Origin of the sequence: Novosphingobium mathurense (genome assembly GCF_900168325.1) — a bacterium.
GTDB classification, from domain to species: Bacteria; Pseudomonadota; Alphaproteobacteria; order Sphingomonadales; family Sphingomonadaceae; genus Novosphingobium; species Novosphingobium mathurense.
Genome location: NZ_FVZE01000004.1, coordinates 1 through 115,343 on the forward strand (window position 1 = coordinate 1; position 115,343 = coordinate 115,343).

At 61.5% G+C, this 115,343-nt stretch carries 98 protein-coding genes (1 of these 98 running past the window's edge); 48 read left to right on the top strand and 50 right to left on the bottom strand.

The genetic code is table 11. The features are described 5' to 3' along the window. Both B5483_RS13285 and B5483_RS13290 read left to right on the top strand, forming a co-directional pair. Positions 1 to 786 (top strand): RHO alpha subunit C-terminal catalytic domain-containing protein (locus B5483_RS13285; RefSeq protein ID WP_281251245.1); only part of this gene is annotated, 786 nt, incomplete at its 5' end. A gap of 41 nt (positions 787 to 827) precedes the next feature. After that, complete coding sequence (locus B5483_RS13290) at positions 828 to 1,670, top strand: helix-turn-helix transcriptional regulator (RefSeq protein ID WP_245829269.1); 843 nt, start codon at positions 828 to 830, stop codon at positions 1,668 to 1,670. Between the two features lie 7 nt (positions 1,671 to 1,677). On the opposite strand, the gene B5483_RS13295 is transcribed toward B5483_RS13290, so the two are convergent. From B5483_RS13295 to B5483_RS13315, 5 genes are all read right to left on the bottom strand, one after another. Continuing rightward, on the bottom strand, positions 1,678 to 3,666 hold the full coding sequence (locus B5483_RS13295) for an oxidoreductase (RefSeq protein WP_079730733.1): 1,989 nt from the start codon (positions 3,664 to 3,666) through the stop codon (positions 1,678 to 1,680). A 177-nt stretch (positions 3,667 to 3,843) separates the two neighbouring features. Beyond that, complete coding sequence (locus B5483_RS13300; protein WP_054944299.1) at positions 3,844 to 4,104, bottom strand: hypothetical protein; 261 nt, start codon at positions 4,102 to 4,104, stop codon at positions 3,844 to 3,846. Between the two features lie 251 nt (positions 4,105 to 4,355). Beyond that, positions 4,356 to 5,159: a lipid II flippase Amj family protein gene (locus tag B5483_RS13305; protein ID WP_079730734.1), complete on the bottom strand. Its 804-nt coding sequence runs from the start codon at positions 5,157 to 5,159 to the stop codon at positions 4,356 to 4,358. 42 nt (positions 5,160 to 5,201) lie between these two features. Continuing rightward, positions 5,202 to 6,074: a sulfite exporter TauE/SafE family protein gene (locus B5483_RS13310; protein WP_054944297.1), complete on the bottom strand. Its 873-nt coding sequence runs from the start codon at positions 6,072 to 6,074 to the stop codon at positions 5,202 to 5,204. A 240-nt stretch (positions 6,075 to 6,314) separates the two neighbouring features. Continuing rightward, the gene (locus tag B5483_RS13315) at positions 6,315 to 6,515 is read right to left on the bottom strand and encodes a hypothetical protein (RefSeq protein ID WP_007014665.1); all 201 of its coding nucleotides are present in this window, start codon (positions 6,513 to 6,515) and stop codon (positions 6,315 to 6,317) included. 185 nt (positions 6,516 to 6,700) lie between these two features. Here B5483_RS13315 and treF point away from each other — a divergent pair, with 185 nt between their 5' ends. Continuing rightward, positions 6,701 to 8,278 (top strand): alpha,alpha-trehalase TreF, encoded by a 1,578-nt coding sequence (gene treF / locus B5483_RS13320; protein WP_079730735.1) that lies wholly within the window; start codon positions 6,701 to 6,703, stop codon positions 8,276 to 8,278. On the opposite strand, the gene B5483_RS13325 is transcribed toward treF, so the two are convergent. Further along, positions 8,275 to 8,886, bottom strand: a complete 612-nt coding sequence (locus B5483_RS13325; protein ID WP_079730736.1) for a hypothetical protein — start codon at positions 8,884 to 8,886, stop codon at positions 8,275 to 8,277. The two genes, treF and B5483_RS13325, sit on opposite strands and share 4 nt — an antisense overlap. 195 nt (positions 8,887 to 9,081) lie before the next feature. Here B5483_RS13325 and B5483_RS13330 point away from each other — a divergent pair, with 195 nt between their 5' ends. Beyond that, positions 9,082 to 9,486: a GlcG/HbpS family heme-binding protein gene (locus tag B5483_RS13330; protein ID WP_079730737.1), complete on the top strand. Its 405-nt coding sequence runs from the start codon at positions 9,082 to 9,084 to the stop codon at positions 9,484 to 9,486. 4 nt (positions 9,487 to 9,490) lie between these two features. Here the strand turns inward: B5483_RS13330 and B5483_RS13335 are convergent, their stop codons facing one another. The 6 genes from B5483_RS13335 to B5483_RS13360 form a co-directional block, all read right to left on the bottom strand. Continuing rightward, positions 9,491 to 10,219 carry a DUF998 domain-containing protein gene (locus tag B5483_RS13335; protein ID WP_054944293.1) on the bottom strand — a complete coding sequence of 243 codons (729 nt, stop codon included), beginning with the start codon at positions 10,217 to 10,219 and terminating at the stop codon, positions 9,491 to 9,493. Positions 10,220 to 10,317: 98 nt separating this feature from the next. Next, entirely contained in the window at positions 10,318 to 10,533 is a 216-nt protein-coding gene (locus tag B5483_RS23755; protein WP_079730738.1) for a Lar family restriction alleviation protein, read from the bottom strand. Positions 10,534 to 10,536: 3 nt separating this feature from the next. Continuing rightward, positions 10,537 to 11,265 carry an oxygen-binding di-iron domain-containing protein gene (locus B5483_RS13345; protein WP_079730739.1) on the bottom strand — a complete coding sequence of 243 codons (729 nt, stop codon included), beginning with the start codon at positions 11,263 to 11,265 and terminating at the stop codon, positions 10,537 to 10,539. 95 nt (positions 11,266 to 11,360) lie between these two features. Then, entirely contained in the window at positions 11,361 to 11,825 is a 465-nt protein-coding gene (locus tag B5483_RS13350) for a nuclear transport factor 2 family protein (RefSeq protein ID WP_054944291.1), read from the bottom strand. Positions 11,826 to 11,839: 14 nt separating this feature from the next. Next, entirely contained in the window at positions 11,840 to 12,253 is a 414-nt protein-coding gene (locus tag B5483_RS13355; RefSeq protein ID WP_079730740.1) for a VOC family protein, read from the bottom strand. Next, complete coding sequence (locus B5483_RS13360) at positions 12,250 to 12,828, bottom strand: pyridoxamine 5'-phosphate oxidase family protein (protein WP_079730741.1); 579 nt, start codon at positions 12,826 to 12,828, stop codon at positions 12,250 to 12,252. Before B5483_RS13360 ends, B5483_RS13355 begins: the two co-directional genes overlap by 4 nt. Positions 12,829 to 12,908: 80 nt before the next feature. Between B5483_RS13360 and B5483_RS13365 the strand changes: the two genes are divergently transcribed. Beyond that, a complete protein-coding gene (locus B5483_RS13365) occupies positions 12,909 to 13,814 on the top strand; it encodes a LysR family transcriptional regulator (protein WP_054948022.1) in 906 nt (301 codons plus the stop codon). A gap of 326 nt (positions 13,815 to 14,140) precedes the next feature. On the opposite strand, the gene B5483_RS13370 is transcribed toward B5483_RS13365, so the two are convergent. Continuing rightward, positions 14,141 to 14,803: a TetR/AcrR family transcriptional regulator gene (locus B5483_RS13370; RefSeq protein ID WP_079730742.1), complete on the bottom strand. Its 663-nt coding sequence runs from the start codon at positions 14,801 to 14,803 to the stop codon at positions 14,141 to 14,143. 354 nt (positions 14,804 to 15,157) lie between these two features. On the opposite strand from B5483_RS13370, the gene B5483_RS13375 reads away from it, so the two are divergent. Together B5483_RS13375 and B5483_RS13380 are read left to right on the top strand one after the other, a co-directional pair. Then, positions 15,158 to 15,580 (top strand): DoxX family protein, encoded by a 423-nt coding sequence (locus B5483_RS13375; protein ID WP_079730743.1) that lies wholly within the window; start codon positions 15,158 to 15,160, stop codon positions 15,578 to 15,580. Then, a complete protein-coding gene (locus B5483_RS13380) occupies positions 15,574 to 16,419 on the top strand; it encodes a nuclear transport factor 2 family protein (RefSeq protein WP_245829177.1) in 846 nt (281 codons plus the stop codon). Before B5483_RS13375 ends, B5483_RS13380 begins: the two co-directional genes overlap by 7 nt. Before the next feature lie 121 nt (positions 16,420 to 16,540). On the opposite strand, the gene B5483_RS13385 is transcribed toward B5483_RS13380, so the two are convergent. Both B5483_RS13385 and B5483_RS13390 read right to left on the bottom strand, forming a co-directional pair. Further along, a complete protein-coding gene (locus B5483_RS13385) occupies positions 16,541 to 17,497 on the bottom strand; it encodes a ThuA domain-containing protein (RefSeq protein WP_245829179.1) in 957 nt (318 codons plus the stop codon). A gap of 24 nt (positions 17,498 to 17,521) precedes the next feature. Next, entirely contained in the window at positions 17,522 to 18,976 is a 1,455-nt protein-coding gene (locus B5483_RS13390; protein WP_245829181.1) for an MFS transporter, read from the bottom strand. A gap of 250 nt (positions 18,977 to 19,226) precedes the next feature. Here B5483_RS13390 and B5483_RS13395 point away from each other — a divergent pair, with 250 nt between their 5' ends. The 10 genes from B5483_RS13395 (at position 19,227) to B5483_RS13440 (ending at position 34,425) form a co-directional block, all read left to right on the top strand. Further along, positions 19,227 to 21,599 (top strand): TonB-dependent receptor, encoded by a 2,373-nt coding sequence (locus tag B5483_RS13395; protein WP_245829183.1) that lies wholly within the window; start codon positions 19,227 to 19,229, stop codon positions 21,597 to 21,599. A gap of 108 nt (positions 21,600 to 21,707) precedes the next feature. Then, positions 21,708 to 22,391: a gluconate 2-dehydrogenase subunit 3 family protein gene (locus B5483_RS13400; protein ID WP_245829185.1), complete on the top strand. Its 684-nt coding sequence runs from the start codon at positions 21,708 to 21,710 to the stop codon at positions 22,389 to 22,391. Positions 22,392 to 22,401: 10 nt separating this feature from the next. Further along, a complete protein-coding gene (locus tag B5483_RS13405) occupies positions 22,402 to 24,087 on the top strand; it encodes a GMC oxidoreductase (protein ID WP_079730747.1) in 1,686 nt (561 codons plus the stop codon). Positions 24,088 to 24,340: 253 nt separating this feature from the next. After that, positions 24,341 to 25,444 (top strand): LLM class flavin-dependent oxidoreductase, encoded by a 1,104-nt coding sequence (locus B5483_RS13410; RefSeq protein ID WP_054948015.1) that lies wholly within the window; start codon positions 24,341 to 24,343, stop codon positions 25,442 to 25,444. A gap of 194 nt (positions 25,445 to 25,638) precedes the next feature. Then, positions 25,639 to 27,933 carry a TonB-dependent receptor gene (locus B5483_RS13415; protein WP_079730748.1) on the top strand — a complete coding sequence of 765 codons (2,295 nt, stop codon included), beginning with the start codon at positions 25,639 to 25,641 and terminating at the stop codon, positions 27,931 to 27,933. A 68-nt stretch (positions 27,934 to 28,001) separates the two neighbouring features. Continuing rightward, positions 28,002 to 28,769: a hydroxypyruvate isomerase family protein gene (locus tag B5483_RS13420; RefSeq protein WP_079730749.1), complete on the top strand. Its 768-nt coding sequence runs from the start codon at positions 28,002 to 28,004 to the stop codon at positions 28,767 to 28,769. Between the two features lie 250 nt (positions 28,770 to 29,019). Further along, entirely contained in the window at positions 29,020 to 30,042 is a 1,023-nt protein-coding gene (locus tag B5483_RS13425; protein ID WP_079730750.1) for a sugar phosphate isomerase/epimerase family protein, read from the top strand. 12 nt (positions 30,043 to 30,054) lie between these two features. After that, positions 30,055 to 30,447, top strand: a complete 393-nt coding sequence (locus tag B5483_RS13430; RefSeq protein ID WP_054948011.1) for a C-glycoside deglycosidase beta subunit domain-containing protein — start codon at positions 30,055 to 30,057, stop codon at positions 30,445 to 30,447. A gap of 88 nt (positions 30,448 to 30,535) precedes the next feature. Then, positions 30,536 to 32,914, top strand: coding sequence for a beta-glucosidase (locus B5483_RS13435; protein WP_079730751.1), 2,379 nt, complete (start codon positions 30,536 to 30,538; stop codon positions 32,912 to 32,914). A 59-nt stretch (positions 32,915 to 32,973) separates the two neighbouring features. Continuing rightward, positions 32,974 to 34,425 (top strand): MFS transporter, encoded by a 1,452-nt coding sequence (locus B5483_RS13440; RefSeq protein WP_231634803.1) that lies wholly within the window; start codon positions 32,974 to 32,976, stop codon positions 34,423 to 34,425. Between the two features lie 44 nt (positions 34,426 to 34,469). On the opposite strand, the gene B5483_RS22880 is transcribed toward B5483_RS13440, so the two are convergent. Beyond that, on the bottom strand, positions 34,470 to 35,018 hold the full coding sequence (locus tag B5483_RS22880; RefSeq protein WP_231634802.1) for a hypothetical protein: 549 nt from the start codon (positions 35,016 to 35,018) through the stop codon (positions 34,470 to 34,472). Then, positions 35,006 to 35,710, bottom strand: coding sequence for a thioredoxin family protein (locus B5483_RS13450; RefSeq protein ID WP_245829187.1), 705 nt, complete (start codon positions 35,708 to 35,710; stop codon positions 35,006 to 35,008). Before B5483_RS13450 ends, B5483_RS22880 begins: the two co-directional genes overlap by 13 nt. Before the next feature lie 570 nt (positions 35,711 to 36,280). Here B5483_RS13450 and B5483_RS13455 point away from each other — a divergent pair. Then, positions 36,281 to 38,143: an outer membrane protein assembly factor BamB family protein gene (locus tag B5483_RS13455; RefSeq protein ID WP_079730752.1), complete on the top strand. Its 1,863-nt coding sequence runs from the start codon at positions 36,281 to 36,283 to the stop codon at positions 38,141 to 38,143. Between the two features lie 66 nt (positions 38,144 to 38,209). Here the strand turns inward: B5483_RS13455 and B5483_RS13460 are convergent, their stop codons facing one another. Both B5483_RS13460 and B5483_RS13465 read right to left on the bottom strand, forming a co-directional pair. Then, positions 38,210 to 39,025, bottom strand: coding sequence for an SDR family NAD(P)-dependent oxidoreductase (locus B5483_RS13460; RefSeq protein ID WP_054948026.1), 816 nt, complete (start codon positions 39,023 to 39,025; stop codon positions 38,210 to 38,212). 11 nt (positions 39,026 to 39,036) lie between these two features. Further along, positions 39,037 to 39,828, bottom strand: a complete 792-nt coding sequence (locus B5483_RS13465) for an SDR family NAD(P)-dependent oxidoreductase (protein ID WP_079730753.1) — start codon at positions 39,826 to 39,828, stop codon at positions 39,037 to 39,039. A gap of 190 nt (positions 39,829 to 40,018) precedes the next feature. On the opposite strand from B5483_RS13465, the gene B5483_RS13470 reads away from it, so the two are divergent. Further along, positions 40,019 to 41,095: an AraC family transcriptional regulator gene (locus B5483_RS13470; protein WP_176168053.1), complete on the top strand. Its 1,077-nt coding sequence runs from the start codon at positions 40,019 to 40,021 to the stop codon at positions 41,093 to 41,095. A 7-nt stretch (positions 41,096 to 41,102) separates the two neighbouring features. Here the strand turns inward: B5483_RS13470 and B5483_RS13475 are convergent, their stop codons facing one another. From B5483_RS13475 to B5483_RS13490, 4 genes are all read right to left on the bottom strand, one after another. Then, the gene (locus B5483_RS13475) at positions 41,103 to 43,418 is read right to left on the bottom strand and encodes an arylsulfatase (protein WP_079730755.1); all 2,316 of its coding nucleotides are present in this window, start codon (positions 43,416 to 43,418) and stop codon (positions 41,103 to 41,105) included. A 50-nt stretch (positions 43,419 to 43,468) separates the two neighbouring features. Continuing rightward, complete coding sequence (locus tag B5483_RS13480) at positions 43,469 to 44,746, bottom strand: TetR/AcrR family transcriptional regulator (RefSeq protein WP_079730756.1); 1,278 nt, start codon at positions 44,744 to 44,746, stop codon at positions 43,469 to 43,471. 34 nt (positions 44,747 to 44,780) lie between these two features. After that, entirely contained in the window at positions 44,781 to 47,138 is a 2,358-nt protein-coding gene (locus B5483_RS13485) for an arylsulfatase (RefSeq protein ID WP_079730757.1), read from the bottom strand. A 346-nt stretch (positions 47,139 to 47,484) separates the two neighbouring features. Beyond that, positions 47,485 to 47,703: a PEP/pyruvate-binding domain-containing protein gene (locus B5483_RS13490; protein ID WP_079730758.1), complete on the bottom strand. Its 219-nt coding sequence runs from the start codon at positions 47,701 to 47,703 to the stop codon at positions 47,485 to 47,487. A 616-nt stretch (positions 47,704 to 48,319) separates the two neighbouring features. On the opposite strand from B5483_RS13490, the gene B5483_RS13495 reads away from it, so the two are divergent. Beyond that, a complete protein-coding gene (locus B5483_RS13495) occupies positions 48,320 to 49,525 on the top strand; it encodes an acetyltransferase domain-containing protein (protein WP_054948001.1) in 1,206 nt (401 codons plus the stop codon). Between the two features lie 212 nt (positions 49,526 to 49,737). On the opposite strand, the gene B5483_RS13500 is transcribed toward B5483_RS13495, so the two are convergent. The 3 genes from B5483_RS13500 to B5483_RS13510 form a co-directional block, all read right to left on the bottom strand. Then, entirely contained in the window at positions 49,738 to 50,187 is a 450-nt protein-coding gene (locus B5483_RS13500) for a YaiI/YqxD family protein (RefSeq protein ID WP_079730981.1), read from the bottom strand. A gap of 109 nt (positions 50,188 to 50,296) precedes the next feature. Further along, positions 50,297 to 50,932 carry a flavin reductase family protein gene (locus B5483_RS13505; protein ID WP_079730759.1) on the bottom strand — a complete coding sequence of 212 codons (636 nt, stop codon included), beginning with the start codon at positions 50,930 to 50,932 and terminating at the stop codon, positions 50,297 to 50,299. A 6-nt stretch (positions 50,933 to 50,938) separates the two neighbouring features. Then, a complete protein-coding gene (locus tag B5483_RS13510; RefSeq protein WP_079730760.1) occupies positions 50,939 to 51,874 on the bottom strand; it encodes a carbon-nitrogen hydrolase family protein in 936 nt (311 codons plus the stop codon). Positions 51,875 to 51,994: 120 nt separating this feature from the next. On the opposite strand from B5483_RS13510, the gene B5483_RS13515 reads away from it, so the two are divergent. Both B5483_RS13515 and B5483_RS13520 read left to right on the top strand, forming a co-directional pair. After that, a complete protein-coding gene (locus tag B5483_RS13515) occupies positions 51,995 to 53,122 on the top strand; it encodes a cupin domain-containing protein (protein ID WP_079730761.1) in 1,128 nt (375 codons plus the stop codon). A gap of 46 nt (positions 53,123 to 53,168) precedes the next feature. Then, a complete protein-coding gene (locus tag B5483_RS13520) occupies positions 53,169 to 54,092 on the top strand; it encodes a fumarylacetoacetate hydrolase family protein (RefSeq protein WP_079730762.1) in 924 nt (307 codons plus the stop codon). A 155-nt stretch (positions 54,093 to 54,247) separates the two neighbouring features. On the opposite strand, the gene B5483_RS13525 is transcribed toward B5483_RS13520, so the two are convergent. From B5483_RS13525 to B5483_RS13540, 4 genes are all read right to left on the bottom strand, one after another. After that, on the bottom strand, positions 54,248 to 54,664 hold the full coding sequence (locus tag B5483_RS13525) for an acyl-CoA thioesterase (RefSeq protein ID WP_054946818.1): 417 nt from the start codon (positions 54,662 to 54,664) through the stop codon (positions 54,248 to 54,250). Between the two features lie 11 nt (positions 54,665 to 54,675). Then, positions 54,676 to 55,053 carry a MarR family winged helix-turn-helix transcriptional regulator gene (locus B5483_RS13530; protein ID WP_245829193.1) on the bottom strand — a complete coding sequence of 126 codons (378 nt, stop codon included), beginning with the start codon at positions 55,051 to 55,053 and terminating at the stop codon, positions 54,676 to 54,678. A gap of 193 nt (positions 55,054 to 55,246) precedes the next feature. Continuing rightward, positions 55,247 to 57,568: a bifunctional salicylyl-CoA 5-hydroxylase/oxidoreductase gene (locus B5483_RS13535; RefSeq protein WP_079730764.1), complete on the bottom strand. Its 2,322-nt coding sequence runs from the start codon at positions 57,566 to 57,568 to the stop codon at positions 55,247 to 55,249. Positions 57,569 to 57,660: 92 nt separating this feature from the next. Further along, a complete protein-coding gene (locus tag B5483_RS13540) occupies positions 57,661 to 58,125 on the bottom strand; it encodes a MarR family winged helix-turn-helix transcriptional regulator (protein WP_054946815.1) in 465 nt (154 codons plus the stop codon). A gap of 103 nt (positions 58,126 to 58,228) precedes the next feature. Between B5483_RS13540 and B5483_RS13545 the strand changes: the two genes are divergently transcribed. The 4 genes from B5483_RS13545 to B5483_RS23205 all read left to right on the top strand — a co-directional run bounded on the left by B5483_RS13545 (position 58,229) and on the right by B5483_RS23205 (position 63,791). Beyond that, the gene (locus B5483_RS13545) at positions 58,229 to 59,002 is read left to right on the top strand and encodes a cyclase family protein (RefSeq protein WP_079730765.1); all 774 of its coding nucleotides are present in this window, start codon (positions 58,229 to 58,231) and stop codon (positions 59,000 to 59,002) included. Between the two features lie 6 nt (positions 59,003 to 59,008). Further along, complete coding sequence (locus tag B5483_RS13550; protein ID WP_079730766.1) at positions 59,009 to 61,153, top strand: ferredoxin family protein; 2,145 nt, start codon at positions 59,009 to 59,011, stop codon at positions 61,151 to 61,153. A gap of 133 nt (positions 61,154 to 61,286) precedes the next feature. Then, a complete protein-coding gene (locus tag B5483_RS13555; RefSeq protein ID WP_079730767.1) occupies positions 61,287 to 62,762 on the top strand; it encodes an indolepyruvate oxidoreductase subunit beta family protein in 1,476 nt (491 codons plus the stop codon). A gap of 555 nt (positions 62,763 to 63,317) precedes the next feature. Further along, positions 63,318 to 63,791 carry a hypothetical protein gene (locus tag B5483_RS23205; protein WP_156367358.1) on the top strand — a complete coding sequence of 158 codons (474 nt, stop codon included), beginning with the start codon at positions 63,318 to 63,320 and terminating at the stop codon, positions 63,789 to 63,791. A gap of 65 nt (positions 63,792 to 63,856) precedes the next feature. Here the strand turns inward: B5483_RS23205 and B5483_RS13565 are convergent, their stop codons facing one another. Then, complete coding sequence (locus B5483_RS13565) at positions 63,857 to 64,408, bottom strand: DNA-3-methyladenine glycosylase I (protein ID WP_079730768.1); 552 nt, start codon at positions 64,406 to 64,408, stop codon at positions 63,857 to 63,859. A gap of 285 nt (positions 64,409 to 64,693) precedes the next feature. Here B5483_RS13565 and B5483_RS13570 point away from each other — a divergent pair, with 285 nt between their 5' ends. The 3 genes from B5483_RS13570 (at position 64,694) to B5483_RS13580 (ending at position 67,993) form a co-directional block, all read left to right on the top strand. After that, positions 64,694 to 65,737: a rod shape-determining protein gene (locus B5483_RS13570; protein ID WP_079730769.1), complete on the top strand. Its 1,044-nt coding sequence runs from the start codon at positions 64,694 to 64,696 to the stop codon at positions 65,735 to 65,737. Between the two features lie 109 nt (positions 65,738 to 65,846). Beyond that, the gene (locus B5483_RS13575) at positions 65,847 to 67,655 is read left to right on the top strand and encodes a diguanylate cyclase (protein WP_079730770.1); all 1,809 of its coding nucleotides are present in this window, start codon (positions 65,847 to 65,849) and stop codon (positions 67,653 to 67,655) included. A 137-nt stretch (positions 67,656 to 67,792) separates the two neighbouring features. Next, positions 67,793 to 67,993: a hypothetical protein gene (locus B5483_RS13580; RefSeq protein WP_245829200.1), complete on the top strand. Its 201-nt coding sequence runs from the start codon at positions 67,793 to 67,795 to the stop codon at positions 67,991 to 67,993. Here the strand turns inward: B5483_RS13580 and B5483_RS13585 are convergent, their stop codons facing one another. After that, positions 67,994 to 68,302 carry an alkylphosphonate utilization protein gene (locus tag B5483_RS13585; RefSeq protein WP_054944676.1) on the bottom strand — a complete coding sequence of 103 codons (309 nt, stop codon included), beginning with the start codon at positions 68,300 to 68,302 and terminating at the stop codon, positions 67,994 to 67,996. Positions 68,303 to 68,504: 202 nt separating this feature from the next. Here B5483_RS13585 and B5483_RS13590 point away from each other — a divergent pair, with 202 nt between their 5' ends. Beyond that, a complete protein-coding gene (locus B5483_RS13590; RefSeq protein ID WP_079730772.1) occupies positions 68,505 to 68,972 on the top strand; it encodes a ferritin-like domain-containing protein in 468 nt (155 codons plus the stop codon). A 40-nt stretch (positions 68,973 to 69,012) separates the two neighbouring features. On the opposite strand, the gene B5483_RS13595 is transcribed toward B5483_RS13590, so the two are convergent. After that, positions 69,013 to 69,882 (bottom strand): oxygenase MpaB family protein, encoded by an 870-nt coding sequence (locus tag B5483_RS13595; protein ID WP_079730773.1) that lies wholly within the window; start codon positions 69,880 to 69,882, stop codon positions 69,013 to 69,015. Between the two features lie 154 nt (positions 69,883 to 70,036). Between B5483_RS13595 and B5483_RS13600 the strand changes: the two genes are divergently transcribed. Then, on the top strand, positions 70,037 to 70,723 hold the full coding sequence (locus B5483_RS13600) for a pentapeptide repeat-containing protein (protein ID WP_176168054.1): 687 nt from the start codon (positions 70,037 to 70,039) through the stop codon (positions 70,721 to 70,723). 530 nt (positions 70,724 to 71,253) lie between these two features. Here B5483_RS13600 and B5483_RS13605 read toward each other — a convergent pair. The 9 genes from B5483_RS13605 to B5483_RS13645 are packed head-to-tail and all read right to left on the bottom strand — an operon-like array spanning position 71,254 to position 80,378. Beyond that, complete coding sequence (locus B5483_RS13605) at positions 71,254 to 72,912, bottom strand: AMP-binding protein (protein ID WP_054944306.1); 1,659 nt, start codon at positions 72,910 to 72,912, stop codon at positions 71,254 to 71,256. Continuing rightward, complete coding sequence (locus B5483_RS13610) at positions 72,909 to 74,312, bottom strand: aldehyde dehydrogenase family protein (protein WP_079730775.1); 1,404 nt, start codon at positions 74,310 to 74,312, stop codon at positions 72,909 to 72,911. Before B5483_RS13610 ends, B5483_RS13605 begins: the two co-directional genes overlap by 4 nt. A gap of 29 nt (positions 74,313 to 74,341) precedes the next feature. Next, complete coding sequence (locus tag B5483_RS13615; RefSeq protein ID WP_079730776.1) at positions 74,342 to 76,570, bottom strand: TonB-dependent receptor; 2,229 nt, start codon at positions 76,568 to 76,570, stop codon at positions 74,342 to 74,344. A 30-nt stretch (positions 76,571 to 76,600) separates the two neighbouring features. After that, entirely contained in the window at positions 76,601 to 77,104 is a 504-nt protein-coding gene (locus B5483_RS13620) for a c-type cytochrome (RefSeq protein ID WP_079730777.1), read from the bottom strand. Further along, positions 77,104 to 77,601, bottom strand: coding sequence for a c-type cytochrome (locus B5483_RS13625; RefSeq protein WP_079730778.1), 498 nt, complete (start codon positions 77,599 to 77,601; stop codon positions 77,104 to 77,106). Before B5483_RS13625 ends, B5483_RS13620 begins: the two co-directional genes overlap by 1 nt. Next, the gene (locus B5483_RS13630) at positions 77,598 to 78,149 is read right to left on the bottom strand and encodes a methylamine dehydrogenase light chain (protein ID WP_041558370.1); all 552 of its coding nucleotides are present in this window, start codon (positions 78,147 to 78,149) and stop codon (positions 77,598 to 77,600) included. Before B5483_RS13630 ends, B5483_RS13625 begins: the two co-directional genes overlap by 4 nt. 2 nt (positions 78,150 to 78,151) lie before the next feature. Further along, positions 78,152 to 78,745 carry a redoxin family protein gene (locus B5483_RS13635; protein ID WP_054944876.1) on the bottom strand — a complete coding sequence of 198 codons (594 nt, stop codon included), beginning with the start codon at positions 78,743 to 78,745 and terminating at the stop codon, positions 78,152 to 78,154. Continuing rightward, positions 78,745 to 79,233, bottom strand: coding sequence for a MauE/DoxX family redox-associated membrane protein (locus B5483_RS13640; RefSeq protein WP_079730779.1), 489 nt, complete (start codon positions 79,231 to 79,233; stop codon positions 78,745 to 78,747). The genes B5483_RS13635 and B5483_RS13640 overlap by 1 nt, the downstream gene beginning before the upstream one ends. Continuing rightward, the gene (locus B5483_RS13645; RefSeq protein ID WP_245829203.1) at positions 79,233 to 80,378 is read right to left on the bottom strand and encodes an amine dehydrogenase large subunit; all 1,146 of its coding nucleotides are present in this window, start codon (positions 80,376 to 80,378) and stop codon (positions 79,233 to 79,235) included. The genes B5483_RS13640 and B5483_RS13645 overlap by 1 nt, the downstream gene beginning before the upstream one ends. Before the next feature lie 172 nt (positions 80,379 to 80,550). On the opposite strand from B5483_RS13645, the gene B5483_RS13650 reads away from it, so the two are divergent. After that, positions 80,551 to 81,222, top strand: a complete 672-nt coding sequence (locus B5483_RS13650) for a TetR/AcrR family transcriptional regulator (protein ID WP_079730781.1) — start codon at positions 80,551 to 80,553, stop codon at positions 81,220 to 81,222. A 50-nt stretch (positions 81,223 to 81,272) separates the two neighbouring features. Here B5483_RS13650 and B5483_RS13655 read toward each other — a convergent pair whose 3' ends face one another. Further along, positions 81,273 to 83,789, bottom strand: a complete 2,517-nt coding sequence (locus tag B5483_RS13655; protein ID WP_079730782.1) for a TonB-dependent receptor — start codon at positions 83,787 to 83,789, stop codon at positions 81,273 to 81,275. A 121-nt stretch (positions 83,790 to 83,910) separates the two neighbouring features. Here B5483_RS13655 and B5483_RS13660 point away from each other — a divergent pair, with 121 nt between their 5' ends. The 5 genes from B5483_RS13660 to B5483_RS13680 are packed head-to-tail and all read left to right on the top strand — an operon-like array spanning position 83,911 to position 90,665. Further along, the gene (locus tag B5483_RS13660; protein ID WP_054944881.1) at positions 83,911 to 84,588 is read left to right on the top strand and encodes a GntR family transcriptional regulator; all 678 of its coding nucleotides are present in this window, start codon (positions 83,911 to 83,913) and stop codon (positions 84,586 to 84,588) included. Then, entirely contained in the window at positions 84,588 to 85,517 is a 930-nt protein-coding gene (locus B5483_RS13665) for a hydroxymethylglutaryl-CoA lyase (protein WP_079730783.1), read from the top strand. The genes B5483_RS13660 and B5483_RS13665 overlap by 1 nt, the downstream gene beginning before the upstream one ends. Further along, on the top strand, positions 85,517 to 87,565 hold the full coding sequence (locus tag B5483_RS13670; protein ID WP_079730784.1) for a hydantoinase/oxoprolinase family protein: 2,049 nt from the start codon (positions 85,517 to 85,519) through the stop codon (positions 87,563 to 87,565). Before B5483_RS13665 ends, B5483_RS13670 begins: the two co-directional genes overlap by 1 nt. Before the next feature lie 11 nt (positions 87,566 to 87,576). Further along, positions 87,577 to 89,472, top strand: coding sequence for a hydantoinase B/oxoprolinase family protein (locus tag B5483_RS13675; protein WP_079730785.1), 1,896 nt, complete (start codon positions 87,577 to 87,579; stop codon positions 89,470 to 89,472). Further along, positions 89,469 to 90,665, top strand: a complete 1,197-nt coding sequence (locus B5483_RS13680; RefSeq protein ID WP_054944885.1) for a CaiB/BaiF CoA transferase family protein — start codon at positions 89,469 to 89,471, stop codon at positions 90,663 to 90,665. The genes B5483_RS13675 and B5483_RS13680 overlap by 4 nt, the downstream gene beginning before the upstream one ends. 132 nt (positions 90,666 to 90,797) lie before the next feature. Here the strand turns inward: B5483_RS13680 and B5483_RS13685 are convergent, their stop codons facing one another. From B5483_RS13685 to B5483_RS13705, 5 genes are read right to left on the bottom strand one after another with little or no spacing between them, the layout of a single operon-like run. Then, positions 90,798 to 91,670 carry a GNAT family N-acetyltransferase gene (locus B5483_RS13685; RefSeq protein WP_079730786.1) on the bottom strand — a complete coding sequence of 291 codons (873 nt, stop codon included), beginning with the start codon at positions 91,668 to 91,670 and terminating at the stop codon, positions 90,798 to 90,800. A 58-nt stretch (positions 91,671 to 91,728) separates the two neighbouring features. After that, positions 91,729 to 92,607 (bottom strand): ABC transporter permease, encoded by an 879-nt coding sequence (locus B5483_RS13690; RefSeq protein WP_079730787.1) that lies wholly within the window; start codon positions 92,605 to 92,607, stop codon positions 91,729 to 91,731. Positions 92,608 to 92,642: 35 nt separating this feature from the next. Then, positions 92,643 to 93,593, bottom strand: coding sequence for an ABC transporter permease (locus tag B5483_RS13695; protein ID WP_079730788.1), 951 nt, complete (start codon positions 93,591 to 93,593; stop codon positions 92,643 to 92,645). Next, on the bottom strand, positions 93,594 to 95,360 hold the full coding sequence (locus tag B5483_RS13700; protein WP_079730789.1) for a peptide ABC transporter substrate-binding protein: 1,767 nt from the start codon (positions 95,358 to 95,360) through the stop codon (positions 93,594 to 93,596). After that, a complete protein-coding gene (locus B5483_RS13705; protein WP_217698210.1) occupies positions 95,357 to 96,994 on the bottom strand; it encodes an ABC transporter ATP-binding protein in 1,638 nt (545 codons plus the stop codon). The genes B5483_RS13700 and B5483_RS13705 overlap by 4 nt, the downstream gene beginning before the upstream one ends. A 625-nt stretch (positions 96,995 to 97,619) precedes the next feature. Here B5483_RS13705 and B5483_RS13710 point away from each other — a divergent pair. Beyond that, positions 97,620 to 98,942, top strand: a complete 1,323-nt coding sequence (locus B5483_RS13710; protein ID WP_079730791.1) for an NAD(P)/FAD-dependent oxidoreductase — start codon at positions 97,620 to 97,622, stop codon at positions 98,940 to 98,942. Positions 98,943 to 99,074: 132 nt separating this feature from the next. Here B5483_RS13710 and B5483_RS13715 read toward each other — a convergent pair whose 3' ends face one another. Continuing rightward, a complete protein-coding gene (locus B5483_RS13715; RefSeq protein WP_054944891.1) occupies positions 99,075 to 99,752 on the bottom strand; it encodes a GntR family transcriptional regulator in 678 nt (225 codons plus the stop codon). A gap of 193 nt (positions 99,753 to 99,945) precedes the next feature. Here B5483_RS13715 and B5483_RS13720 point away from each other — a divergent pair, with 193 nt between their 5' ends. The 10 genes from B5483_RS13720 to B5483_RS13765 are packed head-to-tail and all read left to right on the top strand — an operon-like array spanning position 99,946 to position 114,559. Continuing rightward, complete coding sequence (locus B5483_RS13720) at positions 99,946 to 102,606, top strand: TonB-dependent receptor plug domain-containing protein (RefSeq protein ID WP_176168056.1); 2,661 nt, start codon at positions 99,946 to 99,948, stop codon at positions 102,604 to 102,606. Positions 102,607 to 102,632: 26 nt separating this feature from the next. After that, positions 102,633 to 103,739, top strand: a complete 1,107-nt coding sequence (locus tag B5483_RS13725) for a CapA family protein (protein WP_079730793.1) — start codon at positions 102,633 to 102,635, stop codon at positions 103,737 to 103,739. Continuing rightward, the gene (locus tag B5483_RS13730) at positions 103,736 to 104,188 is read left to right on the top strand and encodes a TRAP transporter small permease subunit (protein ID WP_079730794.1); all 453 of its coding nucleotides are present in this window, start codon (positions 103,736 to 103,738) and stop codon (positions 104,186 to 104,188) included. Before B5483_RS13725 ends, B5483_RS13730 begins: the two co-directional genes overlap by 4 nt. After that, positions 104,185 to 105,492 (top strand): TRAP transporter large permease, encoded by a 1,308-nt coding sequence (locus B5483_RS13735; RefSeq protein WP_079730795.1) that lies wholly within the window; start codon positions 104,185 to 104,187, stop codon positions 105,490 to 105,492. Before B5483_RS13730 ends, B5483_RS13735 begins: the two co-directional genes overlap by 4 nt. A 3-nt stretch (positions 105,493 to 105,495) precedes the next feature. Beyond that, positions 105,496 to 106,377, top strand: coding sequence for a hypothetical protein (locus B5483_RS13740; protein ID WP_079730796.1), 882 nt, complete (start codon positions 105,496 to 105,498; stop codon positions 106,375 to 106,377). Further along, positions 106,374 to 108,458 (top strand): CaiB/BaiF CoA-transferase family protein, encoded by a 2,085-nt coding sequence (locus B5483_RS13745; protein ID WP_139384000.1) that lies wholly within the window; start codon positions 106,374 to 106,376, stop codon positions 108,456 to 108,458. Before B5483_RS13740 ends, B5483_RS13745 begins: the two co-directional genes overlap by 4 nt. Continuing rightward, complete coding sequence (locus B5483_RS13750) at positions 108,455 to 109,741, top strand: 2-hydroxyacyl-CoA dehydratase subunit D (RefSeq protein ID WP_079730797.1); 1,287 nt, start codon at positions 108,455 to 108,457, stop codon at positions 109,739 to 109,741. Before B5483_RS13745 ends, B5483_RS13750 begins: the two co-directional genes overlap by 4 nt. Then, on the top strand, positions 109,738 to 110,769 hold the full coding sequence (dctP, locus tag B5483_RS13755; protein ID WP_079730798.1) for a TRAP transporter substrate-binding protein DctP: 1,032 nt from the start codon (positions 109,738 to 109,740) through the stop codon (positions 110,767 to 110,769). The genes B5483_RS13750 and dctP overlap by 4 nt, the downstream gene beginning before the upstream one ends. Next, positions 110,766 to 111,923, top strand: coding sequence for a CaiB/BaiF CoA transferase family protein (locus B5483_RS13760; protein WP_054944899.1), 1,158 nt, complete (start codon positions 110,766 to 110,768; stop codon positions 111,921 to 111,923). The genes dctP and B5483_RS13760 overlap by 4 nt, the downstream gene beginning before the upstream one ends. Continuing rightward, positions 111,902 to 114,559, top strand: coding sequence for a CocE/NonD family hydrolase (locus tag B5483_RS13765; RefSeq protein ID WP_245829205.1), 2,658 nt, complete (start codon positions 111,902 to 111,904; stop codon positions 114,557 to 114,559). Before B5483_RS13760 ends, B5483_RS13765 begins: the two co-directional genes overlap by 22 nt. Positions 114,560 to 114,692: 133 nt before the next feature. Here B5483_RS13765 and B5483_RS13770 read toward each other — a convergent pair whose 3' ends face one another. Continuing rightward, positions 114,693 to 115,343 carry the 3' portion of a YeiH family protein gene (locus B5483_RS13770; RefSeq protein WP_054944900.1) on the bottom strand. Its footprint extends 432 nt past the window's final position, so 651 of the gene's 1,083 nt are visible here — the last part of the coding sequence; its start codon lies beyond the right edge, outside the window; its stop codon occupies positions 114,693 to 114,695.

A 115,343-nucleotide genomic window follows, 5' to 3' on the forward strand; every position in this document is an offset into this window, starting at 1 on the left:
CGCGTGGCCAAGGAAGTGCCGGCAAACTGGAAGGTCGTGATGGAAGCCTTCATGGAGGCCTGGCACACCATCGTCACCCACCCGCAGCTGCTGCCTTTCACCGGGGACTGCAATGCGGGCTATCGCACTTATGGCGACAATGTGAACGTCAATCTCGTGCCCTTCGGGATCATGAGCCCCCACATTGCCGAAGGGCAGGGCGAGCAGTGGATCGTCGACGAATTCGCCAAGTACAACGGGCGCTCATCGGACAATTACGATCCCGAAGCGGACCCAATGGCGATCACGGTTCCCGAGGGGAAAACCGCGCGTGAGGCCCTCGGGGAGGCGATGCGTGCGGTTTATACCGACCAGACCGGCTACGATCATGCAGACGCCAGCGACTGCGAATTGCTGGATGGCCTCGTCTATAACGTCTTCCCGAACTTCGCGCCGTGGGGCGGTTTCATGCCGAACATCGTCTATCGCTGGTTTCCGGGAGAGACGCCCGATACCTGCGTGATGGAAGTGCGCATTCTTGCCCGCGTCAAGAAGGGCGAGCCGATGCCGCACGGCGCTCTGCTCAGGTACCTCACGCTCGACCAGAAATGGACCGAGGCACCTGAGCTGGGAATGCTGGGAGAGGTTTTCGAACAGGACATGGAGAACCTGCCGTATGTCCAGGCAGGGCTGAAGGCTTCGAAGACGGGCGAGGTGAACTACGCCAACTACCAGGAAATACGCATTCGGCAATTCCAGGACACGATGACGAAGTACGTGGCGGGAGAGCCCGGCGACAGGGCCTGATCACGTGCCGAAGAGGAAGAGGAGGAGGCAAGATGATCTCAATGAGCAGGCTGGCGGCGAGGCCGCGACCGTCATCGGTGATCGAGGTCGAATTCAGGCGCGAGCGCTCGCCTGTAGGCGAGCTGACTCTGGCCGAACTCGATGCCGTGCGGATTTCCGGTGAGAGCGACATCCGCCCTGCCGCCGAATTCCTGCGTGACCTTGCGGCGGCCAAGGGGCTGCGCGTCGCGTGTGCGCATGACCTGACGGACAAGCGAACACCCGTGGATGCGGCGGGCAACGTGCTGGCCCGGGATGTCTTCGGCTGGGGCGGCGACGAGGAAGTCTGGTGGCGCAATTCGCGCATCGCCCTGCAATCGCCGATCACGATGGCCTGTCGGTTCGAGACCGAACCCTTCTGGGTCAATGCCGAGGGCTTCCATGCGCACGCGGCGAACCATTATCTCGACGCGATCGACCTTGTCGATTTCGCGGCGCGGGCCCTGACCAGCGCTGCTATCGTGGTGCCGGTCCACATGGCGTTCGGCCAGATCGGCGTCGTCTGCCTGACGCCGCAGGACCAGTCGCGCACGGACCTGTCCGATATCTTCGCCGCCCACGGCGACATGCTGGCGATCTATTCGCGGCTCTTCGTGACGACTTACGTCAAGTTGATGGGCGGGGCGAGAGCGCTGCCTTCGGGCGCATTGCTGTCGAAGCGAGAAGTCGAGTGCCTGCGCTGGGCTGCGCTGGGCAAGACGGACCTGGAAATCGGCATGATCATCTCGCGCTCGCGCGCGACCGTGCGGTTCCACATCCACAATGCCTCGCTCAAGCTCAACGCGGTGAACCGTTGCCAGACTCTCTTCAAGGCTTCGCAACTGGGCTACATTACCCTGGGGTGAGGCCGTATTAAAGGCTGCGTGCGGCCATGTGCCCCTCGCGGATCGCGGTCTGCAGGTAGCGCGGGCTGCGCACGTCTCCCACCGCGATCACGGGGAAGGGGGCATCGGCCAACCCGTCGATCAGGTCGCGGTTGGGTGCATTGTGCGAGACGAACACGACCGTATCGGCATCGACATGGAATGCGCCGCCGCCAAAGCGGTGCCGCACCTCCACGCCGCCGTCGCCTACCGAAAGCAATTCGCCATAGGTGATCAGGCGCAGGTTTCCGTCTGCGGCCAGCCGTTCGAGCGCGGCTTCATCGCTGAGTGCCGGTTCCAGGCCGGGAGCGAAGGACTTGTGCGGCGTGACGAAGGTTACTGCCAGGCCCCTGGCGACGAGGTATTCTGCGGCTGCGACCGCCTCGTAGTGCCCGGTATCGTCGAACACGACGGCACGGCTGCCCCAGTTGCGGTTGCTGCCCTCGGTCAGCACTTCGTGGCTGGAGACGACGGAAGCATGATCCATGCCCCTGGCCAAGAGGCCCGGCGAGCGATGCTGCGCGCCATCGAGCCGAGGCAACGAGCCGGTTGCCACGATGACGGCATCGGGTGCGTAGTCCGCGATGTCCTCGGCATCGACGTAGGTCGACAGGCGGATGTCGACGCCGCAGCGCCGCACCTCGCGTTCCAGCCAATGGACGATATCGGCGATCCCTGCGCGTCTCGGTGCCAGTGCGGCGATATTGACTGCACCGCCCAGGTGCGGAGAGGCTTCGGCCAGTACGACCGTGTGTCCGCGCATGGCGGCGACCCGGGCGGCTTCGAGTCCGGACGGACCGCCGCCGACGACCAGCACCCGGCGCGGGTTCTCCGAAGGTCCGATGAGATCCTCCGATAGCGTGGCCTCCAGCCCGACCGCGACATTGACGGTGCAACCGATCTGTCCGCCTGTGAGCAGGCCGCCAATGCAACCGTGGTTGCAGCCGATGCAGGGGCGCACGTCATCTGTGCGTCCTTCGATGGTTTTGCGCACGATGGCAGGATCGGCGATGTGCGCGCGGGTCATGCCGACAAGGTCGCCATCGCCTTCGCGGATCACCTGTTCGGCTTCCTCAAGGGTGCGGAAGCGCCCCGTGACGATGACCGGGACCTTGCTGGCATGGGCAGCCGGACGATCGCCCTCCAGTTCGTAGCCGGCCGGCTCGTGCATGGCCCCGATGATCTTGTGCGGATTGTAGTCGGTGCCCGAGGAGAGGTTCAGGAAGTCGATCAGGCCCCTGTCTGCAAAGTGGTCGGCGATGCATTTGATGTCCTCGGGCGAAAGCCCGCCTTCGAACGGCTCGCTGCTCAGGCGGACGCCCAGGGCCATGGTCTCGGGGATTGCCGCACGGACCGCTTCGAGGAGCCTGACCGGAAGGCGCATGCGGTTCTCGAAGCTGCCGCCGTAGGCATCCTTCCGCCGGTTGTAGAGCGGCGAGAGGAACTGCTGCAGGAGATAGCCGTGTGCCATGTGCAGTTCCACGCCGTCGAGTCCGCCATCGGCGCAGTCCCGTGCCGCCCTGACGTAGCATTCGACGAGGAAATCCATCTGCGCGAGGCTCATCGCCTGAGACGGGATGCCGACCATGGCTCCGACGCTGTCCGACGAGGACCACGGAGGCGAACCGTCCAGTTCAGGAATCTCGTTGCCGAGGTGGCCGATTTGCTGGAAGATCTTCATGCCATACGGCGCGCACAGCGCCACGAGATCCCGGTAGCCTTCAACGAGGCCCGGCGCGCCGGAGACGAGGAAGGGATAGGCGCTGGTGCCCACGGCCAATGCTTCGATGATGGTCAGTCCCACGCCGCCCCTGGCGCGCTCGACGTGATAGGCGATCAGGGCAGGATTCATCGTGCCCTTGCCGATCCCGGTACCATGCCCGGTGCGAACCACGCGGTTCGGGATATGGATAGGCCCGATCGCGATGGGCGACAGGACGCGTGAAAGGTTGGCGGGCGCGTTTTCGACCGGATGCATGAACCCTCTCCCTTCGTTGCAACACCCGCTTTTCGTGGGGCCTTGCCGCAGTGTTCATTTGAGGGGAGGAGCAAAGTTCGTGCAACCTGCCAAATGACTAGTCGAAGCGCATGGACGCCGACGTCAGCTGGCAGGAAGCCTTGGGAAAGGAGTTGGCTTGGCCCTGTGTGCGGCGGGTCAGGCTGAAATCGACTGGACCCGCAAGTGGTCGCTTACATCGATGACCGTCAGTGAATTGCCTTCCAGTCGGTCGAGATCGCCAAAGGCCTTTTCGATGGCTGCGCGCTTTTCCAGGATCAGGCGCGCGACGCCCTCGGTCAGGCCGCCTTCATCGCCGACACGCCCCAATGCGGCCGCGATGTCGGCTATGATGGCGCTGGACGGCTCGTGGTGGAGATTGCCCTTTTCGTCCCTGTAGGCTTCGATAACGGATGCCATAATCTGCTCCTCGCCATGGCCCGCGCAATGTCATGGCGAGCCGGGTTCAACACGGATATTGGCAACCCTCGCGGCGGGAGAATCGTTCGTCTCACGCAGAGGTCAGAATAGCGCAAAAGAGCCGGAAGAGTTAGCTTTTGCGACGAGCTGACGGTCCCACTTGCATTCCCCAATCCTTTCAGGGGGCTACTGTAGCGGCCGTCGTGAAACGGCCGAATGTGTGACCGAAATGGGACGATCCTGCGCTGCGATCACACCACGAAGGCGATCCAGGCGACGAGGCTTGCGGCAGGTACGAAGAAAGCCTGCGCGAGCACGGTTCCGGCAAGGCGGCTGAAGCTGATCCAGATGATCGTGCGGCGAAACAGCGGATCGCTGACCCGGCCTTCCACGACATCGTCGGTCATCACCGAGAGCTGCGGATCGATCAGGGCGAAGAGCAGGATCGTCGCAAAGCCATTGATCACTGCAGACAGCTGCGAGGCGGTGACGCGATATTGCGGATTGAGGTATCCGGCATAGAGCGAGGCGAGCACACCGACCGTGATAAGCGCCTGGGCCAGGCAGTTGGCCACCAGTACGCCCCACCCCACGCCCCGAGGTTTGGTCAGCTCGCGGATGTGCTCATAGCGCGGGGCGCGGATCGAGGTGCGGATCGAGCGCAAACCGGCCGGCGATGCAGCGCGCAGCACCATGCGGCTGGTCGAACGATGGCGCTGGAAATAGCCGATGGCATTGACGAAGAGGCGCTGGCTGGTTGGGATCAGGGCGATGCCGAGGGCCACGGCCAGCGTTGCCGACATCAGCACCATGCGAAAGTCCCCCAGCAGCGCATCGCCGCCACCAATCGCCAGCCGGCTCTCAATCCGCTTGGCAAGAAAGGGCCCCAGAAAGCTGTTCGAAGTGCGGCTGACGAGGACGAGGATGTTGAAGAGCGCAAAGCTCATCGCGATCCTGCGCGTGCGCACCCCGGCGATGCGCGCTGCGTAGGCCAGCGTTCCGATCAGGTTGATGCCTGCTGTCAGCAGACAGATGACCACGAGTTGCACGTCCATGCAGTCAAACTTTCAACTGGCCGGGCAATCCGGTCACCGGCGTCACTTCTGACCTGAGCCGTTGGGTGCCGCAAGAGTGCTGCCCGCGGAACTTGCGGATGACTTCGCTCCGGCCTCGACAGGCGTGGTCGCCTTGACGAAAAGCTGCCACGACGACAGTGCCAGGACGATGGCGAGCAAGGGCCTCAGGATCTTTTCGGGCGCGCGGGTGGACAGCATACTGCCGACGATGACCCCCGGAATGGAGCCGACGAGCAGGTTGGTCAGCAAGGTGCCGTCGACGTCTCCGATGATCCAGTGTCCGACGCCGGCAATCAGGGCGAGCGGCACGGCATGGGCGATGTCCGAGCCGACGATGCGGACCATTGGCAGGCGTGGATAGAGCATGAGCAGGACCGTTACGCCGATCGCGCCGGCACCTACCGAGGAGATCGAGACGGCAACGCCGATCGCCGCGCCCAACAGGACCGTCGCGCCGGTCACCCGGGATGTCGGTTCGAGCGGTCCACGGTCCTGCGCGAAGCGCGCAAGGCGGCTGCGGAAGATCACGGTGCAGGCGGTGATCGCAAGAAGAACCGCCAGTGAAAACAGGATGATATGTTGGCTGTAGTCGCTGACCTTGCCAAGATGGGCGATGACGGCAAGCGTCAGGATCGTGGCGGGAATGCTGCCATAGGCGAGCCTGCGCACGATCTTCCAGTCCACCGTATCGCGCCAGCCGTGAACCGTCGTACCGGTGATCTTGGTTATCGCGGCATAGAGCAGGTCGGTGCCGACCGCCGTCTGGGGGCTGACACCGAACATCAGGACCAGCAGTGGCGTCATCAGCGATCCACCGCCGACGCCGGTCATGCCGACGAGCAGGCCGACCAGAAGCCCTGCCAGGGCGTGAAGCAGATCCAGTTGATCAAGCATGTTCCAAAACCCCCCTAATTCAGGGCACGCGTGCGAATCTCTCTGTCCGTTCGTCCGGTGTCCCTTGAGAAGGATTTAAACTCTACAAAATAAATAGACAAATGGAGATTCGCTTTCACGGCGTGAAGAGCAGGTTTGCCTGAAGCGGACGGTCTGCGGCCCATGACGCAGACAAGGCAGGGCTTGCGCCCTGCCTCGTGGCGGGATGGAATGTTCGTTGTTCGCTTGCGCGCGGGGGGATCAGCTCTTGGGCGTCACCCAGACTTCGACGGGGGTGATGAACTTGCCGGGGGCTGGCTTGCCGACATGAACCCGGTCGGCGGTCACCTGCTCGCCGTTTTCGAGGTGGAAGGTAACCCACGGCTTGGGCATCCGCTCGAATTTCATCTTCTGGATTGCAAGTCCGGTGGTCGAATTCATGATCGTGGCAATGATACTCATGCCGGGCCGTTAGCCGTGCCGCGATTGCCGCGTCCAGTCGGTCCAGCGGGTTATCCTGTGGTTGGGATGGTCCCGCGCCCTGCTGTTTTCCTCGCAGCATATGCAAGGCCGCGGTGGCCGATTTCTGCGTTACGGCGCTTTGGGTTATGTCATGATTCTGCAAAGCCAAAGGAGGAGATGACGCGATGAGGCAGGCCGTGCGTCGTTTTTCGAGACTGGCCGCGCTCGCGCTGGTTGGTGTCGCGCTGGGCAACGCGCCGCCGCCGCCGCCGTCGCCCGCCGACCTTTACGGCGATCTCTTCGTTGCGGTGCAGGAGCGCCGCATCTTCGATGACAACAAGACTTTCGCCGATGCCGTCCCGCGGGAGCCGCCTGCCGAGATCATGGCCGACTACAGCGCTGCGCCGCCAGTGGACGATGCGGCGCTCAAGTCTTTCGTCCTCGAACGCTTTACCGTGCCCGGGGTCAACGATATCGGCAAAACGGGCCTGCGCGCGCATATTCGCAAGCTCTGGTCCCAACTGGTTCGCCAGCCGGCACCCGTAGTCCCGGGGGAATCGCGCATCGCGTTACCGGGTCCCTATGTCGTGCCCGGTGGCCGCTTCCGCGAGATCTATTACTGGGACAGCTATTTCACCATGCTGGGCCTTGCCGCCGACGGCGAACATGCACTGGTGGAATCGATGCTCGGCGATTTCACCAGCCTGATCGAGCGCTTCGGCCACATCCCGAACGGCACGCGGACCTACTATGTCAGTCGATCGCAGCCGCCCTTTTTTGCCCTGATGCTCGATTTATCGAAAGAGCCAGACGCCAAAGTGCAGGCGCGCCGCTTGCAGGCGCTGCGCATTGAATACGCGTTCTGGATGGCTGGCAGTGCCTGCGCCCGGCGGCAGGGGGCTTGCCTGCGCGTCGTGCGGATGCCCGATGGCAGCCTCCTCAACCGCTATTGGGACAACCGCGACAGCCCGCGCGATGAATCCTTTGCAGAGGACAGGGCAAGCGCGAAGGCAGCGTCAGGCCGTCCTCACGGGGAGGTCTATCGCGATTTGCGCGCTGCTGCGGAAAGTGGCTGGGACTTTTCCTCGCGCTGGCTGGGTAACGGCAAGACGCTTGCCACCATACGCACGACGGATGTTGTCCCCGTCGATCTCAATGCGCTGCTATGGGCCATGGAGAGGCGCATCGCACAAGGCTGCGGCGCGGCAGGCGATGGCACTTGTGTGCAGGATTTCGCGCAGCGCGCGGATCGCCGCAAGGCGGCAATGGATCGCTTTCTGTGGCAAGCGGGCGAAGGCCATTATGCCGACTGGCTGCTTGCCGAAGGACAGCCCTCGGTCGCGCTTTCGGCCGCGACGCTTTATCCGCTCTTCGTCGGCATGGCTTCAAGGGAACAGGCCGATGCGGTTGCCGATCTCACCCACGCGCAACTGCTGGCACCAGGTGGGCTCAGGACCACCCTGAACCGCACCGGCCAGCAATGGGATGCCCCGAACGGCTGGGCGCCGCTGCAGTGGATCGCGGTGAGCGGCCTCGATCGCAATGGCCATGGGGAGCTTGCCCGAACGATTGCCTCGCGTTGGATCGCGACTGTCGCACGCACTTATCAGGAGACGGGAAAGATGCTGGAGAAGTACGACGTGGAGGAAAGCCTGCCCGGCGGCGGCGGCGAATACCCGCTGCAGGACGGCTTCGGCTGGACGAATGGCGTCGCCAGCGCGCTGCTCGATCGTTACCCCGCGCTCGATCGCGCGGCGCCTTAGTCGGTGGCCTCATCCTTGTCGGCGTTGGCCTGCGTCATGACCTTGTAGGCGCCTTGCATCAGCGCGGTGACTTCGTCACTGCTCAGGACATATTGCGGCTCGTAGCCGAGGCCAACGCGTCCCGTGTGGCGCCACAGATCGACGTAGAGACCCTTGTTGGGGCCGAACGTCGAGAGGATATGCCGGGCAAGCCGTGCGGGTCCCACGCTGGAATAGGCGGTGCGGAAAATCAAAATGTCGACGATGTAGGGGCCGACCATCGCCCAGACGTGGCCGTTCCAGTCCGGATTGGAGGTGGCGAAGACCTGCGCTCCGTCGATGGGGTGCCGATCCCCGAAGACCGGAACGCCCTCGACTGACAGCGTGCCGGCGACGAGATAGACCGGCGCGCTGAGGCGCCCTTCCAGGCTCACGGCAAGGGCGGCGCTCATCAGGGCGCATGTACCCGGGACCGGAGGAAATACCTTGAGCAAATCGACCGCACGTGCCGACAGCGCGGCGCGATCGCTGTCCGACATCCGGTAGGCTTTGAACGCCTTGGCCGCGGGCCATCCGTGGTCGACGGATACGAGCTTTCCGAGCTGTTCGAGATTACGGGCAATCGACATGCGGGCCCCCCTAGGCGCATCGTTGCGGGGACGCCAGTGGGATCGATCGTCGCGACGCCTTCGCGCCTTTCGTCTGTCGACAAGGCGCGCATTCGCTCTGGTGCACATCGTCCTCGCTGCTAAGGGCTGTGCCCTTCACCTCACCAGATCCGCTCCGATCATTTCGGTCGGAGCGATCAAGCCGAATGGAAAGTCATGAAAACCAAGCACAGTCTCGAAGCCGCCGACGTCAAGGCGATCCTTGCCGCCGCCGAAGCCGAAGCCGTCAGGAACGGCTGGGCCGTGGCGATCGCCGTCGTGGATGACGGGGGACACCTGCTTGGCATGCTGCGCCTCGACGGAGCCTCGCCGAGTACCGCGCACATGGCCCCGGCCAAGGCGCTGACCTCGATCATGGGGAAGCGCGAGTCGAACGTCTACGAAGATATGATCAACAACGGTCGCGTGTCGATGCTGTCGGCACCGGGCATGGGTGCGTTGCTCGAGGGCGGCGTGCCGATCGTGGTCGATGGCGATTTTGTGGGCGCAGTGGGCGTCTCCGGCGTGAAGTCCGATCAGGACGCCCAGATTGCCAAGGCGGGCATCGCCGCGATCCTCTGACGGGTCAGGTCGCGCCGGTCTCCGCCGGCGCGGCCGCTTCGAACCTGGAACCGGCGACCAGGAGCGTCAGGCCCGTTACGACCTCCCATGCAGTAATCGGGTAGATGCTGGCGCGCTCGAGCACGCCGTCTGGCAGCATGGTAATCCCACCGGTCCGGTTCACTTCGAGCAGGGCCAGACTGCCCAGTCCGAACAGGCCGAGCCCGGCACTGGCCCTGCGCCACGCTGGAGGCAGGCCAAGCCGCCGTGCGAGAATGGCCGCAGCGATCAGCGCGAGGTTTCCGCCCAGAATCGCCATGGCTGCGCCAAGCACATGGTATCGATCGATGCCTGAAGCCAGTTCGCGACTGCCGCTGTGGACCAGTCCGACCAGCACCGTTCCGCCCGAGTGAATGAGGGCTAGTGCCAGAAAGATCGCAGCCCACGGTTTCACGCCGCTTCCCGCACCGACTTTCGCCCTTCGCGCGAGCTGTGTGGCAACCACGCTCGCCGCGGCGAACAGCGCGCCGTCGAGAATGAACCCGCACCAGTTCATGACCCAGGCAAGGCCGGAGCGCAGCACGCGATCGTCGATGACATCGGCATAAGGCACGCCAAGGTCGCTGACGTAGTTGCTCGCATAGCTGTAGTTCGGGAAGGCCGCCGCGGCGATCGTCTCGGCTGACAGGTAGGACAGGCCTGCAAGGAGCCAAAGCCAGCCGGCCAGGCGCAATTGATGCGATTTACCGTTCATTTGCCATGGGTGCCCTGATCCGGCGTTCAATTCCAGTCGCATCCGGGCTGGAAGCGCCAGTTTCGGACCGGGGTGGGCATTGGTCTATGCCGCGGGCCTCAGGCTCTCCTGTTCCAGAGCCTTGCTGCTTCCTCGTGCTCCGATCGGGGCGGCCCTTCTGCGCCGCATGATCTGCACATGACGGAGAAATGCCGCGCGTACACGTGTTCGAAGTAACCTACGTCTTGTGAGCCGCAGAAAGGGCACGCTTTCAGTTCGCGGCAGGCTGGGCCGGAAAAAGGCCGCGGTTGATCGCCGGTTGCCGTCCCGCGCATGGTTCAGGCGGCCAATGCCCTTGCGAGTTCCCCCAGAAGCCGTTCACCGTCGCCGCGCCAGGCGCTGCCGTGCATGCAGGCCAGCACCTGCGGCTTGCTGGCGGCCAGCCGGGCCAGAGTAGGCCCGGTCTCGGGACCGTGGGCATAGTAGTCCATGACCCGCCGGAACGCCTCGCTGGGGCCAAGGATGTCGCCTTCGGTAAGGACTTCCTCGCCTTCGCCGGGCTGCGTGAACAGGTCGCCGCAAAACAGGGTGCGCGTGACCCTTTCGAACAGGAATCCGTTGTCCCAGCCATGGGGCACGTGTGGGGCATCGAACCACTGCACTTCCCGGCCGCCCAGATCGAGTACCTCGCCTTCTGGCAGGACCTTCGGCGCGCGGCTGGCGATGTCGCCGATCGATGTCATTGCGCCTACTGCGCTGCAAAGCGGCACGGCGTCGGGCGCGCAGGCGAGCCATTCGTTGAGCGAACCGCACTCGTCCGCTTCCATGTGGCAGAAGCCCACATAGCGAAGCCGCGAGCAGGGCATGACCTGTTCGACAGCCTCGCGTACAACCGGGAATAGCTGATGCGGGCCGGTATGGAAGAGCAGAGGCAATTGCGCCTCCACCAGGTATTGGTTGAAGGAGAAGGCGGTGTTTTCGTCTATCGCCACCGGCGTATTGATGCGCCAGATCCCTTCTGCCACTTCGCCGATGTTGGTGCGGGTTTCCTTGTTGGTCATGCCCATCGCGCAGGACTCCTTACGCGTATCGCCCTGTTAGTCCCGCTTTATGCGCCTATTCGCCGCATCTGTCTTCCTCGATATGACTGCATGGCTCGCGCTCAAAGGCCCAAATCGGAAAGGCCCGGATGATCGGCCGGTCGGGATCCACTGGGCCAGTGGAACAGGCGATCCTCCTGTGCGATCGGCAGGTCGTTGATGCTGGCGATGCGCCGCTCCATCAGCCCGTCGGGGGCGAACTGCCAGTTCTCGTTGCCGTAGCTGCGGTACCATTGCCCGGCATCGTCGCGCCATTCGTATGCAAAGCGCACGGCGATGCGGTTGCCATCGTGAGCCCAGAGTTCCTTGATCAGGCGGTAGTCGCGTTCTTTCTCCCACTTGCGGGTCAGGAACGCCTCGATCGCTTCGCGACCCTGCAGGAACTCGCTGCGATTTCGCCAGATGCTATCGGGCGTATAGGCGAGGGCGACCCTGGCAGGATCGCGACTGTTCCAGCCGTCTTCGGCAGCCTGCACTTTCTCGGCGGCACTGGCGGCAGAGAACGGGGGCAAGGGCGGTCGGGACATGGTTCGGGCTCCTGTCATGCAAAAGGTGTCGCGAATTCGACCCGAATGCCGCCGGGCATCGCACAGATGAAATGCCTTGTACGCGATCCGGCACGGATCGGCTCGGGGGCAAATTCGATGCGCGTGCCGGGATGGGTGCGGACACGCTCGAACACTATATTCAGCCGTTCTTCGTCAGCCACGCGCAGGGCGAGGTGATGCAGGCCGATGTTGGCGCGCCGGTCGAAGTCGCGTGCCGACTGCGGATCCGCAACTTGCCACAAGGTCAGCAAGGTGGTGCCATCGGATACGAAAGCGGCCGGATAGTCCGGCACTTCGCCAACGCGTTCGAAGTCGAGGGCATCGATGAAGAATCCGCAGGCTTCCTCGAGGTCGCGCACGGCAAGGCCCACGTGATGGGCGCCCTGTGTCAACTTCGTGGAATTCATATCTGTGGCCATTCTCCGCTCCTTTGCATGTTGGCAATGTCCCGTGCCGTCCAGCGCGGCGTAATGTGCTGCGGGCAATTCCAGTCGAAGGCCACGACATCGATGACGAAGGCGCCTTCCGGTGCCGCCGAATAGCCCTCCGGCATCAGTGCCAGGACCGTTTCGGGATCCTCCGAAAGCGCGATGCGACTGGCATGGCCGATCAGCTTGAGCCGTCGCCGCGCCGGATAGTCGACGAGCATTAGCGCCACGCGATCCTCCTTGGCCACGTTCCCGGCCGACATGTACTGGCGGTTCCCGCGAAAGTCGGCAAAGCCGATGCGATTGCTGCCCAGGTGATGCAGGAAGCCGGCCGGGCCTCCGCGATGCTGGACGTAGGGCCAGCCGTCGGCGGTGACGCTGGCCAGGTAGAAGCTGTCGCGTGCCGCGATGAACTCAGCCTCCCGTTGTCCAAGAGGATCGGGAAGCCCATCTGCGCGCGCTTCCATCGCCGCGTAGGAATCGCGCGATCCGGCCCGCGCCTGCATGGCCCTCGATGCTTTGCCGAGCATGGTCGTGAGATAGTTCGCTGTCATGGCAACACGATTAGCACTGGTCAGTTTCTGCGATAATTGCCAGATATTGGCAGTCACTATTTCATGATGTGAAATTATCCATGGATCGATTTGAGGCCCTGAACACTTTCGTCGAGATTGCGGAGCACGGGAGTTTTGCCGGTGCTGCCCGGGCGCTTGGCCAGTCACCGGCGAAGATGACGCGCACCATCGCGGCGCTCGAGGCGCATCTTGGCGTTACCCTGTTTCACCGCTCGACCCGGACGGTGGCCCTCTCGCACGAGGGGGCAGCCTTGCTGGAGCGCGCAAGGGGACTGCTTGCCGACTTGCGCGAGGCCGAACATCTGGTGATGGGCCGCGGCGGCGCGCCGCAGGGGGAATTGCGCGTGACCGCGCCGGTCCTGTTCGGGCGCATGCATGTCCTGCCCGTCGTGGCGGGGCTGCTGGCCAGCCATGCCGGCCTTTCGGCAAGGATGCTGTTGCTCAACCGTAATGTGCGAATCGTCGAGGAAGGTATCGACGTTGCAGTACGTATCGGCGAACTGACCGACAGCACCCTGATGAGAGTGCAGCTTGGCGCCGTGCGGCAAGTGATTGTCGCGAGCCCCGGTTACCTCGATCAGCGGGGAATGCCGAAGCAACCTGCCGATCTGGCCCGGCATGACTGCATAGACGGCTCCTCGATCAGGCCGGACAATGTCTGGCGGTTCGGTCAGGACAAGGCGCTAAAGGTTGAAGTGCAGCCCCGGCTGGTCATCAACGACATTGCCGCGCGCATTGCTGCAGCCGAGGCGGGAGCCGGCGTGGTCAACGTGCTCAGTTATCAGGTTGCGGGGGCGCTACGTGCCGGGCGATTGGTGAGCCTGCTCGATGATCAGGCGCCACCGGCCTTGCCTGTACAACTCCTCTACCATTCCAGCCGGGCGGCCATGCCCGCAGTGCGCGCCTTCATCGAAGCCATGCGAGAGCGAGCCTCAAGAGATTCATGGCGCGCCAACCGTTGGTGAGAACTGGCGGCCAGGCACTGCGTCCCACATACGATGATGGCGCCTTGGAGGCGACGGACCTTCGACGGGATAGGGGGGCAACTTCTCCGGCACGCAAGTTACTTCAAAAGCGGCCAGCGAGAGCGGGGTAGAGTGGCTGCTTGCCGCAGATCAGGTGCTCAACGTACTCCTGTGCCGGAAACGGAAGATGCCTTGGCACTGATGATAGCCTTCGAAGCGACGTTCCTCGACTGCCGGTGATACGCCAAGGGATGACAATTTACTTGGACTGACTCGGGTAGGTCCTTTGATGAACGAGCTGCTCTTCGACTCCAATAAGCCAGTGCTCAATTATCCGTGCATAGATAGGCTAGAACCATTTTGCCCAGTTCACGTTTGAGCATATCCCACTGGTAGTGCTGTTCGGCGCCGCCATTCGGGCTCAGGTTCAGCCCGCGTGCCAGTACGGCATATATGATCTGATACGCCGCAAATACTTTCATATCGACCTGGCCTGCGATTTCGCCAGAGAAGCTCGTTATTGCCTCAGTGAATTGCGTGATGGAATGCTGGGCTGCGGCCCGACCGGATTCCTTGATCACCGGATCATCCTCTGCCCTTTGCATGCTGAGGCGCAATATCGGCGCATTGCCTTTCAGGATCTCGGCAAAGCCATCGGTGTAAGCTGGAATGAATTCTTCCAGGCTGGTCGCTTTAGCCATCACTTGCTTGAGCAGGACGTCTTCTGCCGCCTGGATCTGGGCCAGCGCCTCGGTAATGACGGCGCGGACGAGATTATCTTTCGAGTTGAAGCGCAGATAGATCGAGCCGATGGAGACCTTTCCGAGCTTCTCGACATCGATCAGGGTAAAATCTTCGCTGCCGCGCTCCAGCATCAGCGCGCGGGCGGCAGCGAGCATTCTTTCAAGTGTCGCCTTGCTCCGACTTTGTTGCGGAGTTCGGGCTGACGTTTTTGTGGCTCGTTCTGCGACTTTTGCTCGATCGGACATGCATCAACCAAACAGTATTATAACCGAAACGTCAATTTTTATTAATTCTTTGAAAGCAGTTTTTTGTGGGGACGCGGACGACCCGGTATCACACCGGCATCGGGCACAATTGCGCCGATTACACAGTCCGCCGCTCGTCAGCCAAGTGTCTCCGTCATCCATCATCGTTGACAGCCAAGTCCGCCTTGTATGAAACTAAAATACTAGTTATAGAGTTTCGGAGGGAGAGATAGGTATGGCGCCGCCGAAGAACAGACGGGGTTTCGAGTTTTCAGTGGATGTTGTGGCCGTCGAAATCTCTTCGTGGAAGTTGTTCGTGGCCCCGGAGCCATCGCGCCGGTCGTGGCTTCAAAGATGAAGGTCTACCATCCGTTGGCAGGTCGTCTGATCGCCACACTCCTGGCATTTCCGCTGGCCGCCTTCTTCATCTTTGTCGGATGGAACAAGACCTTTGCCGCGCTTGAGGAATTGCGACAATACGGGGCGTGGACAATCTGGCTGCCTGAAGCGTTAGGGCGTGCGGTTGGCCTGAGCGAGATCTTGTGCGCCGTTCTGCTCCTCGGTGCCGTTTCTGTTCGCACGCAAGTCGTGGCCCGCACCGGCGCTATGTTGCTTATCCTGAACCAATTGATCGCGGCGCTTTTCCATGCCGCCCACGGTGAGATCGGCGCTCTTCCACAGAACGCTATCCTCTCACTCGCCCTGATTGGTGTGATCGGGCTGACCGGCATTTCGTGGAAGAAGATAACTTCAAAATGGGAGAAGTCTGAATGGTGAAGAAAGTCATGTGGCGGATCGCCGCATACAGCATGCTCGCGTCAACCTGCCTGGCCGGTCAGGCGGCGTGGGCTGCCGGCACTGAATCGGGGCAGGTCGCCAAGCTTGAAGCCAAGGTCGCCGAATTGCAGAAGACAGCACAGGCCAATGCGGATCGCGCCGATGTCGAGAACCTGTTCTCCCGATACATGTATCTGCACAATGCGTTTCAGGATAACCAGATCGTTTCGCTGTGGGCCAAGAAGGGTACTCCGGATATACGCTCCCAGTATTCGAACCTCGGCGTTTACACCAATTGGGACAGTATCATGTCCTACCATCGTGACCGGCCTTCTCCGATCGGGAAGCTGCTGTTCCACTATGTGACGACGCCTGTCATCGAAGTGGCTGGCGATGGCCAGACGGCAAAGGGCCTATGGATAGTCAATGGTCTCGAGTCTGGCCTCACCGATCCCGAGCACGCGAAGAACATGCCCGACTGGATGTTCGAAAAGGAAATGGTCGACGGCAAGAAAGTCTGGATGCACAACGTCTACCTCAAGTACGGCATCGACTTCATTAAGCAGGATGGGCAGTGGAAGATCTGGCACTTCCATTGCTTCGAGGTTGCGCGCGCGCCTTACGGGATGGGATGGATCCCGTTCGCCGCAACTGCCCAGGACGATTCCTTCAACGTCGACCTCATGTATATGGGGGACGATGGCAAGCCGGTGTTCATGCCCAAGGCGGACGGCCCGGCGTCGGTTCCGAACAATACTTACCGCACCGACACCGCGCAGAGATTGGAAGCGCGGCCGCCAGAACCCTATCGCACGTTCAGCGAAACTTTCGCGTACTAGGTTAGCGACTGTAATTGAGAAGGGCCCGCCATGCCTTACCGGGCATGGCGGGCTCTTTGTCGTTCGCTATCGGCGGGGATTGGTCGTTCACGGAACCGTAGCGATGGCTCAGAGGCCGTTGTCAGGGAGAGGTTGGAAAATCCGCTGCATCATCGGGCACGGACAGCGTCACCTTACCCGTCCCGGCCCATTCCGTTCCGCGCAGGATAAGCGTCTGCAGTCCGGCGAAGTGGAGTGATACTTCGTCGTGGCCGATGGTAATCGAGAAGACACGTCCCTTGCCGTAGTCCTGCGTCCATACCTGGGGATGATCGGCATTGATGCCGTGCATCTTCGCCAGCTTTTCCTTGGTGTAAGCCCCTGCCGGGTATTTCGGGCCGGCCAGCTTCGGGTCATAGCTCGCTGCGGCATCATGCGCTGTGGCGAGAACATGAATCTTCGCGCCGGGCGCAAAACTCATGTTCGTGTACATGTCGTCGTTGTAGGTCCATACATATTCGCGCATGCCAGCGGTAATTGGATGCTCACGGTCGACGATATGCACCGGGAATGCTCCGGGTGGAGAACGTCGGCTCGAGCCCGGCTCCATGACGGCTCCGATCAGATCCCGGTATTCGGGCCAATTGTAGCCCCAGGTGAATGAGGAATGGTAGGCGACCAGGCCGCCGCCTTGCCGGACGTAGTCGAACAGCGCCTTTTCGGCTTCGGGCGACCAGCGGTGCTCCTCCTTGTCGTCATAGACCCAGCGCGAAGAGTAGTTGAGGATTACAACGTCATAGGTTTTCAGCATGGCTAGGCTGCCATGGTCGAAATCCTCCGTTATCCTGACGTCGAAGCGGCCGCTGTCCTGTAGCAGGGTGCGCAACATGTTGTCGACGCCAGTCCAGTCGTGCTCATAGCTGTTCTGACCGCTGATGATAAGGACGCTGATCCGCTTCTCGGCTGGATCAACCGGAATGGCAACGCGCTGTACGGTTTCGGGTGGGCGATAGGGTGGGTGGACGATGACCTGTGCCACAGCCGGAACAGTGAGCATCGCAATGGCCGCGCCGGTTGCTGCGCTTCTCAGTAGGTTCACAAGTTTCTCCCTCTTTGAGGTATGTCAGGGCTGCGCGGATACGCAGTCCAGCTCCTCGTATTCGGTGGTTTCGCCACGTGACTTGCTCGTTCGCCCGATCGGCCAGAACAGAATGCAGATCAGTTGCAGGGTCAAAAGTACGATCGGCCAGCCGTAGTAAGACCAGCGGATCACGCTGCGTGCCTCTTCGGTAACCGCTTCGGGCACATAGTTGGCCCAGGCAAGGCAATAGGCGATTGCCGCAGACCCTACCGCCATGCCGATCTTGGTTGCCAGGCTGACCCCTGCAGACAACAGGCCTTCGTAGCGCACGCCAAAGAGTTTCTCATGGAAATCTACTGCTTCCGCAATCATGGTGAAAATGGCGGTGATCGTAAGCGAAGTTGTGATCGAGGCAGCGAAGTAGACCGCAAGGAAAGCAAGTGGCGCGGATTCGAGCCACGGCAGCAGCGAGAAAAGTCCGACTGATACCAGCAGGGCGCCTACGCAGCCCGATCGAATGCCCGTTCGCGAAAGGATTGGCGGAGCGATGAAAGCCGATAGCAGCAGCATTCCGGAAATGGCCGGCAGCATGACGGAAATCATCCACGGCTTTTTCAGGACATCTATAGCGAAGAAGGCCGTTACGGAAATCATGGCGCCGAAGCGAACGAAGTAGAGCAAGGTGAATACGAAGGCGACCCACCAGGCCTGATTGCGCAACATGTCGCGGATGGCTGGCAGGATCGGGAAATCGGCTGTTGTGGTGCTCTGATGACGTTCGCGGCAGTTGCGGAAGAGCGAAAGCAAGGCGATCAAGGACAGCGCCGAGAACAGCAGCGCGACATAGAGGAAGCCCTTATGTTCATCCCCGCCGCCAAACAGCGAGACCAGAGGCATCGTTGCCGCAGTGCCCAGGATCACCGATACCGAGGTCCCGATCGAGCGCATGGAACTGAGCTTCAGCCGGTCGTCAGTGTCCGGCGTTATCATCGGAAGCATGGCAGTGTAGGGTATCGACCCGAAGGACATCAGAATGCCCAGCAGATTGAACGTTACGAATGCCCAGGCGAGTTTGCCGTATTCCCCCCAGTCGGGCACCATGAAGATCATGACGAAGACAAGGCTGTACGGTAAGGCAGTGAACAGAATGTAGGGCCGTGCTTGGCCCCAGCGTGTACGTGTCTTGTCGACGAGAATGCCAACGCCCATGTCGACGGCAGCATCGAAAAGGCGGGCCGTGAGGAAAATCGTGCCAACAGCGCCCGCAGGCATCTTTGCAACCACGGTGTAATAATAGAGCAGGAACGCGCCGACGGCATTGTACGGCAGGCTGTAGCCGAAATCTCCAAAGCCGTAACTGATGCGTTCCACCAGGGAGAGCTTGGCACCTTGGCCAGCCGATCCGTTGCGAGTCATCGTTTCGTGCCACTTTCCGACACGGTGACAAGGATTCTGCCTAAATGCTTGCAATTCACTGCATTCTCCCGAGGTTCGCACGCATCCGGTCGTTCGGCCGGATCATTCTTATTGGCTTTTGAGACTCGCTCGGCCCCTTTCCGTTAAAACTATAATGCTGATTTTTGTTTGTCGATGGGAATTTTCATCGATCAATCCAGCCAGACCTGCAAGGTCTGCTTGACATGCTCATGTTGCAAACGATATTAAAACACTAATTACATTACGGGCGAAAAATCGTTCGAACAAAATGGGAGGATGGAGGATGTTGCTATTAAATAGAGCAATTCTCATGGGGGGTGTCAGCCTGCTGGCAACTGGCCTGGCAAACGTAACGCCGGCGGCCGCGCAAGCATCTGTAGAAGAAGACAATTCCAATATTATCATTGTTACGGCCCAGAACCGTGCCGAGAACGTCCAGGACGTTCCCATCGCTATGGATGTCGTCGGCCAAGAGAAGATCGCGCAAGCCGGCTTCAGCAATGCCAGCGACCTGGGCAAGATTTCGCCTTCGGTTCAGATCAACGAGGATCAGGGCCAGGTCAAGATCTCGGTTCGCGGCGTGGGCACCACGTCCAGCGACGAAGCGCAGGACACTTCGGTTGTCGCGAATGTCGATGGTGAATACATCAATCGCCCTAATGCCTTCAGCGTCGCCCTTTTCGACCTCGAGCGTGTTGAAGTCCTGCGCGGCCCGCAAGGTACGCTGTACGGGCGTAACTCGACTGGCGGCGCCGTCAACTTCATCACCCGCAAGCCTGGGAAGGAGTTCGGGCTCAACGCTACCGCCAGCTATGGCAACTACAATGCCATTCGCCTCGACGCGGGTGTCGACCTGCCAATCGGCGAAATGGCCGGTGCACGAATCGCAGGCTTCTACGACGACCGCGATGGCTATGTGAAGCATCCCGCCGGTGGCGGCTTCTTCGTCTTCCCTGCTTACGAGGCCGGCCGCTCGGACGATAACCAGTCCTACGGCGGGCGTCTGTCGCTACGCTTCGATCCAACTGACGCCCTGTCGGTTAACCTGGCAGGCGAATATGCAGAACGGCACTTTCGACCAGCCATCTTCGCTGCGGGCGATCTCAATGCCCCCGGCAATGGGCCGACCGGACCGGGATGCAATGCAGCTGGCTTCGAAACTGTGGCGCCCGACTATGGGCTGACTCTTTGCGTTCCTTCGAACACAAACCTGCTGAGCCAGATCGATCGCAGCGAGTATGACGCACCATTCTACGGACTTGGCTCAGGACTTGACCAGAAAACCTGGGCGCTACGCGGCCGCGTCGCCTACGAATTCGGGCCCGAAGCCACGCTGACGTACATCGGGGGCTATCGCGACTTCAAGCAGGGCGATCCCAGCGGAAACGAGTACCTTACGCTACCCGTGGTCTACCGCTCCTACCAGTTTCAGGACGATGCCAAGACACAGAGCCACGAACTGCGCCTGAACGGAACTATAGGCGGAGTAATCTACCAGGTGGGTGGATTCTATTTCAAGGAGAAGCTCGCCCGCGAAAGCGGATTCCTCCTGCCGAGCTTCATCTTTGATCAGCCTCCTGGCGGGCCAGGTACGTTCCTCAGTTATTTCCGGCGTCTGGTCGACAGTGAAAGTGCATCCGCATTCGGTCAGGTCGAGGTTCCCATCACCGAAAGTCTGACTGCTGTAGGTGGCTTGCGCTACACGCATAACAAGCGTTCGGCACTTTATCTCAATGCTTCACCATTCGGGAATGGTCCGCCGGATTTCGCGCTTCTTGGAGCTGGTTCTGACCGCAAGGACTTCGCAGACCTCGCGTATGTCCAGACGCTCGATCTCGGTAGCAAGGAAAGCAAGGTAACCTGGCTTGCCGGACTCAATTGGAAGCCTGACCCCACGACCCTCGTCTACGCAAAGGCTACGACGGGCTTCAAGGGAGGGGGCTTCGATTCGGTCGGTACCTACAAGCCCGAGACCAATACGGCCTATGAGTTGGGCATCAAGAAGAACTTCGGCGACAGGGGGCAGCACCAGTTTAATCTGAGCGGCTTCTACTACGACTACAAAGATCTGCAGGTTTCAGTGCTGCTCGATACCACCGTGGGTAACCAGATCTTCAATGCCGGTAAGGCGACGATCTGGGGGGTGGAAGCAGAGGCCGCGATTGAGCTGAGTGAAAACGATCGTTTCAACGCGAGCTTTAACTATCTCAATTCGCAGTACGACGAGCTGTTTGCTCAGTTTAACGTCGTTTGCGTTGGATGCGGCCTGAATGGAATCGGCGACCTCGATCCGATCGCACCGGGAGTGCAGCAGCCCAGCTTTGCGGGCAATACGACTCCGTTCTCGCCCAAGTTCATCATCACCATGGCATATGAGCACGTGTTCGATCTTGGCGAAGCCGGCAAGGTTACCGCCCGAGCCGACACCTTGTTCAAGAGTTCGTATTTCACTGATTTCTACAATTACCGCGACGGCAAGCAGCGGGCATTCACACAATCGGGAGCGAGTCTCGAGTACAAGCCGGACAACGGCAAATTCAGTGTAACGGCCTTCGTCCGGAACATTGAAAACAAGCGGCCACTGACGTACGGCAGCTTCGTTTCTGCCGGTCCGGACGATATTTTCAACTGGCAGTTCGGCGCGCCAAGGACTTACGGTATACGCGTCGGCGTTGATTTCTGATCCGATTGGAGCTGTGTGGTTTGGGGGGCGGAGCAAGGCTCTGCCCCCTTATTTTATGCAGAGCATGGGCAGACATTTTCCGCTGTAACTATAACCAAAATTATAATAATGAACGGTGACTCGGCGCCAGAAGTCGGGCTGTGGGAGAAGTATCGGGTCATGACGCAAAATGCAGCCACTGGGATGCGTCGCCGCGAATTCGCCGGCGGTCTTGCATTGTGGAGCTTAGCCTTGGGCATACCTGCAGCAGCGGTTCAATTCTCCAATCCTGAAGATCTGGAAGCAACGAGCGACCTTCAGCGGCAAATGATCGCAGGTGTCAGTGATATCGTCATCCCCAGGACCGATACACCAGGAGCAGGAGAGCTGGGCGTCGGCGATTTCGTCATTGTCGCCCTTGCGCACGGTCTTGAAGGATCGCGGACACCCTTGGCGACAGGCGATGTGTCGGCCCTGACGCCCTTCACTAGGCCTGATGGTTCCTTGCGGCATCTGCAATGGCTTGAGCACGACCTTGGGATCAGGGGTAGCGGCCATTTCATGACATTCTCGCCGCAGCGGAGAAAGACCCTCTTGAAAGCACTCGATTCAGAAGCATTCGGTCAGGACCGTCCGCATCATCCCTGGCGTACGATCAAGGCGCTCATCCTGACGGGGTATTATACCACGGAAGTCGGCGGCTCGCAGGAGCTGGGCTACGAACCCGTTCCCGGGCGCTGGGATCCGGACTTGCCAATCAACCAGGATGATCGTGCCTTCTCTAGCGACTGGACTGCCTTGGATTTTGGCTAAGGAACTAAGGATGGATTTTGACGCGATCGTGGTCGGCTCGGGCATCACCGGAGGTTGGGCCGCCAAGGAATTGACTGAAGCGGGCCTCAAGGTGCTCATGCTGGAACGGGGGCGCAATATCCGACACCAGGTCGACTATGATCGAGAAACAAAGGCACCGTGGGAAATGCCGTTTCGGGGCATCGGCGACATTGAGATGTACAAGCGGGAATACCCGGTTCAGATGCTCAATCGACACTTTACCGAGTTCACCGAGGATCATTTCGTCAGTGACAAGGATAATCCCTATGCGACTGCTGCGGACACGGATTTCACCTGGTTCCGCAGCTATCAGCTCGGAGGACGTTCGCTTACATGGGGGAGGCAGTCCTATCGTTGGTCGGACTATGATTTCGGCGCAAACAAGCGCGACGGACACGGTACCGATTGGCCGATACGCTACGCCGATCTGGCACCATGGTATGACCACGTAGAAGAATTCATCGGTGTCTCGGGCGCGGCAGAGGGACTCGCTCAACTTCCCGACGGCAAGTTTCAGCCCCCCATGGCACTCAACGTCGTTGAACAGCACCTGAGAGAGGTGATCGGTGCGCGTTGGCCGGGCCGCTGCCTCACTATCGGCCGCACCGCGAATCTCACGCAGGCGAAACCTGAGCAGGGCAGGGCACATTGCCAATATCGCAGTATCTGCGCGCGCGGTTGCTCCTATGGCGCCTACTTCTCGACCCAATCTTCGACGCTCCCAGCCGCGAGTGCGACTGGTCGACTGACCGTGATCACCGACGCGATCGTCGAGAAAGTCGATGTCGATCCGAAGAACGGGCGCGTTACCGGCGTGCGCTGGATCGACGCGAAGAACAACGAGCGCAAGTCGGCCGCGGCGCGGATCGTTTTCCTCAATGCCGGCGCATTCAATTCCGTGCAGTTGATGCTGCAGTCGGCATGTGAATCCATGCCGCATGGCCTCGCCAATTCAAGCGGGGTTCTAGGCACGCATATCATGGATCATGCCAATACACTTTCGGCCGCCGCACTGATGCCCGGCTTCGAGAATCATACGACATTCGGCAATCGCCCGACCGGGGCCATCATTCCGCGCTATCGCAATCTCGATGAAATTGACGGGATTGGTCACACCCGAGGCTTCTCCTTCCAGGGTGGAGCCATGCAAAGCACTTGGACAAGGGCAAAGCGCGAAGCCGGAGTCGGGAAAGAATTCAAGACCCGTATGCATGAAGTTGGACCATGGCGGGCCGTGCTTGTTGGCTTCGCCGACTGTGTGCCGCGTGCGCGAAACCGTCTCACGCTCCATCGATCGCGGACTGACGGGCGAGGTCTTCCCCTTCTCAATGTCGAATTTTCGTTTGGCAAGGAGGAGCTCGCAGCGCTCGCGCAGGCAAAAGCCGAGGCTGCCGAGATGCTTACGGCTGCCGGAGGACAGGTGATCATGGGATTTGATCGCCCGGGGCCTGGAGGCACAGCCATCCATGAAATGGGTGGCGCGCGCATGGGGTGGGATCCCAAAACGTCCGTGCTGAACAGATGGAGCCAGTCTCATGACATTCCGAACCTGTTTGTCACCGACGGTGCACAGATGAGTTCGTCGGCCTGCCAGAATCCGTCGCTCACGTACATGGCGCTTACTGCCCGTGCTTGCGATGCCGCGGTCAAGATGCTCCGCGAAGGCGTGATCTGATCTTGGCGGTATCAAGGGCCGTAGGTGGGGACTGAATAATGGCTGGCGAATACGGCTCGAAGCTGTCCGATCACAGGACTTTTCGTGCGCTGCCCACGCTACTGAAGAATATCTGACGAAAAGCAGGCCCTCGGCTGAAACGGTGTTGACAGCTTCGACGCTCCGGCTAATAACTATAACAACAATTCTAGTTTTGAACTGATTCTGACGCCTGTCCGGTTCGGTGCCAGAGTGAGTCTTGTGAGAGGTCCTGATGCGCTTTTCTGTTTTCCTTAATGCCCGCTCGCTTGGTCCCGAGCAGGACCGCAAGCTGATGAAAGACCTGGAAGGCCATGCCAAACTGGCCTCCAACCTCGGTTTTGACGCGATCTTTCTGCCGGACCACCACTTCAATGGCTATATGCCTATCGCCAGCGACAGCTTCATCTACGCGGCTTACCTGGCCGCACAGATGCCGGACATGCACTTTGGCTTCTCGGTCGTCTCCGTGCCGCTGCACCATCCCGTGCGCCTGACGGAACGGATCAATCTTCTCGACCAGATCACCGACGGCAAGCTGCTCGTTGGTGTCGGTTCGGGGACGACGCCCGAGGAAATGATCGGCTTCGCAGTCGATTATCGGAATGCCGGGCCAATCTCTGAAGGTAACCTTGCCATCGCCGAAAAGCTCTGGGCCAAGCGTATGGAGGATCCCGCTGTCGAAATCGACAATGGTCCGTACCAGGGCAAGGTTCTGCAGCGCATCACGCCTGCGCCTTATTCCAAGGGCCATGCCCGGTTGATGCCGGTCGCCATGAAGGAGGCGAGCGCGAGGCGTGCCGCAGAGAATGGCTGGCCGGCGTTCATACCGGCATTCACGCCGCCGAAGATCGGCGGCACCGAACCGTTCCTCCACGTCAAGAAGTGGTTCGACATATACAAGGGCATGCTGCTCGAGGCCGGACATGATGAGGCAACCGTCAAGTCGGCCCTCGACTGGACGACGCACACGTATCAGGCTGTACACATTGCCGAAACCGACGAGCAAGCGCGCGAAGAGCTTGAGATTATCCTGCGCGGTTATCAGGATGCGGTAGATCGTGAAAACGCCTTCAATCGTCGCGCAGAAAGCGATGAGGCAAATACCAAGACTGACCGGACGCCCAACGCCCTCGATGAGGACTATATCGGAACCTGGTGTCTCTATGGCTCACCGGAAACGGTTATCGAGCATCTTCGTCCCTACCAGGAATTGGGCATCGGCAATATTCTTTGCGGTACGACGACCGGTCCCCTGACCGACCAGCGTCTTGCCTTCGGCAACCGCACGATCGAACTCATGGCAAGCAAGGTCATGCCAGCCCTGGCGAACATGTAAGTCGTTTGACTAACCTGCGCCTGCTTCACGATTCAACCTGACGCAAAGAACGTCCCGATCGATCGGCAGTCCGCAAAACCGGGTGTTTCGGCGTTTCTCTATCTAGCTCAACAAACCCTGAGAACGCCGATGCCGCCATTGGGTGCTGAACTCCGTGGCGCTCGCAATAATCAAACCATAATGGGAGAAGCTGAATGAAATCTCGAAATTTGAGGACTGCAATGCTGGCCGGGAGCGCGATTGCCGCCATGGCGACACCGGTTTTCGCTCAAGAAGCGCAGGGCGAAAAGGCGTCTGCGATCGATCCCAATGTCATCATCGTGACCGCGCAGAACCGGGCACAGAACGTGCAGGACGTTCCTATTGCGATGAGCGTCCTTGGTGGTGAGAAACTGGAAGAGGCGGGTGTCACCGACTTCAACCAGATGGATCGTGTCGCTCCGGCACTGAATATCACGAATGACACCGTCTTCACTCGCGTGGCTATCCGCGGTGTCGGTACCAACTCGAACGACGAGGCGCAGGACCAGTCGATTGCGATCAATATCGACGGTGAATACCTGAACCGTGCCAACGTTCTTGGCGTGTCGCTGTTCGATATGGAGCGCGTCGAGGTTTTGCGCGGGCCCCAGGGCACGCTCTATGGCCGTAACGCAACGGGCGGCGCGATCAACTTCGTGACCCGCAAGCCTGGCGATGTCTTCGCCGTCAATCTGACCGGAACCTACGGAAATTACGACCAGATCACGCTGGACGGTGGCGTCGATGTGCCGCTTGCCGGTATCGGCGGCATTCGTCTGTCCGGCCTGTTCGACAAGCACGACGGTTATTTCTACCACCCGAATATCGATGCGCGCAGCGGTTCGTCCGAAAAGAAGGCCGGCCGCCTAAGCCTGCGCCTTGAACCCACCGACGGATTGCGGATCGATCTCGCCGGCGAGTATGTCAAGGTGGATAGCATCTTGGCTGCCAATGCCTGGACTAACCTGAATGCTGCCGGCAACGGACCGGGGGCGGATTGCTCGCTCAACGGCTTTGAGGAAATCGCTCCGCTAACCCCCAATGTCCAGTGCATTCCGAGCAACACCAACTTCCTGTCCACCATCGACCGGGACAGCTACGATGCTGCCTTCACGGGTGTGAGCCCCAGCGAGCAGGAATCCAAGGTCGTACGCGGCAAGGTCGCCTATGATTTCGGGCCCGCCATCGTCACTTACACCGGTGGATATAGGGTTACAGACCAGGATGCGGACATTGCTCTGGCTCCTGCCTACTACTTCTACGATTTCTTCAATCGCACGAAGACCCAGAGCCACGAGTTGCGCCTGAACGGTACGCTGAACGGCATCGAGTGGCAGACCGGTGCGTTCTACTTCCATGAAAATCTGCGCAATTCACGCGGCCTGTTCAGCCCCTTCATCGGACCCAATGGCAGCTTCATCAACGCCTTCCGGCGAGACGTTACGGCCAAGAGCTGGGCAGCGTTCGGTCAGGTCGACGTGCCGCTTACCGCGACACTCACTGCAGTTGGCGGCTTGCGCTATACGCATGACAAGCGCCATGGCTTATTCGACAACTACGGGTTCGTGTTCAACTCGGGGCCGGTCGAGCAGACCGGGGATGCGCCTTCACAACTCGATCTGGATGCCAAGGGCAGCAAGGTTACCTGGCTTGCCGGTCTGAACTACAAGCCCAATGCCGATACCCTGATCTACGGCAAGGTTTCGACCGGTTACAAGGCAGGCGGCTTCGACAGTGTCGGCGCCTATGATCCGGAAACCAACACGGCCTACGAAATCGGCTCCAAGCTGACTTTCGGTGATATGCGACAGCACAAGTTCAACCTGTCTGGTTACTATTACGACTACAAGGACCTGCAGGTTTCGGTTCTGCTCGACAATTCGATCGGAGGCCAGATCTTCAACGCCGGCAAGGCCGTCATCTGGGGTGCGGAAGCCGAACTTTCGATCGGGCTCGACGAGCACAACTTCTTCAATGCCTCATTCAACTACACGAATGCAGAATATAAGGATCTGCTGGCTTCGTACGTCGTCTACTGCGTCGGTTGCGGCGATATCGGCGTCGGCGATCTCGATCCCGATCCGAACAATATCGTCCAGCCCAATCTCGCCGGCAACAAGCCGCCCCAGACGCCCAAGTTCGTCATCACCATGGGATATGACCACATCTTCGATTTCGGCAGCGCGGGCACTCTGACTGCCAGCGTGTTCTCGAAGTTCAAGAGTTCGTACTTCACGGATATCTTCAACTATCGCGACAGCAAGCAGAAGGCCTTCACCCAGACCGACCTTACCCTGCTCTATAAGCCGGAAGACGAGCGCTGGAGCGTACAGGCATTCGTCCGCAATCTCGAAAATGAGAAGCCGCTGACTTATGCTGCCTATGTCGCAGCCGGTCCTGACGACGTCTATACATGGCAGTTCGGTACGCCGCGTACCTATGGTATCCGCGTCGGTATCGATTTCTGATCTGACCTGGCGGGGAGGGGCGGTTCCTTCCCCGCCAGCAGTCGAGCACTAGAAATGGGAAATGGCTCATGAAACTATCAGCCTGCATCGAATGGCAGTTCGGAGACGAAACAGTCGGTTTGCCAGATCGCATTCGCGCGGCAAGCGAAGCCGGTATCGACCTGGTGGAGTTCCACCTGTGGCGTGACAAGGATGTCGACGGCATTGCCCTGGCTCTCGAAGAAACCGGTTCGAAGCTGACAGGCTTCTGTGTCGATCCGCGACGCTCGATCGTCGACCCGGCACAACATGCCGAGATGCTCGAGGCGGTGCGCGGTACGCTGGAAGCGGCCGTCAAGCTCGGTTCGCCGCCGCTGATCGTGGCTTCGGGCTTCCTGCGCGAAGGCGTTTCTCCGGAAGAGCACAGAGCCGAAGCCGTGAAGGTTTTGCGCGAAGCGGCGCTACTGGCGGAGGAGGCTGGCGTTACGCTCGTCCTCGAACCGCTCAACACCAAGGTCGAGCACCCCGGCATGTACCTCGACAGCACGCGTCTCGCGCTGGACATCGTCGAGGAAATCGGCAGCCCACGGCTGAAGGTGCTCTATGATGTGTATCACTCGCGGGTCATGGGCGAGGATATGAAGTCGGTGCTGGAAGGCCGCATGCATCTCGTCGAGCACGTGCAGGTTGCCGATATGCCCGGCCGTAACGAGCCGGGAACAGGTGAGATCGATTGGAAAGGCGTGGTCGCGGACTTGCGCGATCTCGGCTACCAAGGGGCTCTCGGGCTCGAGTATCGTCCGACCTTGCCTGCTCTGGAGTCTCTGGCGATGACCCGCGAGGCGCTAGGCGTCTGAGATGCATCCGAATTGGACAATGTCGGACCAGTCCTGATGCTGGTCGATGCTTCGAGGCCGGGCATTACGCCTTGACGAAGCGGCCCGTATATGGGAACAGTAATTTTAATTAGGGTTTAGGCCCCAGGGGAGAGAGTTCCAGCCTGCCAGGCAATTTGGGCGCCGACACATCATCGGCTCATCAAATCCTGCGGCGATGCTTCCCCGCCTTCGTAAACGAGTGCCACTTGCTTCGCGAAAGGGAAGAAGCATGAGTAATCAGATCAAGCGGGGCGTTAGCCTCTACAGCTATCAGAACGAAACCTTTCAGGGAAAGATGACCCTGGAAGATTGCATCCGCACCAGCGCAGAGCTGGGTGCGAACGGCATCGAGATCATCGGCGAACAGACATTCTGGGGTTGGCCGGAGGTCGGCGTCGAAGATGCCGCCGTCGCGAATTGGCATGAACTGATCAAGAAGTACGACTGCGTACCTGTTAGCCACGACTTCATGCTGGACTACAAGCGCTACAAGGGTCGCGTGATGCCCTTCGACGAGCAGGTCGCCAGCGTGAAGAAGGATATCGACTTCGGTGCCCGCCTTGGCATGAAGTTTATCCGCGCGCTCGTTTCGATCGAGCCCGAAGTGCTGGTGGCGGCCGCGCCCTACGCCGAGGAGAAGGGCATCAAGATCCTGATCGAGGTCCATGCACCGCTTCACTTCGATCACCCCTGGATCATAAGGCATGCGGAAGCCTTCGAGAAGAGTGGTTCCGACGCTCTCGGCTTCCTGCCCGACATGGGCATGTTCCTCTTCAAGTTCCCGCCGGTCTGGAAGGAAAAGTTCCTGCGCATCGGCGTTCCCAAGAACATCGCCGACTACATCGAGAAGGCTTATGAGGACCGCGTGCTCTCCGAGTACGTCATTCTCAACGTGCGCGAGATGGGTGGCGAAGGCCCGGCACTGGGCATGGCCGAAACGCTCCGGCACAATGCTGCCTTCGAACCCAAGCGCATGCTCGAACACATGAGCCGCATTCACAACATCCATGGCAAGTTCTACCAGATGGACGAGGACTACGTGGAACCGTCGATTCCCTACGACGAGATCGTCAAGGTTCTCCATCAGGGTGGCTACAAGGGCTTCATCTGCTCCGAATACGAAGGCAATCGCTGGATCGAGGACGCCGAGGAGCCGGATTCGGTCGAGCAGGTGCGCCGCCAGCAGGTCATGCTTGCCCGCCTTCTGGGCGAAGAGACCGTCCCCACCCTGAAGACCCCCGTGGCCGCCTAAGGAGACTGCGACATGATGGACAACAAGATGATCTGCACCGAGCAGTTCGAGAATGTCGTGGAAGACGGCAAGGCGGTGGGCTTCAGCTTTCTGGGACGCCTGCCTTACTACCGCGGTCTGGGTCTCTCGATGGTCGAGGATATCCAGGTCAGCGTCGATGACGCAAAGATCGCGCGCGAGGACGTGCGATTTTCGGTTCGCGGCAAGACCTACACGCTCGACGAAATGGAAACGGTCTATGACGACCGCTGGAACTTCGGCGAAAAGGCAACGATCATCGCGCTCAAGCCGGGTGGCCTGACGCCCGGCAAGCACAAGATCGAATTTGCGGTGCGCATGCGCGTTTCCTATCTTCCCTTTGTGCCCACCACCAAGGATACCAAGGAACTGGATCTGGCTGCCTAGGCAGCTCGAGGGCGGCGGCCGAACCGACCTCTCCTCCCGGGGAGGCCGCCGTCTCATTTTTAAATTCAAGATATCGAGAGATTACCGCATGCGCGAGCCGACGACCGCCGAGAAGGCTTCCCTTACCGCCGGAGCGGCTATGTGGCGGACTGCCGCCGTGCCGGAAGCTGACATTCCTTCCTTCACGATGAGCGATGGACCGATGGGAATTGCAAGCGGCAAGGTCGATGAACGTGACATCGCCGCGCTCAGCCCCTGTGCCATGTCTCTCGGGGCGAGCTGGGATGTCGATCTGGCGAGGCGCATCGGCGCCCTTGTTGGCGGAGAGGCGGTAGAGCGCGGTGTGGATGCGGTTCTGGCACCCAACATCAATCTTGCGCGCAGCCCGTTGGCGGGACGCGCCTTCGAGTATTTTTCGGAAGATCCGTTCCTTGCAGGCGTGCTCGGCGCGGCCTGGATAGGCGGCTTGCAGTCGACCGGTACGGGCTCGGTTGCCAAGCATCTGGTGTGCAACGACAGCGAGACCGAACGCGACCGCGTCGATGTCCGCGTCGATGAACGCACCTTGCGCGAAGTCTATCTGCTGCCTTTCGAAATGGCGGCACAGGCGGGCTGCGCGGGCATGCTCGCCGCTTACAACAAGGTTAATGGAAACTGGTGCAGCGAACAGCACCACGTCCTGACCACCATCGTCAAGGAAGAGTGGGGCTATCCGGGCCTCATCATGAGCGACTGGTTCGGCACTCATTCGACGCTCGGCACGATCAATGCCGGGCTCGACCTGGAGATGCCGGGACCGGCCCGCTTCATGGGTGCGCATGTCGGTGAGGCGGTGGAAGCCGGCCAGGTCAGCGCTGAGCGTCTCGACGATGCCGCGCGCCGCGTGGCGGAAATGGCGCGCCGGGTCACTGGATCCAAGAGCGTCCCCTATACTGCCGAGCAGGCGCAGGACCTGCTGGTCGAGGCATCGGCGGCCGGCTTTGTGCTGTTGAAGAACGAGGGCGACTTGCTGCCGCTCGCACCGGGCGCGGTCAGCCGCCTCGCGGTTATCGGTCCGAACGCCGCCGCGCCATGTTTCCAAGGCGGGACTTTCGCGAAGATTTCGGTTTCGCCCGATCTGGCGACGCCTGCCCAGGCGATCGCCACGCTCTACGAAGGCGGCACGCAAGTCGTATTCGAACCCGGCGTCGATCCGCAGCCGCGCCTGCCTTCGATGCCGGCAAGGCCGGCGATTGACATCGGCGACGGCTGCACGGCGGGCATGACGCTGGAGTATTTCGCCAGCACCGATTGCAGTGGTGAACCGCTGACACGCGAGACGCGCAATACCAATTCGATTGTCTGGTTCGTGGGGGTGCACGAGCAGGGACCGTTCGATCAGGGCGGTTCGGTGCGGGCTTCCGGCTATTTCACGCCGGTCACGGACGGGGAGCATGCTTTTTATCTCGGTGCGACCGGAGAAGCACGCCTGTTCGTTGACGGCGATCCGGTTCTGACGACAAGTGAGATCGACGCCAAGGATGTGATGGGCAAGCTCAAGTCGGGCGATGCCTCTACTGCCAGCGTGGATCTATCCGCCGGGCGGGAAGTGCATGTTGTAATCGAGTTCCATTATCGGCCTGCGCGCGTGCAGGGCCTGTGGTACGGTGTGCGTGGCCCCGGTGGGCGCGAAGAACTGCTGGCGCGCGCCGAAGCGGCTGCGCGCGACGCGGATGCGGTGTTCCTGTTCGTAGGAGAGACTTCTGACTCGAGCGTCGAGAGCAAGGATCGCGCTGACACCCTGCTCGTGTCCGATCAGCTGGAATTGATCGAGCGGGTTCTGGCTGCCAATCCCCGAACAGCTGTCGTGGCCAACGTCGGTCATGCCTTCGATACGAGTTGGGACGAAAAGGCTGCAGCGCTCATATCCGCCTGGTATCCGGGCGAAGGCTTCGCGCAGGCGATTGCCGAGGTTCTGGCCGGCGAAAGGGAGCCGGGTGGCCGCATGCCCGTTTCGATTGCGAAGTCGGAAGCCGATTATTCCGGGTTGAACCTGATACCCGATGCCGATGGCGTACTCGAATATGCCGAAGGCACGCGCTTCGGATATCGCGCCATCGCCTGTAGCGGCGGGAAGGCGCGCCATGCCTTCGGCAGCGGCGCGGGTTATGCCCGCTTCGCGTGGAGCGAAGTACGCGTCGAAGGCGACAGCGTGTCGCTCACCTTGCGCAACCTCTCGGATCGCAGCGGCAGCGATGTCGTTCAGGTCTATCGTGACGATCCTGAGCCTACGCTCGTGGCCTTCGCCAAGTGCGAGGTCGCGCCCGGCACCGATCAGCGCGTCGTGTTGCCGCTTCGCCGGCGCCAGTTCGTGACTTGGCAAGGCGATGGCTGGTCGCCGCTCGGAGGGCGTTTTGACGTGCGCGTAGCGCGCTCGGCCGAAGATCCGGGAACAGTTCTGAGCGTCGATTGGGAGGCGCTTGGTTAGAAACAATCGCGTGCCGCAAGTCAGACAATAGGCAAGGCGAAGGGAGAGGCAACATCACGTTGGAAATCAAACGGCTGGGTTGGGGCACGCGTATTTCCTTCATGGCTTGTGCCATGCCGGAGCTTATCAAGAGCTTCGCCTGGGACGCTTTTGTCCTGTTCTTCTACAGCCAGGTCGTCGGCCTCGGCGGTTTTGCCATCGGCGCAGCGCTGGCGATCATCCTGGTCTTCGACGCGGTGGTGGATCCCTATATCGGGGCCTTGTCGGACCGCATGGACAAGGCCCCTCTCGGTCGCCGCCACACCCTGATGGTTGCAGCGGTTCTGCCTTATGCCTTCGGCATTGCCATGGTATTCAATCCGCCGGGCGGCATGTCGCAGTTGCAGATATTTGCCTGGCTGCTTTCTACCGGTCTCTTGGCGCGAGTGGGAATATCGTTCTGGACCGTTCCTGCCTATGCGATGGGCGGAGAATTGACGCGCGACACGGCAGAGCGCAACATCATCTCGGTGATGCGTAACATGGGCAACCAGTTGGCGGTGCTGACTGTACCGTGGGTTGCCTTCGCGGTCTTCTTCGTGCCTTCCGCCAACTTTGCCAAACCGCAGCTCGATCCGGCGCCCTACCCAGGCTTCGGTCTTTTCGTTTCGTTGCTGGGTGCGGCGCTTATGGTCGTCGGCTTGCTCGGCACGCGCGCACGGATGCGTGAAGTTGAAGCTGAAGACCGCGTCCTCGTGCGCGATACCGGAATTGAGACGGTGCCGCAGCTTCTGCGCCGGCTCAAGGCTGCGATCCGTACCACGCCCAATGTCGGACGCCTGTTGATGGTCACATTGCTGGTGCTGTTCACCAATTCGGTGGTCAACCAGCTGACACTGCATCTCTCGACCTACTTTTGGCAACTTGACCCTGCATCCACCCAACGCCTGTTGATAGCGGGCGTTCTCGGCTCAATCACCGCGATGTTCCTTGCGCCTATGTGGATGAAGCTGGTCGGCACCCGTTTTGCGATGGTAAGCGGGCTTGTCGCATTCTTCGTTGTTCAGGCGGCGGCCGTGCTGCTGCCCCTGCTTGGTCTTTCACCGCCGCCTGCAAGCATGGCGATCGGCACTTTCGTATTCGCTTTCCGTGTGCTCGGTGGGTTGGCTTACGGTCTCTATGTCGTGCCGTTCAACACGATGTCTTATGATGTCGGTGATGAGCACGAGGCCAATACCGGCCTGCCGCAGCAGGGCCTCGTTGCCAGTTTCATGTTCATCGGCCTGCAGATCGGAAGCGGCTTGGTAGCGTTGTTGGCTGGCTCGTTCCTCGGAATGATCGACTTTCCGGCCGGCCTTCCCGTCGATCAGGTGCCGGCAGACAAGGTCGAGGCACTGGCATGGTTCGTGACCGGGCTAATTGTCGTTGCTGGCGGCCTGATGGCGTGGCTGGTCGGCCGATTTGACATTTCTGCGGAGAAGCAGGCGGCGATCCGGGCGAAACTTGCTGAGCTGCGCGCCACAAGCGAATGATTCCGGGCCTCGTGCGGGGCCCGGAACACTTTTCCGGCAGTTGGTCAGGCATTGTCGCTGAATTCGGCACCTGCGCCGTAGAAGCGCACTGTGCCGTCGCAATCGGCGGCCTTCACGCCAATGCTCAATTGCAGCCCGAAGCGTAGCGGCAACGGTTGCTCCATCGTAATCCGGGTCAATCGCCGCGCCGCCTTGGGGTAGTATTCCCGCCATTGTTCCGGCGGATCGAATGGCACGCTCTCAAAAGGCGGCTCCGTACCGATTTCGGTGAGTGGCATGCGCTCCATGCCGCCATGCTGCAGCACGATCCAGTTGATCTGCGCCCCATCGAGCACTTCCCACATGAGCGACACGGCATCCAGCACCTGTTGCACGCCATTGGACTTACTTGGGGTCTGGAGTGGGAAATGGAACCAGACGTTCTTTCCGGCCCTGATGCGAAAGCTTGAGAAGAAGCCTCGATGGAAACCGTGGCCTTCGGACCATGGAGCGTCGTCGATGGCGGCGACGAATTCGCTGCCGTGTTCCTGTAGGACAACCGCTGCGGAGGGTTGCCAGACAGTCGATGTGTTGCGCCGGCTTAGCCCCACCACGGATCCTTGCCCTCCTTCCACTTGATCGAGCAGCCAGCGCTGGGATGGTGCGGTTCGGGAACCGGCTGACCGGCAAGCACTGCATCTACAGCGCGCCGCATGTCCTCGCCGGTAACCGGCAGGTCGGTGCGGAGCGGCGGCAGACCGGGAACAGGCGGGCGGTTGATCTTCGGACGGCTGGCATCGAACTGGCCGTTGTAGACGAGCTTGCGATCGCGATCATACAGGAAGAAGTCGGGCGTGCAGATGGCTCCGTAGGCGAGCGCTACATCCTGACTCTCGTCGTGGAGATAGGGGAAGGGAAAGCCCTTTTCCTGCGCGAAGTGACGCATGTGATCATAGTCGTCTTCAGGAAATTCGCTTGGGTCATTCGACGAAATTGCAACGACTTGCAGGCCAATGGGCTCGTACTCCTTCGCAAAGGCGACAAGCTCGTCGATGATATGGAGGACAAAGGGGCAATGGTTGCAGATGAATGCAACCAGCAAGGCGGGTTTGTCCGCGAAATCTGCCAGCGATCTTCGTTCGCCGAGAGTATCCGGGAGATCGAAATCCGGCGCAGTTTCACCTTCGCCAACTTGTCGTGACATTCGCAACATACGCTCATCTCTCCCTATAAATATAATTATGATTCTTGTAGTGGAACGGAATGCGCCATGCAAGTTCACATGATTGAGCGACATTTCGCGCATGGATTAGGCGCGCTTATGGGCCGTCTGCGCGATTCGAGTAGCGGAAGATCGCGTGGATCTTGCCTGATTTGATCGGTCTGGTCTGACCCCAAGCGCCAATCACAACTCTTCGACGAGGCATGCAAGGCACATTCTGCCGGGTTCGATGCCGCCGACCGATTGCGCACTTCGAGTGGGGACTTGATACCGAGCGAGGTGGCACGATTGTGCCGAGTTATCGGATCGCAGGGGCGCGGCGCACCTGTCGCTTGGTCAGCCTGCTCGACGATCCCAGCTGTGCGGCCATGCTCGCTCAACGTGCCTGTGTTGCTCGCGCGCATCCCTACTCATCGTTAAGCTAGTTGTTCGCGCAATGCCCCGACCCTTAGCAACGGATCGGCAAGTCTCGGTCAGGGGCTGGCCATGACAGTGTCCCCGGCAACAATCCGCAAAGAGAGTGCCGTGATCGCAGGTCAACATAACGAAGAAGTTCATGGCTTTGGGAGAGCACGGATGAAGTTCGGGGGAGGACAGCACAGTCTTCGTATGGCGGGGCTGGCGTTTACCGCGTTGACCCTTGGGGGCGCACTGATGTTCGCTGGCAGCGGTCTGGAGGCTGCCGCGCCGGCAAAGGATCAGACCGTAGCCGCCGACAGCTATCGCGACGTGAGTTCACTGCCGGCAGGGACCGAAGCGAAGGGCAGTGCGATCTGGAGCGGTACGTGTGCCGCCTGTCACGACACCGGCATGGCGCGCGCGCCCGCCCGGATCATTCTCCAGCAGATGACGCCCGAAGCTATCTACAAGGTCCTGACCAGCGGCGTTATGGCGCCGATGACTCCTTCGCTCGATGACCGGGAGAAGCGGGTCGTCTCCGAATATATCGCCGGTCGTCCCTTCGGCTCGACCAAGGCCGCAGCCATGCTAAAGTGCGAAGGCAAGGCGGCGATCTTCGATCGTTCTGCGCCAACCAGCTATCCGTACTGGGGCGTGGACAAGGGCAACACGCACTTCATCCCCGATGACAAGGCCGGGATTTCGCCTGAGAACGTGGGCGACCTGGAACTGAAATGGGCGATTGCCATTCCCAACGCTACGCGTGTGCGCTCGCAGCCCGCCTTTGCAGGCGGAGCAGTCATTATCGGCGGACAGGACAATACGGTGCGAGCCTTCGATGAGAAGACGGGCTGCCTGCGCTGGTCTTTCGAAAGCGATGCCGAAGTGCGCACCGGCATCGTGGTGCAAAGCTGGAACAAGGACGACGCGAAGGCCAATCCGCTGGCATTCTTCGGCGACGTTACCGGCAACGCCTATGCCATAGAGGCATTCACCGGGAAGCAGGTCTGGAAGATCTCCGCCGATGACCATGCCTCGACGACCCTGACCGGTACCCCGGCATTCTACCAAGGCGTGGTCTACATCCCGGTATCCTCGCTTGAGGAAGGGGCGGCTTCGACTGCGGGCTATCCGTGCTGCACGTTCCGCGGCTCGATTCTTGCCGTGGATGCGGCCACCGGCAACACCAGATGGCGGACCTATCTCGTCCCCGAGCCGCAGGAGGGCGCGCCCGGTGTGACCGAAAAGGCCTTGCTCGGGCCCTCGGGTGTCCCCGTCTGGTCTGCACCGACGATCGATGCGAAGCGCGGCCGGATCTACGTGGCGACGGGAGACAACTATACCGGTCCCGGCACCGATCTCAGCGATGCGCTGGTCGCTCTCGACATCGATACCGGTGCCATCGCCTGGCACTATCAGGCCCTGGGCGATGACGTGTGGAACGGAGCTTGCGAAGAGTCCGACCGGACGAACTGCCCCGTGGAGGATGGACCCGACTTCGACTTCGGCACCCCCCCGGTGCTGGCCGAGACGAAGGATGGCAAGGAGATGATCCTGCTCGGCCAGAAATCGGGCATAGCCTATGGCGTCGATCCGGACAGTGGCAAGCTGGAGTGGAAGAACCAGGTCGGTCGCGGCGGTGTCGTTGGCGGAATCCACTTCGGCATGGCAGCGGCCGGCGGCGTCATCTTCGTGCCGGTATCCGACGTTCCCGATGGCAATGACTATGACCTGCAGCCGAGGCCGGGCCTCTACGCGCTGGACATCGCGACGGGCCAGTATGTCTGGAAGGCGCCTGCAGCCGACGTCTGCAACGGCAAGGCGCTATGCTACCCGGGCTATTCCGCTGCGATCACCGCGACGCCCGGACTCGTCTTTGCAGGGGCGAATGACGGACATGTGCGCGCCTATGCGACTGCCGACGGTACGGTTCTTTGGGATCTCGATACCACGGTCGACTACCAGGCCCTGAACGGGGTGACCGGCCACGGCGGATCGATGAGCGGCGGTTCCGCCCCCATGCCACATGACGGAATGCTGTTTATCACGTCGGGATATGGCTTCGCTGGCAAGATGCCGGGGAATGTCTTTCTCGCCTATGGTCCCAAGGAAAAGTGAGCGTCTATTGCCCGCTGGGTTCGGCACTCGGGAATGCTCTAGGTCCGGCTCAAGCGGGTGCCTGCTTCAATCGAACCAGGCCCCGCCATTCACGCTGACAACGCTGCCCGTTGCATAGCTTGCGTCATCGCTTGCGAGGAAGGCGACCGCACCGGCAACTTCCGCAGGATCGGCGAGGCGCTTCATCAGGCAGTCGTCGGCGATGCTCTTCTGGGTCTCCTCGGGGATATGCGCATAGAGCGGCGTTCGCGTGGCCCCGGGATTGACGGCATTGACCCGGATGGCCCGCTCCGCCAGCTCGCGCGCCATCGCACGGGTCATGCCGATGATGCCGGCCTTGGCCACGCAATAGGGAATGGGCCCGTTGCCATTCGACGCTGAGGTAGAGGCGATATTGACGATAGACCCGCCAGTGCCATCGCGCGCCATCAGTCGTACGGCGGCCCGACTGCACCGGAATGCACCGTTCAGCGTGATGTCGAGGACACGGGCCCAGGCGGCATCCTCGCAATGGATGGTCTGGTCTGCGTAGACGGTCGGCTCTTCGCCCCCGGAAATCTGCGCAAGGCGTTGAGCCTGCGCGGCATAGTACTTGTCCATGCCGTCGCCCGGAACGCTGCCGAGCCCGGCATTGTTGACAAGGATATCGACGCCGCCGAATGCCTCGTCCACCTGTGCGAAGGCGCGGTCAACCGATCCGCGGTCGGAAATGTCGCAAGCAATGCCGATGTGCGGGGTGGGGAGAACGGCTGAAGCTCTTTTCGCATCGAGATCGAGGATTGCAACCCGTGCGCCTTCCGCAGCGAGGCGCCTGGCTATGGCTTCGCCGATGCCTTGCGCACCGCCGGTGACCACTGCTCGCCTGTTCTGAAGTCTTTCCATCCTTGCCTCCATCAGTCCTCGACCTCGGGTCGCCAGGGCACACCGTTGATATGGCCGCCGCCATCGGCAAACATGGTATTGCCGGTGTAGTAGCCGCTGCTCTCGCTCGCCAGGAAGACCGCAAGCGGGCCTATGTCCTGCTGCGCATCGCCAAAGCGTCCGGCTGGAATGTTTTGCAGCAAGGCCTTGGTCATCTCGGGGTTGGCGTCGAAGTAGGCCTTGGCCTGCGGGCTGAGAGCCGAAGGGCAGATGACATTGGCGGTAATGCCATGTCTGCCCCATTCGGCTGCGGCAGTGCGGGTGAGGGCGCGGACGGCTTCCTTGCTGGCATTGTAGGCCGCAGTGAAGAGGTGTGCGTTGACGCCATTGAGCGAGCCAAGATTGATGATCCGGCCGAACCCCTGCTTCTTCATTGTCGGGAAAGCGGCGCGCATGGCCTGGAACACGGAGAAATAGTTGAGCGCGAAGGAGCTCTCCATGTCTTCGTCAGTGTGGTTCTCCAGTCTCTTCGGAAAGCTTGCGCCAGCGTTGTTGACGAGGATTTCAAGTCTGCCGAACCGTTCCACGGTCTCGTCGACCATGGCGTCGACTTGCTGGCGGCCGGTCACGTCGGTCTGGATGAAGAGGCTTTCGACGCCATAAGTGTCGCGCAAGCTGGCGGCTTCGGCTTCGCCCTGCTGCGCATTGCGCTGCGCAATGACGATGTGCGCTCCAGCCTCGGCCAGGGCCCTTGCAATGCCATTTCCCACGCCTTGGCCGCCGCCGGTGACAAGTGCGACGCGGCCATCGAGTATCCGGCCCATCAGACGGTTCGCCCGATGGCGGTGAGTTTAGAAAGACGACGCGGTTCGAAGTGCGTAGTGCGCGCCGGGGTATGTCCCGTTGTATTCATGGTCCTCTCCATCGGGGCCGACAGTGTGGTCGTGCGATGGAGGGATCTTGCCCGATCGGCGATTGCATTGAATGGCGGATTGGCTCAAAGGTTATGGGAAAATGGCTCAAAAGTCGAAGCGCCTCTCCATACCGGCTCCGCGCCGCGCGTCGATTGCGGTCGCGCGGGAATTGCTCGGCTATGTCGTCGAAGCCGGCGGCAATGCAGACGCGTTGCTTGACCGTGCAGGACTGCCCCATACCGCGACGGCCATGCTTGATCCCAAATGGAAGGGCCAGCTCTCGCGGTTGCAGTTTTCGGCGCTCTATGCCGAGGCGGTCTGGGCGCTGGATGCGCAAGCGGCGCATCAGGAAGAGCGTGAGCCACTGACCAAGTCCCAGTTCGATCTGTTCTGTCACTGTCTCATCACTTGCCGAACCCTGCGAGACGTCATTGCGCGCGCTGCCGCCTTCGAAGCCATGCTGGGGCCACGCATGGCCGCTTTAACACTCAGCGAACGTGACGGCGTGGCAGAACTGACCATGACGACCAAGCGCACCAAGCGGAACGTCAGCGCCTATGTCTCGGACCTGACCGGGCTATCGGCGCATTATCGCCTGTTCAGTTGGCTGCTCGGGGTGAATATCGGCCTGCTGTCTGCGCACCTGCGCTATCCGCGCCTTGTCAGCCGCGAATGCGCGTCTCGCTTGATGCTGCACCCGGTCATTCACGATGCCGCCGGCAACACACTGCGGTTTTCATCGTATTATCTCGACCTGCCGGTGATCCGCACGCCCGCGGAGCTTGAGCGATTGCTGCAGCGTTTTCCCTTTGACCTCGAGGAAATCCTGTCCCGGGAGGCCCCCCTTTCCGAACGTATCGGCGTCGTAATTCACTCGGCCCTGTCGCGGGGTCTGAAGCTGCCGACCGGGGCAGCGATCGCGCGTCAGTTTCACATCAGCCCGGCAACGCTCAAGCGCAGGCTCGCCGACGAGGGCGTTACCCTGCTTCAGCTCAAGAATGCGTGCAGGGGAGACGTGGCGAGGGTCTTGCTCGCCAATCGGGAACTGTCCATCAGCCAGATTGCCCAGTGGACGGGTTTCAGCGATTCCACCACGTTCAGCCGGGCGTTCCATCAGTGGACCGGCAGTTCGCCGGGCGCCTGGCGACAGCGGAGAACTGCGCCAGACGAACAGTGAATTAGGCCTAATTCCGCTCCGGGAGCGAAATCGTGACACTGTCGACTGCACCACCCGAAATGGGGTAGCCGATGCGATCTGTCGGTGGATAGGCGGCGACCGATGATCCGCGATCCCGGCCGACATCGAATGTCTCGTCGATCGTATAGACCCCGGTCGTGCTGGCGTGCAGGCGACCGGAGCCAACCGGTTTGCCATCCACGGTCAGCGCGACGTTCCCGCCCTTGCCGTAACCACCGCCGTCATAAGCGAAGTCGATCGCGATGGAGTGCGATCCCGGCTTGAGCGGTGTGTCGGCCCGCAGGTTCAGCGTCTGCAGGTCGAACAGGCGATAGGTGAAGACCGGGCGCGACTGTTCATCCAGCCAGAGCGACCAGCCTGCCGAATGCCCGCCCAGCGCAGCGATGACGCCCTTCGCTGCCTTGCCGGCTTCGATCTTTGCCTCGATGCGCCATGACCGGTTGGCCATTTTCGGAAGTGCGGGTTCGGGTATGGCCTGCGCCGTGCCGGGATAAGTCACGCTCCTGCGACTTGCCGCGAGTTCGGGAAGGCCGGAGCGCAGGTGCTGCCCTTCGATCGGAAGAACGTCGTTGCGTGCAGCTTCGGCAAGGAAAGCGGCCTGCATCTGCGCCAACCGGGCCGGCTTGCTGTCGGCGAGGTCCAGTACCTGGGTTGGATCGGAATCCAGGTCATAGAGGCGCCACTCGTCCTTGTCGGGCGAGGGCGCCATGGGGTTGAAGCTCTTCCAGGGCAGGCGGCCATGATCGGCTGCGGCGAACCAGCCATTCTCGTAAAGTGCGCGGCTGCCGAAGACTTCGAAGTACTGGCGGGTGTGCCGCTCCGGAGCGTGAGGCGCATCGAAGCTGTAGATCAGGCTGGTGCCGTCCATCGACCGCTGGTCCACTCCGTTGACGACTTTGGGTGCGGCAATGCCCGCGGCTTCCAGGATCGTCGGAGCGATGTCGTTGACGTGCCCGAACTGGTTCCGGCGCTGTCCCTGTTCATCGGCGCCGATTTTCTCCGGCCACGAGATGACGAGCGGATTGCGGATGGCGCCGAGCCATGCGGGCATCGCCTTGCCCCACTGGAACGGCGTATCTGCGGCCCAGGCCCAGCCGGAATTGACATGGGTATAGGACCGCGCCGTTCCGGCATCGCCTATGCGGGCGAGCTTGGCCGCTTCGTCCTGCGGCAGACCGATGAGCGCACCAAGGTAGTTCAGGCTGCCAAGCAGCCCGCCTTCGAGGCTCGCGCCATTGTCGCCCACCACGTAGAAGACCAGGGTATTGTCGAATTGGCCGTCATCCTTGAGCGCCTGCAGCACGCGGCCCACTTGCGCGTCGGTGTGGTCGAGGAAACCGGCGTATGCCTCCATCGTGCGCGCCGCGAATGCCTGTTCTTCGCGCGAGAGCGAATCCCATGCCGGAATTTCCGGCGGACGGGGGGGCATGCTGGCATCGGCGGGGAAAAGGCCCATCGCTTTCTGGCGGGCGAAAGTCTGCTCGCGCAGCTTGTCCCAGCCCATGTCGAAGCTGCCCTTGTACTTCGCAATATAGGCGTCCGGTGCCTGGATGGGCGCGTGAATGCCTCCAGTGGCGAGGTAAAGAAAGAAAGGATGGTCGGGCCGCAGTGCTCTCTGCTCGCGCATCCACGCGATCGAGTGGTCTGCAAGGTCTTCGCTCAGGTGGTAGCCCTCGCGGCGGGGCTGGTCGACCGGGGCGGTTCCTTCATAGAGTGTGGGCGTGAACTGGTCGGTTTCCCCGCCGAGGAAGCCATAGAAGGTGTCGAAGCCTTCGCCGGTCGGCCAGCGGTCGAAGGGGCCGGCCCGGGAGGCTTCCCAGTCCGGGGTCTGGTGCCATTTGCCGAAGGCGCCGGTTGCATAGCCGTGCTGGCGCAAGACTTCGGCGATGGTGGCCGTGTCCTTGCGATGAAAGCCCGAATAGCCCGGCCGCGCATCGGCCGAGTTCATGACAGCGCCTATGCCCGAGGCATGCGCATTGCGCCCCGTCAGCAGCGAGGTGCGTGTGGGAGAACAGATCGCAGTCGTATGAAAGCGCGTGTAGCTCAGCCCTTGCTTCGCCAGTGCATCGAGCGCCGGCGTGGCGACGGGGCCGCCGAAAGTGCTTGCCGATCCCCAGCCGACATCATCCAGCAGGATCACGACGACGTTGGGCGCATCTGTCGGCGCGTGGCGCACGAACTCGGGCGGCGCCGCCTGCGGCATTTCCTGCGCGATGGCGCCGATGGGCAGGGCGAAGCCGCAGGCGCCGGCCAGCAGCAGGGGCAGCATGCGGCGCGTGGCGCCGTGGTTCTTCTTGGCCATGTCTCTCCTCGCTTATCGTTTTGATTTTTTCCGTCGCGCCCTGTCCCGATTCAGCGATCTTCTCGTAGGGGTGGCATTGCGAGCCCGCGGAGGAACAGTCTTGCGCATTCGCCGGAATAGCTGTCGCGCTGCGCGGGTTCGGGAACGGTCGTGAGTGTCAGGAAGCGTGCTGCGAATGTCGCCAGGACGTAAAAGGCTCTTATCGCCGCCGAATTCGGCTTTGGCAGGCCGTGTGTTTCCAGCAGCGACGTCAGCGCCCTGCCAGCGACGGCAACCCGCACGTCGTAAAAGCGGGCGGCAAGGTCCGGGACGAGATCGCTCTCCTGGATCAGGAGGCGATGAAGCGCAATGTTCTGAGGCATGAGATGCCAGTCGAGGACCTGCCTGGCGAGCGCTGCGAGCGCGGTCTGCGCATCGCCAGCCAACTTCACCTGCAATGTGACCTGGCTGGTCGTGTGGATCTCGCGTTCGACGACATGGCGCAGGAGGTTCTCCTTGCTACTGAAATGCCGGTATACGGTAGCCGTGCTGGACTGCGCGGCAGAGGCAGCCCGGTTGATCTTGGCAGCCGGAAAGCCACGCTCGAGAAACTCGGCCAGCACGGCGTCCATCAGGCGTTGGACCTTTTCGGGAGAAAGCCGGACGGCAACTTTGCTCTCGATCGCTGGGGGCAGAGGCGCATCCGTCAGGTTCGCAAGATCCATGTCGTCGATTGCGGCCATGCCTGCATAGCCGTGCAGAAACAGCCCGATCGCGGACCGGACGATTGCCTGGCGCGCTCTTTCTGCGGATAGCGGCGTTCCCAGGAAGTATCGGCTGCCTTGGATCGCGAGGCCGCCGAAACGGCTTGCAGTCAGTAGCGGGTCGGCCTGCTGTAGGGTGCCGTTGTCCATCAGCGTTTCGAGGTAGTCGGCCAACTTTCGCGACCTGGCGATGCGGTCTTCGTGGAGTTCGTCGGCCAGTTCGGGAAAATGGGTGGCGGCGACGATGCTGGCCCGGAACAGGCCGAAGTTGACGGCGTCGGCAAAGCCCCTGAAAAGACCTTCGCCGAACTCGGACAAAGTCTGCTCGACGTTCGTCGAAGGCTCGACGAATGCAAGCCTGGAGCGGCCCATGTCGAGCGCGTCGCGAACGGCGGCCTCGAACAGCGCCTGCTTGTTCGGGAACAGTTCGTAGATGCTTTGTTTGCTCATGCGGGCAACGGCGGCGATCTGATCGACGCTCGTTCGTTCGAAGCCGATTTCGAGGAACACTTCGCCTGCCGCCTTCAGGATCCTTGCGCGGCTCGCCGTCAGCCTGTCGGACTTGCGATCATGATTTTCATTCATGAGCCGGGTCCTAGCAATGAAACTGTCCCGTGCGTCAATGCGCTGCCAGTGGGCCGGGCACGCCGCGCTTGCCCGGTTCGACGTCGACCCGGATGATGCGTCCCGTGAACTTGCCGCCCGGCGCGTAGTCGTCGGTAACGGGAGTGTCGGCATCGAAGCCGATGTCGAGTGTGTCGGTCATTTCCGGAAGCTTGGAGATCGTCCGCGCAATCCGGCCCCGGGCTATCTCGCGCTCGTCGGCGCGTATAATCATCTCGCCGCCGCCATTGGCGCCTCCGTCATAGGCGAAGTCGAACACGAGGTTGGTTGTGCCTGCCTGCAGGGGGTGGGTCGCGGCCACCCGCGATTGGTCTCCGGCCAGTTGCGAAGCTGCCATCAGGGCGACCGGACGGCCATCCTTGAAGTAGAAGCTCCAGCCGCCGAAACGGCTGCCGAGCGACAGCACGGCGCCATTGGCGGCTTCAGGCAATACGACCTGTGCGGTAATGCGGAAGCTGCGTGCCAGCAGTCCGGCAGTGTTGACGGAAGGGATGCCGGTTCCCGCGCCCCAGTACGTATAATTGCTGTGTTGCGGTTGCTGGGCCTGTGCTGCGCTGAACCGCGCGAGGTTCAGCCGATTGTCCAGGGGATAGACGTGGTTCTTTTCGGCCTCGCTGTGGAACAGGGCCTGCATTTCCTTCAGTTTCCCAGGTTCACGGGCCGCAAGATCGTGTGCCTGGGAGAAGTCATGCTGTAAGTCGTAAAGCTCCCAGGCATAATCGGTCGGCAGCTTCGATCCGTCGCCGCGCCTCCAGGGCTTGTTGACGGGCGAAGTGCTCGCCAGCCAGCCGTGGTCGTAGATGGCACGGTTGCCCATCATCTCGAAATATTGGCGTTCGTGCCGTTCCGGCGCCTTGGGAGCATCGAAGCTGTAGGTAAAGCTGATCCCATCCATGCGCTGCTGGTCGACGCCATTGACCCTCTGAGGGGTGGACACACCGGTCGCTTCGAGGATCGTCGGAACGATGTCGGTGACGTGTGTGAACTGCGACCGGATTCCGTGAGCCTGGATTCGGTCGGGCCACGAGACGACAAGGCCGTTGCGCGTGCCGCCCAAGTGCGAAGCGTATTGCTTGAAGAGACGAAAGGGCGCGTTGGTTGCCCAAGCCCAGCCATACCCGTAGTTCGAAATGGTCTGTGGACCGCCTACCTTGTCGAGATTGGCCAACAGCGACTGCACGTCTTCGGCCATGCCGTTGGCGAATGCAGCCATCGGGTTCGTGCTGCCGTTCGGACCGGCTTCAGCAGCAGCACCGTTGTCCCCTTCGATGAACATGACCAGCGTATTGTGGCTCTCGCCCATACGGTCGAGTTCGTCGAGCACCCGGCCGATCTGATCGTCCTGATAGGCGAGCATTCCGGCATAGGCCTCCATCATCCGCGCATTGATCTTGCGCTCGTCCGGGCTGAGATCTTTCCAGGCCGCGATGCCTTCCGGCCTTGCCGTATTGACGGTGCCTCGCGGAATAATTCCCATCCTGACCTGTCGCGCGTAGGTATCGGCGCGCACTGCATCCCACCCTTTGTCGAACTTTCCGCTGAACTTTGCGATCCAGTCTGCCGGGGCCTGAACCGGGGCGTGGGTGGAGCCGGTAGCGTAATAAACGAAGAAGGGCTTGTCGGGCGCAGCTGACTTCTGGTCATGGATCCAGTGGATCGCCTCGTCTGCAAGCGACTTGTCCAGCACGCCCTCGCTCAGTGTGGGGATGGGGCTTGTGCCGCGATAGAGCGCAGGTGTGAACTGGTTCGTCTCGGCCGCCATGAAGCCGTAGAAGTATTCGAAGCCCAGACCGGTGGGCCAGAGATCGAATGGACCTGCCGGAGAAACGTCAGCTTCGGGCGCATTGTGATGCTTGCCGAACATGGCGGTATTGTAGCCGTTCTGGCGCAGGACTTCGGCGATAGTGGCTGCACTCTTCGGCATGACGTTGTCGTAGCCGGGAAATCCCGTGGAGAGATTGGCGACGATGCCGTTGCCGACCGCATGATGGTTGCGCCCGGTCAGCAGGGCCGCGCGCGTCGGCGAACACATCGCCGTCGTGTGGAAGCGGTTGTAGATGAGTCCGCGTGCAGCCAGCCGGTCCAGATTGGGTGTGGGGATCGGCCCTCCGAACGTCGACGCTGCGCCAAAGCCGACATCGTCGGTCATGATCAGCAGGACGTTGGGCGCACTTTCCGGGGCGACTGGCCGTTTGGGAAACGCAGGAACCGAGTCGGCATACGTCTCGCCGATCTTGCCTGCGAAGGGTTCTGCCGGGCTTGGCAGAACCGTCTGCGCCGCGACAGGCGCTGATCCGGCCAGAATAATTGCGAGGCACCCAAGTGTGCGGTGCCCCATTCGCTTTTCGCGCATGTGTTCTTCCTCTCCCCTTATTGGCCAGTCTGTACGATATAGTTTCGTACAAATCAACAGGTGCATTTTTGGGGAGGAGGGAGGATCGCGATGCTGTGAAAGGAGTTCGTCTTATCGGGGCGGTTAATCGGGTGTCACGGTGCGAACCGCTTTGTTAAGCTGGCATGGACGGAGACAGGAGAATGGCCTTGAAGGTCGCGGTGTTCAGCACGCACGCCTATGACCGCGAATTCCTCGATCTGGCTAAAGCCGGAGCAGGGCGACACGATTTTTACCTATCTGGAAGCCAAGCCGGACCCGAGGTCGGCCGTCCTCGCTGCCGGGCATGAGGCCAATTGCGCTTTCGTCAACGGTCACCTCGATAAGGATCTATCGCAGGCGTTTGGGGCCAATGAAACAAGGCCCGCGCGGTTGTCGCAATGCCTGCTGGAACGTGAAGTCCCGCATTGCCGAGGCGCTGCACGATCTCGCCGAGCGAGGCATTCTTGCCGCCAACGTTCGCCACGTCTGCGATCGCGATCTCTTCGTACCAGAGAATAACGGGTTTCGGTTCCGCTTCGGTCACAGCCCTAACCCCACAGCCGTCAGGGTGCAGGCTCCCTTACAATTGCGGGCGCCGCCAGATCATAGTGCACCATTTTGCCCCATTGCATTTGAAGCTGAAGTTGACGTTGCCGCTGTCAATTGCGTCGCGAGATGCATTGCCGTTCGCGGGAACGCCGCCCTGGGTGAGTGACTATGGCACAAGCGAATTGACCGCCGGTGTGGATGGGGTCCAATCCGTTATGGACAGTTCTGTTCTGAATGGCCTGCCTTAATGGAGACATGTATAAGACTGGGTGGATTGCCGGGGCTCATCGGGTTGGCTTGCGCCAGAGCGTTCAGAGATTCGCCCTATCGATCCGCCTGCGTCGGACACCTTGGGCGGCCTGTTCAATCATAAGCGTGTCGTTCGTCGAAAGGAACGAGCCGCGGTCGACCGCCTGAAGCGCATGCATCGTCCGGGACGGAGGCTTGATGCCGTGGGTTGGACCGCACAGGTCCCGACGCGGAATATCCTTCTATGGGGGGATGATCTTCGGCATGAAGGACCGTGTGGATCGAAAACACGCTATCCTACACCTTGCGACTGCAATCACGATGGATGGTGGCAATTGAAAGTTGAAGATTGAGGTCAGCATATGGCGGGTAGCATTTCAATCCCATCCGGAGCGGTCGGTAATGTCTCGCAAAGTCGGGCCAAGCCGGTGGTTAGCGCAAGGCTAGCCAATATTGACGCATTGCGCGGATTCGTAATGGTTCTGATGCTGCTGGATCACCTTCGCGAGACCTGGTTCGTGAATTATGCGGTCACGGATCCGATCAATGCGACCACCATCTTGCCTGCCATCGGATTTGCCCGCTTTGCGGCGAGTTTCTGCGCACCGATTTTCGTCGCTCTGACAGGGCTTGGCGTATATCTGTTCAGCGTTCACCATACGGTGGAAGAGACCACAAGTTATCTGCTGAAGCGCGGCTTTCTGCTGATTGCGATCGAGCTTCTCTACCTTTCGCCGCTGTATTGGGGGATCGTGCCACAGCCGACTTTCTGGCTGCAGGTTATCTGGTGCATCGGTCTGTGCATGATTGCACTGTCCGTCTTGATGCGACTGCCGCGCCCCGCGCTGATTGCTTTCGGATTGATTGTGCTCTGCTTGCACAATTTGCTCGATCCGATCCAGATGACGCAGGGCGACGCCTTGTTCCCCCTCTGGGCTATCCTGCACCAGCGGGACGTGATCGCACTTCCCTTGGGTTTTGTTGCCAAGACAACCTATCCCATTCTGCCATGGCTGGGTGTGATCTCGCTCGGCTTCGGAATCGGTCCGTGGTTCCGCTCCGATACGGCGCCTGAAGTCCGGCAGCGGCGTCTGCTCCTGTTGGGCTTCGGCCTGATTGCAGCCTTCATCGTGCTGCGTCTTATCAACGTCTATGGCGACAAGCCCTGGTTTGTCGTCGAAGGTGATCCTGTCCGCAGCCTCATCAGCTTCATTTCACTGACCAAGTACCCACCGTCGTTGCTCTTCCTTTTGCCGACGCTTGGAGGCGGCGCGCTCCTGCTCGTCCTGTTCGAGCAGATCAACAATTCACGGCTGGTAGCTGCCCTTGCGGTCTTTGGTGGCGCCCCCATGTTCTTCTACCTGCTTCACCTCACGGTCTTGCGCATCCTGTACCACAGCGCGCTGGCGATCTGGGGGCCGAACCAGGGGCAGTTCTACATGTTCGACAATTATAACTGGGTGCTGGTCTGGTACGTCGCGATGATCGTACCGCTCTACATTCCGACTGCCTGGTATTCGCGCCTGAAGCGGCGTCGCAAGGACATCGCCTGGCTCAAATATTTCTAGGTCCGGCAGCGGCCTGGGGCTCCCTGTGAGTTCCAGGCTGTCGACAGACGTTGCAGACAACCGGGGCGCCGCTCAAGGCTTCCCAACCGATCGGGGGCAAGTGGATCCATTTGCCCCCGATTGCTTGACTCAGCTGTCATCGTTCAGTCTGCCGGGAGTGAGATTTGGCCGGCAGTGCGGCTATTCTGTCTTCTTTCGAACTTTATCCGGTGTCAGGCCATCCGGATCAGTCTTACCAGCGTTTCATCGAGGCTCGAGAGGTATCGTGACCGATCGGCGTTGCTGAACGGAGGCGCTCCACCGAGGTTCTCGCCCCCGGCGCGCAGGTCGGCCATGATCGCTCGCATTGCGATGGCGCTGCCAATCGACGAACTGGTGAAGGGCTTGCCGGATGGGGCGAGGACAGTGGCTCCGAGCTTCAGGCATCGGTCGGCCAGCAGGATGTCTGCCGTAATCACCACTGTGGTGGGCGTGGCGGTCTCGACGATCCAGTCGTCCGCAGCATCGAAAGCGTCGCTGACGATCTTGCGCGATATGAGCGGATCGCGCGGAATGCGGATCGGGCTGTTGCTGACTACGACGACCGGGATCTTGTAGCGGGCGGCAACCTTGTAGGTCTCGTCCTTCACGGGGCAAGCGTCGGCGTCGATCAGAATCTGCATCATGCCCTCCCATAGCGGCTCTGCGCGCAAATGACGAACCGGAGCTTGGCAGGATCCCGGACATGAGGAAGCGCCTGCCGCATAGACGTCGGGCCCCTGGTGATCGATCTTAGCCGGAGATCTTGTCGGCGGCCCATTTCGCATAGGTCGGGCGCGTCATCTGGAACAGATCTGTTGTACGCGCATACCATCCGGCGCCGTGTACGCGCGCAATGAGGCCCATTTCGAGAGTATCGACATGCAGTTTCTCCGCGTCGATGAAGGTATCGGCGATGTGGAACCGCAGCACTTCGCCAAGTGCAATAGTGGTTTGGCCCGCTTCGATGCTCTGATAGAGTCGGCATTCCATCGCTACAGGCGCGGTTGCGATGCGCGGGGGGGCGATTTGGGTCGAAGCCAGAGTCTCAAGACCAGCCGCTTCCAGTTCGTCAAACTCGGGAGGAGCGTCGATGCACGTAAAATTCATCGCCGCGCTATCGGCTTCGGATACGAGATTGACGACGAACTCTTCCGTTTCCAGAATGTTGGCGGCGCTGTCCTTGTGGCTGCCATCCGGACGACGCATCATGCCCAGAACGATGAGCGGCGGTTCGGCGCTCATCATGTTGAAGAAACTGTAGGGTGCAGCATTTCGCACACCCATGCCTGACACCGTCGTAACCCATGCAATGGGGCGCGGCGTAATGCTGGAGCTCATCAACTTGTAGCGATCGGGCCCCGGGACATTTGAAAAATCGAATTCCATTCCTGCTTACTCTCCGGAGCGGGTGACCGCGCGACGCGGCGCGACATTGACCTTGAGTTCGAACACGTCCGGGCGGGCGTAATGCCCGACGACGTCGAAGTCATATTTGCCCCGCACGACCTGCACGGGATCGATATCGGCGTAAAGGATCGTTTCACCTGTAAAGTCGGGTCCGGCAAGCACCTGACCGAGCGGATCCACGATCATCGATCCCCCGCGCAGAAGGACCGATTCCGGATCGTTTCCCAAGGCGCAGTCATAATCTGCCGGATACGCACCGCGCGTCACATGCTGGCATGCGGACAGCACGAAGCACCTGCCTTCGAGCGCCACGTGCTGCATCGAGGAGGCCCAGCTATCGCGATCATCTGCGGTTGGCGCGCAGTAGATGGTGATGCCCTGATCGTACATGGCCATTCGCATCATCGGCATGTAGTTTTCCCAGCAGATGACCGCACCGACCTTGCCGAAAGGCGTATCGAAGACCGGAAGGGTCGAACCGTCTCCGAAGCCCCAGATCAGCCGTTCCGCCCCGGTCGGCATGAGCTTGCGATGTTTCCCGACAAGCCCCTTGTCCCCATCGAAGAACAGCGCCGTACAATAGACGGTGCCGCCATCACGTTCGATCACGCCGATGACCACGAACGCGTCGGTCTGCGCAGTCGCCTCTGAAATTGCGGCCACTTCCGGGCCATCGAGGTCAATGGCCGCTTCGTGATAGGCGCGATAGTCGTCACGGCCCTGAGGCTTGCGCATGCCAACCGGGGTGCCGAACGAGGCGCCCTTCGGATAGCCGCCCAGAAATGCCTCGGGGAAGACCATCAGCCTTGCGCCGCCTGCCGCAGCCTCTCGTATCAGGTCTGCGGCCTTTTCAGCTGCAGCCAAAGAGTCGGTGGGAATCGATGAAGCTTGGACGACGGCGGCCTTGAAAGCCTCTGGCATGAAGCGCTCCTTATCCGAGAAAAACGCAGGGAATCTGCGGTTGGTCTACAGCATAATAGTTGCATTTGACAGTTTATTCAATTTATTTTAGGTTTGTAGTAATTCGGCGAGGAGGCATCCATGGTAAGCCAGAGCTACGACCAGTACCGCGAAGAGATGATCGGCCGCGCAAACGTTGCGGACACACCCGAACTGGTCGCCTATTATCAGCGCCTCCAGCAGCTCGGCACGGGCGCTTTATGGACCGTTGCCAACAAGATCGAGCCATGGGAACCGGTGTCGACATCGGTGCCTCATATCTGGCGCTACAAGGACCTGCGCGACGATGTCATGAAAGCGCTTGACCTGGTGACGCCCGAGCAGGCCGGTCGCCGCGTAGTGTACCTGGAAAACCCTGGCCGCGCCGATGTGGTGGCAGCGGTTGGTTGGCTCTACTCGGGACTGCAGGTCATGGGGCCCGGAGAACTGGCTTCCAGCCACCGCCATTCCGCGTCGGCGCTGCGCTTCATCATGGAAGGGCAGGGCGCCTTCACCAATGTTGACGGTCACAGGATGACTCTGGGCGCGAATGACTTCGTGCTGACGCCCAACGGGACGTGGCACGAGCATGGCGTTTCCGAGGATGGCACGCCGTGCATCTGGCAGGACGGTCTGGACATTCCTCTCATGAACGCGCTGGAAGCGAACTTCTACGAGGTCCATCCCGATCTTCAGCAAGCGGTTTCTTTCCCGATCGACGATTCTACCGCGACCTGGGCCGGTACCGGGCTCCGTCCGGCGGGCATGGCCTGGTCGAAACCCTATTCGCCGCTGCTCAAATACGAATGGGCCCCCACCTACGAGGCCTTGACCAAGTTCGCCCGGGTGACCGATGGCTCGCCATACGACGGTGTGATGATGGAATACGTCAATCCGCATACGGGCGGACCGGTCATGCAGACCATCGGTGCGTCGATGCAAATGTTGCGCCCGGGCGAGCGGACCAAGGCTCACCGCCAGACCGGCAGCTTCGTTTACCAGTGTGCCAAGGGCAGGGGCTGGTCGATCATCAACGGTCAGAGGTTTGACTGGCAGGAACGGGACATTTTCGTGGTTCCCGCCTGGATGTACCATGAGCATGCCAATGCATCGGACAGTGAAGATGCTTGCCTGTTCACATTCAACGACCTTCCGGTGATGCGCGCGCTGGGCCTTTATCGCGAGGAAGCGCTGGCGGAAAACGACGGCCATCAACCGGTGCTTTCCTGAGTATCACCACCCGAAATCCGGAAATTATCTCAACAAGGGAAATCCCATGCGTCTCGTTACCTATCGCGCCCATGTCGAAGCTGAAGCCCGGCTCGGCGCACTCGTCTCCGGCATTGGCGGCGATTTCGTTCTCGACCTGGAAACCTTCGGCGAGGAAATGGGCGTTCCATTCCCTTCCACCATGTTGGAGTTCATCGATCTTGGCCCCCAGGCAGTCGCTATCGCGACCACGCTGATTGAGCAGGCCGACGGTCTGTTCCCGCTTGGTACGGCCATTCCTTTCGCGAATGTCACTTTGCTGGCGCCTATCCCGCGTCCCCGCAAGAACATCTTCGGTATTGGTCTCAACTACACCGAGCATGTTGCCGAAAGTGCCAAGTCGCTCGATACGTCCCCGGAATTGCCGCGTCAGCCGGTGATCTTCTCAAAGCCGCCAACGAGCGTGATCGCACCGGGTGAGCCGATCCGCCACAACGGCGAGATCACGCAGCAACTTGACTGGGAAGTCGAGCTTGCCGCGATTATCGGAACGAAGGCCAAGGGTGTGAGCCGCGAGAATGCGTTGGCCTATGTCTTCGGCTATACCGTCTGCATCGATATGAGTGCGCGCGACTGTCGGCGTGCCGGCCAGTGGATCTACTCGAAGGGGCAGGACACATACGCTCCGATGGGTCCCGTGGTCGTTACCGCTGACGAAATTCCCGATCCGCAGACGCTTGACCTCTCGCTGACGGTCAACGGCGTAACCAAGCAGTCGAGCAACACCGCATTCATGCTGTTCAAGGTCGATGAACTCGTTGCCGACATCTCGAAGGGCATTACCCTTGAGCCCGGCGATATCATCGCGACCGGCACCCCGGCAGGCGTTGGTGCTGGCATGGACCCGCAGGAATGGGTCTGGCCGGGAGACGTCATCGAGGCGACTGTCGAGAAGATCGGATCGCTGACGCACTCCATCATAAAAGCCTGATTTTACGAGCTTCCATATGGAAGAATGACCACTCTCACCAACTTCAAGGGGCCTTGCGAGGCCCCTTTTTTTGTCTGCAAACGGCTAGGCGAACAACAAAAGGCCGCCTCGTGGAGAGGCGGCCTTTGTCTCGTGCCACGTTAGCCAGGATGGATTCAGTCGGCCGGAACCAGCCCGCTGTCGATAGCCGTACGCACCCCTGCGGGCCATTCGGTGGGGCGGTGGTTGGTAAGATCCATGCAGACCAGAACGACCTGCGCGCGTAACCGGACACGTCCTTCGCCCGCAAAAACCACGCGAATGGTGCAACTTGTGCGGCCAAGGTTAATCGGGTCGATGGTAATATCAAGATGGTCGCCCAAACGGCTTGGAGAAATGAATTCGGTCTCCAGCTTGACCGTCGGCACGCCGATCTGATGGCCCAGGTGCATGGTCGCGAAGTCCATTCCCAGGTCCTGCGCGAACCAGTCCTCGACTGCACCGTTCAGCATTTCGAAATAGCGGGGATAGAAGACGATTCCCGCCGGGTCGACGTCTGCGAAGCGCACTTGCGCGGTGGTGGTAAAGGGCATCGGGTGCGGTCCTAGCGAATGGATGACTTGAGCTGGGTCAGCAGAGCGAGCAGTTGTTGCTGATTCTCTTCGGAAAAATCTGCGAGTGCTTCGCGGACCCATCCGTGATGTGCCTCTGCCAGAACGCGAAACTGGTCGCAGCCTTTTGGTGTCAGCGAGACGATCGCGGAACGCCTGTCCTCGGGGTCCGGTTGCGAATTGACCAGACCCTGATCGAGCAACTGGCGAACGATGGCCGTGACGTTGCCATTGGAAACCAGAAGGGCACGGGACAACTCGCCCATCCGCATGCCTTCCCGGGCGCGATCGAGCGTCGCCATGATGTCGAACCGGGGCAGCGTGGTTCCGAACTGGTCTTCAAAATTCCGACGAAGTCGCTTCTCGATCATCTTGGCACAATCAAGCAAGCGGATCCAAACGCGCAGATCCAGTGTGCTTTCAGGTCTGGTCTTATCCTTTTCCATAGGCGCCATGGCTCCTTATTCTCATAAGGCGCTCATAGTGAATGGTGCCGGGATGTCCATTCCTGCAAGCATAAAGTATTTTGCGTCCTTCCGGGGCGATCTGGAAGGTTGCCAAACTTCAGGCCCGCGCGCCTTCCGCCTGCTGTCTCGCCGTGCGGAGCGCAAGGACATGGCCTGGCTTGTAAGGACCGGGCACGGGATGTTCCTCATAGCCAGCCGAAGTCGCTGCCCGCAGCGTCCACACAGGATCGAACAAGTGGGTACGACCGAGTGCGACAAGATCGGCCCGCCCTGCGGTGAGGATCGAGTTGACCTGGTCCGCATCGACAATGTTGCCGACAGCAATAGTCGGGATTCCCGCCTCGTTGCGGATCTGGTCGGCAAAGGGCGTCTGGAACATGCGACCGAAGACCGGGCGCGCTTCCGGCGCCGTTTCGCCGGCAGAGACGTCGACGATATCGACACCCGCGCTGCGCAGAAGCGTGGCAATTTCCACTGCTTCCGTTGGCGTTATGCCGGCTGCTCCGACCCAGTCATTGGCCGAGATGCGCACGGCCAGCGGCTTTTCCTGTGGCCAGATGGCGCGCACCGCTTCGATTACCCGCAGCGGGAAGCGCATGCGATTCTCAAGGCTGCCGCCAAACTCGTCACTGCGTTCGTTCATGACTGGCGTAATGAAACTGGACAGCAGATTGCCGTGGCCAGCCTGGATCTCCAGCATGTCGAAGCCAGCCTCGTCCGCACGTACGGTGGCGTCGACGAATTGCCGGATGATCTCGTCCATGCCTCCCGCATCCAGCGCCTTTGGCACCAGGCCACCCTGTCGCCAGGGGTGTGCGCTGGCTGACACGATCGACCAGGGTTCGTCCATGGCTTGGTCGTACCCCTCGTTTTCGACAGGAACCTTGCAGGCTGCACGTGCGCCGGCATGACCGATCTGTGCGCAAGTCTTGCCTGCCGAATGCTGGTGCGCGAAGGAATTGATCGCGGCCCAGCGTTCAACGTGAGCGTCGTCCCACAGGCCAGGGCAAGCTGGGGTGGTGCGCCCTTGCGGACTGACCGCCAGCATTTCCGTAATTACAAGACCTGCGCCGCCCAGTGCTCGAGAGCCGTAATGGATCGAGTGGAAGTCGTTCGCGAAGCCGCCTTCATCAGCCGAATATGTGAGCATGGCGGGTACCACCACACGGTTTGGCACCGTCATGCCCCTGAGCGTAAACGGCGTGAACATGGGCTGGACCGGGACATTGCGGTTCTGGTTGCCCGACCAGAACCAGCGCTCCAGTCCTTCAAGCCAATCGCGATCGCGCAGACGCAGGTTTTCGTGGCTGACGCGCTGCGATCGGGTCATCAGCGAATAGGCGAACTGCGGAAGGTCAAAACCGAGGTAGCGATCCAAAGTCTCGAACCATTCGGTGGAGTTGCGGGCCGAGTTCTGGATTTTGAGGACCTCGACATGGCGCTCCTGCTGATACTCGGCGAGCGCAACGGCCAGTTCCTCGCGTGCGGCGGTGCCTCCTTGTTTGATCTTGGGCCGGTCGAGAACCTGCGCCAGCTTGATGGCGTCTTCCAGGGCCAGTTTGGTACCCGATCCGATCGAGAAATGAGCGGTATGTGCCGCATCGCCCAACAGGACGACATTGTCGAAGGACCACTGGCGGCAAAGCACCCGCCGGAAGTTGATCCAGGCTGCCGATCCGCGCAAGTGCGTGGCGTTGGAAATGAGAGGATGGCCATCGAGGTGGCGGGCGAAGATCTTTTCGCACAGGGCGATGGACTCAGCCTGTTCCATCCGATCGAAGCCGAGCCCCGTCCACGTTTCCGGAGAGCATTCGACGATAAAGGTCGAATGCGTCTCGTCGAAGCGATAGGCGTGCGCCCAGATCCAGCCCGCATGGGTTTTCTCGAAAATGAAAGCGAAGGCTTCAAACAGTTTCGTGGTGCCCAGCCACGAGAACGTGTTGCGCCTTACCTGGATGTCGACGTCGAACTTGTCCTCATATGCGGTACGCACCATGGAGTTGATGCCGTCTGCCGCCACGATCAGGTCGAAATCCGCAAACTTCGAGAGGTCCGCGTCGAACTGGGTCTCGAAGTGCATCACGACGCCAAGTTCGTGCGCGCGCGCCTGCAGTATCTGGAGAAGGTGCTTGCGGCCGATGCCGATGAAACCGTGACCTGACGACGTGACCGTGTTTTTACCCACGGTGACATCGACGTCGTCCCAGTGCGCGAAGCTGTCGGCAATGGTCGCGGCACTGACGGCATCGTTGGCCTGCAGGTTGGTAAGTGTCTGGTCGGAAAATACTACGCCCCAGCCAAACGTGTCACCCGAACGATTGCGCTCAAAGACGTGGATGTCATGAGAAGGGTCACGCAGCTTCATCGAGATCGCGAAATAGATGCCGGCTGGTCCGCCGCCTAGACAGGCAATGCGCATAGTGTTCTCCTGATTTGCTTCAGGCTTAAACTAATATGGTTGCACATGCAAGTTGTATGAGCTGGAGCCCATCAGGGAATTTGTGCCTGAGCCTAGTCGAGGTTGTCGTAGAGCCGTCCGAGCAGGTCGAGCAACATGGAGAAGTCCCCGGCCGAGAAGCCGCGGATGATCTTTTCGTACAGTGGCGAGGTTACCTCGCGCGCAGCGGCCAATTTCTCGCGCCCGTCATCGGTCAGGGCAATCTCGGTCACGCGTCCGTCCGTTTCGCTGGGTGCCGTAACAATGAGGCCGGCCTTCGTCATGCGCTCAACGATGCGCATCATGGTGGACAGATTGATAACCGCCGACTTTGCTACCTGTCCGATCGCCAGGGGTTCATGTTCGCCCAGAATCATGATCACGCGCCAGGTGGGTATGTCCAGGCCGATGCCGCGCAGGTCCGACTCGATGACCACGTTGTATCGGCTTGCAGCCCGATTGAGCAGATAGAAGGGATAGGCGTCGAGGCGAAAGTCTTCTGAACCCGGGTTCCCGAAAGGCCGCAAATCCTCGCTCATCCTTAACTCCTGAGGCGGTAGACGCCTATTTTGACATTTTAGTTGCATATGCAACTTAATAGGATACTCTCGCATCTAATGGTCCAACAGGAGGTCCAAGTCCATGACAGACATACTTGCCACTTTTGCGCAGGCTCTTGCAGCCGGTGACATCACCGTTGTCGATCTGACCCAGACTTTAAGCGAAGACACGCCCTTGTTGGTCCTGCCCGATCCATTTGGCCAGACCGCCGCGTTCTCGCGCCAGGAGATATCGCGCTACGACGAGCGCGGCGTGGCATGGCACTGGAACAACTTCACGGTCGGCGAACATACGGGCACGCATTTCGATGCGCCGGTGCACTGGGTGACGGGCAAGGACCTGCCCGACAACACTGTCGACAAGGTGCCGCCAGGCAAGCTGGTCGCGCCGGCAGTCGTGCTCGATTTCTCCGCGCAGTGTGCCGCGAACCCGGACTTCCTCCTCAAGGCGGAGCATATCAAGGAATGGGAAGCCGAGCACGGCGACATTCCGGCTGGCGCCTGGGTTCTGTTCCGTACCGACTGGTCGAAGCGGGACGTCGATGGCTATACCAATCGTCGTGAGGACGGCGCGCATACGCCTGGCCCGGACGCAGATGCGATCCAGTATCTGCTCGAGCGTGACGTGCTTGGCCTTGGGGTCGAAACGATCGGTACAGACGCGGGGCAGGCGCATCTGCTCGATCCCATGTACCCGGCCCACACGCTGTTGCACGGTGCCGGCAAGTATGGCCTCCAGTGCCTCGAGAACCTCGACAGGTTGCCCGCTACCGGTGCGATCGTGATCGCTTCGCCGCTTAAGATTCGCGGTGGTTCGGGCAGCCCTCTTCGCGTCCTGGCGCTCGTTTCGGAGTAGGGTCAGATGGCGGAACGTTCATTCAAGAAGGAAGTGACGAAGCTCACGGCCGGTGCAGGAGAGACCTTTACAGGTGAGGGCATCCTGGCCGTTACCAAGGGGCTCCTGCAATCGGGCGTTGCCTATGTGGGCGGGTACCAAGGCTCACCGATCAGCCATCTGATGGACGTTTTCGCCGACGCCAACGACTTGCTTGAGAGCTTGGGGGTGCATTTCGAAGCGAGCGCTTCGGAGGCGACGGCCGCTGCGATGCTGGCGGCATCGGTGAACTACCCCTTGCGCGGCGCGGTTGCATGGAAGTCGGTCGTCGGCACCAACGTCGCGTCGGACGCGCTATCCAACGTCGCCTCGGGCGGCGTTACGGGCGGTGCGCTGGTGATCGTGGGCGAAGACTACGGCGAAGGTTCCTCGATCATGCAGGAGCGCACCCATGCTTTCGCAATGAAGTCGCAGATGTGGCTGATCGATCCGCGGCCAAATCTGCCGAGCATCGTCGAGTCGGTGGAACAGGGCTTTCGCCTGTCCGAAGCTTCGAACACACCGGTCATGCTCCAGCTGCGGGTTCGTTCTTGCCACATGACGGGTTCTTTCGTGGCCAAGGACAATGTGCGCCCACCGCTTACAGTGGGCGAGGCCGCGGCCGCGCCGACGCGAGACCTCGACCGTATCGTGCTTCCTCCTGCCAACTTCCTGCATGAAGTCGAGAAGATCGAGAAGCGTTGGCCGGCAGGCATCGCATATGTACGCGATAACAAGCTCAATGAATGGTTCGGCCCTGGGGAGACCGACGAAGGCATCGGGCTGATCGTTCAGGGCGGGCTTTACAACAACCTCAACCGGGCGATGGAGTTGCTCGGACTGGCAGATGCCTACGGGGTCAGCAAGCTGCCGATCTACTGCCTCAACGTGGTCTATCCGATCATCCCGGAGGAAGTCGCCGACTTCTGCAGGAACAAGCGCGCAGTCTTGATCCTTGAAGAGGGTCAGCCCGAGTTCATCGAGCATGAACTCAATACGCTGGTGCGCCGCGCGGGCCTCGATACCCGTGTTGTCGGCAAGGATGTGCTTCCGCGCTCTGGCGAATACACGGCCGACGTCATACGCAAGGGTCTGGCCAAGTTCCTTGCCAAGGAAGCGCCGGCGCTTGCGCCAGAACTGGAAGCCGCCAACCCCTTGCCGGCGCCGGTTGCGAAGGAGATCCCCCAGCGTCCGGCAGGATTCTGCACCGGCTGCCCGGAGCGTCCGATTTTCACGGCCATGAAGCTGGTGGAACGCGAGTTGGGCCCCACGCACGTTTCGGCAGACATCGGCTGCCACCTGTTCTCGATCTTGCCGCCGTTCAACATCGGCAATACGACCATGGGCTACGGCCTCGGTGCGGCAGGTGCCTCGGCCTTCAAGCCGAAGGATGGCAAGGGTTCCAAGCGCTCGATCGCGATCATGGGGGACGGCGGGTTCTGGCACAATGGCCTGACCTCGGGCATCGGCAATGCGGTGTTCAACAAGGACGACACCGTCACCGTCATCATCGATAACGGCTATTCGGCAGCCACAGGCGGGCAGGATATTCTCTCGTCACGCGCGGATAACGCCAACCGGGTAACGAAAAACCCGATCTCGAAGGCTGTGCGCGGCGTGGGTGCGCGTTGGGTTCGAGAGACGCATCGGACGTATGACGTACCGGCAATGCGCGACATGTTGCGCGAGGCACTGACCACCCCGGAAAAGGGCCCCAAGGTCATTGTCGCCCAGTCGGAATGCATGCTGAATAAGCAACGCCGCGAAAAGAAGCAGAAAGCGGCGGATCTGCGTGCCGGCAACCGCGTGATCCGCGAACGTTTTGGCGTCGACAGCGATACCTGTACCGGCGATCACAGCTGCATCCGCCTTTCTGGCTGCCCCTCGTTGACGATCAAACCCAACCCGGACCCTTTGCGGCAGGACCCTGTGGCTCACGTGGAGAATTCGTGTGTGGGTTGCGGGCTTTGCGGAGAAGTCAGCCATGCGGCCGTACTGTGTCCGAGCTTCTACCGTGCACGCATCGTGGCCAATCCGGGGCGCTTCGAGCGTATCAAGGCGAAGATCAGCGGCGCGATCATCGGCCGCTGGCAGGCGAACGTTGAACGCGGTCGGGCTGCACGGGCTTTCTAAGGTTTCATGCCTTCCCGATCTTGCATTGGGGAAGGCACTGGCGAAGCCGCCGGCGACGAGGGAGCGGTTCCCAACCCGCTCCCTCCAGTCGCCCGGCCGCCGGGAAATGACAATGTGACGAGGGACAAACGCGATGACACTTAATGCCGCAGCAACGTCCGAGCGCCTGACTATCGCCATCCTCGCCCTTGGTGGACAGGGCGGCGGGGTTCTGGCTGATTGGATTCAGGAAGTCGCCCTTGCTGAAGGCTGGCTGGCACAGGGTACCTCGGTTCCCGGGGTCGCACAGCGTACCGGCTCGACAGTCTATTATGTCGAACTGGCGAAGCCGGACGGTTCGGGCCGCCTGCCGGTCATGGCGCAGATGCCGATGCCGGGTGACGTTGACGTTGTGGTCGCCTCTGAACTGATGGAAACCGGGCGCGCGCTGCTGCGCGGGTTCTCGACTGCGCAGCGCACCACACTGATCGGATCGACGCATCGCATCTATGCCATTGGCGAGAAGCAGGCGATGGGTGATGGGCGCGGCAACGGTGAGAAGATACTCGAGGCTGCGCATCAGCGCTCCAAGCGGTTCATCGGCTTCGACATGGAAGCAGCGACCGATCGTTCGGGGAGCGTGATCAGTGCGGTCATGTTCGGTGCGCTGGCGGGAAGCGGAGCGCTGCCGTTCCCTACCGAAACCTTCCACGCCGCGATCGAACACAGCGGTATCGCTGTGAAAAGCAATCTCAAGGGCTTTCAGGAAGGCTTCGATCTGGCCCAGCAGCCGGTCGCAATGCCTGATGAGACGGTCCATGCGGTGCCTGTGCCGACCACCGTGCAGGGCCGCGCCCTGGCTGATCGCATTGCCGCATCCTTGCCTGAAGTGGCGCAAGCGAACGCCCTGCATGGGGTAGCGAAGTTGATGGACTATCAGGACGGTTCCTATGCTTCGCTTTATCTCGATCGTCTGGAACGGATCAGTGCGCTGGACGCCGCACCGTTTGAGCTGACTGCGGAGGCCGCACGCCATCTTGCGCTCTGGATGAGCTATGAGGACACGATCCGGGTCGCCGACCTGAAGACCCGTGGTAGCCGGCTTGACCGTGTGCGCGGCGAAGTGAAGGCACAGGACGATCAGTTGCTGTCCATCACGGAATTCATGCACCCACGCTTGCAGGAAGTCTGCGAAACGCTGCCTGAGGGCATTGGTCGGAGAATTCTTGGAAGCAAGGTGCTTTCTGGTTTCCTCGGGCGTTTCTTTACCGAAGGGCGCCATGTCGAGACGACAAGCCTGCGCTGGTTCCTCGCACTGCGTCTGGTGGCCGCGATGCGCAAGTGGCGTCCGCGTTCATTACGCTATTACGAAGAGCAGGTGCGGATCGAGCGATGGCTCGGTTTGATCGGCAGCGAGGCACAAAGAGATTGCGCCGTCGCGTTGGAACTCGTGCGTTGCCAGCGTCTGATCAAGGGCTACGGCGAGACATTCGAGCGCGGTCTGCGCAATTATGAGCGCATCATCGCCGAGCACCGTCACCAGCCTCGCGACGCTGCGGAGATCCGCCGACTTCGCGATCTGGCACTGGCCGATGACAAGTCGTCCTCGCTGATGGAGTCGATTGGCTAGGAGAAGGCAAGCCTCCGGGCATTTCCGGGCCGGATCTGCGCGACTTCGGGAAGAAGTGCCACCTGTCGCTGGAGCAGACTGGCCGTATGGCAGATTTGCATCGCCTGCATGTTGTTGCGAGGGAGGCAGGCCTACATCTTCAGAGCAGTTGACCTCGAGCACGGGCTACTTACATCTCCCTGCGGCGGTTTGCCGCCGGAGAGGATCAGGAAGGCTTGAAGGAGGCAATTGAATGTCCCTCACCCGTGCGCAACATCCTTTTGAATTTACACCACGGCCTCAACCAGAACCTGAAGTGAAGCAGGCGATCCTGGCTTCCTGGGCGACCAGGTCATCCATGTGGAACGGATCCCCGAACAGGGGACAGGGGTCCGGTTCGAAGCCCAACGCATGAAATTTGGTGTCTGGGTCACGCCAGTCGCTCTTGCCTTGCGTAATGCCCGGTAAGGCGCCTTAGAGCTCAGGATAAATCGCTCGTCGCCTCAAACCCTGGAAGCATTTCGGGGAGTTTGACTGTCTTGACATGCGCGTGGGCGTAACGGGAAGATGGCGAGCATGAGATCCCGCAATCGATCCGGAAACATCGGCGCATTTCTGGGGGCAAACGCCTGGTCGGTCGCCGTTCTGGTCATGCTGACGGCTTGTGGATCCGCAGAAGAAGCTCGACAGCCTGACGCTAAGCCGACCGGCTACACCATCCTTAAGGCCGATCTCTATGCGGCAAGCCCGGCGGACATTTGCCGAGCCAGGGATGCTGCATTCCTCAATGCCCTTGTCCAACGCGTAAGCGCGGCGCTTCCACCCGGCACTTCATCGTTCGACTTCGTCGAATTTCGTGCTGACGTTCCGGCCAATGGGAAGGCGGCGTCGGCGCTGCTGCGCTTTCGGACGAATGGGACTGATGGCGCTGCAGTCACGATGTATGCGGTCGCACCTTTCGATCCGCAGACCTGCGCGGTCGGCCCATTTTCGGGAGGTGTCGGTCAAGGTCCCGACGATCCGGGAGCGAGCGTAACGTTCAGGGAATAGGGCAGGTGAGCCGCCGAACGGGCTCCGGTGGATAGCATGGTGATACCCGGAGCGTGCCATGCCCGTCAGGCACGTCGGAAGCAGCCGGGTTCGTGATCGTCGACCATCCCTACGGCTTGCATGAAGGCATAGGCAATCGTCGGTCCGACGAACTTGAAGCCTTCGGCCTTGAGCGCCTTGGACAGCGCTGCGGAGGCCTGGGTGCTGGCGGGGATGTTCGTGCCGTCGTTGACCTGCGTCTCTCCGTCTACGAACGACCAGACGAATTGCGAGAAGTCGCGGCCTTCCTCGTTCATGCGCAGGTACGCTCTGGCATTGCCGATGGTGGCTTCGATCTTGGCGCGCGCGCGGATTATGCCTTCGTCCTGCATCAGGGCTTCGATCTTGTCCGTGTCGTAAACTGCGATCGTCTCGGGATCGAAGCCGTCGAAGGCCCGGCGAAAGCCGTCGCGCCGGTGCAGGATCGTTCGCCAGGAGAGCCCGGCCTGAAAACCCTCAAGGACAAGCATTTCCCAAAGGAGGCGAGGGTCGCGGACCGGGATGCCCCATTCGGCATCGTGATACTCGGCCATTACGGGATCGCCTTGCGCCCAGGCGCAGCGGGACACGGAGGTCAAACCGTCACCTCTTCCCTGTCCATACGCTTCCGCTTCATGCAACGCTCCAATGTCTGCAATGGTCCATGCAGGCAGCCTAGGCGATTCCCCGCTCGGCGGATAGGAGCCTCGACCTGCCGCTGTCTTTGCCGCGCCTGCACCAGCCACAGGCCAGCCATCGCATGAAACTGGCAGTCGAACGCACGGGCGGTTGACGCCGTGCCCGGGCGCTCACACGCGCCGTCCGGTCAAGGCGGCGCGGATCGACAACGCGCAATAAGCTACCTGTAGGGTCCGGATTTCAGAATGCGATTACCGCGCTTATTCAATTTTGCTTCTCACGACATGGCGATCGATCTGGGGACGGTGAACACGCTTGTGTACGTTCGCGATCGGGGCATCGTTCTGAACGAACCCTCGGTTGTCGCGCTAGAGACGCTGGGCGGCATCCCGCGGGTACGGGCAATCGGCAGCGATGCCAAACTGATGATGGGCAAGACGCCTGACAATGTGTCGACCATCCGGCCCCTTCGCGGGGGTGTGATCGCCGACATTGACGTGGCCGAACTGATGATCAAGTATTTCATCGACAAGGCGCACGACGGGCCAAGCCGTCTGCCGCGCCGGCCCGAAATCGCGATCTGCGTGCCTTCCGGGTCGACGCCGGTGGAGCGTCGGGCCATTCAACATGCGGCAAGCCAGGCGGGCGCTTCCAAGGTCTGGTTCATCGAGGAATCGATGGCGGCCGCAATTGGCGCAGGCATGCCCGTGACCGAACCGGTCGGCGCGATGGTCGTCGATATCGGCGGCGGGACGACCGAAGTCGCCGTCCTGTCCCTGCGTGGATCGGCCTACAGCACATCGGTGCGTATCGGCGGCGACAAGCTCGACGAGGCTATCGCCCTTGCCGTGCGGCGCAAGCACAACCTGATGATCGGCGAAGTCACCGCTGAACGCATCAAACTGGCCATCGGCACCGCGCGCATGCCCGAGGACGGTTGTGGACAGGTGATCCGCACCAAGGGCCGCGACCTCGTCAACGGCGTGCCCAAGGAAATCGAGATCAGTCAGGCCGAGATCGCCGAGGCGATCTCTGAATCGATCAACCAGATCGTCGAGACCGTCCTGAACGCACTGGAAAATACCGCGCCCGAACTGGCGGCAGACATCGTCGATCAGGGGATCGTCATGACCGGGGGGGGCGCCTTGCTCGACCGACTCGATGTGGTTCTGTCGCAGGGAACGGGGCTTCCCGTGACAGTCGCGGACAACCCTTTGCTGTGCGTGGCGAACGGGGCGGGGCTGGCGCTGGAAGATCCCATCTACAATGGCGTACTGATCGCGGCCTGAATTGGGCCGATGGCAGGTGCCCAGAGGCGCCTTGCGTACGTTTGCGGCACAGGAGACCCGGTCGGGCCTTTAACCATTGGATATCCCGCGTGGTCTATAGGCTGGCATCATGCGCTTATCGACCATCACAAACTGGGCATATGGAGCGACCGTTGCCCTCACGCTCGCATCGGGTGCGACCATGCTCATGGCATCGACCGCCCAGAAGCAGGAGCGCGATGCCGTGCAGCAGCGCTACGAACTCGATCATGCAACGTCGCTCGTCGCGGAAGATATCGGTGTCCTCAGTGGCCTTGCGCGGCAGTACGCGATCAGCGGCAGCCTGGCTGACCTCACTGCCTATCGGCACGAGCTCAAGGAACTGATGAAAGTCGAAGATCGCGCCCGGCACATTCGCGATGCCGGCGCGAGCAGCGCGGAGCTGTATGATCTGCAACAGGTGTTCCGGCAGGCCGACGCTCTGCTGGACGAACAGGATGCCGCCATCAAGGTGCGCGGCCAAGGCGACCGCGGTCAGGCCATCGCCATCCTGTTCTCGCCTGAGTACGAGCGCGAGCTGGAGCGCATCCAGGCCGGCGTCGTCCGGTTCCAGAGCCGTATCGACCAGCGTACCGAGATGGCCATGCAGGAAGCCGTGCGCACCTCGCGGCTCTGGCGAACCACATCGGAAGTCATGCTGGGTATAACCGGCCTGCTGTTTCTGTGCGTTCTCTATTTCATATTCCGTCGCCGCGTGCTCCATCCGGTCGTGAAACTCAGCGACGTCGTGACGCGGCTGGCGGCGCAGGACTATGCCGTCGAACCGCCGGTCTACGACCAGATCGACGAGATCGGCGACATGGCGCAGGCCCTGCGGATCTTTCGCGAGAACGGTATTGAGCGGCAACGGCTCGAACAGGAGCGCGATGCCGACCGCAGCGTACGCGACCTGCTCTCGCGCATGACGCAGCGCATGCAGAACTGTGACACGATCGACGACCTTCGCGGCATCGTCGAACGCTTCATTCCCAGCATTGTCCCATCGGCCGCGGGGAGCCTGTTCCTGCTCGATTGCGAACGGGACGCGATGGTCGAATTCTGCTCGTGGTCCGAGCCGCAGCAGTCACGTTCGAGCTTCCCGGTCAGCGCGTGTTGGGCCCTGCGGCGCGGCGGCCTGCACAAGGCGGCGGGCAATGTGATCGATGTGCCCTGCGATCACCTCGAGCTGACGGGCAAGGGCGTAGCAGACACGATCTGCCTTCCACTCGTCGCGCGGCGCGGAACGCTGGGCCTGCTTTATTTCGAATTCGCTGTCGGAGGTGCCTCCGCAACCGTCTCGGATGTGTACCTGAACATCCTGGCCGAAAACGTCGGACTGGCCCTCGACAACCTGCGGCTGCGCGATGCTCTGCAGGATATGGCCATGGCCGATCCGCTGACTAGCCTCTCGAACCGCCGCAAGCTCGAGGTCGCCCTTGAAAGCCACGTGGCAGAGGCCCGGCCTGACCTGTCGATCAGCTGCGCCATGATCGACATCGATCACTTCAAGCGCTTCAACGATGAATATGGCCACGATGCGGGCGATGCGGTCTTGCGCGCGGTCGGGAAGGCTCTGAAGGACGCTGTCCGGTCCGATGACCACGTGTTCCGCTATGGAGGGGAGGAGTTCCTGTTGCTCATGCCCGGCCTCGGCCCAGAAGAAGCCGCACGGCGGGTCGAAGGCATCAGGGCATCGATCGCTGCACTGCGACTGCGTCATGCCGACAGGATTCTCGGAGAGGTCCATGTATCGGCCGGGGTTGCCTGCGCGCCGGCGCATTGCGATCGCGACGGCTTGGTGCATGCCGCCGATGCGGCCTTGTACGAGGCCAAGCGAAACGGTCGCAACCGGGTGGCGATAGCTCCGCTGAAGGAGTTGGAGGGCAGGGCCGCCGGCTAGGCGCGCCATCCCGCTGCTGGCGCGGCACCGGTGCGAGCAGGACATTCGAAAAACCTGAACAAATAGGCTGGTTTTATCCGAATTCTCCTGGGGGAAGGGCATCGGCATAGATGCTGCGACCCACTGGAGTTGCCCCCATGAGCAAGTTTTTCGAACCCATCGGTATGTGCGCCAGGCAGTTCGCGAACATCGCCGAGCCTGCCATCATCGCATTCAGTGTCGCGGGATTGACCGGCGGCACGCTGGCTACGCTGGGCATCCTTGCCGAACATGCCCGTGGGCGGGGTTCGGCAAGGACACTTGCAGCGGATGATGTCACTTGCGGTGGAGAGGCGTGATCAGCGCTTGCGCACGAATTCAGCCCGCAGCACCAGGCCCTTGATCCCCGGATACTTGCAGTCGATCTCCTGGGCATCGCCGGTGAGCCGGATCGAGGGGATCAGCGTTCCGCGCTTGAGCGTCTGGCCGGCCCCTTTCACGTCCAGGTCCTTGATCAGCGTCACGGCGTCGCCATCGGCCAGCAGGTTGCCGACTGCATCGCGCACTTCCACGGTGTCTTCCGCCGCACGCTTGGCCGCCAGTTCCGAAGCGGGCAGCCATTCGCCGCTGTCCTCGTCGTAGATGTAGTCCTCTGAGTCGCCCGACATGTCTTGATCTCCAGTTTGTTCAGCCCTTGGCAGAGAGGCGGGCATTTGGCGAGGGCAGCGGGCATATTTCGTATCGATGTGCAGGTCGCGTCGTACTGCGTCGTGAGCGAATTCGTGGTAAAGTTGGTTCCGCGCTTTCGTCGATCTGCCCACTTTGGCCCGGCGAAGGCCCGCGGGGGATCTGACCGGAAAGGAGACTCCCATGCCACAGATCGACAAGGAGCGCGTCGTCGCCCTCCTCAACAGCATTCTTGAGCAGGAATTGGCAGGCGTCGTTCGCTATACGCACTATTCGTTCCTCGTCTTCGGTTTTGGCCGCATCCCGATCGTTTCGTGGTTGCGCAGTCAGGCCGACGAGTCCCTGCTGCATGCTCAGGAAGCAGGCGAAATGGTGACCCTTCTGGGAAGTCATCCTTCGCTGCGGATCGGGCCGTTGCTGGAGAGCCACGAACACGACATCGGCGCGATCCTGCGCGAATCCCTCGCCGCGGAAGGTGAGGCGCTGAAGCTTTATCGGCAATTGCTGGGGGCGGTGGATGGAAAGTCCGTTACGCTGGAAGAATATGCGCGCAAGATGATCTACGCCGAGGAAGTCCACGCCAGCGAAGTGGACAAGATGCTGCGCAAACCCGGCGATATCGATGCATTCGCGGAGGAAGAGATCGCTTAGGTCCTTCATGCAATTGATGCGCCCCCGCGCACACTTGCTCCTAGCTTGCGGTGGATTTTTCGATCGCTCGGCGCGCGGTGCCGCCCTGCAGGGCCCAGCGCAGCAAGACCTGCGCGCCTTGGGCGCCGCTTCGCACCAAGAGCCGTTCCGGCCCCTGAAGTGCAAGGTGGTGCATGCGGGCCGCCCAGCCGGGAAGCAGGTCGATTGCCGCCTTGCTGCTGACGGTGCGAAACAGCCGGGGAGCGAGCCGGGACGGGCGGGGAGACAGAAGTGCACGGGCCACTTCGCGCGTTCGCAAGTCGAAACGCATTTGCGGGCGCATATCCTCGTAATAAAGCTCGCACTGGTTAAGGCTGACCGGAACGGCGATCGCCCCCAGCCTGCGCGCAATCTCGGACATTTCCTGAAGGTATCTGTCCCGATCGGCGAAGGACAGGAAAGGGTCGCGATAGCGCACATAGGCGCGCAGGAAGCTGGTTGCCGAGGTGACATGAACCCAGGTCACCAATTCAGGGTCGCGCGCGCTATAGGGCGTGCCGTCGGGCAGGTGTCCCCGGACGCAATCGTGGATGGCATTGATCCGTTCGATCAGCGCAATGGCGTGAGGAGTCGAGCCATATGTCGTTCCGGAAACGAACTGTGCCGTCCGACGTAACCGCCCCAAGGGATCCTCACGAAAATTGGAGTGATCCCAGACGCCTGCAAGCACCCGGGGGTGGAGCATCTGGAGCAGCAGCGCAGACAGGCCACCGATCATCATCGTCATGAAATCGCTGTGAACCCGCCATGTCACCGAGGATGGGCCGAAGAGCCCATGGTCTCCGGCTGCCCGCTCACTGTCGATCGCGCCCGAACCGGAACCGATAAGGGCATGGACTTGTCCGGTGATCGATCTGCGAATGCGGTCCATGCCCCCAAGATAGGGGCGTGTGCCCCGGAATTTAAGCTGGGCGGGCCTGTTGCACTCTCTTCTGCGCTGCCACTTCGGACGGGGGATCGGTAAATCCGGTCAAAGATGGCGGGGCCTGCTGGCTCGCTACGCGCTCAGGGGCTAGGGTCTGCCCATGGATGATCTGTTTTCCGATCGCGCCGTGCGCGACCAGACCTTGTCGCGACCCGATCTAGAGGCGATGCAGGGGACCGAGCAGGTCCTCATCGAATGCGAGCTTGAGGAAGTTGATCTTTCCGGGCTCGACCTTTCGCGATGGACGTTCGAGCGCTGCACCCTGCGCCATGCCGACGTTACAAGCGCCAATCTCGAAGGCACCGTCTGGCAAACGTGCCGCGGCGCCTTTGCCAATTTCCTCGCCAGTGACCTTAGTGATGCGCGGTTCGTCGCCTGCGATTTCAACAACGCGACCTTCAAGCGCGCGAACCTGCAGTCCGCGCGGTTCGAGCGTTGCAAGCTGACCGGTGCCGACCTGAGCGAATTGCGCGGTATCGATATCGCTTTCGAGGAAACCCTGCTCGTAAACGCGATCCTGACCGGGCATTCGTTTCGCAGAGCCAACCTCACACGGACCGATTTCTCGCAGGCGGATCTGCGCAAGTGCGATTTCCGGCAGGCGCACTTTGCCGAATGCAGCCTTCGTGAAGCGAGCATGGAGGGTGCGCGTTTCGACGGTGCCGATTTGCGCGGAGCCGATCTGGGCGGTGTGCGTCTGGTCGATGCCAGCCTGTTTCGCGGCGCGACGATATCGCGTGAGCAGGCAGGCCAGCTGTTGGGCGAGTTGGGCCTCAACGTTCGATAGGAATGCGCGCCCGGCGATTGCCGATAATGAAGCGGGTTCGAGAAGAAGGGACCCCTTCACGAACCCGCTCCACGTTCCCTGGAACACGCCAACCCATCGGCAGGCATGACCCAGGGAGGGTCACCTCGTCAAAACTGTGACTGCTGGCCCCCGCCAGACGGTCTTGCTCCCCCCAATTTGCGAGCAAGATCGCTATCGATGCGATTATGAGTTCTTTTTGATGCGATGCAACAATTAAAATGGATTTCTATTAATATAGGAAAAAGTTGAAAAGTTGTTCAGGTTGTGAGCCGCATTAAATTGCGTGCTTCAATTCGAGAGCTTTCCAAAGTTAACCGCCTCCGTCATTCATAGGGTCCAGGGTATCGTCGATGCTACGGAGAACGCCTGCAATCGGTGCGCGGATAGGCATAATTATAGAATAAATTCAGTAATATAATGGGTGCGTGGCCAGTTGTTCGAAGCGCGTTTGTACGCCCAGGATGCAAAGCGAAGGGGCTCGGTGCTTCAGCAGCGTCTCGAGGTCCGTTTTAACTGCTGGGTGACCCGATTGGCGTGCCTGTCGCTCGCTTCAGCTCGTCTTCCATGATTTTGCGCATGGCGAATTTTTGCGCCTTGCCGGTGACGGTCATCTCGAAGCGCTCGACGACTCGCACGTAGCGAGGGACCTTGAAGTGGGCGATGCGTCCCTTGCAGTGGTCCAGCACACATTGCGTGGTCAGCTCTGCGTCCGGTCTGGCGATGATCCAGGCGCAGACTTCTTCGCCATACTTCTCATCTTCGACGCCAAAGACCTGGACATCGAGGATCAGGGGGTGGGTGAGCAGGAATTCCTCGATCTCCCGGGGGTAAATGTTCTCGCCGCCGCGGATGATCATGTCCTTAATGCGCCCGGTGATGCGCACATATCCGTTTGCATCCATCACCGCGAGGTCGCCCGAATGCATCCAGCCCTCGGCGTCGATCGCCTCGGCCGTGCGCTCGGGATCTTCCCAGTATCCGCGCATCACGGCATATCCCCGCGAACAGTACTCTCCCTGTTCGCCGATCGGCAGGGTCTGGCCGTCCAGCCCGATGATCCGCGCTTCGGCATGAGGATGAACGCGACCGACCGAAGCAACGCGTTCCTCGACCGGATCGTCCGTCGCCGTCTGCGTGGTAAGGGGGCTGGTCTCGGTCATGCCGTAGCCGATCGTGACTTCGCGCATGTTGAGCTGCCCCATGACTTCGCGCATGAGGCTGACCGGGCAGGTCGCGCCTGCCATGATGCCCGTGCGCAGGCTCGAGACGTCGAAGGTGCCGAACCCGGAATGGTTGAGCACGGCAATGAACATCGTCGGCACGCCGTAGAGTGCCGTGCAGCCTTCCTCTGCCACTGCGGCGAGAACCTTGCCGGGTTCGAAGGCCTCGTCGGGATAGACCATCGCCGCGCCGCTGGTGAGGGCAGCGAGGTTGCCGAGCACCATCCCGAAGCAGTGGTAGAGCGGGACCGGAATGCAGATCCGATCCCTGGGCGAGAGGTGAATCGTGCGGCCGGCGAAGTATCCGTTGTTGAGGATGTTACGATGAGTGAGCGTGGCGCCCTTCGGGAATCCGGTGGTACCGCTGGTGAACTGGATGTTGATCGCATCGTTGCGATCGATTGCGCTGGCGGCCTGCACCAGCAGATCTGCGTCAGGTTCGGCGCGCAGGTCTGACCACGGCTCGAAGCCCTCGAAGCGCTCCTCGCCAAGTGAAACAACGTGACTCAAGGTCGGCAGGCGTTCTCCGCCCAGTTCGCGCAGCATCGCGATGTAGTCGCTCGACTTGAACCGGGCAGCGGTCACCAGCATCGAGCAGCCGACCTTGTTGAGCGCATATTCGACTTCGGAGAGGCGGTAGGCGGGGTTGATATTGACCAGGATCGCGCCGATCCGCGCCGTCGCAAACTGGATCACGGTCCATTCGGCGCAATTGGGCGCCCAGATGCCCACGCGCTCGCCCTTGCGCACGCCGCGGCGCAGCAGCCCGGTGGCAATGCGATCGACTTCCTCGTCAAGCTCCTGCCAGGTGTAGCGCAGTCCCTGATGGCGCGAGACGAGGGCAAGCCCTGTGCCCCACCGGTGGGCGGCATCGCGCAGCGCCTCGCCGATGGTCGTTTCAAGCAGCGGTGTGTCAACCGGTCCTTTGGCGTAACTCATCCCGTTCATCGTGCAATGTTCACAACCTTGAGCTGGGTATATTCGGCAAGCCCTTCGGCCGATTGCTCGACGCCGAGCCCGGAACTGCGGAAGCCGGCCATCGGAATGTGCGGGCCGATCGCAATATGCTGATTGACCCAGACCTGCCCGCTGTCGATCCGTCCGGCAATCTCGGCGGCCTTCGAAACGTCCTGGGACCACACCGATCCGCCGAGCCCGTACTCGCTGGCATTGGCACGCGTCACGACATCGTCGATGTCGCGGAAGGCTATGACCGGCAGGATCGGACCGAACTGTTCCTCGTCGACTATGCGGTCTCCGTCGTGCACGTCGCGCACGATTGTCGGTTCGATGAAGTAGCCTTCGCGGTCGAGCACCTTGCCACCGGCGATGATCCGGCCTTCCTTGCGCGCGGTTTCGAGGAAGTCCTTGACCTTCTCGAACTGCTGGCGGTTCTGGATCGGGCCGATCCGCGTGCCCTGCTTGAGACCGTCATCGACGACGGCTTCCTCGGCGAGCCGGGCAAGTTCGTCGCACATGGCATCGTAGATGGCCTCATGAACGTAGGCGCGCTTGATCGCGAGGCAGACCTGGCCGCAGTTGAGAAAAGCGTTGCCGAAGATCGCCTGCGCTGTTGCGCGCACATCGACATCCTCGAGCACGATGGCCGGATCGTTGCCGCCCAGTTCCAGGGTAACGCGTTTGAGGCCAGCTGCACTGCTGGCGAGGATGGCCTTTCCGGTGCCGGTCGACCCGGTAAAGCCGATCTTGGCGACATCCGGATGTGCGGTGAGGTGCGGGCCAAGGTCGTTGGCATCGGTGATGATGTTGACGACGCCGGCCGGGAACACGTCACGGCACAGCGCGCCAAGCATCAGTGCACAGACGGGCGTCGTCGGCGCTGGCTTGAGCACGATGCAATTGCCGGCGAGCACGGCCGGGCCGATCTTCCAGCAGGCGAGCAGCAGCGGGAAGTTCCATGCGGTGATGCCCACGACCACGCCCAGCGGCTTGTGCTGGACCGCGATGTAGCCCTTATCGTCGTCCTGGATGATCCGGTCGGGCAGTTCGAGCGTCGCGTAGTGGCGCAGGTAGCCTTCGGCCCATCCGACTTCTCCCTGCGCTTCGGCAAGTGGCTTGCCCTGTTCGAGCGTGAGCGCTCGGGCCAGTTCGTCCGCGTTGGCGGCAATCGCGTCGGCGAGCTTCAGGATGCAGGCGCGACGTTCTTCGAAAGGCGTCGCGCCCCAGCCGGCCAGGGCGGCCTTGGCTGCTGCAATGGCTTCGTCAGCCTGCGCTTGCGAGGCCCGGGGAACTACGGCGAACGGCTCCCCGGTTGCAGGATTGACGACGTCGAGCGTTGCGTCGCCGGCGACGAGTTCGCCGCCGATCAACATGCGATAGTCAGCCATCTATGTCCTCTCCCTGGACGGTGTCCGTCTCAGAATTTCATGCCGACACTGGCGCCGTAAGTGCGCGGTGTGCCGATGTGATTATAGTCGAATCCGAAGCCGGCCAGAAGGTCGACGCGGGATGTGAAATAGAGCTTGTTGGTCAGGTTCTTGCCCCAGATGGAGGCGGTCCAGCGACCATCGGCGGTCTCGAAGTCGAGGTGTGCGCCGAGGATGGCATAGCCCGACTGCTGCAGGCGCGGCACGTTGATGACCTCGAAATACTGCGACGACTGGTAGGCCATTTCCGGGTGGAGGCTAAGCTTGCCGGTATCGTTGTCCATCACTGTCAGGTCGAGGCTGGCATTGAAGGTCAGGCTGGGTGCGTTCGACAGCCGGTTGCCGTCGACGACGGTCCCGCTCACCGTGCCGTCGATGATCTTGCTCGACAGCAGACCGACGCCCGAATGGAGCGAGATCATGTCGTTGGCGCGCACGGTCAGCTCCGCCTCGGCGCCATAGATCCGCGACTTGGGAATGTTGAGCAGCGTCTGCGCCGCAGTCGACGGGTCGACGTTGATGAACTGCTGGTTGCGGTAATCGTAGTAGAACGCGGCCATGTTGAGCGTGACGCTCCGTCCGGCGAACTGCGTCTTGGCGCCAACTTCGTAGGATGTAACCTTCTCCGCCTTGGCGACCGAAAGCTCGGAAGGGTCGAAAAATGCCTGGGCATTGAAGCTGGGCGCGCGGAAACCGCGGCTGACCGAAGCGTAGATCATGTTGCCATCGGCCAGATTGTAGTCGAGCCCGATTTTGCCGGAAAGATTGTCGGTCTTGTAAGACAGGCTGGAAGTCGGGATCAGCGTGGCGACAAGGCTCTCGTCCACGCCCAGGGCATCGGCCCGGAAGTCGGACTGCTTGCCGGTATCGTGGGTATAGCGAAGGCCGCCGCGCAAGGTGATGGCGCTGTTCAGCTCGTACTTTACGTCAGTGTAGATTGCATAGCTCTTCTTGACCTGCGTGAAGCTGTTGCGGAACAGGCAGGCGATGCCGTCGTCGGTGGGATCGGCATTGGTCAGGCCCTCGACGCAATCGTCGACGGTCACCATGTTGTCGCCAGTGAGATCGATGTCCTTGCCGATCTCGAAGGTGGTCCGGTTGAACACCTTCTCGCGGTTGAAATAGGCGCCGAGGATGAAATCGAAGGGGCCGCCGGTGTCGCTGGTCAGGCGCAGGTCCTGCGCAAACTGGGAGGCGCGGTCGTAATAGGGGATTTCGAGAAGCTGGCTCGCGGTGCCGTCGGTATCCTCATAGAAGGACAGCTTGCCCTTGTCCCATGAAGTGACGCTGGTAATGCCCAGCGTATCGGATACGTCGATATTCGTGGTCAGCGCCACCGAGTAAGTGCGCGCGCGGCGGCGCTGCGCGATATCGGAGGCTATCTCGAACTTGCTGAGGCCCGGCCTGTTGATGTCTTCCGGCTGCGCGTAGATGCCGTAATTGCGCGGGTTCTGGTAGCTGGTCGACGCGCGCAAGGTGAAGCGAACGGTATCGGAGGGCTCGAATTGGATCGATCCGCGCACGCCGTATTCGCGAGTACTCGCAAGATCCGGCATGCCGGGCACGACGTTCCTGAACCAGCCGTCGGCGCGCGCAAAAGTGCCGGCGAGGCGGATCGCGGCATTGTCGCCCAGTGGCGCATTGACGGCCCCGCTTGCTTCCATGCGGTTGTAGTTGCCGTAGCCAAGGTTCACATAGCCGGTCGTTTCTCCCAGCTTGGCTGTGCGGCTGATGATATTGACTGCACCGCCGGTTGTATTCTTGCCGTAAAGCGTGCCTTGCGGGCCGCGCAGCACTTCAACGCGTTCCAGATCGTACATGGCTACGCCGAGGAAGGCGAAGTTGCCCTTGTAGACCTCATCGTAATAGGTTGCGACCGGGCTCGACTGGTTGAGGCTGTAGTCGGACATCGAAACGCCGCGCAGGGCGAAGATCGGAGTGTTGTCACCGACGATGGATGTGAGCTGCAGATTGGCGACCTTGGTCACGAGATCGTCGTCGCTATTGGCGCGGGAAGCGGCGAGGGCATTGCCCGAAATCGCCGAAATCGAGATCGGAACGTCCTGAAGGTTTTCGCTGCGCTTGGCTGCGGTGACGACGATTTCACCGTTGGGCAGATCGCTATCTTCATCGGTCGCCTGCGCGAAGGCCGGGACAGACGTGAGGGCGATGGCAAGTGCGAGGCCGGAAGGTAGCAGATGCAACGTATTCCTGGACATATGACTGTGATCCCTGTTTGAGTATATTTGTTATTCCTGATGCGTCTTGGGCACCTCTTTGCCTGCCTCGAGGTGCTCGATCAGCTGTGCGCGCATGGTCGCCCGCTCCAACCGCAGAGGTCTGCTGCGCAGCTGTCCGATTTCGTCTGCGGTGTAAGGCTTGAAGTCTGCAGGAACGTGGTCCCGGTCGAACCGGAACAAGGCGTAATTGAGCACCTGTGCGGTCCGGATGTTATCGAGGTCGACGCTTGCCACTCCCGGAACACGACCGAGGAACTCGCGTCCTCCCGGGACCGAAAGGAAGCGGGCCACTTCGCCTGCCAGGGGCGGGGTGTTTGCCGGATTGCCCTGTCCGTCCGGCTGGTGACAGCCCTGGCACTTGAGCATGTAGTCGACGCGGGCCTGTGCGGCATTGGGCACGCCCGGCAGCCCTGCGTTCACCGCTCCGCCTGCACCTGCATCCACCCGCGCCGCCAGAACGGTCGCGACGACCAAGCCGAGCGCGAAGGGGAGGACAAGATGCAGCGCACGCATCACTTCGGTCCCGCACCGGCGTGGAGCTTGGCCACTTGCGCAGCGCTCAGAGCTGCGCCCGATTTGCGTGCTGCCGCCACTTCGGCGCTTGTGAAGGCCTTGAAGGCCGGGCCGGTTTTGGCGATCTTTGTGCCGATATGGTTGAGCACCGAGGCGATGTCGTCGTCGTCGAGGCCGGACTGCGCGGGCATCAGACCGCGATAGGTCTTGCCTTCCACTTCGATCGGACCGGAAAGTCCGCGAATTACGGCGAGCGAGAGATAGCGGCGGCCATCCTTGCTGGTCGCCAATTCGCGGAAATCGCGCTGGAGTGGGGGATAGGCGCCCGGAACGCCGGCTCCGGTGGCCGTGTGGCAGGCCGCGCAGCGCTTGAACAAGACCGCGCCGTCCTGGGTTGAAGCGGGAGAGGGGGGGGAGGCCTGCGCTGCGCCAAGACCTCCCGCCGTGATCGTGGCGAGGGCTGTGAGGGTAGCCAGAAGATACGCGCGGGGGATCACTGCGCATCCTCCAGTGCGACACCGACGATCGCGGCGACCGAGCAGTTGTAAACGCTGCTTTCGGTCCCCAGGCACCAGTTGTAATCGTTGTTGGACTGTGGGCGAACCTGGGGCCTGTCGCCCTCATTGCGGTTGCACAGGCACTGGCCGCAGGAACTGGCGCCGCAGCAGTCGTTGTAGCTGATGACGTAGGCGCGCCCGTCGGCCGGGTTGGTGCAGGTACCGATCCAGGTGATCGGCGACATCTCGGTCCCCGGCGGGCAGCTGTTGACAGTGCCGCCGCAGCAGCTGCACAGGAAGCCGTCGATCGCGCAGTAGCGCCAGTAGTCGCACGATGCGCGGTCGCCCGGATCCTGCGGGGTGCCCGAGGTGATAGGCGGGCGGCCGGTTCCGCCGCCATGAGGCGTTGCGGCACGGGCAACCGGTAGCAGGGGCAGGGCTGCGGTTCCCGTCACCAGCCCGCCGAGCCAGGCCAGAGAACTGCGCCGTGAGGTGCCCTTGGCCAGGCGCCGGGAAAGGGTCTCGGTGAGTTTGTCGATACCGGACATCGTCATGCGCTCCCGTTGCGACGGCCGAGGAATTCCTGGATCGAGGCGACCCCGCGTTCCTTGGCTTCGAAGAGGCTTTCAAGGTGCTCCCGGCTGTTCACGAGGCCGAGCGATGCGACGCGGCCGGTCTCGTCCAGAAGGACGGCGTAGGGCAGCTTAGAGACACCGAAGGAGCGGCCGAGAGCTTCGGAAAGGACCATCGGCGTTCCGGCCAGGCCGTGCTCGGAAGCCATGCGGCCATAGGCGCCCGCATCGCCGTCTCCTGCCAGCACGACGTCGAGCCAATCCCTTTCGGCACGGGCGGCGGAGCGCAGCACCGGCAGCAGCGACTTGCACATCGGGCAGTCGGGGGCGGCGAAGAACACCAGCTGGCTCTTGCCTTGCCGCTTGCCACCGACCGTGACAGCGCTGCCATCGACGGCCTGCAGGGTCAGCGCGGTCGGGACTTCCCCCACGGAAACCTTCTGGTGCAGTGTCAGGGCACCGGCAGGGGCGATGCGTTCATGGAGGATGCCGACCTGTCGGGCCAGGGCCCCGACCATGACGGCGAGCACGATTACAACGGCCCAAAGCAGGATTTGCGACGTCAGGATCATCACCGGGTCCTTGCATTAAGAGGGAGCGCGCCGAGTTCGGCCGAGGCAAACCACAGCGCCAGTAGGGCGAAGGCAGCAAACGGGGCATCGACGGTCCAGAGGAAGGGAACGGGCGCGGCGAGGGCGAAGAGCGCCAGGCCTGCCAGGCAAAAGGGGCGGCAGATCGCAGAAGCTCCGATCCGCTTGGCCCGCTGCGAGAGGTCGCAGCCGCAATCGAGCGTCTGGCCGCGACGGCCCAAAAGGAGGGCGCCATAGCCGCACCACAGTGCGGTTGCGGCAATGGCGCCGCCAGTGCGGGTAGGTTCGAGCAGGAGGGCGAGGGCCGCGAGCCCTTCAAGTCCAGCGGCGGCGAAGGCTGCAGCGGTTGCCGTTGCCTCCGGCATGCCGGTGAGCCGTGCGGTCGCCTGCGCCATGCGCTGCGGCGATGCGAACTTGTGCCCTGCCGATATGGCGAGCACGAGCGCGAGGAAGAGTGTCAGTGCGCTCATCACTGGGCCGGCATGATGACGAGGGGGTTGAAGGCAACGGTCGCGCCCAGATCGCGCAGCGGCTTTCCGGTCGCGGCGTCGAAAACGGCGATCGCGCCATCGGGGCGGGCAATGACAAGTTGCGGCTGGTCCTCGCGGGTGACGGCGATTGATGTCGCCATGCCCTCAAGGTCGATCCGGCGCACCTGTGTACCGGTCGCGGGATCGATCACCCAGACTTGTGTGCCGCCGTCCTTGTGGCTGCCTTCGCGGCCATGCGGGCTCATCAGGACATAGAGCAGCCCCTTGGCATCGCTGGAGATGACCTGCCAGCCGCCGGGACGCCACTGCGGATCGCCGCCCGGAGCCGTGCCGACATTGGCCGAGCCGGTCGGTCGGGCAACGTTGCCCGACAGATCGAATCCACGCAGTTCACCGTAGTAACTGACGAACCAGGCCGTGCGTCCCACCATCGCCGGCATTCCGAAAAGCGGCTGCTTGTCGATGTCCTGCACGCTGGCGATTGTCTTTGAGCTGGCAACGCTGCCCTGTTCGTCAAGAGTGATCGAAATCATCGAACCGTCGGCGCACAGGCTGCTGAAACCGCGGCTACCGGTGGGATAGATATGCGTGCACCCGGGAAGATCGATTTCTCCCAGCACCTTCCTGCCGTCGAGATCGACGACCGTGACCGACTGCGCGGGCGTGAAGTTTGCGACAAGCGCCCACTTTTCGGCATTGGTGAACTGGAAGACCCCGGTGTAGGTCACCGACTGCTGGCGCTTGCCGCCGGGCAGGATAATCTCCCCTTTCGGTTGCAACGTGGCCGTATTCCAGATTGTAATCGCATCAGTGCGTTCACCTCTGGTCAGTCGCGAATAGAAGGTTTCGGAGGTGTAAATCTCGTTCTTCGTGCGTGAATACAAGACGTTGGCGAACTGAGTGGCTCGCAAGGTGCCCTTGAGCGGCAAGTCGGGCGATTTGGTGTCGACAATTGCCAGGCGCCCATCGATAAGGGCATTGAAGTGAAAGTCCTGAATCAGCACCCAGTCTTTCGGATACTGGGCCGGTAATGACTGAACGCTGGGGATCTCTTCGTCAGGCAAAGGCTTTGCGAACTGGGCCGATTCCGCGGCGAATGCGCCGGTCGAGGGCGTCAGCGACATTAAGCCAAGTGCAATCGAGGCATGCGTCAGGCGCATTTATTCAACCCCCCTCAAATACGAGCTCATGCTCTGTGTTGCTCGAATAGTGCTCCTCTTTGACAAATTCTGTCAAGTGACCTAAATTTGTCCGGTTGCGTGTATTCGCCCAACTGCCGGAATCGGGAATAACTGCATGAACAAAGACCATAAATTGGCGATTACAGTTGAGGATCTGGCCTTCCCGCCTCGTCAGGGTGGCTACACCAAGGGGCATGAGACGCGTGAGGAAATCCTGAGGTCAGCGCTTCAGATCCTGGTCGACGAAGGGTACCGGGCTATGAGTATGCGCCGAGTCGCGACCGAGTGCGGTATGAAGTTCGGGAACCTGACATACCACTTTCCCACCCGTGAAGATCTGGTGCGCGAATTGCTGGACGCCGTGATCAGCAGCTACGAGCTTGCCTTCGAACAGATATCACATCGGCCCGGCGTTGATCCGCGCGAGCGCCTCACCGATATGTGCAAGTTGATCCTTGAGGACATTCGCACGAAGAAGACCACGCGGATATTCCCCGAATTATGGGCCCTTTCCAACCACGATCCTTTCGTCCTTGCCCGCGTCCAGGATCTCTATCGAAGGGCCCGCGCGCCTCTGATCGAGATTATCGGCGAAATGCGGCCCGACCTTGGTCAGGAGGATCGTGAATGCATAGCCCTGTTCATCTCGGTCTCGATGGAAGGCACGACCCCTTTTGCAGGCTATGAGAAGCCATTCGAGCCCCGCATGCCAGCGATAGGGAAGATCGCCATCCACTCGTTCATATCGTTGGTTGAGACCTATCCGGGTTCTGGAGAGGCGCAATGACGTGCCTGCCGGCCCGCTTTCCCGTCACGAGCCAGCCGGCGCGCATCTCCTCAGAAGTTGAAACCAGCCTCGACGCCGACGACCCGGCGCGCTCCAGGCGAAATGAACGATCCGCCGAACTCGATCGCGGGGATGACTTCGGCAAGGTATTTGCGGTTCAGCATATTGTCCGCGAAGACGGCGATGCTGAAGCGGTCGGATTGAATCCCCGCGCGCAAGTTGAGGACGCCGAACGCGTCGCGCTTGGCTGTCGAGTAATTCGCATCGCCAACCGCTGCCGGAAGTCCCAGTGCCGAGATAGGCAAGAGGCCGGAGAACAGCGTCGGCCGGGTCTGGTCCTGCACCGTGCTGAACCATGTGGGGCCGGTAACGCGGTAGTCCGCTCTCACAAGTACGTTCAGAGTGTCGTTGAGCGGGGCATTGATTTCGGTTCCGAGGTTGATCGTATAGTCGGCGGTGTAGGGCGACTTGTTGCCCACCGTATAGGTGCGTGAGCTGTTCTTCTTGATCTTGCTATCGGTGACGTTGAGCGAGCCGTAGAACTTCCACGTCGGCAGGACCTTGGCCGTGACGTTCAGTTCCGCGCCCTTTATCTCGACCAGATCGATGTTCGAAACCACGCGCAGCAGGCCGAAGCTGCCGACGAAGAATTCGAAGAACTGCATGTCGTGGACGCGTGTATAATATCCTGCGAGGTCGAAGGTCAGGCGATTGTCGAGGAACTGCGCCTTGACGCCCGCTTCCCACGCGCTCGACCATTCCTTGTCGTACTGGTCCCTGATTGTCACATCGGCATTGATGAAGGCGTTGAAGTTCTGGTCGATCAGGGCGGCCGATCCCTGATTGTTGAAGCCTCCCGATTTGAAGCCGATGCCCCAGTTGGCATAGAGGTTGATATCCGGGGTCGGTTCCCAGTTAACCGTGACCTTGGGTTGCAGTTGCTTGAAGGTCGCCGATTGCGGCGTCAGCGGGCCGAAAGCCTGGCCTGGGTTGATCGGTCCGCCGGTGAAGGGATCGGTTGCGTCTGGTACGAGCGAGGACGACTTGCGCTTCTCGACATCGTAGCGCAGCGCAAGCCCGGCCCGCAGCTGATCGGCCGGCTTCCACTCCAGCGAACCGAATGCGGCATAGACGTCGGTCTTGAACTTGTCGGCGAGCAGCAGCGACGTCGGATTGTCCGAGTCGGGCGCATTGTAGAGCTGTTTGATTACGCCATTGCCGTTGTCGGCGCCGAGGCTGACCCCGACCTTGCGGTCGATGTGCAGGAAGTAGCCGCCGACCTGCCATTGCAGTGGGCTGCCGTTGTCTGACATCAGGCGGATCTCGCCGCTTACGTCTTTCTGGTTGCGCACCTGATACTGCGTACCATCGCAAGTGGTCGGGCTATAGGGGCCGAAAGTCGATCCGTTCGCGGGATCGAAGATGAAGGGGATCGGGGTCGACCCGATGAAGCCTGGCTGGTTGACCGGAAACCCGGTGAGGGCGGCGGTGGAGCTGAAGCAGGACGCGACCGAAGAAGCCACTGCCGGGTCGACGGCATTGGTATAGCGCGCGAAGTCCGCAGATGTGCCATCTGCGACCAGATCCTGCTTGATGTCCGAATAGAGGGCCCAGGCGACCAGTTTGATATCGCCGAAGTCATGATCGATCTTGGCGGAGACATCGAAGCTCGATTGGTCGTTGGTTGCGCGGATGTTGTTGTAGAAATTGAACGGATGCTTGTTCACGTCTTCGTTGAAGGCCGGGTTAACCGCAGCGAAGCCCGGCAGGTGGAAGGCCGCGTTGAACGGCAGTGAGGCGCCGTGGAATTCGCCGTAGCGCGCCTTGATATCCAACTGGGTTGCCGTATCGCGGCCGACCAAGATGCGCCCGTCGACCGACCAGTCTTCCTTGTCGTCGATGGTGTGCGAATTGTTCGTGAGGATATTCTTGAAGAAGCCGTCCGTCTTTGCGTAGTAGCCGGAAAGCACTGCGCCGATGTTGCTTGTTATCGGTCCTGCGACATAGGCGGTCGCAGACCAGGTGTTGTTCTCACCATAGGAAGCGCGTGCACCACCCTTGAAGTAGTCATCGGGCTTGAGCGTCTGGATCACGATGGCGCCAGCCGCCGCGTTGCGACCGTAGAGCGCACCCTGCGGACCTTTGAGGATTTCCACCTGCTGCAGCGTGCCCTGTTGCTGGTTGAGCTGCGCGGTGTTCGTCTTGAGAATGCCGTCGACGACCAGTGCAACCGAGCTTTCGGCATCGCGCGCGCCATTGATGCCGCGAATGTTGATCTGGGTGTCGCCTGCTTCCGCGGTTCCCGTGACGATCGTCACGCCCGGCGTGAGGGATACGAAGTCCTGCGCCTTTTCGGCGCCGGTCTTGGCCAGGTCGGCTGCCGTGAGAACCGAAACCGATGCCGGCACGTCCTGAAGGCGTTCGTTCACGCGGCGTGCGGTGACGATGATCGTATCGCCGGTACTGTTCGCGCTTGTGTCGTTCGCACTGTCTTGTGCGTGGGCCGGCATGCTCATCAGAGCGAGACTGGCGACGGAGGTGGAAAGCAGCAGATTGATCGGACGCATGAACGGACCCCCTGTTGGTTCGTAATCGAGCGTAGTTCTGGCACCTCAAGGAACTTGCAATTTGCGTGATGAGAGTTGTATTGTATACAAACTGGGTAGGTCAAGTGATTTGGGAGTCTGCATGTCACGCGCCTCGGACCGGGCATACGCACAAGTCCGCGAAATGATCCTTTCCGGCGAGCTTCCTTCGGGCGCGCATCTCGTCGAGGAGGTTCTGGCGGAGCGTTGCGGCGTGTCGCGCACTCCGGTTCGGGAGGCTCTGCGGCGACTGGAAGCGGAGCTTCTCGTCAAGCGCAGCGCCACCCAGCGCATGTACGTGGCGGACTGGTCGCTGGACGACGTGGCAGAGGCTTTCGACTTGCGGGCAGTCCTGGAAAGCATGGTCGCGCGCCGCGCTGCCGAGAAGATCGATGCGCAGACGGTGAAACGGCTTCGTGCCTGCAATAACGCCATTAAACAGGCGATTTGCGCCGAGGTGCCCGATGTCGGGGGGTTCCTGGACGGCAACCGGGAGTTTCACGCGATCATCCTTCAAGCGGCCGATTCGCCTCGACTGGCGGCGCTGCTGGCCACGCTGATCGAGCAGCCGGTCGTGTGGCGCACGGCGCACCAGTACGGCCGTGAGGAACTGATGCGCTCGCACCATGAGCATGACGAGTTGATCGCGGCATTCGAAAGGGGCGATGGGGGATGGGCGGAGGCCGTCATGGCGGCCCATGTGCGGCGTGCATTCCACGCTTACGCCGATGCCCACAAGAGCGCGCTTTCGACTGACGCGCTGGTAGAGGCTGCCGAGTGATGTATACAAAATCGATTGAAATGGTCGAAGTCGGTCCGCGTGACGGGCTCCAGAACGAGAAGCACCAGGTCTCTGCCGCAGACAAGCTGGCGTTGATTGAGCGGGCCATCGCGGCAGGCTCGCGCCGCATCGAGGCGACCAGCTTCGTCAACCCGCGTGCCGTTCCCCAGATGGCCGACGCGGAGGAGGTTTGCGCAGGTCTGCCCGAGCGCGACGATGTGACCTATATCGGACTGGTCATGAACCAGCGCGGTGCCGATCGTGCCATCGCCACGGGTCGGATCGACCAGCTTGGCGCGGTTGCCGTGGCGACCGACCGCTTCGCGATGGCCAACCAGGGACAGACCAGCGATGGCTCGGTAGAAGCGTGCCGCACCATCATCGCGGCGGCGAAGGCGGCCGGTTTGACGGGGCAAGCCACGATTGCTGCCAGTTTCGGCTGTCCGTTCGAAGGCGAAGTCGCTGAAGATCGGGTGATCGCCATGGCGCAGGCTATTGCCGAGGCGAACCCCACGGAAATCTGCCTGGCCGACACCATTGGCGTCGCCAATCCGGCACATGTCGCACGGCTCGTGGCGCGGATTGGCAAGCTCGTCGATCCGCTTCCGGTGCGCGTCCATTTCCACAATACCCGTGGCACTGGCCTCGCCAATGTCTGGGCCGCCATCGAGGCAGGCGCCCGTATCGTCGACGCATCGATCGGCGGGCTGGGCGGGTGCCCTTTCGCACCGGGTGCAGCCGGTAACGTCGCAACCGAGGATGTCGTCTATATGCTCGAAAGGGCCGGGATATCGACAGGTCTCGATCTCGGGACCCTGATCGAGACGAACGGATGGCTGGCCTCCGTCATGGAAAAGCAGCTTCCCGCCATGGTGGCCAAGGCGCGGCTTTTTCCTCCGCATGATGAACAACCCAAGGAGCTTGCCTGATGCGCTATCGGCTGGGCGTCGATGTTGGCGGAACCTTTACCGACTTGCTTCTTTTCGACAACGAAACGGGCCACTTCTGGCGGCACAAGACGCCCTCGACACCCAGCGACAGTTCGGAGGGCATTCTTGCCGGGGTAGAAGCGATCACCCGCGCGGCGGATGTCGATCCCGGCCAGATCGAATACTTCCTTCATGGCACGACCGTAGCCACCAATGCGGTGCTGGAAGGCAAGGGCGCACGCGTCGGCCTGATTACGACCGAAGGCTTTCGCGACATCATGCAGATCGGGCGCAGTTTCGTGCCCGGAGGGCTGGCCGCGTGGATCGTCTGGCCCAAGCCTCAGCCTCTCGCTTCCCTTGAAGACACCGTTACCGTCAAGGGGCGCATGGATGCCGACGGCGCAGAGATCAGGCCGCTCGACGAAAGTGAGATCCGCGAGAAGCTGGCCGGTTTGCGAGACAGCGGCGTGGAGGCGATCACCGTCAGTTTGATCAATGCCTACGTCAACGGCGCTCACGAAACGCGGATCGGCGAGATTGCGCATGAGATGATGCCCGACATTCCGATCTCGCTCAGCCATGAAGTGCTGCCCGAAATGCAGGAGTACGAACGGACCCTGACGACGGTTGCCAACGCCTCGGTCCGACCGGTTGTGAGCAAGTACATCTCCAGCCTGCGCGACAAGCTTTCTGCCGCCAAGGTGAAGGGCAAGTTGTCCCTGCTGCGCTCCGACGGCGGCTTGATGAGTTCGCAAAAGGCGGAAGAACAGCCGGTCAGTATCCTCATGTCCGGCCCGGCCGGTGGCGTAACCGGGGCACTGTGGGTCGCCAAGAATGCGGGCCTGAAGAATATCCTCACCCTCGACGTCGGGGGAACCTCGACCGATGTGGCACTGGTCGAGAATCTCGAGCCGCGGCGCGTGCGCACGACCGATGTGGGGCACTTGTCGGTGCGCGCATCCTCGCTGGACGTGAAGACGGTGGGCGCAGGCGGCGGTTCGATCGCCTATGTTCCCGAACTGACCGGGGCGCTGCGTGTCGGCCCGCAATCGGCCGGCGCGATGCCGGGGCCGGTCGCCTATGGAAAGGGCGGAGTGCAGCCGACCGTTACCGACGCCAATGTCGTGCTCGGCTATCTGCCCGAGGATCTTCTGGGCGGTTCGTTCAAGCTGGACCGCGAAGGCGCTAAGGCCGCGGTGCAGAAAGTCGCCGATGCCCTTGGCATCGAGTTGATGGACGCGGCGCGCGGCATTATCGACATCGTCAACGAAAACATGTTCGGCGCGCTGCGCATGATCAGCGTCCAGCAAGGCTATGACCCGCGCCATTTCGCGCTGATGGGCTTCGGCGGTGCCGGTCCGCTCCATGTCAATGCCGTGGCGAAGCTGATGGGAAGCTGGCCGGCAATTTCTCCGGTATCCCCGGGCGTCCTGTGCGCTCTGGGCGATGCCACTACCCGGATGCGGACCGAAACCGCCCGCAGTTTCAGCCGCCTTGCCGGAGATACCGACATCGAGGAACTGGTAACGATTCTCGATGAAATGGCCGCCCAGACGCGCTCCGAGCTGATCGGGGACGGCATTCCCGAAAACGAGATCTCAAGCGCTTTCGAAGTCGATGTGCGCTATGCCGGGCAAGCCTTCGAAGTGCCGCTCACCATCGATCAGGCCACGCTGCGTTCGGAAGGCATCGAAGGGATCCTCAAGCGCTTCGACGAGGAACACCATCGCCTTTTCACCTTCAACATGGATACGCCGCAGGAGATCGTGAACCTGCGTGCGGTCGCCCTGGGTGAAGCGCCGCAATTGCCCGCGGCAGAATTGCCCAGGGGTGACGGCAATCCCGCCGCGGCGAAGATCCGTGATCACACCTTGTGGATGGACGGGCGCGAGCAGAAAGCCGTTATCTACGACCGCGCGCGCCTGCGCCAGGGCGATACGATTTCCGGTCCGGCCATCGTCACGGAAATGGACTCGACCACGCTGATCGAAAGCGGCTGTGTCGGCACGATCGACGCCGTCGGCAACATTCTGATCAATCCCGCCTGAGGAGTGAACCTATGCCTGCCAGGATCATCCAGGAAAACCCGAGGGCCTTCGAGAATGTCGCCATCGATCCGGTGACGTTGGACATTATCGAGAACGCCCTGCGCAACGCCCGCATCGAAATGGATGCCACACTCGTGCGCACGGCCATGTCGCCCGGTATACGCGAACAGGGTGATGCCTTCCCGCTGATCGCAGACCCCGACGGCAAGATGATCGTCGGCCAGTTCGGCAGTTTCATCGACGGTTTCCTCAAGTCCTATGACGGGACGCTTGAGGACGGCGACATGATCTTCCTGTCCGATCCTTACAGCTGCGATGGGGCCATCAGTCACTCGAACGACTGGTTGGTCCTCTTGCCGGTCTTCAAGGATGGGCGACTCCTCGCCTGGACTGCCATGTTCGGGCACCAGTCGGATATCGGCGGCAAGGTCGTGGGGTCCATGCCGATCGATGCCGGATCGATCTTCGAGGAAGGCGTGCGCATTCCCCCGGTGAAGATATGGCGCAAGGGCGAATACAATGAGGACCTGGTGAAGCTGGTCATGCACCAGACCCGCAAGCCGGACTGGTGCCAGGCAGACCTCAATGCGATCATCGCTTCATGCCGTGTGGCCGCGCGCCGAGTTATCGAGATTGCCGATCGCTTCGGCGATGACGTGTTCATCTCGGCGACGCAGGACCTGCTCAAGCGCAACCATCGGGCGATGAAGGCACTGATAGCGCAGGCCGTGGCGGAAGAGCCGGTCAGCTTCGAGGATTATGTGTGCGACGACGGCTTGGGATATGGCCCTTACCGGATCAAGTGCACCATGTGGCGCGAGGGGGACAGGGTCATCCTCGACTTCGAGGGTACCGATCCGCAGAGCGCGGCCTCGATCAATTTCTATCTCAACGAAAACATGTTCAAGATGTTCTTCGGCATCTACATGATCATGGTCTTCGACCCGCAGATCCTGTTCAATGACGGGTTCTACGATCTGATCGAAGTCCGCATTCCCGAAGGTTCCTTGCTGAAACCGAAATTCCCCGCAGCCCTGTCGGGTCGCACCCATGCGCTCGGGCGGATTTTCGACATTCTCGGTGGGTTGCTGGGGCAGAAGACCCCGGAATTCCTCAATGCCGCCGGCTTCAGCTCATCCCCGCACCTGTTCTATTCGGGCTGGGACAATCGAACGGGTCGGGATGGCGAATGGTTCCAGCTGTTCCAGATCGGCTTCGGTGGCATCCCGGGCAGGCCGCTGGGCGATGGGCCGGACGGGCATTCGCTCTGGCCGGGCTTCACCAACGTGCCGAACGAGTTCCTCGAGCGCTATTTTCCGCTGCGCATCGAACGTTACGAAACCGAGCCTGACAGTGGTGGCGCCGGTCTGCATCGCGGTGGTAACGGCATTCACATGACATACCGATTCCTTGCCGATGGCCAAATTGCCATCCACGACGATCGCTGGTTCGTTCCGCCTTGGGGCGTGAATGGCGGCCAGCCGGGCAAACGCGCCCGCAAGATACTCGAACGCGCCGACGGAAGCACCGAGATCATCGGTAACAAGGTCGATGAAGTGAAAGTGCAGGAAGGAGACCAGCTCCATTTCATCACCTGGGGCGGTGGTGGCTGGGGCGATCCGCTCGAACGCGATCCCGCAGTTGTCGCACGCGAAATCCGTGAGGGTCTGGTGAGCGTGGACGGCGCACGCGCCTACGGCGTTGTCGCCGACGGCACGGGGGCAGTCGAGGCCGAAGCGACGGCGCGTTTGCGCGATACGATGCGCGGCCAGCGAGAGCCGGGCCAGATCTTCAATTTCGGTCCGTCGATCGAGGAACTGCGACAGCGCTGTGAGGAAGAAACGGGCCTTGCTGCACCGGTTCAACCGGTATGGCGTAACCGCAGCATGACGGAGGCGATGCAATGATACCGGGCAATCCCGGCTCCATCGCCGGCATTCGCGTGGTCGAGCTGGGCCAGCTTCTGGCAGGTCCCTTCTGCGGTCAGCTCCTGGGCGACCTCGGTGCCGATGTCATCAAGGTCGAGCCGCCGGGCAAGGGCGATCCCATGCGCGAATGGGGGCAGGGCGAAGAAAAGGTCCAGTGGGAAGTCATTGCCCGCAACAAGCGCTCCGTGACGTGCAACCTGCGTGTTCCGGAAGGTCAGGCACTGGCACGCAGGCTGATACTGACCGCCGACGTGCTGGTCGAGAACTTCAAGCCCGGTACGCTGGAGAAGTGGGGGCTGGCACCCGATGACCTTCTCAAGGAAAAGCCGGGTCTGATTATCGCGCGTATGTCCGGTTACGGGCAGGACGGCCCCTATTCCGATCGTGCCGGGTTCGGCGGTGTCGGCGAGGCCATGGGTGGCTGGCGGTATGTCGTCGGCGAGCCGGATCGTCCGCCTTCGCGCATGGGCATCTCCATCGGCGATACGCTCTGCGCCACTTACGGGTGCATGGGTATTCTGGCGGCGCTGCACCACCGCGACAGGACCGGTGAGGGGCAGGTCATCGATACCGCTCTATACGAAGCGGTGCTGCAGGTGATGGAAGGGCTGGTTGCCGAGTACGACTACAACGGCATCATCCGTGAACGCTCGGGTTCGATCCTGCCCGGTATTGCGCCTTCGAACGTGTACACATGCAGGGATGGGCCGTTCATGATCGGCGCGAACAAGGATGCAATCTTCGTGCGGCTCGCCAGGGCGATGGGGCAACCCGAACTGGCCGAAGACGAAAGGTACGCCACGCACCTGGCACGCGGCAGGAACCAGACGGAGCTGGATAGTCTGATCAATGCATGGACATCCGGGCATACCATCGAGGAAGTCGATGCGCTGATGATCGAGCACTCGATCCCGGCGGGACGCGTCTATACCGCGGCCGACATGCTGGCCGACCCGCATTTCGCTGCCCGCAAGGCGATTGTGGAGGTGGAAACGCAGGAACGCGGCAAGATCAGGATGCAGAATGCGTTTCCGAAGTTTTCCAAAACGCCCTCATCGATCCGACGCCCTGCCCCTGCGCATCCTGGGCAGGATAATGAGGAAATCTATGGCGGGTTACTGGGCATGGAGCCCGACGAGATTGCGCGGCTGGCAACTCAGGGCATTGTGTAAGTGCCGTGGCATAACCGCTAAGGGGTCTCTCCCGGCAAATCTCGTAGAAATACATGCCGGGATGCGAATGGCATCGCATCCCGGAAGTACCATCAGCGATCGGGGCTGGGGCGAACTGCGAGGCCGCCCGCTTCAGCCTAGCGATTGGTTGGATAGGGCGAACAGCGTCGTGCCCGGCCTGGCTTGCGGAGGCTTTCCGCGCGACATGGAAACCACGCGGCCAACCTGAGGCAACCCGAGAGTTTCCAGCCATGGACTGAGCTTGCAGCTTTCCGTCACGTCTATCCGCACGAAGGTTCCGACATGGCGCGCCGCCAGAGCTGCAATCAGGGCTTTCGCATCGGTCGCATCGTGCGCAATTACCGGTCCGATGACGACGCCGCGGCCCCATCGACGCACGATCGCATAGCCCGTCAAACCTGCCTCGCGCGCGACCACCAGCACATCGCCGCCCTCGCTCAGTGTACCGACGAGATTGTCCCGGCCCATCCCCGAGCCAGCCCTGTCCAGGGCCATCAGTGCGTCCCGGTCCAAGGAATTGGCCGGACGCAGCGGCACCGACGCATCGAGCGCGGGGGCCTCGATCAGAACTGCCTGGTGCTGGTGGACGATGTCATAAGGCTCGAAGCCTACACGGCGATACAGCACCTGTCCTTCGGCCGTGGAATTCAGGATCATCGTGCGCCCGGCAGTATCAGCGAGCAACGCGTCCATAAGGCGGGCGCCTATGCCTTGCCGCTGTGCCTTTTCCGCGACGATAATCATGCCTGCAGAGGCGTAATCGGGGTCGTAAGGCCACCATAGCGCCGTACCGATGCACTCTCCGTCTCTTTCGACGGCAAAGCCGCGTCCAAGCCTCAGGGCGATTTCCCAATCCTCGAGCCGGTAAGGCCATTCGAGCGCCTGCGACAAGGCAAGTGCCTGGGGCAGATGTTCGGGGGTCAACGGCACGACTTCGCACTCTGGCGGTGCCGGCGTGGAGGAGTCAGGAGTGGAACCGTTCATACTTTGCCTATTCATTCCAATGTCATGGGCCTGCGTGACGCAGCCCCCTTTGCCGACTTCAGAGACGGTCGTCACGCACGTCGAGCGCGTCGCGCAGCCCGTCGCCGACGAAGTTGAAGCTGGTGACGGCGATGGTGATGGCCAGCCCGGGAATGATCGCGAGCCACGGCGCGCTCGCGAGGTATTGCTGCGCCCCGCCCAGCATGTTGCCCCAACTGGGCAGCGGTGGCTGGATCCCGTATCCAAGGAAGCTGATGTAAGCTTCGAGGAGGATAGCGCGTGCAACGGTGAGGGTGGCAGCAACGATGATCGGGCCCATCGCGTTCGGCAGTATTTCGCGGAACATGATATGCGCTCCGCTCAGCCCGAGCATGCGACCGGCCTGCACGAACTCCCGTTCCCGCAATGACCGAACTTCTGCCTCGACGATACGCGCTACCTCCATCCACCCGGTTATGGCGATAATGATGGTGACCATCATGGGCGTAGGCTTCAGCGCCGCGGCGAGCGCGAGCAGCAGGAATATCGAGGGAAAGGCCAGGAAGCCATCGACGGTGCGCATCAGCACCGCCCCGACCCACCCGCCGCGATAGCCGGCGATCAGGCCGACGAGCGTTCCGAGCATGATCGACATAAGCATGGCGGAAAAGGCGACGAGCAGGGAGACGCTGCCTGCCATGAGCAGGCGTGCAGCGATGTCGCGACCCAACGGATCCGTCCCGAAGTAGTAGCCATCGACCAGAGGCGGGGTGAAACGTACACTCAGGTCGATATAGAGCGGGTCATGCGGCAGGAAGTAGGGGCCGATGAAGCAGGTTATCGTCAAAAGGCTGATCATCGTGAAGCCCAGTAGCGCCAGGCGATGGTTCGCGAACCGGCGGACGGCCCGGTTCCGCCACCAACGGCCCTGTCCAGGATTTGCTGCAACAGCAGTCATATGGGCTGTCTCCTTTGAGGCATGGGCTCGCGCGCTCAACTCAGGCGAATCCGGGGATCGACGATAGCGACGGCAATATCCGCAAGCAGGTTGCCGAAAATGACGAGGATGGCTGAAAACATCAGGAGTCCCATCACGACCGGGTAGTCGCCGTAGCTGATGCTATCGAGAAACAGACGCCCCATTCCGGGCCACGTGAACACGGTCTCGGTTACCAGTGCGCCGGTAAGGAGCGAGGGAAGCTGCATACCGGCCAGGGTGATCATCGGCAAAAGCGCGTTGCCCACTACGTGTTTCATCAGGATCCTGCGTTCACTCAGGCCCTTTGCGCGGGCTGTCTTGACGAAATCCTGATTGATGACATCGAGCGTGGCAGTTCGCATGTAACGGCTCCACACTGCGATGTGCACGAGTGCCAGAACGATGCTCGGCATGATCAGGTGGTGCAGGTAATCAAGCACGGACTCTTCGCCGACCGTGTACATGTTGCCTGCGGGCAACCAGCCGAGTTGCAGCGAAAAGATGTAGATGCCGACCAGGCCGAACCAAAAGGTCGGAATCGACAGCGCGATCATGGCGCCGATCGTCGCGACATGATCGAAAGTGGAATAGCGGTGCGTTGCCCCACGAATGCCGACCCATGTGCCGACCGCAATGGCGATCGCGGTCGAGGTGCCCATCAACAGCAGTGTTGCGAACATATGCCCGCCAATCACGTCCAGGACCGGAGCACCATCGCGGAAAGAGTGCCCCCAGTCTCCCCGTACCAGCCGCCAGGCCCAGTCCAGGTACTGAACATAGATCGGGCGATTGAGGCCCAACTGTTCCTTGAGGCGTTCGATGTCGTCCTGCGTCATACCCGGATCGAGCGCATATTGCGCAAGCGGTCCGCCGGGAATGAGATTGAGTATGAAGAATCCGATTATCGAGACGATGATCAGAAGGACGACGATTTGCGTGATGCGATTGAGCAGGAAACGCAGCATTCAGCTCTCCATCGCGCGTGAAAGCGAACTTGACCGCGAAGTTCGGGGCCGGTTTCGGTCAGACTTCGGTTTCTTTCGACCGTCGGCCAGGTACCAACTGGCGGCGTTCCAGGATTCGGTGCGTGTGTTGCTGTTCGCTTCGAAGCCCTTGATCTCAGCGCTTCGCCCGAAGACGTTCTTGTACTGGAACATCGGCAGCAGGGGCAGGTCGTGGCGCACGATTTCCTGAATGCGGAAATAGATGGCCCGTCGCTCTTCCGGATCGAAGGTCTGCGCGCCCTTTTCCAGCAGCGCATCGACCTCTTTGTTGACGTATTGCGCATTGTTCGATCCGCTGCCGCCCTGGATGACGATCGACTTGCTGTGCAGGCGATTGGTCACGTCCGGGTCCGCGCCGATCAGGTAGGTGCTTCCCACTATCACGGAATCGAACCGCGACTGCGTCCAGAAATCACCCCACATGACCGCAGGCGGCAAGTTCGCGATAGTCATTTCCGCGCCGATCTCGCGAAAGGTCTGCTGCAGGTATTGTTGCACCATTTCGCGAAGGTGATCGCCCGACGTCGTCGAGTTCTCGAATGCCAGGCGCACCCCGTTCTTCACGCGAATGCCATCGTCACCCGGTACCCACCCTGCGTCGTCGAGAATGCGGCGGGCCTTGCCTGGATCGTATTCCTGTCTTGGCAGGTCGGGATTATAATAAAAGGATTGTTGCGGCATGAACGTCTCAGTCACAACCGGCACGCCGTGATACAGCGAACCGACGATCGCTTCGCGATCCAGCGCCGCAAATAATGCCTGGCGAACAGCCAGTTCCTTGAACTGGGGCCGTCCGAGATTGAGGTAGAAAGATTCGACCGAAGAAGCGAGGACGGGTTCAACCACCTTGCCGGGCAACCTGCGAGCTTCCTCGTAATTGTCCGGACTGATGTAGACCTGACCGACAAGGTCAACGCTACCGCTCTTGAACTGCGTATAAAGCACGGTGACGTCGGGAATGTATTTGAAGATCAGCCGGTCGATATAAGGCCCATCGCCGAAGTAATCGGGGTTCGCGACCAGTTCCAGATGGTCGCCGGGAACCCGGTTGCCCCATTTGAAGGCTCCAGTGCCGACAGGTGCCTGGTTGAACGGGGCGGCATTGGGATCTGCCTCACCTTCCAACATATGTCGGGGCACGATGAAGGTTTCCGTCAGGAAGGAGAGGTAAGGGGCGAAGGGTTGCTCCATCCGCCACGTCAATTCCGTCGGCGAAATCACGGTAATATCGCGCACGAGCGTATGACCGGCCGTACGCCAGGCGCGAAAATCGGGATTCGTGATGAGTTCGAGAGTGAACTTGACATCTTCGGCGGTGAACGGCCTGCCGTCGTGCCAGCGAACGTCGTCGCGAAGGCGGACCCGCCAGTTGAGCCCGTCTTGGGAAATTCCGCCGTTCTCGAGACTGGGAACCTCGACCGCGAGATTGGGCCTCACGATCCCTTTGGGGTCCATGCGGACGAGTGCGTCGAACATGGAAAAAAGCACGCCGTCGTCCGGCTCGGTGTGGACCATCAGCGGATTGAACACGGTCGGTTCCTGGGACAACCCGACGACGACCTTGTTGCGCCCGTTCACGGACGATCCGATGGCAGGGGAGTTCGATTGCTCCGTTTCGGTTTCAGGCTTGCCCAGCAGGTTGTAAGCGACAAGGCCGCCGGCCCCGATCGCCAGTGCCGTCAAGACGTCGCGCCGCCTGACACGGCCTCGGTTAGCAGGTTCGGTCATTGCTTTGCACCTGTTTGCGCCGCTTCTGCTTGGCCTGCTCGCCTTCCGGGGATTGCGGCCACCAGTTCACGCGTATAGTCCGCCTGTGGTGCCATGAAGATGTGCGAGGGCGGCCCGTGCTCCACGATCCGTCCTTTCTGCATCACCGCTATCTCGTCGCAGATCTGGCTTGCCACGCGCAGGTCGTGGGTGATGAAGATCATCGCCACACCGGTTTCTCTCTGGATCTGATCGAGCAGTTGCAGGATCTGGGCTTGGATCGAGACGTCGAGCGCCGATACCGCCTCATCCGCGATCAGCAGTTTTGGTTTGAACATCAGCGCACGTGCGATCCCCACACGCTGTCTCTGGCCGCCGGAAAACTCGTGCGGATAACGGTCGTATGCACCGGGGTCGAGGCCGACATGTTCAAGCAGCGCCATCGCATCGGTGCGCGCCGCGTCCCGCGACATCCCGTGCGCGATGGGACCGACCGTCAGGCTGTGCCCGATCGTTGCCCGCGGATTGAGAGACGCGAAAGGGTCCTGGAAGATCATCTGGACCTGCGCTCTCAGCGGCCGAAACTCGCGTTCGGAAAGTGCTGCGATGTCGCGGCCCTCGAACAGGATCGCCCCGCCGTCGTTGTCCAGCAGCTTGATGAGTACCCGGCCCAGCGAGGATTTTCCCGATCCGCTTTCGCCGACGATGCCAAGCGTTCGTCCGTGCGCAAGTTCGAAGGACACATCGTTCACGGCCTTCACCACTCGCTGTCGTTGAAAGAGGCCGCGGGCGGTCCGATAGGTTTTCATAAGGCCTTCGACTTGCAGAAGTCGCGACGTTTCACTCGTCGCTTCAGGGGTGTCGCGGTCCTCGTACCTCAACCGCGGAATGGCCGCGATGAGCTGGCGGGTATAGGGATGCTTGGGCGACTCAAGTACGTCCTGTGCAGTGCCGCGTTCAACGATGTGGCCCTTTTCCATCACCACGACATCGTCCGCTATCTGGGCTACAACCCCGAAGTCGTGCGTGATGAACATCACGCTCATTCCCTTGCGGCGCTGGATTTCACGGATCAATTCCAGGATCTGCGCCTGCGTCGTCACGTCAAGAGCGGTGGTGGGCTCGTCCGCAATCAGGATGGTGGGTTCGAGTGCAAGTGCCATCGCGATCATGACGCGCTGTCGCTGGCCGCCTGACAGGCGGAACGGATATTGGTGATACATGACTTCCGGGTCGGGGAGTCCCACCTCGGTCAACAGGGCGAGCGCCCTGTCGCGACGCGATTGTGGCGATCCCACATTGTGCGCCGCCATGACCTCTTCGACCTGCGCGCCGACAGTCATGAGCGGGTTGAGGGCCGACAGCGGATCCTGGAATATCATCGATACGACGCGACCGCGCAGATCGCGCAGCTTGGCTGGGGGTATGTCCGTGACATCGATCCCGTCCAGCTCGATAGTGCCAGACGTTACGCGCAGGGCCTTGGGCAACAATCCCATGATCGCGTTCGCCGATACGGACTTGCCTGAACCGGATTCACCGATGATGCATAGGATCTTGCTGCGCTCAAGGTCGAAGGAGATATTCTCGACTGCGTGGATCCTGTCCATTCCCTTGGGCAGCGCCACCGTAAGGTTTCGAACCGAGAGAGCCAAAGGCCCAGAGCTTTCTGGCTCCACACTTTTAATCAATCGGTAAACTCCCTTTTCGTCGCGGGGCATGGGACCCTGGGTGTATTGGATTCGCTTGCTTCAGGTAAAAGCGCCGGGAGGGGTGCGAGGTGCCTTTCACCAGCGAGCCAATGGACGCGATGAAGTTCGGCGCATGGACCAGAACTTGCCTCCCTTCCGATCGGCTCCGAAGGCGTCTTGCCCTTTCGTTCCGAAGCGTGGTGAAACTTGCCATCCCCTCAGATTGCCTGACCAACTGTTGGGAGTGTGAGGCTTTTGCATTGCCATGTGCATCAAATCTGCCCTGCTTGATGGCAGAAAATCCTGTAAACCGACTGCGAATTGGCATTTCCTCGGGAAACTGGCCGCTGCCATAAAGTCCGTCTTGCCTTTTCCATCTGTTGTAAAACGATTATTTTGGAAAGCGCTGCTCCCGCGGAACAGCTCGGTGCGCACCGGACGTTATATGGCTCCTGGCTGCCGTCACCAGAATGAGGGGTCAATTTGCACGAAAGAGGTCAATTTGCTGCGAAGTTCGACATAATCTGCCGAGCGAGTGATGGAATGTCTCGTCTGACCGAATTGAATGATGGATCGAGGGCCACAGAGAATGTCACCTTACGTCGAGCGCATCGATAGCGACGAGCTCCTACCCGAGTCTGCCGACGTGGTTATCGTGGGCGGCGGTATTGTCGGCGTCTCGGCGGCATACTTCCTCGCGCGGCAGGGCAAATCGGTAGCCCTGATCGAAAAAGGCCACATTGCGTGCGAACAATCCAGTCGAAATTGGGGTTGGTGCCGTCAGCAGAACCGTGATTATCGCGAACTGCCCCTTTCCTCGGTTTCGATGCGCCTGTGGGACGAATTCTCAAAGGAACTCGACCGCGATGTCGGCTTTCGTCGCTGTGGCCTTTTCTATGCGACCGACAACGAGGCCCAACTGGCCGACTGGGCAGAGTGGCAGCCTTACGGTCTCGAAAATGGCGTCGACACGCGCATGCTTAGCGCTGCAGAGATTGCTCGCCACATACCCGAAGGCTCGCGCAAGTGGATCGGCGGGGTTTCCTCGCCCAACGACGGTAAGGCAGAACCGGCGCTTGCCGCCCCTGCGATCGCGCTTGGCGCGCGTGCGCATGGCGCAACAATACATCAGGGATGCGCTGCCCGCTCGCTCGACATCACGAATGGCCGGGTTGTCGGCGTGAATACGGAACAGGGCCTGATCAAGGCCGATGCAGTCCTGTGTTCGGCAGGCGCCTGGGCTTCGCGTTTTCTTCGTCCGCATGGAATTAACTTCCCGCAGGCCGGCGTGCGACAGACTGCCATACGCACGAAACCCATCGCCGACGTTGGAGGCTGCCTTTACGCGCCTGGCTTCTCGATGACCCGCCGGCTTGACGGTAGCTACACGCTGGCGATCAGCGGCAAGGCAACCATCGACCTGACGCCGCAAGGCATCCGTTATGCCCGAGAATTCCTGCCGCAGTTCAAGCGTCGCCTGAAGAACGTCAGACTCGCAATCGGGTCTTCGTTCGTAACCGGCCCGGAATCCCTGTTCGCCCTGCTCAGGAACGATGAAACGATCTTTGAACGAACCCGCGTTCTCGATCCGGAGCCGCAGCAGTGGCTCGTACGCAGGATTCTGGCCAATGTCGCCCGCTCGTTTCCGCAGTTTGCAGGTATCGAACTGGCCGGGGCATGGGGCGCGCTCGTCGATTGCTCTCCGGATGCCGTGCCCGTCATTTCGAAAACGGAACAGGTCGAAGGACTTGTCCTGGCTGCTGGCTGTTCCGGCCACGGCTTCGGCATGGGGCCTGGCATCGGTCTACTTGCAGCGCAGTTACTGGCCAACGACACACCATGCGTGGACGCAACGCCTTTTCGCCTGTCGCGTCTCGTCGATGGCTCACCGCTCGAAATCGGAGGTCTGTGATTACAGAATTGACTGGGCTCCCATAAGCGGCAATCGCGATAGCGTCCCGGCGTAATTCACCGTTCCCCAGCAAGGGGATGCAGTGAATTCCTGATTTTTTCTGGTCTCCAGTTGTACGGTAGTCGGGCGCGCTCACTCGCGATGGAGCGCCTTGTCCAGCGAGGCCAGGAACTGCAGTCCGTTTTCGACGTGCTGGCGCATGGCCCTTTCGGCGCCCTCGACATCGCCTTCCATGATCGCAGAAAGGATCAGGCGGTGGTCGTTCACTGCGTCCTGCATGCGGTTGCCGCGGTAAAAGGTCTCGAAAAGCAGGTGATGAACCGGCGTGTTTAGCCGGCGCACGATGCTTTCGATTACGGTATTTCCGGTCACGCGCATGATCATCGCATGCCACTGGGCATTGAGGCTGCCGAAGCGTTCCGGCGCGCCGTCCTCGAGGCAGCTTTCCATCTTTTCAGCGATTGCCTGCAGTTCAGCCTTTTCCGCAGGGGACGCATCGCGGGCAAAGTCGCCTGCGCAGATGCTCTCCAAAGCTGCGCGCGAGCGGTAGAGCTGGCGGATTTCGGACATCGAAGCCTCTCGCACCGAAGCGCCGCGGTTCTCTTCGATTTCGACCAGACCTTCCGCGGCAAGGCGCTGCAATGCCTCGCGAACTTTGAAGCGGCTGCCGCCTGTTTTGCGGATGATGTCGACTTCCACCAGCCGTTGCCCGGGGACGAAGCGGCTGGTGCGGATCTGGTCGCGTATCCAGTCCGCGATTTCCGGGCTGGCGGGACCCTTTCGCGGAAGTGCCTTGGCGATGTCATCCATGCGTACATCCTGAGAGTCATCGACATAATTGTCAACAATATCGTTATCGATGTTTTCCTTGCATGGGGACCGGCTTTGGGAAAACACATGCGGGGAGACGGGCCGGAGTGCTCGATCGATAGCACGCACCGGGCAAGAATTTCCGGGCGTACGAGGGAGGCGAAGGATGCAGAATCTAGGAAGAATCCGTCGATTGACCGGGGGCGGCCTGCTCGCAGGGGTATCGCTTGCAGTGCTTTGCCTACCCGGCGTAGCGCATGCGCAGGATGAAGGGCTCTCGCAGGAGGATGCGAACAAGATCATCGTGACCGGCAGCCGCATCAGCTCTGGCGCACCGGTTGGCGCCACGGCTACCGTCCTTGGCCGCGAGGAAATCACCCAGTCAGGCTCGATCACCATCGACAGGGTGATCAAGGAACTTCCGCAGAACTTCGACTTGGGCGTCTCGGAGAATTCACGCGCGCAGGCCGGCGGTTCGGGCAACATTGTCTACGGCAACACGGTCAACCTGCGCGGCATCGGACCTTACGCGACGCTGGTTCTGATCGACGGCCATCGCGCCGTGAACAACAGCCGATCGACCGATCCTTCGGTGCTGCCCACGCTGGGCGTGCAGCGTATCGAAGTCGTCGCCAATGGCGCCTCGGCGATTTATGGGTCCGATGCGGTTGCAGGCGTCGTCAACCTCATCCCGCGGCGCGACCTTGATGGAGTTGAAGGTTTCGCACGCTACAACACCGCCGAAGACGGAGCCTTCGACGAATGGTCGGCGGGAGCCGCGTTCGGCAAGATCTTCGACCGTGGCCAGGTGATGGTGGCCTTCGAGCATGTCGAGCGCTCCAACCTGAGCGGCGATGACCGAAAGTTCTACACCAGCAATCAGCTGCCAATTGGCGGCAACGACTACCGCGTAACCGGGTGCGCGCCGGGGACGATGATTATCGATGGCACGACTTATGCGCTGCCAGACCAATATACCCAGGCCAATGCCGGGGCGATTACGCCGGGCACTTCCAACCGGTGCGACAGCCAGATCGGACAAGACCTGTTTCCGCAGCAGAAATACAATTCACTGAACGGAACGGCGACTTTCGAAGTCACCGACTGGATGGAGCTGTTTTTCGACGGCTATTACTCGAAGCGCAAGTTCCGCCGCAAGGGCGCGGTCATCAGCGCACAGCTTGCGGTGCCCGAGACCAACGCCTTCTTTGTGCGTCCGCCCGGCTTTACGGGAAGCAGCTACACGATCGACTACAGTTTCGTGAACGATATCCCGACCAGCGAGACGACCGGCTCGGCGGAAAGCTGGCAGGTCTCACCGGGCGTTCGCTTCAACCTGCCATTCCAATGGCAAGTGGAAGCCTTGCTCAGCTACGGAAAGACGAAGGACTTCTCCGGTTCCTATGACGGCCTGAACCGCGGCGCGCTCGCGGCGGCGCTGGCCAGCAGCGATCCGGCGACGGCGCTCGATCCTTATGGGCTTGGGCGCACCAGCCAGTCCGTGCTGGACGGGCTTTTCGACCAGATATTCCTTGCCCCGACCAATGGCGAGCTGACTTTCTACGAGATCGGGGCGCACGGTCCGCTGTTCGAGTTGCCGGGCGGCGAGGTCAAGCTAGCGGTCGGCTATGAAAAGCAGGATTTTACCGTCGAACTGGGAAGCGCCCGCGGTGCGCCGACAACGCCGATCAGTTTCCGCACTTTCGACCGCAAGGTGGACTCGGTCTATGCCGAATTGCTCGTCCCGATCTTCGGTGCGGGCAATGCCACGCCCGGCCTGCGCGAACTGGAGCTGACCGCGGCAGTCCGTTACGACGATTACTCCGATGCCGGCGATACCACCAACCCACAGTTCGGCGTCAACTGGACGCCGTTCTACGGTCTGAAGCTGCGCGGCAGCTATGGCACCTCGTTCCGTGCGCCGACGATCCCGGAGATCTACGGCAATTCGAATGCACTCTTCGGCCAGCTTTACCAGAATCCCTCGGGCGGTGCGCCGTTGCTGGGCTATACCTTGTCCGGACCGAACCTCGATCTCGGGCCCGAGACGGCAACGACGTGGTCGGTGGGTGCCGATATCGAGCCGATCGACCGGTTGCGCATCTCGCTGACCTACTTCGACGTTGCCTACGACAACCAGGTCACCGCGCTGTTGTCCAATCTCGCCATCCTGGCGCAGGAACGCCAATATGCCGGGACCGGCGTCATCCTGCACGATCAGGCGGCGCGCGATCGCATCCAGTCTCTGGTCGATCAGGGCATCCCGATCCTTCTGCGCCCGTTTCCAGGAGACGATATCGCCAACGTCAACCTCTTCGTCGACGGGCGCAGCTTGAATCTTGGCAAGTCCATCACGCGCGGCATCGACTTCAACATCGGCTACAGCGCGGAAATCGGCAAGGATGACGTCCTGACCCTCAATGCCTCGGGCACCTATATCACCGATTACAAGGTGGCGGTGTCGCCGGTCGCCGAGCAGGTGGACCAGTTGAACCTGATATTCCAGCCGCTGAAGTTCAAGGCACGCTTCGTGGCCAACTGGGACCACGGGCCGCTCAGCCTGCGGACGATGATCAGCCATGTTGGCGGGTACACCAATAATGTCGTCACCCCTTCGGAGAAGGTGGATTCCTACACCCCGGTCGATCTCTCGCTGACATGGCGCGTGGGCGAGACGTTCTCCGGACCCGGCCTCGAAGGGCTCGAACTCTCGGCGGAAGTGCGCAATCTGTTTGATGTTGACCCGCCCTATGTCAACGTGGCGCCGGGGCCGAACGGCAGTGGCGGATACGATGCGACCGCGGCCAACCCCATCGGGCGTCAGTTCGCAGTGGGCGCGCGGGTCCGCTTCTGAGAAGCGGTGGCGGAGAGCGTAAGGGCATGACTGAGGCGATTACCCTGGCCTTGACCGGCGACCTGGTCCTTGATGAACCCGATCCCGGTTACTGGCTCGCGGGGATCGCCCCGGTCCTGCAGAAGGCCGATCTCGCGATCGGCCACCTTGAAGTGCCGCATACCGTGAGCACCGAGCAACTGGAAGGCGACGTTCCCGCGCCGGGCGCGCCGCTTGAAAACCTCGAGGCGCTGGCGTGGGCCGGGTTCGGCATGGTCAGCCTCGCAGGCAATCACATAGCCGACTGCGGGGCGCAGGGTATCGCCGATACGATTGCGGAACTCGATCGGCTCGGCATCGGCCACACCGGGGCAGGGGCGGATATCGCCCGTGCCCGCGCTCCGGCTGTGGCGGAGATCAAGGGCCGCAGGGTCGCCTTGCTCAGCTACAATTGCGTTGGCCCGCAGGCGGGGTGGGCCGCGGAAAAAGCCGCGGGTTGCGCCTATCTGCCACTGGATACGCGGGACGGATCGCCGGTTGCGCCCATGTCCGAGATCGTCGGCGTTCCCTTGGCTGTTGCCGAAATCCTGGCCGAGGACATCGCAGGGGCACGCAAGGCGGCGGACTTCGTGATCGTCGCCCTGCACAAGGGCCAAGTTCACACGCCCGCGTTAGTCGTCCCTTACGAACGCGAGGTTGCCCGTCTGGCGGTGGAAGGCGGCGCGGATGCCGTCGTGTCGCATCATGCGCATATCGTGCGCGGGATCGAGTTCCATCGCGGTCGCCCGATCTTCCACGGTCTCGGTAACGGCTGCGTCGTGACCCGTGCGCTCTCGCCCGACCAGGATAACCCCGCAAGACGGGACTGGGCCCGCCGACGGCGCGAGCTGTTCGGTTTCGAGCCCGACCCGGCCTATTACCTCGCGCCTTTTCATCCCGAGGCGGTCAATGCCTTTATCGGCACCCTCGTGCTGGGAGACGGCCTGCCGCATGCTGCCATCGTCCCGGTGCATGTCGAAGCGCCGGGCCGCCCGGTCCTGGCCACCGGCGCGCGCGCTCGCGCCATTGCCGATTATCTCGAGAAGATCACACGCGAGGCCGGGCTGCCCCCTGTCGCCGTGAACGACAAGGGCAGGGTGGAAGCCGTCTCGTGACCCTGAGTTCCAAGATCGTCATCTGGCTGGGCGGCGCGGCGCTGCTGGCTGCCACGGCCATCGACACACTCGCCGTGCTGGGCCGTCACCTCGGCCTTCCGGTGACGGGGTCAATCGAACTCATGCAGGCTGCGGTGCTGGTCTCCGGCTCAATCGGGCTGCTGGTCTCGACCATCTACCGTTCGCATGCCCGGGTGCGGCTGATCGTCGACCGCCTGCCGCCCTCGTGGCGGTCGATTGCGGACCGCTGTTCGGACGGGCTGACGCTGCTGTTCGTCCTTGCCCTGTTGGCCGGATCGGTCTGGCTTTCCGTCGACTTGTGGAACGTGCACGAGGAAAGCGAGCTGCTCGGCGTGCCATGGCGCGTGCTCCGCCTGTTCGCGAATGCCTGCCTGCTTGCCATCTGCGCCGTGCTGACGCTGCGCATCGTGCGGAGGGCGGGCGAATGATCGATACTGCCGGAACCGGCCTCGTCGGCATCCTCATACTTTTCGCACTGCTACTGGCTGGCGGGAGAATCGGCGCTGTACTGGGCCTTGTCGGGCTGGGCGGCCTGACGCTCGTGATCGGTCCGGAGGCCGCTCTCATCAAGGCGGGCGTGATCGTCGTCGATACGCTTACGCGCTACGAGCTGGGTACGCTGCCGCTGTTCCTGTTCATGGCGCACCTGTTTTTCGCGGTGGATGCCAGTCGTGACCTGTTCGATGCCGCAGCCAAGTTCGTCGGCCATCGGCGAGGTGGACTGGCCTATGCCTCCATCGCAGGGTGTGGCGGGTTCGGCGCGATCAACGGCTCCAGCCTGGCGACGACGGCGACCGTTGGCCTTGTCGCTTATCCGGAGATGAAGAAGCGCGGCTACGACGATCGCCTCTCGACCGCGACCATCGCTGCGGGCGGTACGCTCGGTCAGATGATCCCGCCCTCGGGCGCGCTGATCGTGTTCGGCATCGTCGCGGAGCAATCGATTGGACGCCTGTTCACCGCAGCCATCGTCCCCGGTATCACGCAGGCGCTGCTTTACGTCGCAGTCGTCGCGCTACTGGTGCGGCTGCGACCCGATCTGGGGCCGGCAGGAGAGCGGGCAAGTTGGCCTGAGCGCTATCGCGCGATTGCGCGGATCTGGGAAATCCTCGTTCTCGTCCTGCTGGTGATTGGCGGTATCGCGGTAGGCTGGTTCAGCCCACCGGAAGCGGCGGCCATCGGTGCCTGCGGGGCGCTCGCCATTGCCGCGCTGCGCCGCAAGCTCAGTCTCGAGTGCCTGTTTACCGCCTTCCGCGACACGCTGCGCACCACCGGGCTGATCTACCTGATCGTGATTGGCGCGCTGATCTTCTCGGTCTTCGTTGGCGTGACAGGGCTTGCCGACGCGGCGGGCGCGCTTGTGACCGGGCTGGGAACCGGGACATTCGGTACGCTCGTGCTGGTGGCATTGCTCCTGCTCGTACTTGGCACCGTGCTCGACGGGCTGGCGCTCATGCTGCTGATGACGCCGATCCTTCTGCCGATTGTCGAAGGCGCCGGGATGAGTGCGATCTGGTTCGGCGTCTTCCTCGTCCGCGCGATGGAGGTGGGCTTCCTGACCCCGCCGCTCGGCATCAACCTTTATGTCATGCAGGGCGTGGCGAAGGAGATTTCCATCTCCAGCATCTTTCGCGGGGTGCTCCCGTTCCTCGCGGCCGACTTTATCCACCTGCTCCTGATCATTCTTTTCCCGGCAATCGTCCTGTGGTTGCCCGAAATGCTTGGAACCTGACCGATGATTGCAATCGCCGGCCCGAACCTGCCGCTAGAACTGCTCACCGCGACCGGACGCCATGCGGGCGTGGTCGGCTTTGATCCGGACTTGGAGACGCCGCGTGCCGACCGCTGGCTGGAAAGCAAGTTTGCGCCATGGGCGCGGGCCGTACTGGAGGGTTGGGCGCAAGGGGCCTATGACGATCTGGACCAGGTGCTCTTCAGTCGCGCGGACGATACGTCTCAGCGCCTGTATTACTACGTCTGCGAACTCCAGCGCCGGGGGCTGCTGGGCGGACCCGAAGCCATCGTCCTCGACATCGCCAAGATCCCGCGGCGCACCAGTCTGGACCGGACGGTCGAAAAGCTGCGCGAAATGGGCGAGCGGTTGTGCGTGAGCGAAGAGGCGCTCGAAAAGGCCATCGTCGCAAGCCACGATAGGGCAGGCGATGGCAGCACTGCGCCAGGGGAGGGCCGCGTGTGCCTGCTGGCCGGGACCAATCCGCCTGACATGCGTCTGCACGAGGCTGTCGCCAGGGCCGGATTTCGCGCTGCCGGGCGCACACTCGCGCAGGAATGGCTTGATCCCGGCGCGCCTGCGCAGCGCGACAGCGGCGATCCCTACGCCGCCCTAGGTCGCAAGCTGCATGCCCGTGGCGAAGGACCCCGCAGTTTTGCCGATCCGGCGGCGGCACTGCGCGCTGGTCTTGCTGCAAGCGGGGCTGAGGCTGTTGTCCTCTGGCGTATCGAGGAGGACGAGGCGCAGTGTTGGCATCTGCCGCAGGAGCGTGCGGCGATCGAGGCGTCGGGCCTGCCTTCGCTGATCCTCACCCGCCGCGATTGGCTGGGACGCGACGGTTCCGCTGCGCAGATCGAGTCGTTCCTGATGGAGGTGAGCGCATGAGTCTGCTTGCTGGACATCGCGTGGCTGTGCTGGGCGCAATGCACGAGCGTCCGCTCGCGCGCTACCTAGCCTCGCTCGGTGCCGATTTGGGCGGTGCCGTGGAAGGGGCCTCATTCGTGATCGACGATCTCGGGCTTGAGGCGACCGGGGCCATGGGGATTTCCGCAGTTGCCGTCCACGTCTCTGTAACCCCCTTCGGCTCTGGCGGTCCGCGCTCGACATGGCGCGGCGGGGAACTCGTGGCTTCGGCCATGGGTGGCGCGCTGCGCTTGACCGGCGAGCCGGGCGAGAAGCCGGTGAAGGAAGCAGGCGATGCCTGTACCTTTCACGCCGATATGGTCGCGGCGGCCGGAGCCATGGCGGCACACTTCGCACGCGGCACGCATGGGCGGGGCCAACACGTAGACGTCTCGATCCAGCAAGTGGCGATGAGCCGCAACGTCAATGGCATCCTTGTCTGGCAGTTTGACAAGCGCAAGCTCGATCGGGCCGGCGGATGCATCGCCTATGGCCGCGCAAAAGTTCGGGTGATCTGGAAGCTCGTCGACGGCTGGTGTTTCCACGCGCTGATGACCGGGAGGCTGGGTGCCCCGGCAAACCGCGCGCTGTCGCAATGGATGGACGAGACCGGTTGCGACAATCCGATGCGCGATGTGGACTGGCTGGCCTACAATCGCTCAACCCTTCCGGCAGAGACGCGTGGGCGGTGGGAAGCGGCAATGGCCCGCTTCTTCGCCGCGCGATCCAAGGCGGAGATAGCCGGCGAGGGACGCCGCCGGGGCATCAATGCCTGCGTCGTCAACGAACCACGCGATGTCCTGCGCGATGCCCATCTCGCGGCCCGCGGTTTTCTCGACACGCCGAGCGGCTTGCCCGAGCGCTTTGCAGTGGTGCGTGACGGCGCCGCCGTCTCGGCCCCGGCAATCCATGCGGGCACGCGTTCCGGGCCGCTTTCAGGCGTCAGGGTACTCGATTTCGCCTGGGCCCTGGTCGGCTCGATCACTACCAAGACGCTGGGCGATCTTGGCGCGGAAGTGGTCAAGATCGAGACGCGCAACCGTCCGGATCTCGCCCGCCTGGATGTGCAGGTGGCTGCATCTTCGGCCACCAGTTTCGATGACAAGCCATGGTTCGCGAACCTCAATACCTCAAAGCGCAGCCTGACCCTCGATCTCAAGAAACCTGCTTCACGGGAAGTACTCGATGCCCTGGTGGAATGGGCGGACGTGGTCGTCGAAAACTTCTCGCCCGGGACGATGGCCAAGCTCGGGCTCGACTACGACCGGCTGGCGGCTCGCAATCCGGGTATTGTCATGGTTTCGGGCAGCGTCTTCGGCCAGACCGGTCCGCTGGCGCAGGAGTGGGGGGTCGACGGGACCGGCGGAGCCTTGTCCGGACGTACTTTCCTGACCGGCTATCCGGATGGCGAGCCGGTCATACCGGGCGCGGTGCCTTATGGCGACGTGATCGTTCCCTACGTCATGGCGGGCCATGTCGCCGCCGCGCTGCAACGCCGACGCGAAACCGGGCAAGGGTGTCACATCGATGCCTCCATGTACGAGATCTGCGTCCAGCAGATGCGCGATTTTCTCGCGATGGCGCGGGCTGGGCAACATCCGCAGCGTTTGGGTAACGCCGATCCCGCCGTGCCGTTTCAGGATGTCTTTCCCGCTGCCGGTGAAGATCGTTGGGTGGCAATCAGCGCCTTCACGCCCGAGGAGCGCAGTCGCCTCTCCGAGATTGCCGGCCCGGACATCGCTGCATGGACCAGCATGCGCGAGGATCATGCCATTGCCGCGCAGCTGCAGGCGGCTGGCATTGCCGCTGGCGCGCTGCAGGACTGTGAGGACCTTCTCGAAAGCGATCCCCAGATCGCGGGCCGCGAGGCCTTATGGGACCTCGATCATCCACTGCTCGGCAGGTTCGGCCACGTGGCAACGCCGATGCGTTTTTCGCGTGACCGGCTGCAGCCTTTCCGCGCGCCTTCGATGGGCGAGCACAGCCATGAAATCGCCCGCAGTCTCTCGGGCCTTTCCGAGGCGGATATCGCGCGCCTCGACGACAACGGAGTATTCCATTGAGCCAGTCCGCCAACCAGCGCAGCCGCAAGATGCTTGCCTGTACCGCAGAGGCGACGGCCTACCAGAAGGCGTTCGGCCAGGACTTGCGCCGCCGCGTCGTCGACGATCAGGAGCCTTACGCCATCGTTCAGGCCGATACCCCGCACGAGCTGTTCCACGCGATGGGGATTCCCATCGTTACCAACCAGTGGTGGTCCGCCTACATTTCCGCAAAGCAGCTTTCCGGCCGCTATTTCGATGCAATGGTGGACAAGGGCTTTCCTGCCAACAGCTGCAAGTACTGCTCGCTCGGCCTTGCCTGCACCCTCGCCAACGAACCGGAGACCGCGCCTTGGGGCGGGCTGCCGAGCCCGACGGTGCTGGTCGCGCGGCTGACCTGCGACTGCATCCAGCATGTCTTCGGCCTCTGGGCGCACGAACTCGGCAGCGAGTTCTTCGCCATGGAAGCGCCCGCGTGGGAGCATAAGGAAGAGGACTGGTACGCCAACGCCAGGGCCGACTGGGAACGCGTCTACCAGCCCGACAGGATCGCGCAGATGGTGCGGGAGATGGAAGACCTGATCGTCCTGCTGGAAGAACGGACGGGACGTAAGTTCGATGCAGCGAAGTTCGAGACGCTGATGGAGCGCATCAACGAGCAGGAGGGCTATATCTGGGAGGCGGCCCGCGCCATCGGCGAAGCGCGGCCGTGCCCGGTCTCGATCGCCGAGCAGATGCCCAATACGATGATCCCGCAGTGGCATCGCGGATCGGACTGGGCCGTTGCCCATGCCCGCAAATTCCGGGACGAGGTTCTGGAACGCATCGCGCAGGGGCAGGGCGCCGCTACGCAAGAGCGCCTGCGCCTGATGTGGATCGGGGCAGGGGTCTGGCACGATCCGGGTTTCTACCAGGCGCTTGAGGAGAATCTCGGCGCGGTGTTCGTCTGGTCGATGTACATGCCCTTTGCCGGGCCCGCCTATATCCGCGATATCAAGGGGCGGCCGATGGAGGCCCTCGCCAGCCGCGTTGCCTCGATGAACGAAACGCTGCACCTGCCGCCTTGGATGAGCGGCTGGATAACCTCGGAAGCCAAGCGCTGCGGGATCGATGCCGCGGTAATCCTGCTCCCGCCCGATAACCGTCTCTCGCAATCGGGCACGAAGCTGACCGCGCTGGCACTGGAAGAGGCGGGCGTGCCAGTGCTGATGATCGATGCTGACATGGTCGACGCCAAAATCTGGGATCACGACCGGATGGTCGCGATGGTCGAGGCCTTCCTGCGGGACAAGGGACTGGCATGAGGCGGATCGCCGCCCTCTTGGCGCTGGCCCTTCTGGCGTCCTGTTCCCGGCCCTTGCCGCCGGGTGTGACCGAACTTGTCTATGCCTCTCCCTATCCGCCGTCGCATCCCTTCAGCCGCGCGGACCGGCGCTGGATCGACTTTGTCGAAAAGCGCTCGGGCGGCAGCCTGTTGATCCGCCCGATCTGGTCGGGGGCGCTGTTGTCCTCGGACATGTCGATGGAGGAGATACGCCATGGGGTTGCCGACATCGGGCTGATTACCCCGATCTATTCGCGCGGCGGCACGCATCTGCTGCGCACGCAGACGGGCTTCTACAGCGGTGCGGATACGATTGAATCGCAGCTTGCGCTCTATCATTGCATGGCTGGCGCAGTGCCTGAATTCGCGCGGGAGCTGGCCGGGCTGAAAGTGCTGGCCGTGCAGGGCGGGGTTCTGCCCGGTATCCTGACGCGCAACCGTAGGGTCGAGCATCTCGCAGACCTCAAGGGCCTGCGCATCAGGGCGCCGACCGAACTGCTGCCTATTCTGCAAGCGCTTGGCGCCGATCCGGTCGACCTGCCGATGGGAGAGGTCTACAGCGCCCTTGCCAAGGGGGTGATAGACGGGGTCGTCGCTCCACCCGATACATTGCGCTCCCTCCACTTCGCGGAAGTGACGCGCTATTTCTTCGAACTGCGTATTCCACGCGGTGCCTATCCCGGGCGGGCCATGGACCTCGAGGCCTGGAACGCGCTCGATCCCTCGCAGCGGGAAACCCTGACTGAAGGCATCGGCGTGTGGGAACAGGCGCTTGCCGAGGAGAACCGCGCGGCTGCGGCGGCAGGCGAGCAGGCGGGACGCGGCGTCATCGTCAATAGCCCGGCCGACCCCGCCGAACAGGCGCGGTTCGAAGCTCTCTACTTGCGCGAGGCAAAGCAGACCGCGCGCTCGCTCGAACAATACGGAATAGATGGAATGAATGCCTATCGCGTGGCTCGCGAGAGCCTTGTCGCCCGCAATCGGGTCAAGTGTGGAGGTCACCCATGACGCAACCGCTAGCCGGGATCAGGGTGGCCGATTTCAGTCATGTCATGGCTGGCCCCTTCGCCAGTCATCTGCTGCGCCTGATGGGCGCGGAAGTAATCAAGATCGAATCGCCCAATGGGGACCAGTTTCGCAACTACGGCTCGAATCGCGAGTACGACGGAATGAGCCCGGCCTTCATCGCGGCCAATGTCGGTAAAAAGAGCATCGCACTTGACCTGAAGGACCCGAAGGACAGCGAGATCGCGCGGGCAATCGTCGCGCGCAGCGACGTGCTGCTGGAGAACTTTCGGCCCGGCGTGATCGCCCGTCTCGGTTTCGGATACGACGCGGTGCGGGCCATGCGGCCCGGTATCGTCTTCTGCTCCGTCTCGGGATACGGGCAGGACAGCCCGCAACGCGACTGGCCCGCCATCGATAATATCGTTCAGGCGACGAGCGGCATGATGATGTTGAGCGGTGCGGAGGGCGATCCGCCAGTGCGCGTGGGCTTCCCCATCGTCGATACGCTGACGGGACAGACGGCGGCAGTCGCGATCCTGGGCGCGCTGATGCAGCGGGAGCGGACGGGCGAGGGGGCCTATATCGACGTGTCGATGCTCGATGCGAGCCTGGCTTTCATGACCTCCGCACTCACGCCTTATCTCGTGACCGGCAGCCCGCTGCGGCGGCTCGGCAACACCGGCTACAGCGAATTGCCGACCGCTGCGCTCTACGAAGCGCGCGACGGGCGGCACGTTTCGCTCGGCGTCGTGCAGGAGAACCAGTTTGCCGCGCTTGCGCGCGAGCTCGGGCGGCAGGACTGGCTCGGCGATCCACGTTACGCCACGGCCGATGCGCGCCGCGCCAACTTCGATGCGATGCACGATGAACTGGCAGCGATCTTCCTGACCCGCGATGCCGGCGATTGGGAACGGGACCTCAGTAATGCAGGCATTCCCTGCGGCAAGATCCGTCGGGTCGGTGAAGCGGCGAGCCTGGCTACGCCCGATGCACTGATGGAGATGTCGATTGCCGGATTGCCAGGGGGCGACCGGGTCTCGGTGCCGAACGCCGGTTTCCGCATGCAGCCGGGACAACCGGGCACGAACGAGGCTCCGCCGAGAATTGACCAACACCGGGAGGAGATACTGCAATGGCTGGCATCCGGGCAATGACAGGGGGAGCCCGTGTGGGCCGCGCGACCCCGCCTTGGCGAAGGACAGTCGGGGTTATTGCCGCTTCTGTCGCCGGTTCCCTTCTTGTCGCGTCGGGCGTGCAGGCCGAAGACTATCCCGATTACACGCGCAGTTCCGTTTACGTGCCGGTCAGGGATGGCACGAAGCTGGCCATGAACGTCTATCGCCCTGCCAATGGAGCCGGCGTCGTGGACGAGAAACTGCCGGTGATCTTCGCCTTCACGCCCTATCGCGCGCGCTATAAGGGCGAGGACGGCAGGATCGTTGAAGCCGCCCTGGGCGACCAGCTTGCCCTGCGTTCGCTGCTGCGCGCGGGCTATGTCGTCGCCGTAGCCGACATCCGCGGGAAGGGTGCCTCTTTCGGCCATCGCCGCGGCTTCCAGGACCGCACGGAGGCGCGCGACGGATACGATCTTGTCGAGTGGTTGGCGCGCCAGCCCTTCTCCAGTGGCAAGGTCGGCATGATTGGGTGTTCCTATCTGGGCGGGACGACGATGCACACGGTCAGTACCGCGCCGCCCTCGCTCAAGGCCGCCTTCATTGGCGCGACCGACTGGGATAAATACGCCTTCGTGCGCCGGGGCGGCCTGACCGCTCAGTTCAACACCCGTCCCGACGAGCCGCCGGCGGTCGATCTTGCCAGTCTGCCGGTCGATGCCGACCCCGATGCCGCGATGCTGCGCGAGGCCGTGGCGGAGCATGCCGCGAATACTTCGATGAGCGGGCTGTGGTACTCCATGCCCTATCGCGACAGCGTGTCGCCGCTGACCGGCAATGACTTCTGGAACGAAGTGGCGATCTGGCGCTACGCCGATACGATCCGCAAGTCGGGCATCGCGACTTACGTGTGGGGCAATTGGAAGGACGAGCCGACAAGCCAGGTGCTGGTTGCCGCCCGGAATCTCGGCAGTCGGGTTTTGGTGGGGCCGGGCAGCCATTGCGTGCCCCCGCCGGGCTTCGATTTTACCGGGGAGATCACGCGCTATTTCGATCATTACCTGAAGAACGCGGACAACGGATTTTCCGGGCAGCCGCCGGTGACGTTCTGGTCCGCCGACGACAATGGTAAAGGGCACTATGTGCGTCAGGATGCCTTGCCCGGGGCCGCTTCGACCACGTGGTCATGGTATCTGAACGGGGGTGACAAGGATGGCCAGCGCGGGCTTTCCCCGCGACCCGGTGACAGTGGGACGGACCGCTTCACAGTCGATTACGATGTCGCCAACGATGCCTATTTCGCGTTCTGGCCGCAACCGCTCGACGCGCATGGGATTACCTATACGAGTGCGCCGTTCGAGCATCCGGTGGACCTGCTCGGCTACCCGCTGGCGCATCTGCAGTTACAGTCCAACCGTCCCGATGCCGATGTATTCGTCTATCTGGAGGAAGTATCTCCGGGCGGTTCGGCGCAAGTGCTCTCCTTCGGGCGGTTGAAGCTTTCTCACCGCGCGATTGCTCCCGCCCCATGGGACAATCTCGGGCTGCCCTGGCACAGCGGATTGCGCAACGACGTTTCGCCGCTGGGCAAGGGTGAAACCGCGCGCATGGAAATTGCCATGATGCCGCTCTCGCACCGGATCGAGCCGGGCTATCGTCTGCGCTTCGTAATGACCGGCGCCGATCCGCGGCAGCGCAACCTGGCAGCGGTGCGGCAGGACCCGCCACCGGTGCTCGAGATAGAGCGCGGTTGGCAGTTCGGCTCGCGCATCGACTTGCCGCTGCGCGAGCCACGGGACGATACCATTGCCGGCCAGATCGGCGGCACGGGAGGGCGCGGTACCTATCCGGCGGTTGCGCAGGCACGCGCCGATGCGCCAGGCTATACGATCTATCGTCCGCAAGTTCTGCCGGAAGGAAAGCTGCCGCTCGTTCTTTGGGGCAATGGCGGTTGCCGCGATGACGGGTTGAGCGCCGGACATGCACTCAGGGAATTCGCCAGCCACGGCTATCTCGTGATCGCCAACGGCGCTCCGCGCGAGGAGCGCCCGGTGCTTGCCGCCCTGCCACAGCCGGGCGAGGGTGCCATGCGCATTCCGACAGAGGCCGAGCGCAAGCCCGACGAGACCTCTACCGCGCAATTGCTTGCCGCGATCGACTGGGCCGAGCGCGTCAATGCCGATCCTGCCGACCCGCTCTACGGTCGTGTCGATACCACGAGGATCGCGGCCACGGGGCATAGTTGCGGCGGTTTGCAGGCGCTGGCGGCAGGAGCCGACCCGCGCGTCGATACAGTCATCGCCTTCGGCAGCGGGGTTTACAATCAAACCGGGTCGGGCCTGAGCGGGGTGAAGATCGTCAAGGACGACCTCAAGCGACTGCACACGTCGGTCGCCTATATCCTGGGTGGTCCGACTGACATCGCCTATCCAAACGGCACCGATGACTTTGCGAAGATCGCACATATCCCCGTAATGTTGGCGAACCTGCCGGTCGGCCATAACGGGACGCTTCCGCTTGCCGATGGTGGCGAATGGGCTCGTGTGGGTGCCTCATGGCTGGACTGGCAGTTAAAGGGCGACAGGCAGGCCGGATTGATGTTCACCGGCAATGACTGCGGCTTGTGCAAATCGCCCGACTGGACAGTGCAGCGAAAGAACTTTCCGGCAAAGCCCTGATTCTTCTCGCCCGAAGCGGGATTCAAAACTAATTGCTCCCCCGAGAAATCATGGATGCCATTCAAGGAGTCCCGGAAGCGGTAAAATTGAGCAACGCTACCGCGGCAGGTTGCGCTTTCTCGCTTGGGGCCCGTCAACCGCCGATGCTGAGGCCAACGAAGGCCAGGGCGGACAGGAAGCTCACGACCGTTGCAACGATGACAGGAGTCAAAGAGCGCCATCCCAGTTCGATCAGGAGGTCCATGCGAGAGCGCATCGCCGTGGCCGTAACCGCGAGAAGCAGAAGCGCTTTCGATCCAGACAGAGCGGCCGTCTTAGCTACCTCCGGCACAGCGATGAGGCTGTTGAGGGCAACGACTCCGATGAATGCGGTGATGAACCATGGTGGGCTGAAGCGGCGCCAAGCCGGGCGGTCCTCCTGCCCGGAACTGGGGCCCAGCCACAAGCTTACCAGCATGACTATCGGTGCCAGCAGGGCAACCCGGGCAAGCTTGACGATCGTTGCATAGGAACCGGCGATGTCGGAATAGGCGTATCCGCCGCCGATGGCCTGCGCGACGTCATGAATGGACGCGCCGATCAGGAAGCCGGCCTGTTTGTCGCCGAAGCCCATCTGGCCGGCCAGTGCCGGGTAAACGGACATGGCAATGGCGCTTGCCAGTGATACGCCGACAAGGGTGAGCGCGAACTGGGCCTGGCTGAGCCTTTCCTTGCCGATCACGCCATAGAGCGCGAGGGCTGCGCTGGCGCCGCAAATGGCCGTCGCGCCGCCCGCCAGAATGCC

Excerpts from the sequence above, each read along its gene's own strand:
- B5483_RS13290 (WP_245829269.1), top strand. The coding sequence starts at position 828 with ATGAGCAGGCTGGCGGCGAGGCCGCGACCGTCATCGGTGATCGAGGTC.
- B5483_RS13295 (WP_079730733.1), bottom strand. The coding sequence starts at position 3,666 with ATGCATCCGGTCGAAAACGCGCCCGCCAACCTTTCACGCGTCCTGTCG.
- B5483_RS13300 (WP_054944299.1), bottom strand. The coding sequence starts at position 4,104 with ATGGCATCCGTTATCGAAGCCTACAGGGACGAAAAGGGCAATCTCCAC.
- B5483_RS13305 (WP_079730734.1), bottom strand. The coding sequence starts at position 5,159 with ATGGACGTGCAACTCGTGGTCATCTGTCTGCTGACAGCAGGCATCAAC.
- B5483_RS13310 (WP_054944297.1), bottom strand. The coding sequence starts at position 6,074 with ATGCTTGATCAACTGGATCTGCTTCACGCCCTGGCAGGGCTTCTGGTC.
- B5483_RS13315 (WP_007014665.1), bottom strand. The coding sequence starts at position 6,515 with ATGAGTATCATTGCCACGATCATGAATTCGACCACCGGACTTGCAATC.
- treF (WP_079730735.1), top strand. The coding sequence starts at position 6,701 with ATGAGGCAGGCCGTGCGTCGTTTTTCGAGACTGGCCGCGCTCGCGCTG.
- B5483_RS13325 (WP_079730736.1), bottom strand. The coding sequence starts at position 8,886 with ATGTCGATTGCCCGTAATCTCGAACAGCTCGGAAAGCTCGTATCCGTC.
- B5483_RS13330 (WP_079730737.1), top strand. The coding sequence starts at position 9,082 with ATGAAAACCAAGCACAGTCTCGAAGCCGCCGACGTCAAGGCGATCCTT.
- B5483_RS13335 (WP_054944293.1), bottom strand. The coding sequence starts at position 10,219 with ATGAACGGTAAATCGCATCAATTGCGCCTGGCCGGCTGGCTTTGGCTC.
- B5483_RS23755 (WP_079730738.1), bottom strand. The coding sequence starts at position 10,533 with ATGCGCGGGACGGCAACCGGCGATCAACCGCGGCCTTTTTCCGGCCCA.
- B5483_RS13345 (WP_079730739.1), bottom strand. The coding sequence starts at position 11,265 with ATGGGCATGACCAACAAGGAAACCCGCACCAACATCGGCGAAGTGGCA.
- B5483_RS13350 (WP_054944291.1), bottom strand. The coding sequence starts at position 11,825 with ATGTCCCGACCGCCCTTGCCCCCGTTCTCTGCCGCCAGTGCCGCCGAG.
- B5483_RS13355 (WP_079730740.1), bottom strand. The coding sequence starts at position 12,253 with ATGAATTCCACGAAGTTGACACAGGGCGCCCATCACGTGGGCCTTGCC.
- B5483_RS13360 (WP_079730741.1), bottom strand. The coding sequence starts at position 12,828 with ATGACAGCGAACTATCTCACGACCATGCTCGGCAAAGCATCGAGGGCC.
- B5483_RS13365 (WP_054948022.1), top strand. The coding sequence starts at position 12,909 with ATGGATCGATTTGAGGCCCTGAACACTTTCGTCGAGATTGCGGAGCAC.
- B5483_RS13370 (WP_079730742.1), bottom strand. The coding sequence starts at position 14,803 with ATGTCCGATCGAGCAAAAGTCGCAGAACGAGCCACAAAAACGTCAGCC.
- B5483_RS13375 (WP_079730743.1), top strand. The coding sequence starts at position 15,158 with ATGAAGGTCTACCATCCGTTGGCAGGTCGTCTGATCGCCACACTCCTG.
- B5483_RS13380 (WP_245829177.1), top strand. The coding sequence starts at position 15,574 with ATGGTGAAGAAAGTCATGTGGCGGATCGCCGCATACAGCATGCTCGCG.
- B5483_RS13395 (WP_245829183.1), top strand. The coding sequence starts at position 19,227 with ATGGGGGGTGTCAGCCTGCTGGCAACTGGCCTGGCAAACGTAACGCCG.
- B5483_RS13400 (WP_245829185.1), top strand. The coding sequence starts at position 21,708 with ATGAACGGTGACTCGGCGCCAGAAGTCGGGCTGTGGGAGAAGTATCGG.
- B5483_RS13405 (WP_079730747.1), top strand. The coding sequence starts at position 22,402 with ATGGATTTTGACGCGATCGTGGTCGGCTCGGGCATCACCGGAGGTTGG.
- B5483_RS13410 (WP_054948015.1), top strand. The coding sequence starts at position 24,341 with ATGCGCTTTTCTGTTTTCCTTAATGCCCGCTCGCTTGGTCCCGAGCAG.
- B5483_RS13415 (WP_079730748.1), top strand. The coding sequence starts at position 25,639 with ATGAAATCTCGAAATTTGAGGACTGCAATGCTGGCCGGGAGCGCGATT.
- B5483_RS13420 (WP_079730749.1), top strand. The coding sequence starts at position 28,002 with ATGAAACTATCAGCCTGCATCGAATGGCAGTTCGGAGACGAAACAGTC.
- B5483_RS13425 (WP_079730750.1), top strand. The coding sequence starts at position 29,020 with ATGAGTAATCAGATCAAGCGGGGCGTTAGCCTCTACAGCTATCAGAAC.
- B5483_RS13430 (WP_054948011.1), top strand. The coding sequence starts at position 30,055 with ATGATGGACAACAAGATGATCTGCACCGAGCAGTTCGAGAATGTCGTG.
- B5483_RS13435 (WP_079730751.1), top strand. The coding sequence starts at position 30,536 with ATGCGCGAGCCGACGACCGCCGAGAAGGCTTCCCTTACCGCCGGAGCG.
- B5483_RS13450 (WP_245829187.1), bottom strand. The coding sequence starts at position 35,710 with ATGCGCGAAATGTCGCTCAATCATGTGAACTTGCATGGCGCATTCCGT.
- B5483_RS13455 (WP_079730752.1), top strand. The coding sequence starts at position 36,281 with ATGTTCGCTGGCAGCGGTCTGGAGGCTGCCGCGCCGGCAAAGGATCAG.
- B5483_RS13460 (WP_054948026.1), bottom strand. The coding sequence starts at position 39,025 with ATGGAAAGACTTCAGAACAGGCGAGCAGTGGTCACCGGCGGTGCGCAA.
- B5483_RS13465 (WP_079730753.1), bottom strand. The coding sequence starts at position 39,828 with ATGGGCCGGATACTCGATGGCCGCGTCGCACTTGTCACCGGCGGCGGC.
- B5483_RS13470 (WP_176168053.1), top strand. The coding sequence starts at position 40,019 with ATGGCTCAAAAGTCGAAGCGCCTCTCCATACCGGCTCCGCGCCGCGCG.
- B5483_RS13475 (WP_079730755.1), bottom strand. The coding sequence starts at position 43,418 with ATGGCCAAGAAGAACCACGGCGCCACGCGCCGCATGCTGCCCCTGCTG.
- B5483_RS13480 (WP_079730756.1), bottom strand. The coding sequence starts at position 44,746 with ATGAATGAAAATCATGATCGCAAGTCCGACAGGCTGACGGCGAGCCGC.
- B5483_RS13485 (WP_079730757.1), bottom strand. The coding sequence starts at position 47,138 with ATGCGCGAAAAGCGAATGGGGCACCGCACACTTGGGTGCCTCGCAATT.
- B5483_RS13495 (WP_054948001.1), top strand. The coding sequence starts at position 48,320 with ATGGCGGGTAGCATTTCAATCCCATCCGGAGCGGTCGGTAATGTCTCG.
- B5483_RS13500 (WP_079730981.1), bottom strand. The coding sequence starts at position 50,187 with ATGCAGATTCTGATCGACGCCGACGCTTGCCCCGTGAAGGACGAGACC.
- B5483_RS13505 (WP_079730759.1), bottom strand. The coding sequence starts at position 50,932 with ATGGAATTCGATTTTTCAAATGTCCCGGGGCCCGATCGCTACAAGTTG.
- B5483_RS13510 (WP_079730760.1), bottom strand. The coding sequence starts at position 51,874 with ATGCCAGAGGCTTTCAAGGCCGCCGTCGTCCAAGCTTCATCGATTCCC.
- B5483_RS13515 (WP_079730761.1), top strand. The coding sequence starts at position 51,995 with ATGGTAAGCCAGAGCTACGACCAGTACCGCGAAGAGATGATCGGCCGC.
- B5483_RS13520 (WP_079730762.1), top strand. The coding sequence starts at position 53,169 with ATGCGTCTCGTTACCTATCGCGCCCATGTCGAAGCTGAAGCCCGGCTC.
- B5483_RS13525 (WP_054946818.1), bottom strand. The coding sequence starts at position 54,664 with ATGCCCTTTACCACCACCGCGCAAGTGCGCTTCGCAGACGTCGACCCG.
- B5483_RS13530 (WP_245829193.1), bottom strand. The coding sequence starts at position 55,053 with ATGATCGAGAAGCGACTTCGTCGGAATTTTGAAGACCAGTTCGGAACC.
- B5483_RS13535 (WP_079730764.1), bottom strand. The coding sequence starts at position 57,568 with ATGCGCATTGCCTGTCTAGGCGGCGGACCAGCCGGCATCTATTTCGCG.
- B5483_RS13540 (WP_054946815.1), bottom strand. The coding sequence starts at position 58,125 with ATGAGCGAGGATTTGCGGCCTTTCGGGAACCCGGGTTCAGAAGACTTT.
- B5483_RS13545 (WP_079730765.1), top strand. The coding sequence starts at position 58,229 with ATGACAGACATACTTGCCACTTTTGCGCAGGCTCTTGCAGCCGGTGAC.
- B5483_RS13550 (WP_079730766.1), top strand. The coding sequence starts at position 59,009 with ATGGCGGAACGTTCATTCAAGAAGGAAGTGACGAAGCTCACGGCCGGT.
- B5483_RS13555 (WP_079730767.1), top strand. The coding sequence starts at position 61,287 with ATGACACTTAATGCCGCAGCAACGTCCGAGCGCCTGACTATCGCCATC.
- B5483_RS23205 (WP_156367358.1), top strand. The coding sequence starts at position 63,318 with ATGAGATCCCGCAATCGATCCGGAAACATCGGCGCATTTCTGGGGGCA.
- B5483_RS13570 (WP_079730769.1), top strand. The coding sequence starts at position 64,694 with ATGCGATTACCGCGCTTATTCAATTTTGCTTCTCACGACATGGCGATC.
- B5483_RS13575 (WP_079730770.1), top strand. The coding sequence starts at position 65,847 with ATGCGCTTATCGACCATCACAAACTGGGCATATGGAGCGACCGTTGCC.
- B5483_RS13580 (WP_245829200.1), top strand. The coding sequence starts at position 67,793 with ATGAGCAAGTTTTTCGAACCCATCGGTATGTGCGCCAGGCAGTTCGCG.
- B5483_RS13585 (WP_054944676.1), bottom strand. The coding sequence starts at position 68,302 with ATGTCGGGCGACTCAGAGGACTACATCTACGACGAGGACAGCGGCGAA.
- B5483_RS13590 (WP_079730772.1), top strand. The coding sequence starts at position 68,505 with ATGCCACAGATCGACAAGGAGCGCGTCGTCGCCCTCCTCAACAGCATT.
- B5483_RS13595 (WP_079730773.1), bottom strand. The coding sequence starts at position 69,882 with ATGGACCGCATTCGCAGATCGATCACCGGACAAGTCCATGCCCTTATC.
- B5483_RS13600 (WP_176168054.1), top strand. The coding sequence starts at position 70,037 with ATGGATGATCTGTTTTCCGATCGCGCCGTGCGCGACCAGACCTTGTCG.
- B5483_RS13605 (WP_054944306.1), bottom strand. The coding sequence starts at position 72,912 with ATGAACGGGATGAGTTACGCCAAAGGACCGGTTGACACACCGCTGCTT.
- B5483_RS13610 (WP_079730775.1), bottom strand. The coding sequence starts at position 74,312 with ATGGCTGACTATCGCATGTTGATCGGCGGCGAACTCGTCGCCGGCGAC.
- B5483_RS13615 (WP_079730776.1), bottom strand. The coding sequence starts at position 76,570 with ATGTCCAGGAATACGTTGCATCTGCTACCTTCCGGCCTCGCACTTGCC.
- B5483_RS13620 (WP_079730777.1), bottom strand. The coding sequence starts at position 77,104 with ATGCGTGCGCTGCATCTTGTCCTCCCCTTCGCGCTCGGCTTGGTCGTC.
- B5483_RS13630 (WP_041558370.1), bottom strand. The coding sequence starts at position 78,149 with ATGTCCGGTATCGACAAACTCACCGAGACCCTTTCCCGGCGCCTGGCC.
- B5483_RS13635 (WP_054944876.1), bottom strand. The coding sequence starts at position 78,745 with ATGATCCTGACGTCGCAAATCCTGCTTTGGGCCGTTGTAATCGTGCTC.
- B5483_RS13640 (WP_079730779.1), bottom strand. The coding sequence starts at position 79,233 with ATGAGCGCACTGACACTCTTCCTCGCGCTCGTGCTCGCCATATCGGCA.
- B5483_RS13645 (WP_245829203.1), bottom strand. The coding sequence starts at position 80,378 with ATGTCGCTGACGCCCTCGACCGGCGCATTCGCCGCGGAATCGGCCCAG.
- B5483_RS13650 (WP_079730781.1), top strand. The coding sequence starts at position 80,551 with ATGAACAAAGACCATAAATTGGCGATTACAGTTGAGGATCTGGCCTTC.
- B5483_RS13655 (WP_079730782.1), bottom strand. The coding sequence starts at position 83,789 with ATGCGTCCGATCAATCTGCTGCTTTCCACCTCCGTCGCCAGTCTCGCT.
- B5483_RS13660 (WP_054944881.1), top strand. The coding sequence starts at position 83,911 with ATGTCACGCGCCTCGGACCGGGCATACGCACAAGTCCGCGAAATGATC.
- B5483_RS13665 (WP_079730783.1), top strand. The coding sequence starts at position 84,588 with ATGTATACAAAATCGATTGAAATGGTCGAAGTCGGTCCGCGTGACGGG.
- B5483_RS13670 (WP_079730784.1), top strand. The coding sequence starts at position 85,517 with ATGCGCTATCGGCTGGGCGTCGATGTTGGCGGAACCTTTACCGACTTG.
- B5483_RS13675 (WP_079730785.1), top strand. The coding sequence starts at position 87,577 with ATGCCTGCCAGGATCATCCAGGAAAACCCGAGGGCCTTCGAGAATGTC.
- B5483_RS13680 (WP_054944885.1), top strand. The coding sequence starts at position 89,469 with ATGATACCGGGCAATCCCGGCTCCATCGCCGGCATTCGCGTGGTCGAG.
- B5483_RS13685 (WP_079730786.1), bottom strand. The coding sequence starts at position 91,670 with ATGAACGGTTCCACTCCTGACTCCTCCACGCCGGCACCGCCAGAGTGC.
- B5483_RS13690 (WP_079730787.1), bottom strand. The coding sequence starts at position 92,607 with ATGACTGCTGTTGCAGCAAATCCTGGACAGGGCCGTTGGTGGCGGAAC.
- B5483_RS13695 (WP_079730788.1), bottom strand. The coding sequence starts at position 93,593 with ATGCTGCGTTTCCTGCTCAATCGCATCACGCAAATCGTCGTCCTTCTG.
- B5483_RS13700 (WP_079730789.1), bottom strand. The coding sequence starts at position 95,360 with ATGACCGAACCTGCTAACCGAGGCCGTGTCAGGCGGCGCGACGTCTTG.
- B5483_RS13710 (WP_079730791.1), top strand. The coding sequence starts at position 97,620 with ATGTCACCTTACGTCGAGCGCATCGATAGCGACGAGCTCCTACCCGAG.
- B5483_RS13715 (WP_054944891.1), bottom strand. The coding sequence starts at position 99,752 with ATGGATGACATCGCCAAGGCACTTCCGCGAAAGGGTCCCGCCAGCCCG.
- B5483_RS13725 (WP_079730793.1), top strand. The coding sequence starts at position 102,633 with ATGACTGAGGCGATTACCCTGGCCTTGACCGGCGACCTGGTCCTTGAT.
- B5483_RS13735 (WP_079730795.1), top strand. The coding sequence starts at position 104,185 with ATGATCGATACTGCCGGAACCGGCCTCGTCGGCATCCTCATACTTTTC.
- B5483_RS13740 (WP_079730796.1), top strand. The coding sequence starts at position 105,496 with ATGATTGCAATCGCCGGCCCGAACCTGCCGCTAGAACTGCTCACCGCG.
- B5483_RS13745 (WP_139384000.1), top strand. The coding sequence starts at position 106,374 with ATGAGTCTGCTTGCTGGACATCGCGTGGCTGTGCTGGGCGCAATGCAC.
- dctP (WP_079730798.1), top strand. The coding sequence starts at position 109,738 with ATGAGGCGGATCGCCGCCCTCTTGGCGCTGGCCCTTCTGGCGTCCTGT.
- B5483_RS13760 (WP_054944899.1), top strand. The coding sequence starts at position 110,766 with ATGACGCAACCGCTAGCCGGGATCAGGGTGGCCGATTTCAGTCATGTC.
- B5483_RS13765 (WP_245829205.1), top strand. The coding sequence starts at position 111,902 with ATGGCTGGCATCCGGGCAATGACAGGGGGAGCCCGTGTGGGCCGCGCG.